Consider the following 115,343-nt stretch of genomic DNA (forward strand, 5'->3'; position numbering starts at 1 on the left):
AATTTCACCACATAAAATAAAGCACCTGGTAAAGTAAAAATTGCTCTTTTTGTCCACTGCCTACCAGAACTCTGATAAGTAGATATGGAAAGCAAAAAGCAGGCTAAGAGGCCTGCTTTGAAAAAGTGAACTTATTAGTTGCTATTTTTTTCCTTTACTGTTTCCATTACCATTACTGTTTCCTTTGCCTCCATGCCCACCGTTGCCCTGGCTTTTTCCGGAATTTCCTTTTGCGCCTGAATTTCCATTGTTCATTTGGGTTTTTCCGCTGTTTCCATTTCCGGAAGCTTTTACTGTGTTACCCCCCTTGTTAGAATTATTAATAATTACAGTTGTATTTCCGTTTTTATTGCTGTTATGCGCCGGATGATGTGGGTTATTTGGGTTTTTGTACCATCCTTTGTGTTTGCCATTGTCCTTTTTTACTACTGTGGTACTTTTACCTTTTTGAAGTACGACTGTTTTTCTTTGGCAAGAAGTACCGGCTGCTACAAGAAGTATGAGCAGATAGATTACATATACATGTTTTTTCATATTGGGATTGTTTATTGTTTTCATATAAAACCCTCAAGTATTTGTCTTGAGGGTTGATTGGTTACATTTATTAAAAATTAAAGCGGCCCCCGATTCCTATCGGCACACTCAGCCAGAAAGGCAAAGGAATAACTTCCATATATAAAGCGGCATCGGCAAAGATGGATATAGGCGTATCCGGAATAAAATATTCGGCTCCAATTACACCTGTCGCACCCAGCGCAATACTTCTGGTATACCCGCCAATGCGACGGTTGTTGGTATAAAATTCATAATCATAGTAGCGGCGGGAGCCTAACTGTCCACCCAGGCCATAGTACCATTGCAGCCCATCCACACTGTAAATATCCTTCTGCCATACATAGTTTACTTGTAAAGTAACCCCACCATATTCATAGTAACGGTCCCGGTAGCGGCGGCCCCGGTTATAATAATAGCCCGAACTCCCAACATTAATGTCTAAGGCGTCGCCACTACCAAAATACCTTCTGAAGTTGACGCCCGATGGGTCGCCTAGGCGTAAGCCCACTGCCCACTCTTGTGTTTGGCCCTGTGCATACGTAAAGCTGATTCCTACAAAGAAAAATAATACTAAAACTGCTTTTTTCATGATATTAAAACTGGTTAGGATGGTTGAACGGTTTACTGATTTTCTAACGGATGGTATCTGTTTCTATTTCTATTTTGAATAAAAATACAACTAATCCGCTAGGCGGAAAGAAGTATGCTTCCATTCTGCTAAATGCGGATGTAGGGTTTGCCGGTAAAAAAGTGTTAGTAGATAGGCTATCCAGAGAAATTATAGAGCTTCTGTAGGTGCTTTAAACGTACGCATTCGCTGAATAAGTTTGTGGTTTTCTGCTGCTGTACCAACAGTAATACGCAGGCAATTTTCGCAGAGAATAACCTTAGAACGGTCACGGACAATAATTTTGTCGTCAATTAGGTGCTGGTACATAGCTCTGGCATCTGTCACTTTTACTAACAGAAAATTAGCATCAGAAGGGTAAATATGTTGTACAATGGGCAATTGCAACAACTCTTTTTTCAATAGCTGCTTATCCTGTAGAATTTGGGCGACCATTTGATCTTTTGCTTCAACCGTAGCTATACTGCGTTCTACCAGTTCCTGTGTAAGGGTGTTTATATTGTAAGGCGACTTTAATTTGTTGAGAATACGAATAATCTCTTCGGAAGCAAATGCCATTCCCAGCCGCAAACCGGCCAAGCCCCAGGCTTTAGAGAACGTCTGCATGACTACCAGGTTAGGGAATTCATTCAGTTTATTCACGAATGTATGATCGGGTGCAAAATCAATGTATGCTTCGTCTACCACCACCAACCCAGGAAAGTGCTGCAGAATGATTACTATATCTTCTGCTTTTAATAGATTAGCCGTAGGATTATTGGGGGAGCATAAGAAAATAAGCTTCGACTTTGCATTAATTGCCTTCAAGACGTTAGGCAGGTCAATCTGGAAATCGGGGGTAAGCGGGACTTTCACCATCCGTACGTCATTGATACTGGCACTCACTTCATACATCCCATAGGTTGGCGGCAGTAGAATTACCTCATCCGACTGGGGCGAGCAGGTAGCCCGGATCAGCAGATCAATTGCTTCGTCGCTGCCGTTGCCCAGAAATATTTGTTTGACATCTACTTTCCGGATAGCTGCAAGCTTTTTCTTTAATGCCCACTGGTAAGGATCTGGATAGCGGTTGTAGGCTTCCGGCGTAATTGAACCCAACGGATTCTCATTGGCATCTAAAAATATGCCTTCTGTGCCTTCATACTCATCGCGGGCAGAAGCATAAGGCGTAAGGGTAAGTATATGTGGACGAAGTATTTTTTTTAGATCAAACATGGTGGTATAAACAAATAACGAATAAAAGAGCAAAATAACTGGTGTACCTAGAGAGGCAAAAAGCCACTGATTATTTCTTGTGGTTCATCAGCCGGATAGAAACAGCATTTTTATGTGCTATCAGTTCTTCAGCAGCAGCCATTGCTTCTATAGCCGGACCAATGTGCTGTAAGCCGGCCAGTGTAATCTGCTGGAAGGTAATCTTCTTAACAAAACTATCCAGCGAAACTCCGCTATAGGCTTTCGCAAATCCGTTGGTTGGTAGTGTATGGTTGGTACCCGAAGCATAATCGCCAGCTGACTCAGGAGTAAAATGCCCCAAAAATACCGAACCTGCATTAATAATTTGCTCGGCTACCACCTCTGCATTTTCTATAGCCAATATTAAATGCTCAGCTGCATATTCATTGAGCAGATCTATAGCTTCTTTTTCCGTTTTTACCAAAATGGCCTTGCTATTTTCCAGGGCTTGCGTTGCCACAGCCTCCCGGGGTAGTTGCGCAAGTTGTCTGCTGATTTCCTCCTGCACAGCAGTTAGTAACTTTTTGCTTTGCGAAACCAGTATTACCTGACTGTCGCGGCCATGTTCGGCCTGTGAAAGCAAATCGGCAGCTACAAATGCCGCATTTGCCTTTTCGTCGGCATAAACGGCTACTTCTGAAGGGCCGGCTGGCATATCTATAGCAATCCCTTCTTTATTAATCAGTTGCTTGGCAGCTGTAACATATTGGTTACCCGGGCCAAATATTTTATATACTGCAGGAATGCTTTCGGTTCCATAGGCCATAGCAGCAATGGCCTGGGCACCACCAACTTTGAAAATTTTGTTGATCCCCAGAATATCGGCTGTATATAAAATGGCCGGATGTATTTTGCCAGAACGGTTGGCGGGCGTGCACAGAACTACCTCTTTGCAACCGGCAAGTTGGGCAGGTATCCCTAACATAAGCACCGTAGAAAATAAAGGAGCTGTACCGCCAGGAATGTATAACCCTACTTTTTCAATAGCTACATTTTTCCGCCAGCAGACAACGCCAGGCTGTGTTTCTACCTTTTGTATGGATGGCTGCTGCGTCTCGTGGAACTTCTGTATATTGGCTCTGGCAAGTTCAATGGCAGCTTTTAGTTCCGGATTTACCAGCTGATGAGCTTCCTTAATTTCGGCCGCCGATACTTGTATAGCTGCCAGTTCAACCTTGTCGAACTGATGTGTATAAGTTTTGACAGCCTGGTCGCCGCTGAGTTTTACCTGTTGTAAAACCGGAGCCACTATTTTTTCTATTTCCTGCAGGTTCATCACCGGCCTGGCCAGTAAAGCTGGCCACTGGTGTTGAGGTGGGTATTCTACTATATTCATATATCTGACCAATTGAGTTGCTAATTTACGGAGGGTAGCAAAATATATGGTACAGTTCCTGAATAATAAATGAACAATCTGCCTTTTTGTGCCAGGCAATCTGCCGGATGAATGAGGAATGCCTAACTTTTTTATGCTAATATCAGTAAAATAGCTGTCAGGTAATACAAGGAATGGTTAGTTTTGCTTAATAAGTGTTGCCATGCCTGCTATGATGAATTTATGAATAATCATGTAAGAAATAACGATACAACTAATTTAGTCTCTGAAAATCAGGTACTCAAGGAAAAGGTAAAAACCTATGAAGCCAAAATACAAAAACTTACCGAGCAACTGGAAACCAGGCAGGCTGTAACAACTAAATCTTTAGCTGACAATCCGGCGGCCACTGAGAACGAGAATATTCATCCTGAAATGTTTTATTTCCTGGCCGAATCTATTCCACAAATCGTCTGGACGGCCTTACCGGATGGATACGAAGATTTTCATAACAAAAAATTAACAGAATATTCCGGCATTAGTGTGGAAGAAGCGGAAGGTGATGGCTGGCAACAGATTATTCATCCGGAAGACTATGCACCTACCCTGGCCATATGGGATGAGTGTCTCCGGACTGGTCAGCCTTATCAGGTAAAATACCGTTTCCGCAGACACGATGGCGAATACCGCTGGTTTCTGGGGAGAGCTTTACCATTGAAAGATGTTTCCGGCAAAATTATTAAATGGTTTGGTACGTGTACAGATATACACGAGGAAGAACTGGCCAAAATACAGCTGCAAGATGCAAACCAGGAGTTGAAGCATATTAATGAGGTGTTGGATAATTTTGTATACATGGCTGCCCATGACCTTAAATCGCCGGTAAGTAGCCTGAAAATGCTGCTGCATCTACTGGATATGCAGACGGAAATTGATAAAAAAGAAGAGTTTATCCGGATGGTGAATGTGTCAGTAGACAGGCTGGAGCGGACCATTAGTGGCTTAATTGAAGTAATTTTTGTGGAAAGTAGTCAGAGTCCGGCTAAAGAAATAGCTTTTGACGAGATGCTGGCGAATATCATAACAGAACTTGGCCCGCAGATGGATAGTTGCAAGGATTGTATTGAAGCAGATTTTCGAGTGCCAAGCATCAAGTATATTGAGGCATATTTGAGCAGCATTATGAAGAACTTGATTACCAATGCAGTAAAGTACTATGCACCCCGAAGGCCACTGGCTATTCATATTCAGACCAAAAAAGTAGATGATGCCATCTTGCTTACAGTTACCGATAATGGTATTGGTATAGATCTTATCCGCAATAAAGACAAAGTATTTAAGCCGTTCAAACGGTTTACCGAAAGGGCTCATGGTACGGGCGTAGGTTTGTATATCATCAAAAATATTGTGGAAAAAAATGGGGGCACCATTGAAATTGAAAGCCAGCCCGATAAAGGAACTACTTTTAGGGTATATCTGAAAGCCTATTAAGAAGTCCTGAAAAGCTAGCTGTTTTATTGTTAATTTGTTTCTCTTCTTGCTGCGAATGCTATTGTCTCTTCCAGCTATTGCCGCATACTACCTCTTGCCGCATACTACCTCTTGCTTTTATCTTAATTCAGTAATTGTTGTTTATTACCACAAGGTGTTATATATTTTCTTATATAATTCATTAAATCTTTTTAAACTTTTAAGAATAGTTGTAAAAAGTGTGTTGGCCCAGAAAAACAGCGGGGTGTGCGTAAGCCTGTAGCGAAGAAGCATTGTTTTTCCTAGACTTTTTTTCTTACTTTTTTGTGGCAATGACAAAAAAGTAAGAAGGTATGGTTAAAATTATCTGCTTTAGCACACACTCAATTGATAGTTTAATAAATTTAAATAACCTCATTTTTAAGTATCCTTTTTATTTTACTTTATACCCTCACAATTTTCTTGCAAACTATCTGAACTGTGTAAGGCTACATAGACAAGTGGTTTAATAATTGCGCATAATTGAGTAAACTTAATTAACTAAAAGGCAAACGTTCTATTTAAGAAAATAGGCATATGGAAGTAGTTTTACTGGTGGTAGTTATTGTCATGATCTATTGGGTAGCCAACAAGGTATCGGATAAAAGCAAGTTGCTGCACTACCGCATGGATGAAGTATTGCATGAGTTGCAACAGTTACGGGCTGAAGTAGAGTCGGCCCGCCCGGCTCCGGCAGCACCCGAACCATCCAAACCTGTTGTCCAGGAAGAAGTAGTACCACCGGTAATCGCACCTGTTCCGGAGCCGGTTACAGCCAAAGAAGAGGTAACAGCAGATATATCTTTTCAAGAACTGATAGAACAAGCTACTGTCCAGAATGTTTCCATTCCTGCATCCCCAGAACAACCCGTGGTAACAGAACCTCAGCCCTCCTTTGTGGAAAATTTCCTCAGAAATAACCCTGATCTGGAGAAATTTATCGGTGAAAATCTAATGAATAAAATTGGGATTGGTATACTGGTATTAGGGATTGGGTATTTTGTAAAGTTTGCCATTGATAAAGAATGGATTAATGAGATTGGGCGAGTATTTATTGGTATCCTAGCAGGAGGGGCATTAATTGGTCTGGCACACCGCATGCGCAAATCGTTTGCTGCCTTTAGTTCGGTGCTGGTAGGAGGTGGCCTGGCGGTATTGTATTTTACTATTGCCATTGCTTTCCATCAATACCAGATTTTTAGCCAGACCGTGGCTTTTGTGTTAATGGTAGTCATTACAGGATTTTCTATTCTGCTCTCAGTGTCGTACAACCGGGTAGAACTGGCCGTATTAGCCATACTTGGTGGATTTGCCACACCCTTTATGCTAAGTACCGGGGAGGGAAACTATAAAGTGCTGTTTACCTATGTGCTGATTTTAAATGTAGGAATGCTGATATTAGCCTACCTGAAAAAATGGAATATTCTTAACTGGATCTGTTACCTATTCACTATTATCCTTTATGGCGGCTGGCTTACGAGAGAGGCAATGAGTACCAAGGAAGTTCCTTATGTAGGTGCATTGGTATTTGGTACGCTGTTCTATCTTGTTTTCTTTTTAATGAATATTATTAACAACATCAAAGAGAAAAGCAAATTTGCGCCCTCAGAGATTGCCATTTTGTTAAGTAATACATTTTTATATTATTCAGCTGGCATGTATATACTGGCCAATATAGAGAAAGGTCTATATCAAGGATTATTCACTGTGCTGGTTGCCATATTTAACTTCTTGTTTGCCTTTGTTCTGTACAAGAACGAAAAGGTAGACCGTAACCTGATTTATTTGCTTATTGGCCTGGTTATTACCTTTGTTAGTCTGGCCGTACCTGTACAACTGGAAGGCAATTACATTACCATGTTCTGGGCACTGGAAGCGGTATTGCTGCTGTGGCTGTCTCAGAAGTCAGGATTGAAGCTGATAGCTAATAGTTCGCTGCTAGTTAACGGGCTAATGCTGGTAAGCCTGGCAATGGACTGGAGTGATTTATATACCTCTACTACAACCAACACAGTTCTACCCATCGTGTTAAACAAGGCGTTTATAACTGGGGCTGTAGCTATTATCAGCTTACTAGCTACTCAATATTTATTGCGTTTACAGGAGCATACCTTTCATTTCAGGCTATTTGCCATACCAGTTAAACCGTATCAGGCATTGCTTAGTATTATCCTGGGTCTGGTTATTTATTTAGTAGGATTGCTGGAGTTAGATTATCAGCTTACCCTGTATATGGAGTCTCAGGTAAACCGCACAATTCTGTTGGGTTGTTATAACCTGCTGTATATAAGTATACTATTGCTTATGGGGTTCTACCGGGAAAAATATACCTTGTCTGTAGCGGCTTCTATGCTGGGTGTGTTAGGAACTATACTATATCTATTGGTATATAACCAGGCAGTATTACAATTGGTAAAATCACATTACATTAATTCCGGGATCAATTTCATTGGCTTTGGGTTTCATTACCTGAGTTTTCTGCTCGTTTTAGGTATTGTGACATTGCTACTCAGGAACAAAAACTTGCTGAGTCAGATTATTCCGTCAGTAGATAAAGGCTTGTCCTGGTTTTTGTGCTTTATCCTGGTTTTTGTATTCAGCTCAGAACTCGTGTTTCATGTGGTATATTTTAATAGTTCTTCAGTTACCTTAACTGGATTAAGTCAGGAATCTACTAGGCAGATATATGAGCAGTTTACCAGCTTATTAAAGCAAACTTATAAAGTTGGTTTTCCTATTCTATGGGGTATATGCGGATTTGCTTTTATGATTATTGGGCTCCGAAGGAAAAACCGGGATTTACGCATTATTGCCCTTAGCTTGTTTACCCTTACTCTGACAAAACTATTTATTTACGATATACGCGGAATTTCTGAAGGAGGCAAAATAGCCGCCTTTATTTCGTTAGGTATTGTGTTGCTCGTAATTTCCTTTATGTACCAGAATTTGAAAAGATTAATTCTTGCCGATGATTCTACCAACCAACGTTCTGTAGAATGATAAAAAGAATAATACCTATAATCTGCTTTTTCTGGCTAAGTATACAAGCAGGCATAGCCCAGAATTTTATGTATCAGGCACAACTTGATACCATAGTAGAGGACGGCTTCTACAGAATTACTATCAGCCCCCAGATTGCCGGATATCTAAAAGCCGGTCTGTCGGATATTCGGTTGTATAACAAAGATTTACAAGAAGTGCCCTACTTAATGCAGCAAGAGCAACCAGTACAATACAAAAAGCTGTTTAGAGAATACGAAATAGTAAGCAAGATCAGTAAACCCAAGTCAGGCACCAGTCTTATCTTACGTAATGCCAGCAGGAGCAAGATCAACAACATTCACCTTATTATTCAAAATACGAATGCCACTAAAAAGGCACAACTAAGCGGTAGCCACGATGCCAACGAGTGGTATAGCATTGATGACGGGTTTATACTATACCCAGTAAAAAATCAGTCGGCAACTTCAGAAATAAAAGCACTTGAATTTCCACTAAGTGAGTATGAATACTACAAGCTCGACATTCAGGATTCATTGAGTGCTCCCATAAACATTATCAAAGCTGGGTACTATGATACCCATGCAGAAAATGGCAAATATACCCCGCTAGAAGAGCTTAAATTCATACAGAAAGATAGTGCAGCGCTGAAACAAACGTTTGTATATATTCACCTAAAGCAGCCTGCTTTGGTTGATAAACTGGAACTAGCTATAACGGCACCTACCTATTATCTGCGCCCGGTAGAAGTGAACATACCTACTATTACCATTGACAAAAGAAAGCGGCAAAAGACTTTTTATGAAACAGTGGCTTATACTACTTTAAAATCATCAGCCGACAAAACTATTTTTCCAAAGTCTTTTCATGCAAAAGACTTTTACCTGCTGATACAGAATGAAGATAATACCCCCTTGCAAATTGCGGATGTAAAAGCATATCAGCTAAACAGGTATCTGGTGGCTTTTTTGAAGAAAGGAGAAGCCTATCAGATAAAGTTTGGCAATGATAATCTACAAGCTCCGCAATACGACCTGGCCTACTTTACAGACAAACTTCCGGAAACTATTCCAGTAATACAGGTTAAGTCCATTTTGCCGGTGAGTTCATCGGCTACAGCATCAGATTCTGATTCAACTTTCTTTACCAACAAATGGCTGATATGGGCGGCTATTGCGTTAGTGATTGTTTTGTTAAGTTTTTTATCCTTCCGGATGGTGAAAGATATGAAGAGCAACCAACAATAGTCTGTTAGCAATTGAACGGTTGGCGTGCCAGTTCAATTTAAGCTAAGATCTGCTATTTAACTTGCGGATTAGGTATATATTTAATACGTTTACTTAGCCTCAAACCTGCAAAACATGCCCTCACGTATCATCTTATTCCTGCTAATTGCCTTGCTGAGTTTTTTGTTGCAACTATTCCTTCCCTGGTGGATAATAGCCTTTGTTGCTTTTGGCGCAGCTTTATGGCGGGCTACTAATGGGAGGAATGCTTTCTGGTCTGGCTTTCTGGCAATAGCCGTGGTATGGATGTTGACAGCTACCATTATCCATGTCCGCACAGATGGCATTTTAACGCAGCGTATAGCGGCACTATTCAGTTTACCAGCCTCCTTTCTGTTACTATGTATTACAGCCCTAATAGGCGGAATAGTAGGAGGCATGGCGGCGCTAAGCGGATTTTACGTCCGGCAATTAATCAGGTGAGTGAATTTTTGCTAAACAAATTCTGCTGTTAATGGTTTTTAGAAAAAAACCAACTTAACAGCTATGGCAACCAACGCAGCAAATGACCAGGAAGACGTATACCAGGAATTTAAAGATCTGGTAAATATGACACCCAAACAAATTGAAAAGTGGCTACAGACAGAGGAATCTAAAGAAGTCGGGTTTAAGGAGAAAGAGGGCGGAGAATCTGTAGGGCACCAGTCAGGAGGCAAAATCATTCACATTTTAGAAAAGAAGAAAGCAGACTTAAAAGAGGACGATTATGCGCATATGCGCAAAGTGGTGGGTTATATTAAAAGACATTCAGCGCAAAAACCAGGTGGCGACATAGAAAATACGCCCTGGCGCTTTTCTTTAATGAACTGGGGACATGATCCGATGAAGTAAACTACCTGTTTAGGAAAAGAGCGGTGCCCTGGCACTGCTCTTTTAGTGAGCCTGTAGAGCTTCTTGTAATTTTTGCCGGGCATCACTAAAGTCGGGTTCCAGTTGAATAGCCCGGGTAAAATCTGTAATAGCCTCACTATACTTTTTCAGGCCAAAGCGAGCCAGCCCCCTCTGGTAATATACAATTGCCTGATCGCGGCTTTTTAACATAATTTCTTCACAATCGGCCAGTGCTTTATCGAACTGCCCCAATTGGTTGTAAAAATCTGCCCGTGCCATCAGGTAGGGTACTTTAGTTTCTTTATCCAAAGACATCGCCTTGTTCATATCCTTTAGTGCTTCGGCATAGTTCCCGGTGTCTGCCCATGCAAATGACCGTTCGTAGTAGTACGAGGTATTTTCTGGTTCCAGGGCAATGGCTTTATCAAAATCCTGGCGGGCTTTTCCGGCATCTTCCATCTGGTAATAAATAAGTCCGCGTAAATGAAAATGTTCTGCCTTGTTCTGGCTTGAATTTAATTCTATGGCTTTGTTTACATCTTGCAGAGCTTTGCTATAGTTTTCGAAGAAGTAATATATTTTTGCTCTGGTAAACAAGCTGTATTCTTTATTGGGAGCTAACTGAATAGAATAGGTTATGGCCTGTAAAGCCTCTTCTTCCAAGCCTTCTTTTTCAAAGAGATTTTCGGCCCGTTGCCAATAGCCGATAGCACTCACACTGTCCAGCTGTTTTTGAGCGTATAGTCCCTTTAATAATACGGATGCATTTCCCAGTAAAGCCAAGGTGTCGCCAAACTGGTTGCGCTGCCTGGTTATTTCCGGCAATAAAGCTACTGCCTGCAAGTAGTCTTGGGCTGCTCCGGCATTGTCTTTCATGGTAGACCGTACAATGGCTCTGTCGTAAAATACGGGTGCTTGTTCTTCGCCAGCTTCCTCCAGATACAGTACCGCTTTGTTTAGAGCTTTCAGGGCTTTTTTGTTGTCTTTCAATTTGTAATAGGCAAGGCCGGTGTAATAATATAGCTCAGCATCTGTATGTTTCTTGGGTGTAGTGAAATAAACAAGAGCCTGGGTATATTTCTTTTGCATAAAATGTGTCAGGCCCCAGTTCAGGAAATCGTCAGGTTCACTAATATCTCCATTGGCCAACAGTTGTTCGTATATTTTTATTGACTCTGGGTATTTCTTGGTATTCAAATAAACAAGGGCTTGTAACCGTAAGGCATCTGCATCTTTAGGATCTTCTTTCAGCAAAGGTGCCAGCGCAGTTAATGCCTCATTAAATTCATTCAGGCTATAATGTGTTTGTGCTTTCTGATACAAAGCAAAACGGCTGGGTTTTATGCGGATAGATTTCTCTAAATAATGCTTTGCCGCCTCATATTCCATTACCTGATAATAAAAATAGCCTAGGTCACTGTAAATGCTATGATCGGTACTATCTAAGGAAAGGGCGGTATGTAGATCTTTTTCAGCTTCCTGGAAGTTTTTTAAATACATCTGTGATAGACCCCTGTAACGGAAAGAGGCTGTGTCTTGCGGATAATGTATTAACAGACTATCGAAATCAATGATGGCTTTTGTATAATCTGCTTGAGTGAATGAGTAAAACCCACGGGCGTATAAAGCATCATAAAAGGTAGGATTTGCGGCCAGAGATTTATTTAAATACTCAAAACCTTGCTCCATATTCCCTTTGTTCATGTAATCAATGGCTTTCTCGTACGATTCTTTTCCGGTAGATTGTGCCCATACCCATGAATAACTCAGCAAGAAAGTAACAGTTAACAGTATATTTTTCATAAAAATCCGGGAAGAATGCCTGGTAATCCGGCGTATCACTAAAGTTGTTCCAGCAAAAAGCTTGCAAGTAAAATACAACAATTAGCTAATGTACATATAGATACATAGGGTACATTTATTACATAGACAAAAGAGAAACCAAATTGTTGGTTAACGAATGGTTATATTGGCCTTAGGAGCGGCGGGTAAATAGGATTAAACCAGGTAGATCAGCAGAACATAAAACAACAAAAAGCTTTGTTGAATATATACATCAAAGTACAAATAGAAACTTCTCTATTTCTTGCCAAATGCCTTCAGGACCCGGTATTTTGTTTGCCTGTACTCTTCAGCAAGCCTATGCCGGAGCTAAAAAATATAAAACCTAGTATACCAAAAATCCATGGATTCTGCTTGGTAAGGTTTTCGCTGAATATGCCCGATACGCCTATAATAAGTCCGGCGATACCCGCTACTACTAAAATTATTCCCACAATGCTTTTAGGTTCCATAAGTAAAGATAGGTATGTATACACCACATACGGACTTATACGCAGAAGGTTAAATGGATTTTGGTAGGTATATATTCAGGCAAACAAAAAGCGGACAAACTCATGAAAGTTGCCCGCTTACGGTGGTATAGTTGCTAAATTGGTTATTTGCTGAATTCTATCGGAAACGCAACCCTGGTATCTCCCCAAAGCAACTCCATTTCTGCACCGCTGGGAATATCTTTAAACTCAATGGTAAAGGCTTCATAGAAGTATTCAGGTTTGGTTAAAGGCACTTCAAAGCTAACCAGGTCTTTTTCAGGATTGTATTTATAAGCTCCCCACTGGCCCAGGTCTGAATTTACAATAACGGTCCATTTATTTTCATTAGGGATGGTGAACAGCGTATATGTACCAGCTTTTAGTAATTTTCCACCGATGCGGAAATCTTTAGTGGCCGTAATTTCTGTGGCCTCATTAGCACCGGTACGCCATACTTTTCCATACGGTTCCAGCTCTCCAAAAATGGTACGGCCTCTTTTATAAGGTTGCCCATAAACAACTTTCAAATACATAGTATTCGAGGTAAATTTTGCTACAGCCATGGGGCTTTTTCTAACCTGAGGTACAATGACAGAATCTTGCTCCACTGCTGAAACTGCCTTAGCTTCGCGCATAATAGATTGTGTAGCCAGAGAATCCTTCGTTGTTTGCTGGCTCATGGAGAGGTGCCCCATACCAAAAATCGCTAAACAGGCCAGAATTATATTTTTTTTCATGGAAGTACGTGAATTTACAGATAATATGAATTTAAGTTACCTTTGTCCATCTACTAGCGTAGGACTTCTGTGCGAAGTTGTTTACAAAAGTAGTTAAAGTATGTTTAAGTTATATTGCTATCCTCTTTACATTTTTTGCCTGCATGCAACGTCCCGATTTTGATGATATTTTTATGGAACTGGCTGTGAACCTGGCCAAACGTTCTCACTGTATAAAGGCTCATGTGGGAGCTGTATTGGCCAAAGAAACCAGAATTATTTCGATTGGCTACAATGGCCCGCCTGCCGGAACCTATAACTGTGATGAAGAGTGGCCTGACAAAGGTTGTGCCAGAGATAGAAAGGGGAGTTGCTCCCTGGCTATTCATGCCGAAGAAAATGCCATATTATATGCAGCAAAAAACGGATCTTCCGTGGAAGGATCTACCTTGTATGTAACCCTATCGCCTTGTTTGCCCTGTGCCCGTATCATCTTCAGTATGAAGATTAAGAAAGTAGTATACCTGAATTCGTATGCCGAATATAAAGGCATAGACATAGACGAAGGACTAGCATTTCTGGAAAAATTCGGTGTAGAAATACAGAAATATGCAGGTAAGTTTGTACAGGCAAATCAACCTTTGAATCCATGAGCATCAGCTGGCAACATGATCCGGTCATACACCGGCTAACACAGGTACTTCCCCCACCAGAGCCTTACCCATACCAGGATACGTATTTATTTTTACTGGATTCAGTAATATCGCAGCAACTCTCTACTAAAGTGGCCGACGTCATATATAAACGTTTCCTGAAGTTATTTCCCGAAGGCTATCCTTTGCCAGAATTGCTGCAAGAGATGCCTGTGGAATATCTCAGAGAAGTGGGCTTATCTACAGCTAAAGCAAATTACGTGAAAAATATTGCCAGTTTTCATAGAGAACACTCCTTATATTTTGAACATTTGCATAGCATGCCGGATGAAGAAATACTGGCCTTGCTTACTCAAATTAAAGGTGTTGGCCCCTGGACGGTACAAATGGTGCTAATGTTTCCACTGAACCGGCCTGATGTATTTCCTATAGATGATCTGGTGATCAGGCAACAAATTAGTAGATGGTATAGCCTGACAGAAAACGGAAAAGAACTACGCCGGCAGATGACAGCCATTGCCGAAAACTGGCGGCCACACCGTACGCTGGCTTGTAAATATTTATGGAAGGCCAAAAACCTTCCTGCCACTTCTATTTAAGTCCTTTCTTCGAAAGTGTATATTATTTAGTTTATTTGCCTATTGAACGTTCATCCAGCTGTCTGCTACTTGTTATGCTTATGTCCAGAGAAACCTACAAAAACCTCCCTGTATTTATAAAAGCCAAGGAAATCAGTGAAATCACCCGGACTATTGTAGAAACCATTGATTCAGAGAAAGACTTATTTAAACTGAAAGAATTTATGTTGAACAATGCGTATGTATTGGGGGCAAAAATTGCGGCTGCTGAGGGAGGCGACTTATACAGTATCCGCATGGAAAATGCTGTATTAATTAAGATAGCGGCTAAAGAATTACTTACTCAGACCACCATGTGCAAGCATGAAAAACTTTGTAATCAGGAATATTTGCAGTTACTGAAAAATGAAATTGAAAACTTCCGGCATTTGTACCTGGCCTGGATACGTACGTTTGATAAATCTAAAGATATGGAAGATGGATGGAGTTGATATTTTGGTTGCCTGTGTTGTTAGAAGTCGATTACCGCAGCACATGGATAACCCCTTTATAAGGAACCGAAGCAGACTGATTATACAAAGAATAATAATACATCCCGTTTTCTAAATTACTGGCATCCCATTCACCCTGGTAGTGTTGGCTGGTATACACTACTTTTCCCCATCGGTTGTATATGGCTAATTGCCATACATGTTTATTCATACAGGCAAAGGTGAAGGAGTCGTTGGCTCCGTCGTTATTGGGCGTAATCACATTGGGTAATTCATCTAATTTACATTCCGGACAAGTAATGGTGATGCTATCCCGTACAGTGCCGCAAGAATTGGTAACGTCTACCCAATAGATTCCAGGCTTTTGCACTGTATATGTTGCTTCTGTAGAGCCATCCTGCCATACATACTTTGCTTTGCCCGAGGCTTGCCTGACATTTAATACAAGCTGTTCATCCCCGCATAAGGTAGTATTTTCTCCTAGCTCTACTTGTGGCGCGTACTGGTAGGTTACCGTAAATACCCGTTTCGTAATACCCGTTTTTCCGCTTATTTCAATCCAGTAAGTACCGGGCTTTTGTACGTTGAACATGGCATTAGTAGAGCCATCCTGCCATTGAAAAACCTGCTCAGGTAGTAAATCAGATGCGTATAAAGGAAGCATACTACCCTGGCAGATAGTGGTGTCTATTATTTCTTTTTTAACATGAGGTAACCCATAGGCAATTTCAACAGAATCTCTTTTGTGCTCGCATCCATTGCTGACCTCTACCCAGTAAATACCTGGTTTAGTTACCCCGTAAAAAGAATTTGTAGACCCATCCTGCCACCGGTAGGTTACTTGTGGGATTGAGATTTGGAGCAGCAAAGAGTCTCCCGGTTTAATTGTTCGGTTATTCCCTAAGCTGAACTGGGGTAATTCTTCTTTATAGTCGATACGTATAGAGTCTCTTGATTTTCCACAGGCATTGCTAACTTCTACCCAGTAATAGCCTGCTTTGTTTACCATAAAGGACGTTCCGGCAGACCCATCTTGCCAGGTATAGGTAGCCGCAGAAGAAGGTTGTTTCACGGTGAGTAAAAGCGAATTGCCTTGGCACAAAGTGGTATCCTGGTCTTGTAGTTCCGCAGAGGCAGGTGTTTGATAGGTGATTATAATAGAATCTCTGACCGGGCAACCGCCGGTAACAACATCTACCCAATAAATACCAGGTTTATTTACAGCATAGGTAGCTTTGGTAGAGCCATCTTGCCATAGATATGTCGCTCCTGGAAAAGCCGCATTCAGCTCAAAAAGCTCTCCGGTACACAAGGTAGTATCATGTCCTACGTTTACAGAAGGGAGATCATAGATGCTTACCTGTTGGGTAGTGTTCTTTACAGACCCATCTTTATACGTTACATCCAGAGACACCTTATACCCACCTGCCTGACTGAATATATGGGAAGGGTTTTTTGAAGAAGATATATTAACTACTCCCACTACCGGGTCGTTGAATACCCATTCTACTTTTGCTATATTATTGGTATCGCTGATAGCAAAATAGGTAGGCTCTGTTAAGCAGGTGTTGGAAAAAGTAAACGATGGCTGATGAAATAAACTCTGTATAAAGTTAGGTAAGCCAAATGCGCCGGTTCTGCCTGCCAGATAAATCCCATCATCGGTGTAGCCACAAGCGGTTCCAGCCGCATTAGGTGTATTAATAACGCCCAGGTAAGAGCTTTCATACCGTGAAAAATAAATTTTGCCATCGGGGCCTAATTGCATGGCTCCCGCATATGAACTAGCGGATGTACCGATAAGCGTTATAGCATGGGTAACTAAATCTATCTGATAAATTTTAGCAGTTGGAGCAAAGCTAGCATTTACATAGAGTTTTGTTCCGTCTGGTGAAAATTCCAGGCCATACGCACTGTTATAGTTGTTAGATTGAAATACTACCGGGTTAGAGACTCTACCGGTAGCATCATCAAAATCAAATAATTCGTATAACTTCATTCCCCGGACAGCTAAAGCCAGTTTTGAACCTGATGGAGAAGCCTTAAAATATCCGATGGTATTATTATCCCGTCCCTGATGTATGGTGCCTGCATAGCTGATTACTGGTTGGGCGGTAATACCCTTTTCTGTGAGAAGATATGCATAAAAAGCATTGTTATTCCAGCCATGCACCAGTACCCAAATATCTTTGCCATTTTCGTGTGCCACCGCCGTTAGTTTTTCGGTAACCGGCGTTAGGAGTAACTCATTCTTTTGGGTCACTTTTCCTAATCCGTTTTCCAGTGCCAGATCTACTATAGAATACCGGAATCCATTAGGTTGCGCCACATTGTCTACCGTAAATACATAGTATTGCGAACGGCTGCCAGGCGTGGGTACAATAATCCCTGATTGTGTAGAAGAAGGATCGCCCATCAGGCCTGTTCCATTGGTCATCACTTTATGGTTTCTGTTCCAGATCGTAATTCCATCTGTATAGAAAGCCAACTGCCCGTTCTTATCCGCAATAGAAGCGCAGCCTTCTGTGGTATTTAACTTGCTGCCAGCAATGGCCTGGGGTGTACCTGTGCTGAAATCAAGCCCTGCATTATTACCGAAATACCATAGAGTACTTTCCCTCTGTGCAAAGCACACGTGCACCGTTAGAAGTAATACCAGTAAACCAATGCAGCGGCAGCTCATGCAGATAATTATAAATCAGCATGAAGTTTGCAAATTGACCTATTTTAATTACTTTGAATTCTCTTGAAAGCTTACACAACTAAGTATTCAACAGATAATAGCCATAGAAAAAGAGCAGATTTATAAGCGCATATAACCACTTATAAATCAACAATATTTGATGAACAAAAAGATAAAATCAACCGTTATGAAAACACAATCTGTACAGATCTGTTTTTATACTATCTATCTTCCGTGCACAAATATTTACAGGTAAAAAATTGAAATATTTGACGAAAAAATGTAAATTAATATATTGTTATAGCCAGTAATTCTACTTTCTATGAAATCTCTATACAAGCACACAGTTTTGAGAGGTTTCAACTTTTTGATACTCCTCTTCATTCTACTGCCAGGCTATCTGCAGGCCCAGGAAAGCTATAATTTCCGTTTTACCTCTGCCAAGAGAAAGCAGGTTAAAATTCCCTTTGAATGGCATAGTAATCTGATCATTGTTCCTATTTCGATCAATAATTCGGATACGATGAATTTTATTCTGGATACCGGAATTAGTATGACCTTGTTAACCGATCCAAAAGCAGCCAATGCTCTCAACTTACATTATGTGCGCAAGGTTGACATTACCGGTGTAGGGCAAGGGTCTTCTCTGGAAGCCTTAGTAGCTATTAATAATCAAATCAACTTAACCGGCATTGAAGCAAAAGGACAAAGTATTGTAACACTCTCCGAAGATGTATTGCATCTGTCTAATTATGTAGGTATTCCTATACACGGTGTGTTTGGCTTTGATATTTTCCGGCACTTTGTAGTAAAAATTGATTTTCACCAGAAAATATTAACCTTATACCGGCCTGATCAATACGAATATAAAGGCAAAGGAGAAAAAATACCTATCTCCATAGAAGATGCTAAACCCTATTTGTTAGCCAAGGCTATATGGGCCGATAACCGGGAAGTACCCATAAAAGTGATTCTGGACACTGGTGCCGGGCATGCCTTGTCTTTGGACATGGGCACCAGTGAACATATCCAGCTACCCGATAAAATTGTACGGGCCCAGCTTGGCCGTGGGCTGAATGGTATTATCACTGGCAGCCTGGGCCGCATTGAAAAAGTAATGATCGGGAAATATGAATTACAGAACGTGATTACTTCCTTCCCGGATACCAACTCTATAGCTGCTCAAATAGCCAAACGGGTAAATCGGCAAGGAAATATTGGGTGCGAACTGTTACGCCGGTTTGATGTAGTTTTTGATTACTCCCGGCATTATATTGTATTAAAGCCCAATAAGAGTGCCTTTAAAGCTGCTTTTGAGCGGGATATGAGTGGAATGGAATTACGTGCCAAAGGCGATAATTTCAGAACCTATGTGATTGAACATGTAGAAAAAAGCTCTCCAGCTGCGAATGCAGGTGTGATACCGGGAGATGAAATTATTTCTATTAATGGGCAGATGGCTAACAGCCTTCGGTTGAGTGAGATTTATAAAATGCTACAGAAGAAAGAGGGCAAAGAAATTAACTTATTTCTGAAAAGAGGCACTGAATTTATTTTTGCATCTTTTCAACTCAAGCGGCTAATCTGAGTAATAAAGTGTTTTGTAATAGAAAAAGCCTGCCGGGGCTTAACCCCGGCAGGCTTTTTCTATAAACGTAGAATAGGATTACAACAGAACGTTACCAGCTTCGCGTGCTTCTTTCAATACAGCATCAATACCATTTTTGTTGATAGTACGCAAAGCAGAAGTAGATACTTTTAATGTAATCCAGGTATCTTCGGAAGGAATATAAAATCTTTTCTTTTGCAAATTAGGATAAAACTTTCTCTTAGTTTTATTGTTGGCATGAGAAACATTGTTTCCTACCTGCGTCTTTTTCCCTGTAAGTTGACAAACTCTGGCCATGATAAATTCTTTTATGCTGAAAAACGGAGTGCAAATATGAGAAAAAAGTATGATAACGGCAAATGAAATGTTAAATTTCATCCATTATTTTTCTTATACCCATACGGGCAGTGCCTGCAACCGCTTTTGCAGCAGTAACCACGCTTCAGATGATATTTTTCTGTAAACACAAGAAAGCCTTTTTCATCGAAATAATAATCCTCCGGTTGCAATCCTCTATTCGTATGTTTGGGGTCTTTCTTCATCTAGCTATAGATCCTGCAACTTTTTTTATAAAGCTGAAACACATACCTTGTGCAGATTGTTTAGGACTTATACGTTTTTGATATGATTCATACAAGTACTTCTTCTCAGCAAGCCATACAATTAGAGGAAGCCTATGCTGCCCATAATTACCATCCGCTACCGGTTGTCCTGGCAAAAGGCTCTGGTGTCCACCTATGGGATATAGAAGGGAAGCATTATTACGATTTTCTGTCAGCATATAGTGCAGTGAACCAAGGGCATTGCCATCCAAAAATTATTGGCGCTCTAATAGAACAAGCGCAAACTCTTACCTTGACTTCCAGAGCCTTTCATAGCGATAAGCTTGGCGAGTGTGCCAAATATATTTGCGAGTACTTCGGGTATGACAAAGTATTACTGATGAACTCGGGAGCAGAAGCAAACGAAACAGCTATTAAAATGGCCCGCAAATGGGGCTATCAGGTAAAAGGTATTCCAGAAAACAAGGCCATTATTGTGGCCGTAGAGCGGAATTTTCATGGCCGGACAACAGGTATTATCTCTGCTTCCACAGATCCGGTAGCTACACGGAATTTCGGCCCTTTTATGCCAGGCTACCAGGTAATCCCTTATAATGATTTGGAGGCTCTGGAAAATGCCTTGCAAAATCCGAATGTGTGTGGTTTTTGGGTAGAGCCTATTCAAGGAGAAGCCGGAGTATTTGTACCGGAAGATGGATATCTGGCTAAGTCACAGGAGTTGTGTGCCAAGTACAATGTTATTCTAATGATGGATGAAATACAAACCGGTATTGGCCGCACTGGTAAACTGCTTGCTTCTTCACATGAACACGTGCAGCCAGATATGCTTATTCTGGGCAAGGCTTTATCGGGAGGTGTATATCCGGTATCGGCAGTATTGGCAAGCGATGATATTATGCTAACTATCGGCCCCGGCGAACATGGATCTACCTTTGGAGGTAATCCCCTGGCTTGTGCAGTAACCATGGCGGCTCTGGAAGTGATACAAGAAGAAGGGTTGATTGAGAATGCTGCCAGAATGGGTGAGTTGTTTAGAAACCGGATGCGGGCAATTCAAGCTAAAACGGCCAAGGTTACTGCTGTTAGAGGGAAGGGATTATTGAATGCAATTGATATTGACGAAAAAATAGATGGACGCAGTGCCTGGGATATTTGCCTGGGTTTACGGGATAATGGCTTACTGGCTAAACCAACCCACGGCGATAAAATCCGGTTTGCACCCCCGCTCATTATTACACAAGAGCAAATGGAGGAGTGCTGCGATATTATAGAAAAGACAATTATGCTGTAATTGGAAAAAAGCGTGACACCACGCTTTTTTATATGCGTAATATACTCCCCATATCCAAAGGAAGTAGCGTAAATACAAATTGAGGGATAATATCCCATTCATGCATACTTATTTTTTTGCCCTGTGTGAGTAGTAAGACAAGGCATACAAGTAAAATAAATGCGAGAACTGCCAGAGTAATTTTTATCCAGCTGTATGGCCGTTCGCCTTGTACCTCTCCAGTGCGGCCATTTACCATAAAACGGTACACTTTGTCGTTGTAACGGTAAGCACTCAGCCAGATAGGAAGCAAGGTATGCTTAAAAGTAACGTTGTTATAAATTGTATCTATTGAATGAATCCGCTGATGGTCACCTCCAATATCACGGCAAATAGTATTCCGGATGGTACTGTCCATTATCTGTTTAGCTTCTTCAAAACCTGCCCGTACATCCAGTTGGTATGTTTCTGTACGGAACCCACTCAGGTATTTTTCATTGAAAGGAACCAGGTTTTGGGTATCCCAGGGCTCTAGTTCTCTGGTATAGTTTCTGGGTAAAGAATGGCTGGCAATAACTAATACATCGTCAAAGGTGTTGTGCACAGTGCCGGAAGCATGCCGCCAGCGAATTTTGGTTACCTGCCTGGTACGGGTTACCTGTTTGCCATTTTCTGTGGTTGTATAACTTTCGTTCACCGTATAATTATCTCCCCGTTCGCCTACATACCGGCTGACCGTTTTACAATCATACGTCCAATAGGGAATATACATGCCGTTGATTTTCTCATGATTCTGGGCATATCTTTTTAAATCGTTGGGAGCAAACCATAAGTCATGCAGCCAGTTTTTATATAGATCGAATCCTTGCTTTTGATCTATTTTGAAAGGCAATAAAGACTTTGGCTTGATAACCGTACATAAGCTGCCAGAACTTACTACTAGAGCTGTGCCACAAAACGGACATTCATCCGATGTAATATTAGGTTTGAGGCTGCTTTCTGCACCACAGGAAGTACATTTCACAACGGCTATCTGTTGTTTTTCGGCGGCTAATGCACCACTGGCAATAAAACTTTTATAATCTATTTCTTCAATTTCTTCAGCCGACGTTTCTATTTCATTCTCAGTGCCGCAATATGGGCATTTAAGATGAGTGCTGCCTGGAGCAAAAACCAGAAAAGCACCACACTCCCGGCAGGGAAATTTCTGATGAGCTATTTCGGGAGTAAACGAAGATTCCATGTATAACTTGTAAGTAAAGAGGAAAGCAAGAAGCTAAATTTGATGTTAGATTCCGATACAAGTATTCATTTTTCATGAATGAGCTCTTGTTCGGCTTTTTGTAAACTTAATGCACGGTAAAGGCCAGTCCAAAGTATTAAAAGTAGTGTAGCTATAACGCCGCTGCTTCTTAAATAAATACTCCAGAAGTTCACAAGCAGATGGTTTTTTAGATTCTGTTTGTCGTAAATAACCATTAATTTCTCGCTAGTTTTGTATCCAACATTTTGAGGTCCATAAATAATAATGACCTGGTTGGCTGTTTTGCATTCAATTTCTGCATACGTATAGCCACTCCCACGTTTTGAAGCAACCCAATCAGTGCCAGTAACGGTTCCTTCGGTTCTTATACCAAATAAAAATAAATCGGCTTGTGCCAAAATTGGGATGAGCAAAATCAATAATACTACACTGCAAAATACAGCTTTACTTATTTGCATGGGTTGGTTTTCTCGTGTGCAAACCTCCCAAATTTTAAAACCTGCGAGGTTTGCTACTATCTTATACTGGTAATGGAGGGGGAGCCTGATTGAACAAAGAAGCCAGTTCGCCTACCTGTGAAGCTGGAGTCCATTGCGTCATGCCTGCTTTCCATACCAGAGTATCCCGTTGTAAGGTATTTTGCTGAACCATTTGGGTAAGAGTAGCCATGTTGTAAGGGCCACTTTGTTTACCTTGTAAGGCAATGAAGAAAGATACATCTGTTGGCAGGGGAGGAGGCGTTTGACTGCCGGATGTATTTTGCTCATTCATTTTATTGGCAAACTGATTAGCTAATACAAAGCCCATTCCGGCGTTTAATGCATCCGAGCTTCCACCACTATTCTGCGCAGATTTTTCCAGGGCATTAGCCGCCTGGAATTGAGCATATGCATTTAAATTGCCTACTATTCCTATGCTGCTGCGTTTATCCAGTGCAGCTTCTACATCCGGGGGAAGAGATATGTTTTCTACCAGCAGTTTAGTAACCTTCAGGCCATATTCATCAAAGTCGTCTTTAATGCGTTCGGTAACAAACTTCGAAAGTTCATCATAATTGGCTACCAGATCTAAGATAGGAATGCGGCTTTCACCTAATATATCTACAAAGCGGGATACCACTATATTTCGTAATTGCTCACTTATCTCTTCCGTACTAAAATTACCATCAGTGCCTACTACTTCCAGCAAAAACTTAGTTGGGTCTTGTTGGATTTTCATGGTATAACTTCCAAAAGCCCGCAACCGTACCGGACCAAACTCCGGATCGCGGAGCATCACTGGGTTTTTAGTGCCCCATTTCATGTTGGTGAAGTTCTTGGTACTGATAAAATAAACTTCCGCCTTAAAAGGGCTATTGAAACCATACTTCCATCCTCTAAGTGTAGAGAGAACAGGCATATTCTGGGTGGTAAGCTCATAGGTACCGGCCATATTATAAATATCTGCCAGCCGTCCTTCGCTGATCAATACGGCCACCTGCGACTCCCGTACAATTAACTTTGCTCCATTCTTTATTTCATTCTGGTACCTTGGAAAACGGTACACCATGGTATTATTGGTGGGGTCTACCCACTCAATAATATCTATAAATTCATTTGTCAGTTTACTCCAAAGACCCATAGTGCTACAATTTATTGGTTGATAAATACGTATTGAAAGTAATGCATTTTGGCACAAAAAGCAAAACATACACCTCTTTGCCTTACTCACCAAAACTTGTATACTTTATGTGTACAGCACCCAGGAGTAACCTTTGTACTAGGGTTTTATTACAATCCGCTGATTAATAATAAATTCAGTGAGTTTACTCAAGAAGTAATATGGGAATACTTCCAGGGAAAGGATAAACAATTCATCTTTCTGCTGAATGTTGTCTGAATCATCAAAGGTAAATTCCATAATATCCAGCGATTGCATTTCTTTCAGTTCCTGCAAATCCAGATACACTTTTAAAATGCCTATGGCGCTGTCGATCTTAGCGGAATTTATTTCTACCTGTACAATAAACACCAGATCGAAAAAACGTAAGGAAACTCTTTTCTCTGTGGCCTCCAACAATTGTATGATTTCAGGTTTAGCTAAAATAAGTTCTTTTAACTCATGAATCATTTCAGAGCCTGTTCTTTTTACATTTTCATACTTTTTTACTAAACCTCTGATATCATCAAGGCTGTAACGTATTTTATTCATACTAGTCATTAAATGTTGTGTATATAGTTAGCGAGCTAATATACCCTATTCAAATTTTACTGGCTGAACATAATTCGTCTATCTATTACATGTCTGGTATTACTTTTTAGAATGGCAACCTCCTACGCTGATATGACGTTTATACATTTTTTGTTGGTTAAAAATAAAAACAACTAGTCAAAAAAAATTTGTCAATAAAATGTTGTATATAATTAAATTTATGTATACCTTTATACAACAATTAAAGAGTACAGAACATGAAAACACTTACAATTTATCAGATACAGCAAGCTTTAACCCAGGTAGTGAAAAGCTTTCAGCATGTGGATGCTTATAAGGTAGAAGTGAGTATGTGGGATCACACGCAGCAGCCTATCCTACAATTGTATGTGGCCTGCACTATTAACAACGAGCATACAAGTATTCATACACGTGCCCAGTCGTTGCCAGATGCTTTGGATGAAATAAAGCAATGGTACAAAAGGATTACCTCCCTTCAATTTTCTTTGAATTAATTACCTATTACCCTATACAATTATGAGATACACAACAAACCGGATTATTGGCATGTACAACTTTACAACCATTGATGGTAAATATCTCCGCACATGCTATAGCCCTAAACAAATTGCTCATATGTATTGCTTTGATGCAATTGATGACAACAACAACCTCCGGGTAATATTATCCCGGGAAGTTGACTTTCGGTCTTTTGAATATTTGCAGAATGGCACGTATTCTCCGGCTGCTTAAATAAACCCATGCTTTTAAACTCAAAACAATTATATGGCACAAGAACTGCAAAATTCCCAATTACCTGCTGATGAAAGTAAAACACTCGTGTTAAATTCTGGTCATTTAAAGTCTTATCAGAGTCTGGATGTACATACCGGAGAGGTAATTAGTAAATACAAATACCTGGAAGGCCATCCGAAGCAATACCGTTTTGATGCCAAAGAAGGGAAGTTTAATATAAACGGCACTGTAAAACTTTCAGATACTTTTACTTTTCAACCTATAGCCTGGCGTATTTTTGAAGATGATATTATGCAGATGGGCCGGAAGAAATGGGCAGAGTTATTCTTTGTTGATGATAAGCAATGTGTAAGTGTAATCCTGTTTCACGGCTGGAGTGTGGAGAATCTCTTTAAACTGATAGAGCCATTATATTATGATGACTTGACATTGGCGGATGTAGTAATTACTGCAACGGCTCAGAAAAAAGAAAATACTAAAATTACGCCTAAAGGGGTGTATTACATTGCAGATTTTGCTTACAAAGTTGCCGATGCCGATAAAGTGAAAGAGAATAAAGAGTTTGCTGCCGATCATAAAATATACCGGGTAGACACCTTAACAGACGTAGCTGACTACAAAGCCGCGCACAATTTTTACAATTTGTATCTGCATACTCCTGCTGAACCCTCGTTAAAAGAAGCTTAAAATTAAGTCATAACATAGTAGTAGAGTAGTATAAAAAATACCTGCCTTGCAGGTATTTTTTATTGGTAGAGACATGATAATTTATATCTCTACCAATAAAAAATTTACTATTATCCTATGATAAATTATAAGCCAGAGCCATCTTGCTGACCCCTTAAAACAGCATAACTACCTATGTTTTTTCCACAGCGTAAACCTACTTCTGAATCGAAGCGATAGTGAATTGTTCCATAAATACGAGATTCGGCTGCTTCTAAAGCCTTGGCTTCCAACATATCTTTTTCACCAGGAAAAACATAGCTTAGTACAGTAGCTGCTGCCGCAGAGAAAGTGGAATGGCCTGATGTATACGAAGGAAAGTTGGGCAACCCTACAACCGTTTTAATCGAATTATCCATTTGGTAAGGACGTGGATAAAAATAGTAGAATTTAACATCCCAGCAACAGATTCCAGCATCCATTACTGCCGTACCTAGTAAGGCCATGGTTCGTGCAGCACGCAATTCATTGAACTTATTTTTATAAATCAGGTCTGTAGCAATCTGGCTCCAATGGCCGGGAGGTGTGTAGGTACCAGGACCATCTGCCCAGAAATTAGCAATGCGGTGTTGTTCGCGGGTAAGGCCTTTGGCGTATTTCCGGAGTTCATCCATATCTTTATTAAACTCAGGGCTGCCAATGGCCGGAGGTGCAGCAGGACGCAGTCTTATTTTGGTTTCTTCATCAAAGTTCCAGGTTTTTACGGCTCCATAATTGGGCAATAAGGGTAATCGGTAAGGTTGTTCCTGACTTTTCCAAGCTACGGTAAGCCCTCTGGAAATGGCTGATTCCTGCATACCGCTAACCAAAGTTTGGTTGTTGGCATCTTTCATTCCATCGGATTTTGCGGCAGCAAGTATTTTTTGGGCTACCAGTTTGCCTAATTCTTCACCGGCAGCTATGTCACTTTTTACCTGAGCACCTGCCCATAGGCGGCTAATTTTATGTTCCTCTGCTTTTTGAGTTAAATACTCAATTTCTGTAGGAAACATAAATTTTAGAATTTCTAAGGACACGGTAGCTACTACTGCGTCTTCTGATGGATAGGTAGGCAGGTCAGAAGCAGGAACCAGTGCTTTAATTGAGGCATCAAAAGCTGAGGGGCGCATCCGGTTAAACATGTATTTGTATTTCCAGGCAGCTACTAAACCATCGTATTGGGCTACTCCCAGGTAGGCAAAGGCTCTGGCTGCATAAGGCGGATTGGCAAATGGAAACTTAGGTTCCTGGAAAGGATTATTAGCGTCCGGGACGGGGTACTTTCCATCAGGTCCGGCAACTGGAGGTAAGTTGTAGCGGGCCGCCAACTCGCGGGCTATTTCATTCCAGCGGAATACACCGCCGGTATTCCAGTAATTAATTTTTTCTTTCTGGTCGTCGGTAAGGGAGGCTTGCAGAGATTTCAGTTCTGCAATTTCCTGGCTGTATTCTGCAGAATTGGTTGGCATAGGTTCGGCTACTGTAAACTCTGTAGCGGATTTTAAAACAAAAGGCTTCCAGTTGCCACCATTTTCGTCTAGCGTTGCCGGAGTAAAGGCTTGATATTGTGGTAAATCCAGGCTTTTATCACAGCCATTCGATACGAGTAAAAATCCTGCTATAAACAGGGTATATATATACTTAGGTAAAAACGTTTTCATGAGATATAAAGGGTTAATCGGAAGTAGAATAAAATTAATTACTAGCTGCTTTTTGCTTTACTAGTTGAAAGGCATATTGTACGCCTACTGTGAACATGGTAGTTTGCCCTACATTCCGGCCATTGAGCACACGGCTAACCTGCGCAGTAGTAGAAATTTCTCCGGTATTGGTAGCGTAGGTATACTTTCCAAACCAGCCAACATTTGTAGCCAGCATCCTGTTTGTTGGGAAGGGCATATCATTCCGGCGGATATCATCTCCGGATAAAGCTGTAAAATAATCCAGAAACACTTCCGTCTGAATCCAGTTATTTAAAAAACCAAGTTTACCTGTGGCATCGAACATATCCGGTACTTGTACCTCATTGGTATAATATAGCCTGCCATCGTATTGGTAAGCATCGCGGTCAACAAATATATTGCTGCGGCGGGTATATCCGGCCTGTGTGGTCAAATAAAATCCTTTATCTAATTTGTAATGAAGTACCCCCCGTGCAGAAGCAGTTTTAGCGCCTAGTCCGATAGACATTGGTAGAAAATCAGGCACATAGTTAGTAACCGGCAAGGAGCCACCAACAGTAGCAAAGGCAGATAGTTTTCCTAAGGGCACATCCGTGCGGAAAAAACGGTATTTCAGCCAGGCAGATACATCCTGAAAACCGCGTTGGCCTGCCAGTTGCCCGTCGCTAGCCTGTGTCCAGATATAGGGTAGGCCGGCTATTATATTTAAATTCTTACCAATGCCATAGGCACTCATTAACGTAAATTGCTGAGTGGTAAGGGTTCCAATATTTTCATTTTTTCGTTTAAGGGGACCTTCCCAATATTGCTGCCAGTTTCCCTGAGAGTAATTAAAGACGGTACATAAATAGCCTTTACCCATCATCAATCCATCAGAGGGAGTTTGGGCAGAAGCATGAGTATATAAAAATAGAAGGGCTGCAGCTATCAGTAGCTTGCCTTTGAATAATCGTTTCATGTAAAAATTTTTCTATAAAACAGTATCAGAATAGGAAGTAAAAAATATAAAACTCTATTTTCTGCTAATAGTAAAGCTAGTTTCGCAGCAAAAAGATTCTATACTTTAAAAAACCATCAGTCATATGGGCACCATTTATTTTCATGAGATAGACCCAAGCAAATAAATATGAATGAAGACGGAAATAGAAACAAATACCTGTTTTAAGAAACCTTAGGAGGAGGCGTATGTACTGGAAAAGGCGGTGTTAGAAAAGAGGAAGTTTGGTAAGCGGCTAGGGCTTTGCTAAAATAATTGAGCTCTGGTGGATAAACCTGTGTAAAACAGGTAGCAATATATACTGTAGATAACTGATTGAATAATTTAAGTAAAGAGGTATATGGACTTTTCGCCTGCCTGCTTTCTGCATCTTTTCCTGCTAGCTCATTCATCTCCTCCACAATAGAGAAGAACTGTTCCCTGGCACTTATATTCGTTTTTAAGGTTGTATACAGGGTGTCGTTTTGGTAGCGTTGTTCTACAATATTATAAAACTGGTCGCCATGCTTGATTAAGCCTTCTTTCCCGCTGGTGTCTTCCCAATCTGTAGCATATGGTAAGGAAACCGGTAATTTTACTACTACCCATTCATCTTCTTGCGTTTCACTAGAGGCAGCAATGTGGGTATCTTCCAAAAAATACAATACCACTGCTGCTCTAAAAGTATGGTAGAGTAGCAAACTTGTTAAGAGAATAGAGGCTATTCTAATCAAGGGAGAGTGATAGTTTTTCTGTCAAGGGTACAATTTAAGCACTTGGTTTCCAAAAACCAAATCTTAAGCAGTATATAATTTTCCTACGTTTTGTTATTTAACAACAGGTTATTGGATATTAAGAAATAGAAGCTATCTGCGAAAGTAATAGCTTGATTAATTTCTTCCTAATTAAATACTAGCTGTTATATCCCAGTGCTGATTGAAAAACCAAACAGCACAAAGAGAGCTTTTAACGCCCTTTGTGCTGTTTGGTAAAATAATGAATATATGCAGAGGTGTTTTTACGCTGCTACTGGCTGTGTCTTTTGGATTTTCAACCAGGCTAATGCTTCTGCTTTATTCTGGAAATACTTGGTTGCAAAAGTAATTCCATTGGCTTTGTTAATAATATTATTTACGGCAACTTTATTAAATACATCTTTGGAAACCAATAAAGCCATGTGTTGCAGCGAACTTTCGAACAAGCGGGGAAACCAGTTTTGATTTGTCCAGTGTTGGCTTTCCATAGGAATAACGCCCATATTGGTTAAGTCACCTAGCCATCGTGTACATTTCTTTTCTTGAATCAGCTTAAGAGCCGCTTCGCACCCTTTTTTGTATTGCGCATCAGAGATAAATTTTGTATTCCACTCTAAATGAATCAACTCTAGATTAGCATCGTAATGAATAGTCAGGTAATCTTCTTTAAAATACACCATAGTTATAAATAGGGATAAAGTTTATGATTATTCTAAATACGCTATTATGCCTTACAAGCACAACCTAAGCTAGTTGCATAGCTTGCGCAGGTAAGATTTTATACACCTATTACTATATAGTGGGGTTTTACTTAAACGTTCAAAAATTACTTATAATGATTATTGAACGGCTTATACCACGCAGGAAATTAAGGCTTATTTGCTATTTCTATGCTTACAACTAAATGGGATTAATTATTAGTGATTGCTACAGTAAATCATTTGCCAGATTAGCAAGTTCTGATCTTTCTCCTTTTTCAAGTGTAATGTGCGCATACAGGTCATGATTCTGAATGCGGTCTATAAGGTAGGAGAGTCCGTTACTTTGGGTATCCAGGTAAGGAGTATCTATCTGGTAAATATCGCCTGTAAATATAATTTTGGTATTTTCACCTGCCCGGGTAATAATAGTTTTTACTTCATGGGGTGTCAGGTTCTGGGCTTCATCCACAATAAAAATAATGTTGGACAAACTCCTTCCACGGATATAGGCTAAAGGCATAATGTTGAGTACATCTTTCGTCAACATTTCATTAATGGTTTTGAAATCCTTTTCATGCTCATCAAACTGATTCTGAATGAACTTCAGGTTGTCCCATAAGGGCTCCATATACGGATTCAGTTTGGATTTAATGTCGCCTGGCAAATAACCTATATCTTTATTACTCAAAGGTACAATCGGCCTGGCCAGAAAAATTTGCCGGAACTGCTTTTTTTGTTCCAGGGCGCTGGCTAAAGCTAGCAGGGTTTTTCCAGTACCAGCTACGCCTTGTATGGTAATCAGCTTTATATCCGGATTGAGAATGGCGTGTATGGCAAACGTTTGTTCTGCATTGCGGGGGCGTACGCCATATACAGGACGTTTGTCTACTTTTTCAATACGGTCATCAATGGGATTATAGCAGGCTAATACAGAATTTCGTTCACTTTTCAGAATGAAGAAGTGGTTTTTGCGGGGCTTTTTCGGCATCACTTTTTTTACATCGCAGTAGCCTATATCATATAGTTCAGTAATAACAGCTGAAGGAATATTCTCCAGAATAGTTTTACCGGTATACAGCGAGCTAACATTTTTTATTTTACCCGTTTCATAATCTTCAGCAGGCAGATTCAGCGCTTTAGCTTTGAGACGCAGGTTAATGTCTTTGGTTACCAAAATAACCTTCTTCTTGGGTTCCTCTTCCTGCAAGCTCAACGCTGAATTAAGAATCCGGTGATCTGGTTTTTTTTCATCAAATACCTTTTCCGCATCTACTTCGCTGCGGGAGTTCATAATTACTTTAAAACTGCCCTTGCCTTCGCCTTCCAGAGGAATCCATTCCTGAAGCATGTGCTCTCCGGAAACTTTATCAACAAAACGTATAAATTCTCTGGCTTCAAAGTTTTTGGTATCGTTGCCTTTTTTAAAATTATCCAGTTCTTCCAACACCGTAATAGGTATGGCTACATCATGTTCCTGGAAATTCTTTACGGCATTATGGTCATATAAAATTACAGAAGTGTCTAGAACAAATATTTTTCTTTCTTTCTTTGGTCTCGGCATAAGCACAATGGGACATGGGTTATGCAGAAAGATAATAGGTTAATTTGAAAAACCCAATGGAAAACCAGATGGTTTTATCAGATAAAAATGCCAACCTGAACGCAATGTATGGCTATAAAAGCTTACGTATTGATTGATAGTAAATTACACTTTTAACTTTATGAGTTCGCTCTTTGGCATAGATATAAAAAGCAATAGTCTGGCTTTTGAACCAGGCTATTGCTTTAACCAAACGTTATATTACTTATACAGCTATGGCAAGTTGGGTAAGTTCTCTGGAAACCTTTAAGCCGGAAGCCTGGGTAGCCGCTTCATTTAGCTCAAATTTCCATTTGTTGTCTTGTAACACAAAATTGATTCCACTGCCTTTTTGAGCTAACCCAGATTTTTCAGTAATAATCAAGGTAGGTTTTCCTTTTAGCATATTTTGTACATCATCGAAGTTATGGCTGCCTGAGCTTGGAATAAATAATATATGGCAAGCACCGGCCTCAGCTGCAGACTTAAATTTTTTTACCACAATTTTTTGTGCGCCCACTGTTTTGTTGGCCGTAATTTTAGTAAGTTCTTCCACTATGTTGGCCCCATTCCCCAATACACCAATGACAAAATCACCGGACTGATGCCCGGCAGGCCATTGAATGTATTTCGTGAAGTTATAAATGAATATGGAGTGAAACCGGTAATCTGTTTGTGCCTGTGAGGCAAGAGTGGCCGTAAAAAATAGTGCAAAAAACAGTATTGCTTTCTTCATAGCTTAAGTGTTAGTTAAATAAGTAAATAAGTAAAAAATGAAAAATAAATGTTAAACAGTAATAGCTAGTTTGCTTAATTCTTTTGATACTTTTAACCCTGCCGATTGTGTAGCAGCCTCGTTTAGTTCAAACTTCCATTTGTTGTCTTGTAATACAAAGTTTATTCCGCTGCCTTTCTGAGCCAATCCTGTTTTTTCAGTGATCAGTAAAGTAGGTTTGCCTTTAAACTTATGTTGTATATCATCGAAACTGACGTTAGAGTTGTTGGGTATAAACAAAATATGGCAAGTACCAGCCTCAGCTGCAGATTTGAATTTTTTTACCACAATTTTTTGTGTCCCCACCGTTTTGTTCATAGCCATTTTCTCCAAGTCTTCCGAAATAGAAGAATTCCCCAGTACACCAATTACAAAGTCGCCAGCCTGTTGCTCAGCAGGCCATTGGATGTACTTAGTAAAATTATAAATGAAAACAGAATGAAATTTGTAATCAGTAGTTTGTGCCTGTGCCCCTACCTGGAGACCTATACTCATAACCAGAAATATCCCAAAGAAAAGGGATTTCTTTATAAATCGCTGCATAAATAGCTTGTTATCATGTTGTCATCAAACATAGATACTTTTTAAAACAGGTACTTTATAAGCACAAAAGAAATCATACATGCCAAAGTTTTGTTGTACTTTTACATAAGGTTTAACCTTATCCGGTGTTTGCCTGTTATAGAAGATCAACATAAACACCAACTGTTCTGACAAGTGAATGAATCAATAAAATAAAAGGTTATTTTGTAACTTTGTAGATAACATCAGATAGAAACCATTTTTGGTATGTTAGATAAATTAGAAGCAATAAAGATGCGTTTTGAGGAAGTAGGCGAGCAGCTGGTACAACCCGAAACGATGATGGACATGAAGAAGTACTCCAAGTTGAGTAAGGAGTATAAAGACCTGGATAAAGTGGTAAAGAAGTATCTGGAGTATAAAAACATACTCAGCAATATTGACACTTCCAAAAAAATTCTGGAAACAGAAAAAGACCCAGACTTCCGGGAAATGGCTAAACTGGAACTCGACGAGTTATATCCGAAAAGAGATGAGCTGGAAGACCTCATCAAAGATATGCTGATTCCAAAAGATCCCAATGATAGTAAAAATGCCATACTGGAGATCCGGGCTGGTACTGGTGGCGATGAAGCGGCTATTTTTGCCGGCGATTTGTTCCGGATGTATCAGCGATTTGCCGAGAAGCAAGGCTGGCGTATGGAGCTACTGGATTATATGGAAGGCTCTTCAGGCGGATTCAAAGAAATAACTGCGATGGTTTCCGGCGAAGATGTATATGGCATGATGAAATATGAATCTGGTGTGCACCGGGTACAACGCGTACCAGCTACAGAAACGCAAGGCCGTGTACATACCTCTGCGGCCAGTGTAGTGGTATTACCAGAAATGGAAGAAGTAGATGTTGACCTGAATATGAACGACATCCGGAAAGATACTTTCTGCTCTTCCGGACCAGGTGGCCAGTCAGTAAACACAACGTATTCGGCTATCCGCTTAACGCACATCCCGACAGGAATTGTTGTACAATGCCAGGATGAAAAATCACAGATTAAGAACTTTGAAAAAGCATTGAAAGTACTTCGTTCACGGATGTACGAGATAGAATTAGAAAGGCATAATGAACAGGTAGGTGCCCAGCGTAAGCAAATGGTAGGCAGTGGCGACCGTTCCGACAAAATCCGCACGTATAATTACCCGCAAGGCCGTGTAACCGACCACAGAATTGGCTATACAGTATACAACCTACCCGTAGTAATGGATGGGGAGATTATCGATTTTATTGAGCAGTTGCGGCTTGCTGATAATGCCGAAAAAATGAAAGAAGGTTCATTAAGTTAATTTGTTACAGGGTACACATTGAAAGAGTTCACACGTAAGTTTATAGTATGGCTAAGTATTATTTCTTGCGTGTGGGCTTGTATACCAGAAGAGGAACTTTCTACCACAGACCCCTCTGCTGAATTAAGCTTTTCTGAAAAGGCCGTCGTGTTCGACACCATTTATACTGCTTTGCCAAGCATTACCCGCTGGCTTACTGTCTATAACCCCAACAAACGCGCAGTTACCATTAGCAATATTTATCTGGGCAACCAGGCAGACTCTCCATATGACGTTATAGTGAATGGCCGGCCTTTGCCGGAAGCTAAAAACGTGCGCTTACTCGGTGGAGATAGTTTACTGGTATTAGTAAAAGCCTCGCTTGCTGCCCGTAACGAAGACTTGCCTTTTATTGTCTACGACTCGTTGATGTTTGAAACCAATGGCAACAGGCAAAATGTAAAACTGTTAGCCTGGGGGCAGGATGTGACGTTTGTCCGGTACAATGATTATATTACTTCCTGTAATAACACCTGGACGGCCGGAAAGCCTTACATACTGATGGACTCGCTGCAAATACCGCCAGATTGTAAACTTACGATGGAAGCAGGCACGCAGATATATAGCCGCCCCGGGGCAAAAATACTGGTAGATGGAACATTAGAAATTCTGGGTACTCCGGAGAAGAAAGTGATTCTGGCAGATTTTAGGCAACTGAAAGATAATGCGCCAGGGCAATGGGGTGGACTTGTATTCAACCAAACAAGTAAAATTAATATCATCAGAGGTGCTGAAATACGCAATGCCAATACCGGACTGGATGTGCAAATTTCCGACGAAGACATACTGCCTGATTTAACCCTGGAGAATACTATTATTAAGAATATGCTTCAGGCAGGCATAAAAGCCATTAATGCAGATATTTCATTAACCAATACGCTAATAACCAATTGTGTGGCTTCGCTGATAGATGTACGCGGAGGAGGCAATTATACCTGCAAGCACTGTACCTTTACCAGTTATAGTTTTGATTTTGCCAGAGAACTTCCGGCTGTATTGCTAAGTACAACCTATAAAAACCAGGATGGTAAACCGCAGATTGTACAGCCACTTTCCTGGGTTATGCAAAACAGTATTATTTGGGGTGGCAATGGGTTTTCAGAAGAAATCCTGCTAACGCGCGATCCTGCTGTCGAAGTGACTATCCGGGCAGAAAACAGCCTGTTGAAAACGCGTATACAAGAAACTTTCTCAGGGAACGGAAATTTATTGAATATACCTGCCAGTCCATTATTTATTGATCCATCTATTCTTAATTTCCGTCCCGACTCCTTATCTCCAATTATTGATGCTGGCGTGCAGCTAAATGTTGCAGAGGACATTACCGGCAAAAAACGGGATGATAAGCCCGATATTGGGGCGTACGAGAGATAAATGCATTACATTACTGCTGTTTTAGTTAGTTGTTAACCTCAAAACTATCCGCATCCAGATGCGCAGGAAATTTCTGGCGGAAAGTTAGTAGTGCTTCTGCATCCAGGGTAATTGTTTGCATAATTTCATGGTCTGCCTGATGAAAAAGCTGTTCTCCTTTGGGTGAAATAAGTGCCGAATCGCCGCTATACGTATGGCCTTTCCAATCGGTACCTACCCGGTTTACCCCAAGCACATAACTCAAATTTTCAATGGCTCTGGCCTGCAGCAATGTACTCCAGGCATACCTGCGGGCAGATGGCCAGTTGGCTATATATATCAGGCAATCGTAGACGGGTCCTCCGGAAGGATTCTTAGCGTCAATAGGGCTGTTGCGGCTCCATACCGGAAAACGTAAGTCATAGCAAATTAACGGGCAAATTCGCCAGCCTTTCAATTCTGTAATAATACGCGTTCTTCCGGCAGCATACACTTGGTGCTCTTCCGCCATGCGGAATAAATGCCGCTTGTCGTATACCTCATAGCTGCCATCTGGCCTCATCCAGAGTAAACGGTTGAAGTAGTTATCTTTTTCTTTTACTATATAACTGCCTGTGATAACAGCTCCTGTTTGAGCTGCCAGTTGTTTCATCCATTTAAAAGTACTCATGTTCATATGCTCAGCTAAGCGGGCGGCATCCATGCTGAAGCCTGTAGTAAACATCTCCGGTAGGACGATTAAGTCGGTAGCATCTTTTAACTGCCATATTTTCTCTTCAAACATAGCCAGGTTAGCTATGGTATCTTCCCAATGGAGGGTTGATTGAATAAGGGTAACTTTCAAATTTTCCATGTATAAGATATAATGTCAGGCTGGCAGCACAATTTTTAATTTACTACATACAGATAGGCGAAGAATATAGCAAACGGCATTATATGCGCATTAACCGTTCAACGGCTTTTTCTAGAGTTTCGTCTTTTTTTGCAAAGCAAAAACGCAATACGCGTTGGTCTGTAGCCTCTTTATAAAACGCAGAAACCGGAATAGTAGCTACCCCATATTCTTTTGTGAGCCTGGTAGCATAAGCTGCATCTGCTTCATCACTTAAATGTGCATAAGACCCCAGCTGAAAATAACTACCAGAGCAAGGTAACAGGCGGAAGCGGGTTTGAGCCATCATCTGGCGGAATTTATCACGTTTCTCCTGGTAAAAATCTGGCAAGGTTTCATAGGTTTCTGGCTTCTTCAGGTATTCTGCTAAGGCATATTGGGTGGCTGTATGTGTAGAGAATACTAGAAACTGATGTACTTTGCGTAGTTCCTTCGTCAAATTTGCCGGGGCAATACAATATCCTACCTTCCATCCAGTAGCATGGTAAGTTTTCCCAAAGGATGACATGATAAAGCTGCGCTCACGTAATAGAGGTTCCCGGGCAATGCTGTAATGAGGTTCGCCATCAAAAATAATATGCTCATATACTTCATCACTGATCAGGAATATATCAGAGTCTTTAAGAATAGCTGTTAATTGATCTATATCCGGCTTGCGCAGAATGGAACCAGTTGGATTATGGGGGGTGTTAATAATCAGCAAACGCGTACGGCTGGTAATTGCTTGTTTCAATTGCTGCCAGGGTATACGATAGGTTTCTCCTTCCAGGGAAAGGCGGATTGCTTTGCCGCCGCATAATTCTATAGCTGGAATATAGCTGTCATAACATGGCTCAAATACGATTACTTCATCACCGGGACGTACTACAGCCGTAATGGCCGCAAAAAGACCTTCCGTGGCACCGGTAGTAACGGTTACTTCTGTTACCGGATCAGGAGCAAAGCCATAGCAGCGTTCTGTTTTACTGGCAATTTGTTCGCGAAGAGCTAATAACCCTTCCATGGGAGCATACTGGTTATACCCCATTTTCATATAATGTGCAATCAGATCAATTAATTCCGGAGAGCAGGCAAAATCCGGTGCGCCCTGCGACAAACTGATGGCACCAACTTCCTGAGCCATGCGGGACATAACCGTGAAAATAGTAGTACCCACCCAGGGTAATTTAGAATGAACAGACAATGATGGTAACAAGTATAGGTAATGTTTAAGGTATTCGTAAATATACGGATAGATACACTATTTCGCACATAAACCAATAGTACAATCAAAATTACGACGTTTGTAGAGGTGGTTCTACTTTTAGATAGGGAGACAACAGTATATACCCCTATATGATATTTTTACATAAGCTAAACATTTTCATATTTGTTAGCTGAATAATACAATAACTTTTGCTTTATCGATGCGTTCTACCTTAATAATGTTATATTTTTAATAATTATTTGATGGGGAACAGTTATGGAAATAAAAAAAGTACTACTCGTTGGATGTTTGAGTGTGTTTTCCGCCACCTATGGAATGGCACAAGCAGTTAAAAATGATTATTATCAGCCCAGTTTTACAAAGTCTTATGACCCGGCAGAGGAAGATGCCATGAGCTTGTATGTAGATGAAGAGGATAAACCTGGCAGTTTCCAGAGAGATGCAGGGCTGACGTTGAGAGACGAAAAACAGTCAAAAAGATCCAGTAAAAAACTGGAGAAAGCTTACGAAAAATCTGCTAAACAACAAAAGAAGGTCAACCGGATGCAGGAGCAAAAAATCCGTAAAAATGAACGGGCCTATTTCCGGGAAGCCCGCAAAGAGAACAAAAAGGCCTGATTACTTAACTCTTTGTTTAGAAGCTATAGATCTATTCCATTAAAAGTCTGCTGATGCAAAGCAGACTTTTTTGTTTGTCCTCACTCCTGTTAACTGCGCATTTTGTCAGCTTCAATAAAGGCTGTCTGCCTAACTATAGCTACTAAACAAACTTATGCACATACGTATATAAAGGCTCTTCTTAAGTATATCAACCGCTTTACTATTTAGATTGGAATCAACCCCTCTTTTATTTGACACACCTTAGATAATTTTGTATTTTTCCGGAGTTGCTCGAAAGAAAGGAGAGTCTATCGAAAGGCATCTTCCATCCGCTTCCCAAGCTCCGATAAAGTACATGTTCATCTTCAGTAAATTTCTCAGATATAGCTCATACTTTTTACCCGCCACAAGGCAATGGATAAGTTTGTTTATACTGCTTTCTATCTGTACTACTCAAAGTTTTGCCATAGCTGTGCTGGAAGGAACACTGATAGATAAAACCTCTAAAAAGCCTGTTCCAGGGGCTACCATCTATGTAGCCGCACTTGCCAAAGGTACCATTGCCGACGACAAGGGCTATTTTTCTCTAAGTTTACCGGAAGACGAATATGTTATCTCCTTTTCGGCAGTTGGGTACAAAACCCAGGTAAAGCAATTAGATATTGTGAGCAATACAACGATGGTGGTAGAAATGGAGGAAGACATAAAGCAGATACAAGAAATTGTTGTCCGGGGCAAAGGGATCGATGAAAATGTGAAGAGTGTGCAAATGAGCAGGATTACCCTGGATCTGGTAAATATCAATAAAATTCCACTTGTATTTGGAGAAGCTGATATTATTAAAGCTATTCTGCTGCAACCGGGTATCTCTACAGTAGGGGAGGGCGCCGGTGGCTTTAATGTTCGCGGAGGCCGCGTAGACCAGAACCTGGTCCTGTTGGATGAGGCTCCCATTTTCAACACTTCACACCTGTTGGGCTTTTTTACCAACGTAAATCCCGATGCTGTACAAGAAGCTGCCTTATATAAAGGCAATATACCGGCTGCCTATGGAGGTAGACTTTCATCGCTGTTGTTAATGCAAACAAAAACCGGAAATGCTGACAAATTAAATATTACCGGTGGAATTAGCACAATCAGCAGCCGCCTTTCGGTAGATGGCCCCCTTATAAAAGACAAACTCACTTTTCTGGCGAGTGGCCGCGTGGCTTACCCAAACTTGATTCTTAGCCTGTTCCCTAAAATTTTTAATGGCAGCCGGGCTTTTTTCTACGATGGAAACGCCCGGCTGGATTTCCGCCTAAATGATAAGAACCGCCTTTCGTTAACTGGCTACACAAGCTACGATGATTTTAAATTTCCGCAGGATACCCTATATGGATGGCAAACACATAATGCCACTTTTCAATGGAAAACGCTGCTGCGTTCTAACCTGGCGTTTAGCTTTCATGCCATACATAGCCATTATCAGTTTAATACAAAAGGATTACAGCCACAGTATGCATTTTTACTATCTTCAATTGTCAGGCATCAGGAGCTGAAGGGGCAGCTAAGTTATACTTCAGGTAACCACCGGTTGGAAGCAGGAGCTTCCGCCATTAAATATAAGCTGGACCCAGGTAGCTTAAAGCCCTCCGGCGACCAATCGAATATTAATCCATTTATTGCCCGCAAAGAACATGCGCTTGAATACAGTGCCTACATCAGTGACGAATGGACCCTATCGCCAGTGATTACTTTACAGGCGGGCCTTAGGTATTCAGCCTACCAAAGCCGGGGGCCCGGAAACGTATATATTTATGAAGCAGATGTGCCCAGGAGAGAAGAAACAATTATAGATACCGTTTCTTACAACGGCCGCAAATCCATTAAATCGTATGGCGGATGGGAACCCAGAGTAGCTGTGAAAATAGGGTTGGGAGCTGCTACCTCTCTAAAAATGAGTTACAACCGTACCCGCCAGTACCTGCATTTAATCTCAAATACTACGGCCATTTCGCCGGTAGATTTCTGGAAAGGGAGCGATCTATATGTGCCTCCTCAAGTAGCCGAACAGGGAGCCATTGGTATCTTCCGGAATTTTGCAGGAAATACCTATGCCACTTCTGTGGAAGCTTATTATAAAACAATACAGAATATGGTGGAATACCGGAATGGAGCTACCTTATTGCTTAATCCACTATTGGAGTCAGATCTGTTGCGGGCAAAAGGCAAAGCATACGGGGTAGAATTATTGGTGCAGAAAGTAGAAGGAAAGCTAACAGGTCAGGTAGGCTATACATACTCCCGTTCGTTAACGGCTGTGCAAACGCCTTTTGCACTTAATCAAGTTAATGGAGGTGCCTATTATCCATCCAATTTCGACAGGCCGCATAATCTTACTATTTCTACCCAGTGGAAAACTGGCCGTGGCTGGACTATGGGAACTAACTTTGTATATACCACTGGCCGGCCGGCTACTTATCCTGATAGTAAATATATTCTGAACAACCGCACAATCATTGGGTACTCCAGACGCAATGCCGACCGTATTCCGGATTACCATCGCCTGGATGTATCTTTCAGCTACGACACACGCAAAGTATATGCAGAGACACAAACAACTAAAAAGCACTACAGCGTATGGGTATTCTCTATATATAATATGTATGCTCGTAAAAATCCGTATTCAATCTATTTTAGTAATGATAACAGCCGTGCCCAGGCGTACCGTCTGGCGGTATTTGGTATGTTTATCCCCTCAATTACCTGGAACTTGTATTTTTAGCGTATATGTTCAAAAGTATAGTATATTATAGTTGGCTGGTATGGATGCTCTCTTCCTGCATTAATGAAATAGAACTGCCTATTCGCAGCGAGTCTCCCAGACTAGTAGTGGAAGGCATGATTACCAATGAAAAGCCTCCTTACATTGTCCGCCTGTTTACCACCGGAGATTTTTTGTCGTCCCGGTATCCGCCGGCATCCCTTGGCGTACAAAGTGCCCTGGTTACTATTACTGATAATACCGGAAGAAGTACAACGTTGAAAGCTGTATTAGAACAACCAGGTGTATACCAGACGGTCGATTCTACCTTTCGGGGAGAAATAGGCCGATTGTATACCCTAGCGGTACGTATGCCAGATGGAAAAACATTTCAGTCGCAACCCGAGCAGCTTTTACCCGTGCCTGTGCTAGACGAACTCAAAGCCAAATTTGTGGATGTACCCGACCGTTCGCAGCCCAGCGGCTACCAGGTACTGGTAGATACCCAAGACCCAGTAGAAACAGCTAATTATTACCGGTGGTCAGCTTACGGCTATGTGCGGCGCGAATCCGAAGGTTTGCCGATGATAGGGGGAGGTATATGTTGTAAGTCTTGCTGGCTACTAATTGCCAATAATGAGGTAAACATATTCTCTGATGCCAACATCAATGGCAACCGCATACAAGAAAGGTTTGCGTTGTTTTCTCCTTTTTATGTACGGGGTAAGCAGTATGTGGAAGTAAGCCAGTATTCTCTGACGAGAGAAGCCTATCAGTTCTGGAAATTACTGGATGAACAGCAAACAAGAACAGGTAGTTTATTCGATCCGCAGCCTGCTCCCATAGAGGGAAATATATACAATGTGGAAAATACAAATGAATTGGCTTTAGGCTATTTTGGCGCTTCGGCTGTTTCCCGCCGGCGTTTAATTATTGCAGGCGATACGGTTACGATGTTCCCGGATTATCAAAAGGCCTTTGTTCCGCTAGGCCCCAAAGATTGCAGGTTTGCTTTTCCCAATGCTTCTTTTTTTCCTCCGGAAAATTGGCTGCGCTAACCCTATACATAGTATTTTACTTTCTTATTCGTATGAATAATCTATCTATCCTTCTAACGTTTTTCTGTTTTCTGCTACTGGCTGTGGGGGCCTGCCAGAAAAAAGAGGAGGTAATTCCAACAATGCCCCAGGTAGATATAATCAGCGCATTTAGCTTAAATCAAACCGCTGCCCTGGCCAGAGGTACACTCTCAGAGGTGAGTAAAAGTGCTGCAGAAGAATACGGAATCGTGTGGGGTACATCGCCCGAACCAGACATGTCAGGCAGCAAAAAACCGGTGCCCTATACAGTAGGTGTTTATACCTTTTCTTTGCCTTTAGAGGACCTGATTATTGGCCTGACCTATTATGTACGGGCGTATGTGCGTAACAACAGCCAGACAGCATATAGTAAAACCATCAGTTTTGTTCACCAGGGGCCTTTTGTATGGAGATTATTGCCAAGTGTTAGCTGGTCCGACAGGCAACATACGGCTTATAGCACCGCTGTTAATGGGGGTGTCTTTGTCATTCGTCCATTGAATCAGATAGATACGGAGGTATGGCTATATATACCTAGAAGCGATACGTGGTTTAAACGGGATAACCTCAATACGCCTTCTTCCAGGTATGATCCACTACTCATTACACTAAACAAGTTTGGCGGAGAAGCTACTTTTATTGCAGGCGGTTATCAAATCAATGAAAATGTACCGGAGAGAAATGTGTACCTGCGCGATTGTTTTGGTTTCGACTTATATGGCAATGGCAAGGGGTGGGACTATTTTGATTTTCCGTTCGGTAACTCGTTGCTTACGCATTTTGTGATCGACAACCGGGCCTATGCCTTATCTATGAATACCCGCAGAGACTTTGCCGAGTTTCTGAATGGCGTGATCTGGAATGTGAAAAAACCTTTTCCCGGCAATTTCCTGGGACGATATGTTTCTTTTTCCGTGGGTACCAAAGGATATGTACTGGTAGAAAGTACCGGCACCACTGCCCCAACGAAAGATTTCTATGAATATGACCCCGACACCGATACCTGGACAAAAAAAGCAGACTTTCCGGGAAGAGACCGGATGAATGGAGTAGCGTTTGCCGTAGACGGAAAAGGGTATTATGGCGCAGGCCAGGCAAAAGATGCTATTGAAGGTTTGCGCGATCTGTGGCAATACGACCCCAAGGAAGATACCTGGAAAAAGTTTGCTGATTTTCCAGGGGTAGGCAATGTGCGGCTTATCGCAAATACGATAGAAGATAAAGTATACATGGGATTAGGCTTTGGTCTGGAAGCTTCCACTGCCGGTGCAGAACAATATAGCAGGGCGTACGATTATTGGGAGTTTTCTCCCAAAGGAAATATACAGTAACTACAACAGAAGCCAGGCAATTCAGGAAAGCTGGAAAATCACCGGCAATAACAGCAGAAGAACTATTGCCTATATTCCCGGACAAGATTAGCAGATTACTCCGCATATATACATACTCCCATAAGGTTTGACACAATGCTTTACCATCAGATAATTTGCGGTAACTTCCTGGAAAAAGCTTGCATTGTTGTGAAAAGAACCATAGCATTACAGAGATTTTAGTAGTTAACCACCACAACCTATGGACTTACAATTAACGGGTAAAAAAGCATTAGTTACTGGCTCTACGGCAGGCATTGGCCTGGCTATTGCAGAAAAATTGTTGCAAGAAGGGGCAGAAGTAACAATTACCGGCCGGACCGATAAAAAAATTCAAGAAGTGATCACGCAGCTGACAAAAACCATAGCCGGAGCAAAGGTTAGCGGAGTAGCGGTAGATTTTGCTAAAAAAGAAGAAGTAGACCGGCTGCTGCAACAAGTGCCAGATGTAGATATTCTGGTAAACAATATTGGTATTTTTGAGCCGAAGAATTTTGCTGACATACCAGATGAAGACTGGTTTAATTTTTTCGAGGTAAACGTAATGAGCGGAGTCCGCCTTTCCCGGCATTATTTCCCTAAAATGCTGAAGATGGATTGGGGAAGAATCTTATTTATTTCCAGTGAATCGGCCATTCATATACCGGAAGAGATGATTCATTATGGAATGACCAAAACTGCCCAGCTGGCTATTTCCAGAGGGTTGGCCGAACTGACCAAAGGCACCCGTGTAACGGTTAACTCTGTATTGCCCGGACCTACGTTATCGGAAGGAGTAGGAGGATTTATTCAGAATATGGCTTTGCAGCAAAACAAAACCAAAGACGAAGTGCAACAGGATTTTTTTAAACTGGCCAGGCCAACGTCACTTATCCGCCGATTTGCTCAAACAGAAGAAATAGCCAATATAGTGACGTTTCTGGCTAGTCCGCTGGCTTCGGTTACCAACGGGGCGGCTATCCGGGCAGATGGAGGATTGGTGAAAACAATTGTGTAGCCAATAAAAATTGATACAAGGCCAGAATGGCTATTCTTCCAAAAAATGTATGCAACAGATACATACATAGATACGTCATTTGATTTGGTACTAGCGGCTGGAGATAATGAAACAACTTTAGCTGATTCTTTGAACACACGGCTAACTTTTTAATATAACCTAACACTATTTAACCTATGACAACTATACAACATAAACGCCGGAGGTTTATGCAACTGGCCGGGCTCGGAAGTATGGGATTGCTTTTACCTTCATTCCGGAGCAAAAACGCTACGGAGTGGCAAAAAGATACCAATACTATGGTCTATGTAGGTACCTATACCAATGGCAAAAGTGAGGGAATTTATCTGTACAAATTGGATAGCAATACCGGGGAGCTTACCCAGATAAATGTAACATCTGTAAAAGACAACCCATCGTATCTGACACTGGACCCGCAGAAACGGTACTTGTATGCTGTAAATGAGATTGGTAATTATCAAGGAAAAAAAAGTGGGGCTGTTAGTGCATTTGCTGTCGATCAGAAGTCTGGTAAATTAACCTTGCTAAATCAGCAGCCCTCTCTGGGTGGGGCTCCCTGTTATATTACCATCGATAAAAAAGGAAAACATGTATTGGTAGCCAATTACTCTGGCGGAAACGTAGCTCTTTTTCCAATAGGCACTGGTGGTAAACTGGAAGCATCTGCCAGTATGCATCAGCATAGTGGTAATAGTATAGATGAAAAAAGACAAAAAGAACCACATGCCCATTGTATTGTACTAGATCCGGAAAACAAGTTTGCTTTTGCTGCAGATTTAGGAATAGATAAAATAATGATTTACCGCTTTGATGCGAATACAGGTAAACTTACCCCAAACCAACCGGCGTTTGCCTCTGTTAAACCTGGGGCTGGCCCACGTCATTTTACGTTTCACCCTAACGGAAAACATGCATTCGTCATTAATGAACTGGATTCTACCGTAACTGCCTTTACGTATGATGCATCGAAGGGTAGCTTAACGGCCATACATACATTGTCTACCTTACCCAAAGATTTTTCAGGAGAAAGTTATTGTGCTGATGTGCATGTTTCGCCCGATGGCAGGTTTGTTTACGGCTCTAACAGAGGGCACGATAGTATTGTGGTTTTCGGCTTTAACCAGAAAGATGGCAAACTCACCCATATTCAAAATGTATCTACCGGCGGTAAATGGCCCAGAAATTTCACACTTGACCCTTCTGGTAAAATCCTTCTGGTAGCCAACCAAAACACAGATTCTATTGTGACTTTCAAAATAGATAACAAAACCGGAAAGCTAACGCCTACCGGTAAAGTTGCCCAGGTACCTGCTCCGGTGTGCCTGAAAGTGGTAACAGGGTTAGGTTAGTAAAAGATTGTTGCTTACCTGCAAGTGTAAAAAATAACTTGCAGGTAAGCCTTAGTTTTATTCTGATGAGGAGTTTAAATAATTCACAGAATCAGAAACCGGCGTATAGTATCTTTGAGAGGAGCTTTGCAAGATATGCCAGAGAATACCGTCTCACATCCGCTACCTATCTATCGTGATAAATGGATACAGCTTATTGCCATTCCTGTTATTACGCTGTTCTCGTATTATCTCACCTACAACAATATTCAGCTGAACTGGCTGCTCGGGTATGAGTTACTCAGCGATGCATTAAAAGTATATCTTGTCTGGCAGACAATCCGCAGAATAGTTATAGAATTAGATAGAAGAAATCTTTGGCAGAAAGGAATTTTTTTCCGCCTGCTGCTGCAAATACCATTGACCTGCCTAGCAGGCATACTTGTGTTAACCGCACTGGTCTATGTTGAATATGCCTTCATCCGGCCTTATCAGTTAGAACATTTCTTCGACTTTGATATAGTTATTGCTATTGTATTTATTCTCTTGGGCAATGTGGTTTATGTAGGCTTATATTATTACGATTTGTATCTGCGGAGCCTAGCCGAAAAACAAGAGTTAGCGCAAAAACTAGCTAAAGAAAACAGGCAAGCATCACATATAGTTGTCCGCATGGGTAAAAAAGAAATACTTGTTTCTTATCCGGAGATACAGTGTTTTTATTCAGAAGAAAAGGAAACGTTCTTACTTACCGCAGACAATAAAACCTACCTGGTAGACTCTTCTCTCGACAAGCTGGAAGAACAATTACCGGAAACCTATTTTTTCCGGGCCAACCGTAAATTTATTATTGCACCCATAGTAGTGAAAGAGGTACAATCTGGAGAATATGGAAAATTGCTTGTAACCTTAAAAGAAACCCCGAAACTGCCGGTGAGTATACCTATCAGCCGCGAAAAAGCCGCTGCATTCCGGCAATGGCTGAAACGTTAGCCTGCATTTTGTCGCCAAAATACCTGCACTTGAGTAACAAATACGTTGTTTTTTGCGGATAAAGGCTGTTTTACTGGTTTTTTTGCTCCTGTCAATGAAACAGCAGCATCTATGAAACCAATCATTCTACTTTACATTTTACTCTATTTTTTTCCATTTCTTTTTTGGAATCAGGCACAGGCCCAACTATTGTCTGCACAAACCCGTGCACGTATCGACTCTGTTTTTTCTCACTGGAATACCAGTCAAACACCTGGTGCGGTGGTGGGCATTATCTATCAGGGAAACTGGGTCTACAAACAAGCATACGGCATGGCTAATATACAACGGAAAGAAAAACTTGCTACGACCCATTCCTTTTGGGTGGCTTCCGTTGCTAAACAATTTACAGCCATGAGCATAGCCTTACTGGCAGAAAATGGCAAGCTGTCTCTAGAAGATGATATACGCAAATACCTGCCTGAATTGCCCTACATGGGAGATACTATACGTATCAAACATCTGGTGTATCATACTAGTGGCTTACGGGATGGCTTTACCTTACTAGGTTTAGGTTTTAAAGGAGAAAAACAGTATACCAATGCCAATGTATTGATGGCCCTTCGTGCTCAGCAAAAGTTAAATTTTAAACCCGGCGAACGGCACGAATACAACAATGGCAGCTATGTATTACTGGCTCATATAGTAGAACGTGTAAACGGAGAGCCATTTGCTGATTTTACCAGCAAATACATCTTCGGACCGTTGGGTATGGCCCAAACTTATTTTTATGGAAAAATAGATAACTCCATCCCTGGGCTGGCTCAAGGGTACGATGTACGCTATAAAGGGGCGAATATTCATTACCGCAAAGGGCACTTCAAAGGAAATACTGTTGGCTCCTCTGGCCTTGTGACTTCTTTAGATGATCTGTACAAATGGGATCAGAATTTTTACCACAACAAACTAGGCAATGCAAATCCTAAATTACTTGAGGCAGTAACTACACCTGGTAAATTAACTAATGGACAGGCTACCTCTTATGCATTTGGCCTGGAAGTGGAACCGCACAAGGGACAGCTAGCCATCACCCATAGCGGAGCTGATGAAGGGTATAAAGCAGAAATTGTCCGATTCCCGGCACTGGAACTTACTATTATTGGCCTTGCCAATACAGACGACATGTACAGTCTGACGCATAAGTTATTCACCATAGGCCAATTAATTGCTCCTGCTAAATTTCAAGATACAGCAACCTATGTGATAGCAGATACTTTACACCCTGCTGAAACCGAGCATAGAACAGGATACTATTTAAATCCAGACAACTTATCTGATTTACGAGTGCTTACACAAAAAGAGAGCACTTTATATGCGGCCAGGTCAATAGGTGGGTACCAGGAACCACTGAAGCAGCTAGCTGAACAAAAGTTTGTTAACCAAGGAACAGGCGAATACAGCTACCTTTTTACTACATCCGAAGATGGGTACCATGGGCAATTATATTACCAGGAAAGAGCTAACAGCTATATGCTACAAAAAATGAGTGCAATTTCTCTTCCTGCGGCAGAATTGAAAAGGTATACAGGTACTTACTATAGTCCGGAGTTGAAAAAGAAATACCATTTATCAGTGCGGAAAGGGAAGTTGGGCTTACGGATTTTTTACTTTATTCATATTCCTTTTCAGGCATTGGCAGGAGATATTTTTCTGGCAGATTTAATGGGGAATAATAGTCTGCTATTTAGGAAAAACGATAAAGGAGAGATTACAGGATTTGAGTTCAGCCGGGAAGCTGTTCATACATTGCAGTTCTTTAAAAAATAACCTCTGTATAAAACACCTCACCTGTTTCTAAAACAGGTGAGGTGTTTTATCATTATTTTTTATCCATGGAAGCAACTATTTCTTTTAAAAATTCAGCAAATGGCGAAGCAAACTCTTTTCTGCGTAAAGCAAACTCTACCGTAGTTTTTAAAAAATCTAGCTTGTTGCCAATGTCATACCGTTTGCCTTCAATGCTGTGCGAATATAAATTTTCCCGTTTCAACAGGCGGATAAAGGCATCGGTAAGTTGAATTTCATTATTTTTTCCCTTGGGTGTTTGTTCCAGAGCTTTGTAAATCTCAGGGGTAAGAATGTACCGTCCGGCAATAGCTAAGTTAGAAGGAGCCTTGTCTATGGCAGGTTTTTCAATCAACTGGTTCAATTCCATGAGAGAGTCAGTTAGCTTTTTACCCCCGACAATGCCATACCTGGATACTTTATCTTTGGGTACTTCTTCTACGGCAATTACTGTGCAGCGGTATTGTTCATACACATCAATCAATTGCTGCGTAACCGGAATAACCGAATCTATAATAGTATCGCCGAGTAGTACGGCAAAAGGCTCGTTGCCGGTATGGTGGCGGGCATAGTAAATCGCATCCCCAAGTCCGTTAATTTCTTTCTGGCGGATAAAATGGATGTTTGCCATATCTGCCAGGCGGCGCATTTCATTGTATAAGGTCTCTTCTTTCTCTTCCAGCCGTGCTTCCAGTTCAAAATTGCGGTCGAAATGGTCTTCAATGGCCCGTTTGCCTTTGCCAGAAATAATCAGAATGTCATCAATGCCAGAATCTACCGCCTCCTGTACCACATATTGAATGGTAGGTGTGTCAATAATAGGAAGCATTTCTTTGGGTTGTGCTTTGGTAGCAGGCAAAAAACGGGTGCCTAATCCGGCGGCTGGAATTACTGCTTTTTTTATCATGGGTTAGAAGTTTACTAAGTATACAGTCGATAATGGTTTACAGAGCCTAAAAGAAAGCTGTTTTAAAGACCAGTATCTGCTGGCTATACAATGTAGGGTTTAATTACTCGTGCGTTAATATCTTTTAATTTTACAACCAGTTTGTTCAGCATTTCATCGTCGGTATACATCCCAATAATAGAGCCGCCTGAGCCGGTAAAAGAGGCCGATGCTCCACAGTTACGGGCAGTTTGTATCAGTTCCATATTACTTTCGCTGATGTTCATAATCTGGCAGCGGTAGTCGAAATTCTGATTAATCAGGTGGAATAATCTTGCATGGTCGTTCTGAATAATGGCATCCCGGCCTTCTTCTGCTAGTCCGGCAATTTTGCTTAGTGTACCTACCACATGCGGATCGCCTTTATCAAACCTGGAGCGCAGGTCGTTAAACACCTTGCCAGATGACATTTTACCCAGAGATGTTTTGTAAGCAATGTATAATTTGGGCAGCAGGGTAGGATCCAGGCGTTCGTATAAGCCATGTTTTTTCTCTTCCATAATGGCTTTATCAAAATTCATATACACACACCCTTCATAGCTTTGCGCCACCCGGTCTTGTAAGCCGGCGTGAATGCCTAGTTCATCTACCTCCACGGACAAAGCCACATTAGGCAATACTTCCAGCGGGATTTTTACTCCGTAAAACTGCATTAAGGCCCGCAGCGTAGCTATAATAATGGCACTGGAACCTGCCAGCCCTACTTGCCTGGGTATAGAGGAGCCGTAGCGGACAGTGAAATTTTTGTTGCTCAGGCGGATATTGTTACTTTCGCAATATTCTACAAACTTTTTGATAGAAGCTTTAATAAGGGGAATGCCGCCACTATAGCCCGTTAAACTGACAGACTCGCGCAGATGATATACATTACGGTAAGTGGTAAGGTCTTGCTCTTGTGGTTCTATATGAAGCTCGGGAGATTGGTAGAGAGAAATGCGGGCTCCGAAGTTTTTTACAATAATAGAGATGGTTTTACCAAAATAGCCATCGGAAGGGTTTCCTAATAATCCTGCTCGGGCATACGCACGCGATTCTATAATCATACAACAAAAAAAGCAATTAAATACACATGGAGGTCTAACTGAACAAGCAAGTATAAGTAAATTTATTTAGATGTGAATACCGCCTACCTGTTTTTTACCTAACATGGCAGAAATCAGATTACGGGCATACTAGTTATTGTTTACCTGTGAATTGTAAAAGCTGTAATGCTTTGTGCTAATCAGTAAAACTCCTGCGTAGTTCATTCGTAAGTATAACTAATCTACAGGCAAACCCCTTCTGCATATGGCACACTGGAAAAATGTTTTTACCCGCATTGCAAGTAATGCGGATGACAAATTTGACAAGTTGAAATTTCGGCTACGTCAGCGGTTAAATCAGTTAGGTCCGGTGATGATACTGCCATACCGGGGTTTTGGCAATGCCAATGAAATTTACTTAAAGGGCCGCGTATTAAAAGACAAAGGCATACTGACTGCTGAAGACAATGATACAGTTTGGCAGAATCTGCTCGCTACCTATAAACGTTTTGCCAGCGTGGAAATACCGCATGTACGCGTGCGTGCGCATTTTGCCGGCGAAACCCAGGAGGTAGTAACCGATAAAGAAGGCTATTTTGAAGTGCGGATAAAGCCCAAAGAAGCTCTTCCCATTGCACAGGCTTGGCATGAAATGGAGCTGGAGTTGTTAGACCAGGTAGACCCTCGGCAAGAAGTGGTAAAAGCTACCGGATTTGTGGTAACACCAACTATTGGCAGCCAGTTTGGAATAATTTCCGATGTGGACGATACTATTTTGCAGACCAATGCCACTAGTCTGGTAAAAGCAGCCCAGTTAACCTTCCTTAATAATGCCCGGACACGGTTGCCTTTTGAAGGAGTTGCGGCTTTTTACCGAGCTTTGCAAAGCGGACCAAATAGTTCTTTGTTCAACCCTATTTTTTATGTATCCAGCAGTTCCTGGAATTTATATGATCTGCTGGTAGATTTCTGTATTGTGCAAGGTATACCCAAAGGGCCTTTCATGCTGCGTGACCTGGGTGTAGATGTAGGACAGTTTATTAAATCCAGTCATCATAATCATAAATTCGATCAGATAAAGCTGATTATGGAAACCTGCGAAAATCTGCCTTTTGTGCTTATCGGCGATAGCGGGCAACATGATCCGGAAATTTATCTGGAAGTAATTAAAACGTTTCCTAAACGGATAAAAGCAGTATACATCCGGGATGTAAGCCAGGATATACGCGATGCCTCTGTACAAGATATTATTATAAAAGCCAAAGAACTGGGAGTAGATATGCTTCTGGTGCCCGACACCGTAGCTGCTGCCAAACATGCTGCCGGGCTCCAACTAATAGATCCGGAAATCTTACCAGACATTCAGGCAGAAAAAGAAGAAGATGAGCAGGCGCCAAGTCCGGTAGAGCAAATCATCAGTGGAGAATAAGTAATTTTTACAAATAAGGTACATAAAGGATACGTTGCAGGCCATAAGTTTTTAATATTGCCGCATCAAAATATCTTTTATGGCATGAAACGTACCCTCATCAGTATTTTGTATATAGGCTTGCTGAGCAATACTCTGCCAACTATGGCGCAGGATACGTTAGCTACTGCAAAACCGGTAGTTAAACATTGGACGTGGCGGGGTTTTTTTCAATTCAACTTTAACCAGATTGCTCTGGCAAACTGGGTAGCTGGCGGAGAAAGTTCTATAGCCGGAACAGCCCTTACCCATTACGACTTTACCTATAGAAATAATGATAGTACCACGCGCTGGGAAAACTCTATCGACCTGGGTTACGGCCTCACCAGACTGGCAGAAAGCGGTGTCCGCAAAAACGACGACCGGATAGATTTGAGTACCAAGTACAGCAAAAAAGCCACTGGTAAGTTCAACTATTCGGCAATTGCCAGTTTCAGAAGCCAGTTTGCCCCAGGGTATAAATATCCGAACGATTCTGTCGTGATTTCCAAGTTTATGGCTCCGGGCTATCTTATCGTTTCTATTGGGATTGATTACCGGCCCACTTCCTACGTATCGGTATACCTGTCACCAGCTACAGGTAAAGGAACATTTGTATTGGACGCGGCCCTTTCAGATGCCGGTGCTTTTGGCGTGGATAAAGCCGTATTTGATGAACAAGGAAACAAAATTCAACCTGGTAGCCGTTTCAGGCCAGAGTTTGGTGCATCGCTGGAAGCCCGGTTCCGGAAAGATGTTATGCAGAATGTAAATTTACAGTCACGGCTAAATCTGTTTAATAATTATACAGATAAAAATATCTCCAACCGGCGCAACATTGATCTGAACTGGGAAACTGCTGTAAACATGAAAGTAAATCAATACATTGCCGCCAGCCTGATTATTCATATGATCTATGATGACGACATAGATATACCAGTAACCAGAACCATAGACGGGGTACGTGTTACCAGCACTACGGGGCCAAAACTGCAATTTAAACAAGCCTTAGGTGTGGGTTTCTCGTACAAATTTGGTAGAGGCTAGGTTTAAAGAATGTAGAAACCTAGCTATTGAAAAGCTGCACTATTAGTAATTATTTCTCTTTACTCTCTTTAAAATACATATCCCAAAGCTCCTGTACTGGCACAAGCTTGCGTTTAACTTTATTGATATTTTGTCCGCCCTTGGTGTATAGCAGTGGATCGCAGAGTAAGCCTTTGTCGCCGCTAATATTTTTCACATCTTGCTGCCAGCTTGTCCAGCGCAGCCCTTCATAAAATTTATCTAAAGCGCCTGAAAAGCAGAAGATAATAAAATTAGCATAATCCAGCCCGGTAGATTCCCACTTCAGGTTATCCGGGGCAAAGTAAAAGATCTTTCCTATTTCATTGTTACTGATTCCGCCGCCGTTGATGGCAAAAAAACCGCCTAATACATCGTCTGCCACTAATAAAAAGGAGGGTTGTTCGCCATATACATCAAACGCTTTTCCTTTGTTCCATTCCGGCAAAGTTCTATCCATTCGTTCGGCACCGGAGCCCAGAATCCTCAGCCAGCCTCCGTCTATAAGGATACCTCCGGTTTCATAAATAATGGCACCCATCGGCGAACGTGTAGATACCTGGGTATGGTGTAAGGCTGTTTCTGCCTTTGCCTGATTTTTGGGTAATATTTCCAGCTGATTTGTGGCATCTTTCTTCCACTGCATCACCAGCTCCCAGCCGGTCTTTTGCTTATCTATCAGCTGATCTATACTTTTTAACGTGTGCTGTGTTTGTTTTTTCCGGCTATTGGCCGGCAGCCTGGTCTGGCCGGTGCAGACAAGCTGGAATACTAGCAAAAGGGAAAATATAAGCAGGCAGTGTTTCACAGATTAATAAATTATGTATAAAGCTAATGCATAACGGCAAAGGAGCTATGCAATTGTATTAAAACTCCAGGTCGAGGCCCAGCCGGTTCTTCAGATCCTGTAATACTGGATGTTTTTCGGCCAGGTACTTGAATTTCTCCTGCGATGTATAGATCATTTTTTTTGCTTCTTGTGGAGCTATCTCAGCTTGTAATTCAATAGAAAAATTTCTCATGTTTTTCCGCAAGTATTCCAGCAACAAAGGCTTAAATTCATTCAGTTGGCTCATTTGTGTCTGGCTATCTAGTTTCAGCAGAATAGTAGTTTCTTGCAGTTCAATGGGCCGGTTCAAAATCACCTGTTCACTGTTATACCCTATATCCGTCAGGCGGCTCTGCGCATAGGCTTTCCAGCAATTTTCCAGCTGCTCTTTCGTAAATGGCCTGTGTTCCCGGGTTAGTACCTCTGTAGGTTTAGCAACGGTGTCTTTCTCTGCCGATGCCTGTACCGGTTTTTCCAGATCTTTGAGATCAAAAGGAATTTTTACGGTAGGTTTGGTAGCAGCTGTAGGGGTATAGGTATGGCTGCCATTTTCTTTTATCGCAACGGCAGGTACCGGATTAGTTACTGGCTGCTCTGGACTAACAGGCGTATTACTAGGAGTAACTGCTTGCCCATTGCTTACCTGGCTAGTTGGCGTTTGTCCATTTGGCTTTTGTCCGTTTGCTATAGGGCTGTTACTGGCTGGTTCATCCGTTTTTTTTTTAAGCTCAATGCTCCCATTTTGCAAGCCTCTGGCTAAGTTCACTGCTGATGGAATATGAGCCATTTTCATTAAGGTAAGTTCTACATGCAGCCGCTGGTTTTTACTGGTTTTGTAGTTCAGGTCGCACTGGCTACCTAGGTTTAGGGCAGAAAGCAGGAAAGAAACAGAGGCCTGGGCAGCTTGTTCCATATATTTCCGCTGCACATTGCCCGACACTTGCAGCAATTGTATAGTGGCATTGTCTTTACACACCATTAGGTTGCGGAAGTGTTCGCAAAGTCCAACAATAAAATTATGTCCGTCGAATCCCTTTTTCAATATTTCATCAAAAGTTACCAATGCCTGCGGAATATTCTCCGTGAGTAAAGCCTGGGTAATGGCAAAATAGTAGTCGTAATCGAGAATATGCAGGTTGGCAATGGTGCTTTTGTAGGTAATGCTCCTATCAGTAGAGAAAGTTACGATCAGGTCGAACATGGAGAGGGCATCGCGCAAACCGCCATCTGCCTTCTGGGCAATTAACTGCAAGGCTTCTTCTTCGGCACCAATTTCTTCTTTCCGGGCAATACTGGCCAGGTGGTTGCTAATATCCTTGATCTGAATCCGGTTAAAGTCGAAAATCTGGCAGCGGGAAAGAATAGTGGGAATGATTTTGTGTTTTTCAGTAGTAGCTAGAATAAAAATGGCATAGGAGGGCGGCTCTTCCAGTGTTTTCAGAAAAGCATTAAAAGCCGAATTGGAGAGCATGTGCACCTCATCTATGATATACACTTTATATTTGCCGGCCTGCGGCGCATAACGTACCTGTTCTACCAGATTCCGGATATCGTCTACCGAGTTATTGGAAGCAGCATCCAGTTCATGTACATTGAAAGAAGCATTTTTGTTGAAACTGGTACAAGAGTCACAGGTATTGCAGGCTTCTCCTTCCGGAGTCAGGTTCTGGCAATTGATAGTTTTGGCTAGGATACGGGCACAGGTGGTTTTACCAACGCCTCTGGGACCGCAAAACAAAAATGCCTGAGCCAGATGGTTCTGGCGGATAGCATTCTTGAGGGTAGTCGTAATATGCGATTGCCCCACCACCGAATCGAAAGTACTGGGACGGTATTTTCGTGCCGAAACTACAAAATTATCCATATGGCAAGTTACTGATTTTGCCCGGATGCTGGAACGGCTGCTAGGTTAAAATTTGGGGATGATTCATTCACCTCAACTAAGGTATTGGGTATCATGTAATTGAATAATAAGCCTGGTGTTTTTATAAGAAAACTGCCGGGGCGCTTGTATAGGCGTATCCGCATTGGAAATGCCTTATAAACATCTCACCCCGGTCGTCCTTATTGAAAATAATGCTTGTGCCATACCTCTTATTTGTTTTAAGTTTGAAGCAAGATTGTTTCTTATTAGGTAAGCAGCTATTTAAAAGTCTGTTGGACAGCCCCATATATACTACTATTATACTCAACTCTTATGGATCTATTTGAAAATGTAAACTGGGCCTTGCTTGTTGACCAAATCATCCGCTGGCTGATTGTTACGCTGCCTTCTATTGTGCTGATTATTTTGCTGGGCGTGCTGGCACTCCGGTTCTGGAATATTTTAGTAAGAAAGTTTAAATTTCTATTGCTGAAAAGAGCCCTGAAAGGTGATCCGGCAAATGTGCGGGAAACAGAAAAAAGGGTTGAAACGTTGCTGGGTATCATCAGCCTGGTTGGTAAAATAGCTATATTGATCATTGTAGGCTTAATTATTCTGCGGAAGGTAGATATTGAAATAGGCCCTATTATTGCCAGCCTGGGTATTTTTGGCTTGGCTGTAGGCTTTGGTGCACAAGAACTGGTACGCGACGTAGTAACCGGATTTTTTATACTCCTGGAAAACCATATTCGTACCGGAGATGTAGCCATTATTAATGGCACAAGCGGGCTCGTAGAAGAAATCAGTTTGCGCACCATTATTCTTCGAGATCAGTCAGGCACGATTCACGTATTTCAGAATGGGAAAATAAACACCCTGTCTAATATGACCAAAGGCTGGTCTGCCGCTGTGTTTGATATAGGAGTGGCCTATAAGGAAAATACCGATGAAGTATCCAGAGTTATGGAAAGAGTAGCCGATACACTACTAGAAGATCCGGAATTCAAGGATAAAATTCTGCAACCAATAGAACTATTGGGCGTTGATTCTTTTGGCACCAATGCCGTAATGATTAAAGCCAGAATTAAAACCCTGCCCAGCCATCAGTGGGCTATTGGCCGGGAATACCGCAGGAGGCTCAAACTGGCTTTTGACGAAAAAGGCATAGAAATTCCTTTTCCGCACTCTACTATTTACTGGGGCGACGATACCAAGCCCTTGCAAGTGAAACTGATAGAACAAAAACAGGAATAGCCTACAAAACAAATGATTTATACTTTATGTATGATAGGGAAGATACAGATTTGCACAGGAGGTTGTTAGGTTGTGGCAGAACGCTGTAAACTAAAAAACCAACTGCTGATAAAACGTATCAGCAGTTGGTATGCAAACAGATAGGTTAAATTTACTTAGCAACCAATCAATAATCCTGCCATCCGCACATACAAGTAAGCTAATACTCGCCCAACGTTTGATTGATTTGTTACTTAATACTGAAAATGATATAAAAAGTTGTGGTAATTTTAATAATTAACGGAATATTCTCAATAAAATAGAAATAATCAAAAAAATAGACAATACTTATTGTTGTGCTACGCTAAAGACTATAGCCGCTAATGGAATTAACACTGAATGCACCAGCCCTACTGTTTCCTACGGTTTCGTTGCTATTGCTGGCATACACCAACCGGTTTCTGGCCTTAGCTACCCTCATCCGGAATTTGCACGCCCAGTATAAAACAGAACCCACTCCGCACATCTTAGCGCAGATCAACAATCTGCGGAGACGCGTAAAACTAATACGGGATATGCAGGTACTAGGTGTGTTCAGCCTCTTTTTAAGTGCCCTTTGTATGTTTCTGATATTCGGTGAAAACAGTTTGCTCGCTAAATATGTATTTGGCAGCAGTCTACTGGCACTTATGGCCTCCCTGAGTTTATCGATTGCGGAGTTGTATATTTCTATAAAAGCTCTCAACATACAGCTAGGCGACATGGAAGAAGATTCAGTAAGGCAGCCGTGGAATAAGCCTGATGCCAGGTAACTATTTTGGGGTATCAGCCGTTGATGCTAAGCAACTAATTGTACAACCCATTTACCTAAATAGCTATGACTAATCAGCATGAAAAAGCAATAGCCACACTGAACAGACTAATAGAAGTTTGCCAGGATGGCGACAGAGGATATAAAAATGCCGCTGAACATATAGAACACGACGAAATAAAAACGGTTCTGTACCGCCTTTCACAACAGCGGGCATTATTCCAGGCTGAGTTAAAAGATGAAGTACGCAAGCTGGGTGGCAACCCCGATGAGTCGCCAGCCGAAGAGGAAGGCACTATTCTGGGCAATATTCACCGGGCATGGATCAATGTAAAAGAAAAGCTCACAAAAAATGATTTTGATGCCATTCTGGAAGAATGCAAGCGGGGCGATAAAGCGGCTTCCCTAGCCTATGAAGCTGCCTTAAAAGAAAATCTGCCGGAATACATTAAAGAAATTCTGATCGGGCAACACCACCTTATTAAGGGAGCCGTTACCCAGTTGCATGATTTTCAGCAGCATCCGGATGCATAATTTGTAAGGGGCAGGTACGTATGCTTTCTTCATCCCGGATAAATTGTATAATTTTACCTGCAAACAACCTAAATCCTTACAACCTATGGCGCTCAACAAAGGTGATAAAGCACCTGCATTCAAATTACCGAATACCGAAAAAAAAGAAGTATCTCTTGAAGATTTTAAAGGAAAGAACCTGGTACTCCTGTTCTTTCCTTTAGCTTTTACCAGCGTATGCACTACCGAACTGTGCAGCATGCGCGACAATATAGCGGAATATGCCAAGGTAAATGCAGAAGTAGTGGCTATTTCCGTAGATTCCCCTTTTACGCTGGATAAATTCAAAAAAACCGAAAACCTGCCTTTCCAGTTGTTGTCCGACTTCAATAAGGAAGTATCGTCTGCCTATGGGTCCTTGTACGAGAATTTTGTGCTTGGCCTGAAAGGTGTGTCTAAGCGTTCAGCTTTTGTTATTGATCAGGAAGGAAAAATTCAGTACGCAGAAGTTCTGGAATCTGCCGGCGACCTGCCCAACTTTGAAGCCATTCAACAAACATTGGCTTCGCTAACCTAACTCTACCTTCGTATTTTAACCTGAGCACTGAAGTCTTTTTCTTTACTTTTGTATGCAGCAACGCATTTTAATAACCCAGGCACGTATTGTGAACGAAGGCCGGATTATGGAGGCCGATGTCTATGTAAAAAATGGCTTGATAGAAAAAATAGGCGGTGCGCTCTCTGTTGATGCTGATCTGGTGATTGATGCCCGGGGAAATTATCTGTTTCCTGGGGTGATAGACGATCAGGTGCATTTCCGGGAGCCCGGCCTTACCCAAAAAGCCACTATTTACACAGAAAGTAAGGCTGCCGTAGCAGGAGGCGTAACTACGTTTATGGAGATGCCTAATACGGTACCTAATGCCCTTACACAAGCCCTTTTAGCAGACAAATACCAGATCGCTTCCCAGACTTCCCTGGCGAATTATTCTTTTTTTATGGGTGCCTCCAACGATAATTTAGACGAGGTACTTAAAACTGATAGCCGGCATGTATGTGGGATTAAGATTTTTATGGGCTCTTCTACCGGAAATATGCTGGTGGATAATGAACGTACGTTAGAAAATATTTTTAGCAAAAGCCCCATGCTGATTGCCGTGCATTGTGAAGATGAAGCTACCATCCGGGCTAATGCCGAGAAGTACAAAGCACAGTATGGCAACGATATTCCAGTCAGGTTTCACCCGGTTATCCGCAATGAAGAAGCCTGCCTAAAGTCTTCTGCCATGGCGGTTGCACTGGCAAAAAAACATAACACCAGGTTGCATATTCTCCATATTTCTACGGCCGATGAATTAAACCTGTTTACCAACGCCATTCCGCTGACCCAGAAACGGATTACTTCCGAAGTGTGTGTACACCACTTGTGGTTCGATGCAGACGACTATGAAACGCTGGGCACCCAGATTAAATGCAACCCGGCAATAAAAGATAAACGCCACAAAAAAGCCCTGCTGGAAGCCTTGCTCGACGATCGGCTGGATATTATTGCCACGGATCATGCCCCGCATACCTGGCAGGAAAAGCAACAAACCTACTGGCAGGCTCCTTCCGGTGTTCCTCTTGTTCAACACGCGTTGCCCATGATGCTGGAATTTTACCGGCAAGGAAAACTAAGCCTGGAAAAGATAGCAGAAAAGATGAGCCATGCGCCGGCACAGTGTTTTCAGATAGAGAGGAGAGGCTTTATCAGAGAAGGCTATTGGGCTGACCTGGCACTGGTAGATCTGGCTACAGAAACACTGGTGACAGCTGATAGAATTCTCTACAAATGTGGATGGTCGCCATTTACTGGCCATTCTTTCCAGTCGGCAGTTACGCACACACTGGTGTCCGGACACCTGGTATATGCCAACGGACAGTTTGATGAACGAAGCAAAGGGCAGCGGCTTTTGTTTGAAAGATAAAGCGGTAGGGAAAATAAATTTATGTACCCAAAGTTTTGTAACATACGCGTAAATACCTTAATTTTGCCACTCTTAAATGGAGGTTGTAGCTCAGCCGGTTAGAGCACCTGATTGTGGTTCAGGGGGTCGCGGGTTCGAACCCCGTCTCCCTCCCTTCTTTGCCTGGTTTCTCAAAGCCAGGCATTTTTGTTTTTACGCCTCTGTCGTATTCGTTTATCCCTCCAGAAACAACTTGGTTCCTATACAAGTAAATATTTGCTGACATGTATCGTTTAAAAAATAAACTATACCCGGTTGAGGATGCAACAGCTCTTAGTGGTCTTTATTTCTCTTCTTTGTGCTACCGCAGGAATATGCCAGATGCAAATAGATACTTCCCACACCATAGAACATCTGGTGAATGAAGTGTTGCTGGGAGAAGGCGTAGTAGCAGGAAATATCCGGTACACCGGGGCCAGACATGCCATCGGAACTTTTACTGATTCTACCCGGATGCTTTCAATAAACAATGGGATTTTGCTTACGTCTGGTAGTGCCCTAGTGAGTACAGGACCCAACAAGTTTACCGATATGCAATTTGTGAACAAAACGCCGGGGTATGCAAAACTGGAAGGAATTGCTAACGGACGTACACACGATGCGGCTATTCTGGCTTTCGATTTTATTACGTCTGCTGAAAATCTTTCCTTCGACTTTATTTTTGCTTCCGAAGAATATACCGAATATGTAGGCTCTAAATTCAATGATGTATTTGCTTTCTTTATCAATGGTCCGGGCCTTGCGGATGTAAATCTGGCTGTGTTACCCAAAACTCAGGTTCCGGTTACTATCAACAGTATTAATTATAAGAAGAACAAAAAGTATTATGTAGACAACCCGACCGAAACCTATCATGAGGCTATTGTGTATGATGTGCGGAAAAAAGCCACTGTAAAAAATAAAAACTATGGCAAAGCAAAAGCACTACCCCAGTACAACATTCAGTATGATGGCTTTACCACTTTATTGCAAGCAGCATGTAAAGTAGTGCCAGGGGAACTATACCGTATAGAAATAGCCATAGCCGATGTAAGCGACTACTCTCTGGATTCAGGCGTATATCTGGCTGGCCACTCCTTTAAAAGTACCGGCGATAAAATTATCCCAATTACTAACCCCTTTCAACCTATGCCTCTACCAACCGATACGTTGGTGGCAGAGGTACCCCCAATGCCCGAAATTCCGGTAGCTACCGTTGTTTCTACCTTACCTGCCACCAGTGTAGAATTCTTATTCGATACCTATTCTCTAACCGACAGTGCCACCAGCGTACTTGAGCAGTATTATCATATACTAAAAAAATACCCACAAGCTATGCTGGAAATAACCGGCCACACGGATAGTATGGGCACAGATGTGTATAATGATATGCTTTCGCAGAACAGAGCCTTGTCGGTTGCCAGGTACCTGAAACAGCTGGGTATTCCTGAGAAAAATATTCACGTGAGTTACAGTGGCGAAAAACGGCCGGTAGCTAGCAATGAAACAACTGAAGGCAGAGCCAGAAACAGGCGGGTAGAACTGATTATTCAGCAGTAGAGCTGATTAAGCCCTGTATTGTTTTGGGTTCCGGCCTTGTTTATCAAGTACTTTTGGTTTTTTGAGGACTACCCCGGATGTATCAATCGCCAGCAGGGTAATGGTAAACAGCCACTCGTCGCCAAAGTCGAACAGATATAGAAACTGCTGGCCTGCATATAAATCCAGTTCCCCTATTTTTACGGTATCGGCAAACGGCCCTTCTTCTGACCAGGGCGATTCATAGCGTTCGCCGGAGTATTGTTCATTATCCATATAAAAGGCATACAGATGGTCGTTATCGAATTTGTAGGCTGCCTGAATGGCGTTATGCAGGTCATGTAAGGTATCATATGCACTGATGGCAATGGTTCTGTACAGGTCTTTGGCCAGGGCTATTTTGAAATGGAAGATACCTTCGGTAAAAGCTTTAGGAAGCGGAAAAAGGGAAGTCTTTAATTCGCCGGGATTGAAAAGCGGCAAGAAAGGTTTCAGAAAAGACTCTGTTTCAAAAGTAACCAACGGATTAGGCGTTACATTTCCCTTGGCATCTTCTATATAAAAATGTTCTTCTGTAATGCCTAAGGGAATTTCTCCTTCGTTACTGTCCCGCCGGCAGGCAACATTCCATAGTTCGAGCGGTCGTTTGTCGAGCAGGATAGTAGCCAGTTCCCGGCCAAGCAACGTGGGTTTTAAGGCTGTTACAGGCAGCATATACCGGTCGGGTTTCTGTGTAAAGGTGTTATCAAAAATAAGGTCATAAAAACCTAAGACGTAAAAGGCATAGATAGCCGACGACACAATTGAAAAGTATATTTTTTCTTCTCCCAGGTCTATGTACCGGTGCTGAGCAACGGGCAGGAGACTGCCGGGAATACTTAACGAAACCAGGTGCAATATCCGGATAATACTTTCTTCTATCAGAATCCAACTCATGGTTTCGCTAAGCTTAGGCCAGTTAATATAGGACCATGCGGTTTCCAGCAGAAAAAAATATTTCTCTGTAAAGGTAAGTGCTTCAAATGCTTCCAGCCGGAGCCTATTCAGCTGCAAATAATTCTCTTTCTCTTGCCGGTAAATGTATACCAGCCGGGAAGCTACGGCCACCTGGTAGAAGAAGTCCAGGGCAGGATACGCATTTTGCAGGCTTTTCTCGGTTACATATGCGGACTTGTAATACAATTGCTGATTCAGCACAAACAGGTCTTTTCCTTTCAGTACGGCTTTTTCAATAGTGAGCGGCGTTTTGTCCTGGCTTTTTAGGAACTGGAAAAATAGAGTGAAGTCATTTACCACTGGCATCATGGATGCCTCACATGCAGGGTTCATAGGAGAGTGGGTTAAATATATTTTCTGTTCACACGTCAGCAAGTAATAGGTTATCAGCAGAAAGGATTACCCAGATACCATGGGTGGGTTCCGGTTTTTAGAATAGCAGCCTTAAATAGTAACTTACCTGGAACAACAAAACCCGTAAATGACACACCTGCCAGGTATAGGTGCCATCGTCAACCAATAGATGTCCTTCAAAAAGTAATGATTATACCCATGTTTAGAGGCACCCATTTGATATTATACTGCTGCGTTGATCTGTGGAAAAATATCAGGTTCAGATGCCGGGAATAGAAATAAAAGGTATGTGTTTTTTATGACAAAAACAAGGTTCTGGAAAACTGAAATAAAGAGAGTAAGAAGAAGTTGAATTTAGGTAACGGGCAATAAAAAAGGCTACTAGAATAGCAGCCTTTTTGACAAATGGTATTTTGCGTACTAAACTTTATCCACCCCATCCGTTGTTGTGTCTCCCTCTTCTTTCTCTGACAGGGTATGCCCATAAGCTGAGCCTGGAGCCGGATTTTTTTCTACGTCGCCTTCCTCTGTTTTTTTCTGGGCTATAGGCTGTTCGTATACACTTTTGTTATCTGATCTATCAGGCTGCGTAGGTTGCGCCTCTTTATTTTTTTCTGCCATAGCTATATATAGTTAATGAAAAATCAGCTGTTTGCACAGACTGCTTGGTAGTTGTACGGAAAATAGAAAAAGCTGTTTACAAAAACAGCTTTTTCTATTTAACTATCGTATGAAAAGCTCTCTTTAAAACTCTGCATTCTGTGGTGTACGCGGAAAAGGTATAACGTCGCGGATGTTACCCATACCAGTTACAAACAAAATGAGCCGTTCAAATCCCAAGCCGAAGCCACTATGTGGAGCCGTGCCGTACTTGCGGGTTTCCAGATACCACCATAGGCTCTCTTCATGAATTTTCATTTCTTGTATGCGGCTGTAAAGCTTGTCGTAGTTCTCTTCCCGCTGCGAGCCGCCAATAATTTCGCCAATACCTGGGAACAGCACATCCATGGCCCGTACCGTTTTACCATCTTCATCTTGCTTCATATAGAAGGCTTTGATGTGTTTGGGATAATTGGTAAGAATTACGGGTTTTTTAAAATGCTTTTCTACCAGGTACCGTTCATGCTCCGATTGCAGATCGGTTCCCCAGCTCACCGGATACACAAATTGCTTTTTCTGGTTAGGTTTAGATTTAATCAGAATATCTATGGCTTCTGTATAAGTTAACCGTTCAAACTGGTTTTCAACTACAAACTTTAGCTTTTCAATCAGGCCCATAGGGCTGCGGTCTTCTTGCTTTTTGTTTTTTTCCTCTTCCTGCAAGCGGTTATCCAGAAATTGCAGATCGTCTAAGCAGTGTTCCAAGGCATATTGTACCAGGTATTTCAGAAAATCTTCGGCCAGGTTCATGTTGTCTTCCAGGTCATAAAAGGCCATTTCGGGTTCTATCATCCAGAATTCTGCCAGGTGACGGGCAGTATTGGAGTTTTCTGCCCGGAAAGTGGGCCCGAAGGTATAAATTAAGGACAAAGCCATAGCACCTAATTCACCTTCCAGCTGGCCAGAAACGGTTAGGTTGGTTTCTTTCCCGAAAAAATCCTGTGTAAAGTCTACGGTTCCAAATTCATTCAAAGGTGGATCTACCGGATCCAGCGTAGTTACCCGGAACATTTCACCAGCCCCTTCCGCGTCTGAACCGGTAATAATGGGTGTGTGCAAATAAAAAAAGCCTCTGTCGTTAAAAAACTTATGTACAGCAAAGGCCATGGCATGGCGGATGCGAAGCACAGCACCAAATGTACGGGTCCGGGGACGCAGATGGGCTATTTCCCGTAAAAATTCCATGGAATGTCGTTTGGGCTGCAGAGGATATTTTTCCGGATCAGCGGTGCCGTATACTTCGATGTGCCTGGCTTGCAGTTCTACCTTCTGCCCTTGTCCCTGCGATTCTGCCAAAGTACCAGTAACGGCAATGCTGGCTCCTGTATGTATATTTTTTAACGTCTCCTCAGAAAAGCTTGACACATCTACCACAATCTGTAAATGGTGCACCGTGGAACCATCATTCAATGCCACAAAAGCTACATTTTTGCTTTCGCGTTTGGTTTGTACCCAGCCTTTTACGTGTACGTCTTTACCAAATCCAGTAGACTGGAGCAGCTCTTTTACAGGAATCCTTTTTTCCATCATATCTCTGAAAAATTTATATCATGGGTAGAAGTTAAGTAAATAGACTTACCCAAAAAATTAGTCCACAAAATTAGAATAAAATCAATACAGCATCCCGAAAATTATAAAAAGCTTATAGACGAATTTACTGCTTCCGTATTTCCTACCATAGATAACCAGGTATTCTTGTAGCATAAGGAAAGATTGGCAGCTATTCATAACAACCTTCTCTGATCAGCGTTTTCTTTTGACATACTGCAGTTGGTTTTCCAGTAGTATTATCCTTGGTAAGGGATGTACTGTAACCAGTGGTAAAAGAATGGAGTTATGTACCTGGGTTACCAGTGTAGCCGTATGAAAAGAACAGAGGTATAAAGTACAATCTATTGGATGGGCACTAGCAGCATAAAATGTTATAGACCGTATGTAAACTAAGCATGCCAAAATTGTACGTTTATACAGATATTATAATAAATTTGAATTAACTTAGGATTTACTAGAAACAGAAAGGACACATGCAGAAGCTTGGTTTAAATCAGTCGCTTTCCCAGAAACTATCGCCACAGCAGATACAATTTATAAAACTGCTGCAAATTCCTACTGCCGAACTGGATGCCCGTATTGAAGAAGAACTGGAAATAAATCCGGCTCTGGAAGAAGGCAAAGATGAATCAGCCAACGAAGATGGCGGAGAGGAACTAGACGCAGAAGGGGATTATGACGATGATGACATGGACGACAGTTTTGACGATGGGATGGATGCCGACCTGAATGTAGATGATTACCTGCGGGACGAAGATATAAGCGGCTATAAAATGCAGGGCGATGGCCCTGGCGATGACGAAGACCGGGAAATGCCTCTGGCTACTACGTCTACCCTCATCGATTCTTTGCTTACCCAGCTGGGTTTTCTCAAGTTGGATGAGCGGCAAAGTATTATAGGCAAACAACTGATTGGCAGTATTGATAACGACGGATATATACGCCGGGAACTGGAAGCCATTGTGAATGACCTGGCTTTTTCGCAAAATGTAGAAACCTCCGTAGAGGAGGTAGAAGATATTCTGCATAAGATACAATATTTTGACCCACCCGGCATAGGTGCCCGTAATTTACAGGAATGTCTGTTACTACAGCTGGACCGGAAAGCGCATGATAATCCGGCAGTTACCAACGCCATTAAAATCATAGACGACTTCTTTGAAGAGTTTACCAAAAAGCACTACGACAAAATTCAACGGCGGCTAAATATCACCGATGAGCAGATTAAAGATGCCGTAAACATTATTACCAGATTGAACCCTAAACCAGGCGGTAGTTCGGGTGATGTGCGTACGCAGTATTTAATACCGGATTTTATGCTGATCAATAACAATGGTAAACTCGAATTGTCGCTGAATTCACGCAATGCACCGGAATTAAAGATCAGCCGCTCGTATGCCGAGATGCTGGATACCTATGACAAAAGCAACAAAAAAGATAAGAATATCCGCGAAACCGTAACCTTTGTAAAGCAGAAGCTGGATGCCGCCAAGTGGTTTATAGATGCCATTAAACAACGGCAGCAAACCCTGCTCCGGACTATGAACGCCATTGTGCAATACCAGTACGACTTCTTCCTGACCGGCGATGAAAGCAAACTGAGGCCCATGATTCTGAAAGATATTGCCAATACCATAGATATGGATATTTCTACCGTTTCGCGGGTGGCCAATAGCAAAGCTGTACAAACCGAGTTTGGTATTTATCCGTTGAAATATTTCTTCTCCGAAGGTATCTCTACCGATTCCGGGGAAGATGTGAGTAGCCGGGAAGTAAAATACATTCTGAAAGAACTGATAGATAATGAAGATAAAAAATCGCCTCTATCAGACGACAAACTGGAAAAAATACTGAATGACAAAGGCTATAATATTGCCCGCAGAACAGTAGCTAAATACCGCGAACAACTGAATATACCGGTAGCCCGGCTTAGGAAAGAACTTTAGGGCAAAGGGCATTTGCATAGAGCAGAGGGGAAGGCACATAAAATTTAGAAACGAAAGGCCGTAATGAATTCACTTTTGATAGATCATAAAAAGCAAGTATAACGCGCTATGCACTTAACTCCTGGCGCTCTGCAAAAATGCTCTTTGCAAACACATACACGATGCCCATAACAATAAATCCATCATATACGACTTCTACCCTTGTGACGAAAAAAATGGCTCAGGCACTTTCTGTCCTGTTGCATCCATTGTTGATGCCTACCTTATTATACGCCATACTTTTATACCTTTCTCCGGCTGTTATTGGAACTTCTGGTGGGAATACTCAATGGCGGCTTACGTTGCTGGGCGTGATATTCCTGGTAACGTTTGTGATACCAGTGATTAGTGTGGTGTTTCTAACCAGAACCCGTGCACTAGCCCGTGCTGAATTAAATAAATTAGAAAGTCCGGCAGATACCTTTGCGCCGGATGAAGCAACCGAAACAAGTTCTTTGCAGCAACTGGAAATGGAAGACAAGAAAGACCGTTTTGTGCCTTTTCTGTCAACTACCGTTTTTTACACAGTTGTTACCTATATGTTTTTTAAACAACTGCAAGCCAGTTATGCTATGGTAGTGGTACTAGGCAGCATTACTTTTTCTATTGCACTTATAACGTTAATTACACTTTTCTGGAAAATCAGTGCGCATAGTGTAGGTATCTGCGGGGTAATTGGTTTTCTGTTTGCCTTTTATCTGAAGTTTGCTGAGCAGCAGTTATTTTACCCTATTTTAGTTGTTATTTTATTAGCCGGCTTATTGATGAGTGCCCGTCTAGCCTTAAATACGCACACGCCTGCCCAGGTATTTGTTGGGGCCTTACTTGGGTTCTGTATCAGTTTCGGGTCTATTTATTTACTTTTATAAGGTAATATTTAAAAAAATAATGGATTTGTCATTTTATACCAATTCATTTGCTCCTCTTCATAGGTGAAAGTTTCTATAAATTGCATACCAACTTTTGTGAGTACTTGTTGGGAAGCCTGGTTAGCTAAGTGGGCCATAGCATAGATTTCTTTTAATTGAAGATTGTTAAACCCAAAGGCTAAAGAGGCTTTTGCAGCCTCCGTTGCATAACCTTTTCCCCAATACCGTTTAATAAACCTATACCCAAGATCATAATAGTAGGTATGGCGATTAATTGTGTCTCGGATAAATTTTAAACCTGCCCAACCAATAAATTCCTGACTTTCTTTTTCGATCACAGCCCAGCGGCCTATGCCATTACTGACATACTGTTCTCGTATAAACTCAATAATTTGCCTGCTTTCTTCTATACTTTTTACTGGCTTATTACCCAGATAGGTATGTACTTCCGGATCAGCATCTAGTTCGTACATACCCAGGGCATCTGTGGGAAGAAGTTCTCTTAGGGTTAAGCGGTCTGTTTCTGAAAATATTTGCATGGGTAGGGGGTGTCTCTACGTGCATAATAAAAATAAAAGGTGTCCTGAGCAAGACACCTTTTATTTTTGTAGGTAAAAATTCCAGATTACTTTCTTAGCTGGTCATGGCCAGGAGCAAATCGGCCTGTGTAATAATATGTACTTTGTTTTTTTCATCCCGTACCAATAGGGCTTTATTTTCCCGGTCAATTAGCGACGAAAGCACATCCAAGGTATTATCCATCCCTACGAATTTAAATGGCGGGTCCATGATTTCGCTTACCGGATGGTCTTTAATTTCCGGATTATCTATCAGGTGATTCAGTACTTTTGAATCAGTTAAGCTCCCTACAATTTGCTCTCCATCGGTTACCGGAATCTGGGAAATGCCTTCTTTATTCAGGATACGTACCGCTTCACTAATCTTCAACTTCTTTTCTATAGTTAGCAGGCGGTCGCTGCCATTTTTGCTCTGGATAATGTCTTTGGCCGTCGCAAAATCGCGGGATTCCAGAAAGCCATGGTCTTTCATCCAGGTATCGTTATAAATTTTATTTAAATAGCGGGTGCCGTGGTCAGGTAGGATAATCACCATTACATCTTCTTCGGTCATGTGCTCCCGGGCATACTCCAGTGCTCCAAACACAGCTGAACCGCAAGACCAACCTACAAATAAGCCTTCTTCCCTGGCCAGGCGGCGGGTCATTACGGCGGCATCTTTATCTGTTACTTTGATGAAGGTATCAATCAAGCTGAAATCTACGTTTTTTGGCAGAATGTCTTCTCCAATGCCTTCCGTCATATAGGGGAAAATTTCATTATCATCGAAAATGCCGGTTTCCTTGTATTTCTTAAACACCGAGCCATAGGTGTCAATACCCACCGTTTTAACAGCCGGATTTTGCTCTTTTAAGTATTTGGCGGCTCCACACATAGTACCTCCAGTACCGACTCCGCAAGCATAATAGGTAACTTTGCCTTCGGTTTGCTCCCATATTTCCGGGCCAGTAGTTTCGTAATGGGCAGCTGTATTGGATAAATTGTCGTACTGGTTCGGGTAGATAGAATTAGGAATTTCCTGGCTCAGGCGTTTAGCCACTGAATAATACGACCGCGGATCTTCCGGAGCTACGTTTGTCGGACATACAATTACTTCTGCACCTACCGCCCGTAAAATGTTGATTTTCTCCTGCGACTGTTTATCAGACATAGTAAAAATACATTTATAGCCTTTAGAAATAGCCGCCAGTGCCAATCCCATACCTGTGTTGCCGGATGTACCTTCAATAATAGTTCCGCCTGGTTTAATTTTACCTTCTTTCTCGGCATCTTCAATCATTTTAATAGCCATCCGGTCTTTTACTGAGTTACCTGGGTTGAAGTATTCTACTTTTGCCAGAATAGTCCCTTTAATGCCTTTGGTAACTTTATTCAGCTTGACAAGCGGTGTATTGCCAATCGTTTCAATAATGGAATTGTAGTACATATAGTTGATGTTGTGATCCTATGAAAAATGTCCTGAACGGGTTACAAAGCTCAATTGTTCACCCAAATGTAATTCAGGAAAAGGCAATTAGCTATGAGGTTGCCTGTAGGGGTAACACGAACCCCGAAAAATCAATTCTCAAAGAAAGAGAAATTTTTCCACAAAAACACCTGTTTTCTAGAGGAGCAGTAAAGGTAGGTTCTATGGGGAGTTTTGAGCTCTGTAGCAGGTGAAGTTTTATTTGCGTAACTCTTTGGCTATTTCTTCTGCAGTGCTGCGGGCTGTGCGGCCTACACCTATGAGTGTGGCAGAAGCATAGCCCGTCCAGGAGCCATACCCAACAAGCCACAATCCGGGAGATTTAACCGCTTTTGTTTCATTGGTAAGTACCTTACCATCGGCTTCTATCACTCCTAAAGGCTGTAAATGATCTAATGCTGGTTTAAATCCAGTGCACCAGATAACAGCATCAAATTCTTCTTCCCGGCCATCGGGCCAATGTACACCAGTGGCAGTAAACTTCTTGAATGGGCGTACGCTGTGTAAAACATTCCGCTGCCTGGCTTCTTTTACGGATGCTACCATTACTATGTCGCCTAGACTTCCTACTGGCTGAATAGTTTTTCCTTCCTGCCGTGCTTTGTATTGTCTGGTAGCAAATTCAAAGAGGTAGCGGCCATCTACTTCATCTGGCAGAAAGGTAGGTTCTTTTTCCGTAACCCAGGTTGTGTGGGCTACCTTAGATACTTCAGCTAAAATTTGTGCACTGGAGTTTCCGCCGCCCACAATCAGTACTTTTTTTCCGGCAAAATCTTCTGCTTTCTGGTAATGAGCCGAGTGGATCTGGTAGCCGAGATATAGGTGCCTATCCGGATATTCCGGTACATAGGGTGTGTGCCAGCTGCCAGTAGCACTTACCACAGCTTTTGCCTGCCACAGTCCGGCAGTGGTATGGATAGTATAGCCTTCTGGCGTATAGACCACCTTTTCTACTTTGACAGGCCTTTCTACTGGCAGGTTGTATTTCTTTTCATACTCAGCTAAATAATTAACCACCTGGGCTTTGCCAGGGTATTCGTCTTCGGTTTTGGGCATTAGCCATCCGGGTAAGGAAGAATGTTCAGCAGGAGAAAAAAGCTTCAACGAGTGCCAGGTATGCAGCCAAGAACCCCCTGGTTGTGCCTGTTCATCTAGTATAACAAAAGATAAACCAGTGCGCCGCAGGTAGTAGCCCATGGCTAGTCCGCTTTGGCCGCCGCCAATAATCACTACATCTGCTATATGAACAGGTTCTTCCATGCGCCATTACAGATTAAAACTTATTTAATCAGCTAAAATCACTTATCAATGCAGGTTTATTATGTTACTAATAAGTGAACAGCTTTATCTGGTAGGATTCTTTGCCTAGCTCTTATTAGTTGAATTTTTCGACCGTTGCCACAGCCTTGCCATCCGGAGAGATAGTTACTCTGAACAGGTTGTCGTACGCAGTATCGGCAATTTTCTCCAGAGGTGGGGTGGCTCCCAAGGTTTTAATAATAGGCAGCAGGTTATCACTATGGCCGCAGATGACAATAGTTTTGCCTTTTTCAGTCTCTATTTGTTTTTTTAGTGCTTGGTAATCTACCCCATAGTAAGTTTTTACTTCAATCTTTTTCTCTTCGGCCAGTGGCTTTACGGTGTTTAGGGTCCGGTCGAATTTGGTGCTGTAAATAGCCTCTATTTTTTCCTTTTTTAATCTTTCGGCCAGGTGTTGTGCCCGTAGTTTACCCTGTTCTGTCAGAGGTGGATTTTTATCACTGGGATCCCTCAGGTCTTTTTCAGCATGACGTACCAGATAGACTACAGTAGTTTCCTTTTGTTGGGCAGAAAGACTGGCGAGGGTAAAAAAAGTAAGCAGAAGAGAGAGAATAAGGCTGAAAGGAATTTTCATACAAAACAAGTTTAGGGGTTGCGTAAAATATAGGCATAAACAGGCAAGCTCTGTCCTTATCAGTTAAATTTTTTTACCGGTACAAACAGTTGATAAATAGTTGCTGTCAAGAGAAAACCAGTATTATTGATTAACTAAGCCACTATATAATAAACTTAGCCTCTCCTTTTCCTGGATAAAGGAAATGGAGAGGTATGTTCTACTATGGTAAGTGAAGGGGAATAGAGCAAACGTTAGTCCTCTGCAGTAAGCAAGTGGGTTTCCATGGCAACCAGGTAACGTTCTGCTTCCAGCGCAGCCATACAACCTGTGCCAGCTGCTGTTACAGCCTGTCGGTAATGTTTATCTTGCACATCGCCACAGGCAAACACTCCCTGGATATTTGTTCTGGTAGAATCTGGATGGGTAATAATATAGCCTTGCTCATCCATCTCCAGGTATTTGCTGAATACAGTAGAGTTAGGTTCATGGCCAATAGCTACAAAGAATCCTTGAATAGCTAATTCTTTCGTTTCTCCGGTTAAGCGGTTTTTAACCCGTACACCCTCCACTGTATGTTCTCCTAAAATCTCATCTGTTTCGGTATTCCAGTGAACCGTAATATTGGCCGTATTTTTTACCCGTGCTTGCATAATCTGAGAAGCCCGCATTGTATCTCTTCTGACCAGCATATGTACATGCTTGCACAATTTAGATAAGTATAATGCTTCTTCACAGGCCGTATCGCCGGCTCCTACAATGGCTACTTCCAGGCCACGGTAGAAAAATCCATCGCAAACGGCACAGGCGGACACTCCACTGCCATTTAACCTGGCTTCTGACGGAATACCTAACCACTTAGCGGAGGCACCAGTGGCTATAATTACGGCATCGGCGGTGATTTCTTTCTCTGCATCTATGGTAATTTTATGCGGATGGCCGGAGAAGTCGACGCCAGTGACCATACCATAGCGGACATCGGTACCAAAACGTTCGGCTTGTTTTTTAAACAGCTCCATCATTTCAGGACCCATGACGCCATCCGGAAAGCCTGGAAAATTCTCTACATCATTGGTGATCATGAGCTGGCCACCAGGCTGGTTGCCTACATACATCACTGGTTTTAGATTTGCTCTGGCAGCATAAATAGCTGCTGTATATCCGGCAGGTCCGGCCCCAATAATCAAACATTGTATATGTTCCATAATAATTCATTTATTTTCTAACCCGGCAAATTTATTTATAAAACCGGCAAGGTTCTATACCATAAATTAATTATTTATCAGCCAAGCGTATAGTAGTTAGTGTTTTTAGTAACTGACGTAATCCATCAACAACACCCGGAGCCTGGTTCACAGCAGGCTGGTTTCTCGGCATATACGGTAATGCTATATACACCTGCGTTGGACTGTTTAAATGCTTCCAGTTCTCCGGCTGATAAATAGTTTAACAAAATATCATCGGGTAAAGTTATCTGTCTCTCCTTTTGTAACTCTATATTCACAAAACCAGTTTCCCGGATTGTCTGCAAATAAGCTTCTTTACTGATAGCTCCGGAAACACATCCTGCATACATTTCGGCTGCTTTCAACAAAGCTGGTGGCAACTCACCGGTAAGCACTACATCTGAGATGCTGAAGTGACCACCAGGCCTCAGTACCCGGAATGTTTCGGCAAAAGCTTGCTTCTTATCTGGGACTAGGTTTAGCACACAATTACTTACCACTACATGAGCTGTATTTGCGGCTACTGGCAGCTTTTCAATCTCCCCCAGGCGGAATTCTACATTATTAAAACTTAGTTTATCAGCATGGCTTCTGGCTTTTTCAATCATGGCTTCTGTCATATCCACACCTATTACTTTGCCTTTATCACCCACTACTGCACGGGCCACAAAGCAGTCGTTGCCGGCGCCAGAACCTAAATCTATAACGGTGTCGCCTTCTTTGATCCTGGCATACTGGGTGGGCAAGCCACAGCCAAGCCCTAAGTCTGCATCAGCTAGGTAGCCGTTTACCTGAGCGTAGTCTTCAGCAAATACAGCGGCATCTACTGTACTACAGCAGCCACTGCCACAACAGGAGCTTTCGTTCATTTCTTTACTTTGCAGGGCTACTTCGCTGTACTTTTCTTTTACAAGTCGTTTTAATACGTCAGAGGGTTTCATATGTATAGTTGTTTATTGGTATATTGTAATTTTACGATAAAAAAGTAAGTAGATTTTCAACTTATATTATTCCTATATTAAATAATTAGATAGTGGTTTATACCTTCTTATGTATTACCACTCCGGTAGAAGCGCAGATAGTCGTAAACTGGGCGGTTGCTGCAATAGGGGCAGGGGCATCGGTACGTTTGATCTGCGTAAAGCCTGCTTTTTTAAAAAATGGCGCAGCACTAGTAGTTATAAGATATAGGTCCTGCACTTTTTTGGTTTGGGCAACTTCCAGCGCCGTTTTATACAAGGTTTGCCCTATACCACCGCTTTGGAAGGCGGCTTCTACCGCCAGAGAACGCAGTAATGCATATTTGCCATAAATTTCCAGGCCAACCGAGCCAATAACTTTTCCATTCTCTTTGGCCAGAATAAAGTTCTCTAAGCGGTCAGGTAAATCCTGCGTAGGTAAGTTCTGGGATTGAAGCAACTCTACTACCGCCGGACGGTCTGCCGGATTGGCTGGGGTAATAATGATTTCTTGTAGCATAGATAGGATAGTTTGAAACTGTGGATATTTGAGGATTTGAGAATGATTTATGTCGTTGCTCTCAAGCAACGCTGTTCATATCAACAACAACGCTTGTCAGGCAAAGCAGCATTCAATACTTGAAGCAACATCTCCCGGGCCTCGCCCCATCCTTTTTCATCCAAACAATAACATACACTGGTTCCTTCGATCTCTCCTTTAATAATGCCTACCTGCTTCAACTCTTTCAAATGCTGCGAAACCGTAGCCTGAGCTAGCGGCAGTTCTTCTACCAGATCTCCACAGATGCAGGTCTGGTTCTTTACTAAATACTCAATAATGGCTACCCTGGCCGGATGGGCCAACGCCTTGGCATAAGAAGCTACTTTGTTTTGAGTGGCAGTAAAGTTTTGAGTTTTTGTTACGCCCATGTTGTATTAATAGATATATCGCAATATTACGATAATAACTTTTGATATACAAGTAAGTATAAAAAAAAATTATCAATAGAGCTAATGCGGCAGCATAAATCGTTACTGGTAAATAAAATCTATCACTTAGTAAGAGTGTCTATCTGCAACCTAAATGGTAGTGTTAACGGTTGTCAAAAGCTTTTTCCGGCCAAAATGACTTATTATTTATGAGATGTTAGTAGATTCCGGACAAAATTTCCGGAAACATCCCAATGGTTTATCGTTTGATAGAATAGGAGTGAAATAGATACATATATGAACTTTAATAAGTACACCATCAAATCACAAGAAGTGATTCAGCAGGCATCAGAAATTGCTTTGGGAAACACCCAGCAAGCTATTGAGCCTGGTCACTTGATGAAGGCAATCTTGACTTCGGATGAGAACATGATTGCTTTCTTGCTGAAGAAATTAAACGTAGGTCGTACACAAATAGAACCACGTCTGGACGAGATTATAAAAGGATACCCAAAAGTAAGCGGGGGAAATCCCTATTTGGGGAATGATGCAGCGGCTGCTCTACAGAAGGCTGAATCCTATTTGAAAGATTTTGGCGATGAGTTTGTTGCCGTAGAACATATTTTATTAGGTATACTAGCCGGCAAAGACCGTGTGGCTCAGTTACTGAAAGATGTAGGCTTTACAGAAAAATACTTAAAACAAGCCATTAAAGAATTACGCGGCAACGCCAAAGTAACCGATCAGAATGCGGAAGCTAAGTATAAATCGCTGGAACGCTATTCCATTAACCTGACTGAACGGGCCAAAGCCGGTAAAATTGACCCGGTTATTGGCCGCGACGAAGAAATCAGAAGGGTATTACAGATTCTTTCGCGCAGAACAAAAAATAACCCCATACTACTGGGTGAGCCTGGGGTAGGTAAAACGGCTATTGTAGAAGGACTGGCACAGCGGATTGTAAGTGGCGACGTACCAGAAAACCTGAAAGATAAAACCTTGATTTCTCTGGATATGGGCTTACTGGTGGCAGGTGCTAAATATAAAGGAGAGTTTGAAGAACGGTTAAAGGCCGTTATCAAGGAAGTAACTGATTCCAACGGGCAGATTATCCTCTTTATTGACGAGATTCATACACTGATTGGTGCCGGTGGTGGGGGAGAAGGGGCCATGGATGCTGCTAACTTGCTGAAACCTGCACTGGCCCGTGGGGAACTGCATGCCATTGGTGCCACTACGCTGAAAGAATATCAAAAATATATTGAGAAAGATAAAGCCTTAGAAAGACGTTTTCAGGCAGTAATTGTAGATGAACCAAGTGTTCAGGATGCTATCTCTATCTTGCGGGGCATTAAAGAAAAGTACGAAGTGCATCATGGCGTACGCATTAAAGACGATGCCATTATTGCTTCTGTAGAACTTTCTAACCGCTATATTTCCGACCGTTTCCTGCCCGATAAGGCTATTGACCTGATGGATGAATCGGCAGCCAAACTACGCATTGAAATAGACTCCTTGCCAGAAGAACTGGATGAGATTCAACGCCGGATTATGCAGCTGGAGATTGAACGCGAAGCCATCCGACGGGAAAACGACCGGGATAAAGAAACCGTATTGTCTAAAGAAATAGCAGACCTGACTGAGCAGCGCAACAATCTGAAAGCTAAATGGGAGAATGAAAAGCAAGTAATTGAAGGCATTCAGAAGGAGAAGGAAAATATTGACCGCTATAAAGTGGAAGCCGAACAGGCAGAACGTGCCGGAGACTATGGAAAAGTAGCAGAATTGCGGTATGGCCGTATCCGCGAAGCAGAGCAGCACTTACAGGAGTTGCAGAAGCAGGTAAAAGAAATGGATAACCCGATGCTGAAGGAAGAAGTTACTGCCGAAGACATTGCCGAAGTAGTAGCCAAGTGGACAGGTATTCCAGTTTCCAGGATGCTGCAAAGCGAACGGGAGAAGTTACTGCACCTGGAAGAAGAGTTAGGTAAGCGTGTTGCCGGACAAGAAGAAGCTATTCAGGTAGTAGCCGATGCTGTCCGCCGGAGCCGGGCCGGTATGCAAGATCCTAAACGACCCATCGGTTCATTTATTTTTCTGGGTACCACTGGGGTAGGTAAAACAGAATTGGCCAAAGCTTTGGCAGAATTCCTGTTCAACGATGAAAACGCGATGGTGCGGATAGATATGTCAGAGTATCAGGAACGCCATGCGGTAAGCCGGTTAATTGGGGCGCCTCCCGGATATGTGGGCTATGATGAGGGTGGCCAGTTAACGGAATCAGTCCGCCGTAAGCCTTACTCTGTGATCCTGCTGGACGAGATAGAAAAAGCACATCCGGATGTATTCAACATCTTGCTGCAAGTATTGGACGATGGTCGCTTAACCGACAACAAAGGCCGGGTGGCTAACTTTAAGAATACTATCATCATTATGACATCGAATATCGGTTCGCCGATTATCCAGGAGAACTTTGAGAAGATGGAAGACTGGAACCGTGATCAGGTGATTGAAGATACCAAAAATGAAGTATTTGAACTGTTAAAGAAGACCATCCGTCCGGAATTCCTGAACCGGATAGACGAATTAGTGATGTTCCGTCCGCTGTCCAAGTCAGAGATACGCAAAGTGGTGGATATTCAGTTCAGGCAGATTCAGAAGCGGTTAGAGGAAGCAGGCATTGTACTGGAAACAGATGAGGAAGTATTGAATATTCTGGGTGAAAAAGGGTTCGATCCGCAGTTTGGTGCCCGGCCGTTGAAGCGGGTAATGCAGCGGATGATTCTGAACGAATTATCCAAAGATATCCTGGCAGGCAAGATCAATAAAGATGATGTAGTAGGTATGCTGTGGGACGAAGATGCCGGAAATATCCGCTTCTTTAATGTGAGTAAAGTGGAAATATAATCTGATATGCTAAGTAATTAATGTGCTGATGATTAGCTGTTTTGAGTGAATCCAATTAGTTATTTGAAGTGTAAAGAACCCTGTCCAGGTAAAGTCCCTGGCAGGGTTTTGTGCTTTAATCTCCTTCTTCCAGAAAGAAAATCTGTTCTACGGGTTTATTGAATAGTTTGGCAATTTTCAGGGCTAGAATTGTAGAGGGTACATACTTGTTGCTTTCCATTGCATTAATAGTTTGCCGGGAAACCTGAATACGTTCTGCCAGGTCGGCCTGGGTTATATTTAGTTCTGCCCGTTCTACGCGTATCCGGTTTTTCATCTCAGAATGCATTTATTTTGTTCTTCTTGTCAAACGCCGGCTTGATATAAATGATATAGTGAAAGCGGATGATGAAAAAAATCAGCACTGTAAACAGGTTATATATCATTACATCCAGAAAATTGTCGCCATAGATAAAAGCAATGGCTATTATTAGTACGAATGAGTTGAAATAAACCCCCCATTGCAGCGATTCAAGACGTGTTTTGGCCACCCATTCGTCTTCTATTTTTTCTTTTGAGAATGCCACCAGATTTAATCCAACGATCAGAAGGATGGCAATAAGTTCGTTTGTAAAGTCCTCGTATTCGCCCAGGAAAAGGTCTGCTCCTTCTGCTTTTCTCAAGCGGAAGGTTAAGAATGATAAAGTAAAGTCACCATTAGAGGCCAGATAAATTATCCCTAAAACCAGGGAAGAAATGGTAATTAGCCAACCAATTTTTTTAAATGCGTTGGGAAAAAGATAGTCTGTTTTCATAGTAGTATATTTAAGTAAACAAATGTAAAATATACTTTACATATTGACAAATAAAATTTACTAAAAGTTATGAATGGTTTACACAAAGTATAACTTTGTAAAAGTGAAGGAGGAAAGGAAAGTGACAAAACCAAAAAGCCGGATATATCCGGCTTTTTGGTCTGATGGTATAGGTTATCTATGCTTTAATAAGCCAGGTCACCCGGTTCGTCGGAGATTACATGAAGGAGTTGCTTTATTTCCTGCACTTTATCTGTATCACTGGTTTTTTCAAAGGAGATAATCAAATTACGCAGCACCCGTTTAATGATATCTATCGTAGAGCAGGGCTGGTAAAAAATATCGGAAGACGGCAAGTTTAGCTGGGCAATGTATTTATCAATGTCTGCTTTGGAAAAAATAATGCCTTTGCTGAATACATTTATATAAAACTGCGACTCGTTGGTTTTGTACGTTAGCACAAACAAATTCGGCAGATTTACACCATATACCGGCATTTTTAGCTTGTTGGCTACTAACATATATACCACACAAAGCGATATAGGATTACCTCTTTTAGAATCCAGTACAATGTTCAGCATGCAATTAGAGGGTGAGTGAAAGTTTTTGGTATTAGCTGCAAACTTTAACTTGCTGAACATAATGCTGTTGAGAATTTTCACCTGATCGAAGGGATGAATATTTGAGCGGAACTCCAGCCAGGCATCATAATAAATTTGCTCCAGTTCCCTCTTCAACTTATCCAGCGACAGATCCGGATACTGGTAGGTAGCAACCAGCCACATGCCTTCCAGTAAATCCTGCTGCCCTTCTTCTTTCCATTGCCGGAGCTTGGCTTTTAAACTCTCAAACTGCAACAGATGGATTAAATCTTCTATTCGTTTCTGTACACCTAAATTCAGGTTGTTTTCCCATTCCTCCTCCAGAAAAGGAATAATAGCATCTCCCAAAGAAATAATTTTCTGCTCTACATGTATCTGAATTTCTTTGTCTTCATCGTCCAGCAAAGAAACCAGGGCTTTTATTTCATTATTATTCATTCTAAGTAAACCTAAATTTTAAGTAGTGGTGCAGCATATGTACAGATACAATACATACGCAGAAATAAACAAATATACTTCAAAATACCCAAATTTTTGGAAGTTTACTAAAGCAAATTCCAGCTGTAAAATTCAGTGATCCTGAGGTGTTACCTAGAAAACGCCTATTTCCATCAGTTGAATATTTCTGTTGATCAGGAAATTACTGGGATTTATCTGTGTATATCCTACTATAAATACCGCCAAATCTTACAAATGATTGAGCCCGGATTGCTGACGAAACTGGTGATGAAATAACTGGCGAAAGGATTAAGCTTAGTTGTAGGTAACTACCTGTTCAAACAAGTTTAATTTATTTATTATCTGTATTTCATGAAAACGACAAAGTATTCTTTCATTATTATGCTTTTTACGGTGCTTACCGTTTTTTCATCTTGCAAAAAAGACAACGAAACGGTTCCGGCCAAATCAAAAACAGAATTACTGGCAGGGGTTAGCAGTAAAACCTGGAAAATTGCAAATTATCAGGTTTCTTATTCAGGTGTTACTACAAGCCTGTTTAACTGGTTAGAAGACTGCTCACAGGATGATATTACCATTTTTTCTTCAAATAAGAATTTTGAAGAAAAAGAAGGAAACACTAAATGTGAAACTCATGATTTAATTGACTCAGGTACCTGGAATTTAAGTTCTGATGAAACTACACTAACCATGAGTTACCAGGATGGGTATACAGAAGTAGGGAAAATTATTGAGTTGTCTGCATTAACGCTTAAGTTTGAGGTAGCTGATCCAAGTAAAAGTGGTTCGAAAGTAATTTATACATTTAAGGCCCAATAGTAAGAATACTTATATAAAAAGGCTACCATAATTTACATGGTAGCCTTTTTATTTTATTACGTCTGCAAAACGCCTACATTGTACCTTTTTTCAATAGGTGCATGATTGGCCGCTTCTATACCCATGGCTATAGCTTTACGTGTCTCCAGCGGATCTATTATGCCATCTACCCACAAACGGGCCGCTGCATAATAGGGCGAAAGTTGTTCATTATACTGGGATATTATTTTTTCTAATAAGGCTTTTTCCGCCTCCGGTGTTACTTCTTCTCCTCGGGATTTTAGCGTGGCTACTTGTATTTGCAGTAAGGTTTTAGCGGCAGAGGCGCCACTCATAACAGCTATCTGGGCAGTAGGCCAGGCAAAAATAAGCCGGGGATCATAGGCCTTGCCACACATAGCATAATTACCTGCTCCATACGAGTTACCTATAATAACAGTAAATTTCGGAACCACAGAGTTAGCCATGGCATTTACCATTTTGGCTCCATCTTTAATAATTCCTCCATGTTCGGCCCGGCTGCCTACCATAAACCCGGATACATCTTGCAGGAATAGTAAGGGTATTTTCTTCTGGTTGCAGTTCATAATAAATCTGGCGGCTTTGTCTGCTGAATCAGAATAGATGACGCCTCCCATCTGCATTTCGCCTTTTTTCGACTTTACTACCTTCCGTTGATTGGCTACAATACCAATAGCCCACCCCTCAATACGCGCCAATCCACATAAAAGAGATTGGCCATACTTCTGCTTGTATTCTTCAAATGAAGAGTTATCTACCAAACGGTCGATAATCTCTAGCATATCATAGGGTTTTACCCGGTCAGCCGGAATAAGGCCGTAGATTTCTTCCGGAGCTTTTGCCGGTGGTGCCGGTGTAGTCCGGTTAAAGCCAGCTGTTGGATTATCACCCATTTTATCGAAAATAGTACGGATGGCATCCAGACACTGCTGATCATTTTCGTATTTGTAATCTGTAACGCCAGATATTTCACAATGGGTAGTGGCACCTCCTAAAGTTTCATTATCAACATCTTCTCCAATGGCTGCTTTCACCAGGTAAGAACCAGCCAGAAAAATAGAGCCTGTTTTGTCTACAATTAAAGCTTCGTCAGACATAATAGGCAGATAAGCCCCACCAGCCACGCAACTGCCCATAATAGCCGCTATCTGCACAATACCCATAGAGGACATCAGGGCATTGTTGCGGAACTGCCGGCCAAAATGCTCTTTATCCGGAAAAATTTCATCTTGCATGGGAAGGTATACACCGGCACTATCTACTAAATAGATGATAGGCAAGCGGTTCTCAATGGCTATTTCTTGTGCCCGCAAATTCTTTTTGGCTGTAATAGGAAACCAGGCTCCTGCTTTAACTGTGGCATCGTTCGCTACAACAATACATTGTCTGCCGGAAACATACCCAATTCCTACTACCACACCTCCGGAAGGGCAGCCGCCTTCCTCCTGGTACATACCATCGCCAGCCATGGCGCCAATTTCCAGGAAATAGGAAGATTTGTCAATCAGGTATGCGATTCTTTCGCGGGCAGTAAGCTTTCCTTTCTGATGGTGGGATTCTATTTTTTTTAGGCCCCCGCCCTGATAAACTTTTTTTAGCCGGTTAGTAAGCTGAGAAATGAGTTGTTGGTAAGCTTCCTCATTTTTATGAAAATCTATAGTCATTTGCAATAAGCGTGATGTTGCGCTTAAACAAATATAGGCATCTGGCCGGGTATTTCAACTTACAGGATTATTTCTTGCTTTTTTTCTCCTGCCGGTTGCCTCCGCCAAATAATGAAAAATGCACGTACCGTTTTGGATTGGCTTTTAAATCAATGAGTAGACTATCTAAGTCGGCCGCTGCCTCATTCAAATGCCTGTATAATGAGTCATTGTTGGCAAGTTTTCCCAAGGTACCTTGCCCTTCGTTAACCTGGGTTAAGGTGCGGTTTAAATTCTCCATGGAACGGTTTGCGTTATCTACTGCACTGGCCAATTGCATATTACTTAAGGTATCTGCAAAATTATTGATCTTGCCCATCAAAGGCTTAATTCCATTTTGACTGTCGTTAAGTGTACTAGACAGTGTTTGCATATTGCTCATGACACCCCGGATAGCTGCCTGGTTGTTGTCAATGGTATTATTGAGAGAGGAGGAAGTTTGCTTTACACTTAACAACGTAGCATCTATAGTAGCAGAAATAGCATCAAATTTCTGCACTAATTGATTCATGTTTCTTACCAGCGAGTCTAGATTATCGGCGATGGGGGCTGCTTTAGCCTGAAGCATTTCCGTAACTCCTTGTTCAATGCTTGTTTTGAGGGTATCTTCATCGGCTAGCGCACGTTTGACAGGGCCTACTTCTAACATGATATATTTACCGCCTAGTACACCACTGCTTGCGAGTATAGCTCTGGTAGAATCTCCTAAGGTAATGTCATTGTTTATATCGAGTGTTACCAGTAGTTTATTATTTCTGTTCTGCAAAATGGCAATTTCTTTTACCCGGCCAACAGCTAATCCATTCAGGGTAACAGGGTTAGAAACCGTCAGGCCATCTACATCGTCGTACACCGCATAGTAACTGTTGTTAGGGGATAGAAAATCCACTCCTTTCAAAAAGTTAAATCCCAGATATAATACAACTCCAGAAACAATGGCCAACAGCCCTACTTTTACTTCTTTTGATATTTTCACGTATGTACGAATTAAATTACTGAAATGTAAATAAACGCCGGAAATGAGTTTATTAACTAAAGGAAATTAATCGGCAATTGATTCAATTTCCCGTTTATAATCTTTAAAAGCCCTGAAAATACCGGAAGCAATATATACCTGGTTATTTTCATTGACCAGGTATTTCTCTTCAGCCTGGTTAGTCAGATAGCCGATTTCTACCAGTACACTGGGCATGGAAGTTTTCCATAAAACAATAAACCCCGCTTGTTTGACACCCCGGCTTTTGCGGTTTACCCGTTTTTCAAACTGTGTTTCTATATGGCTTGCCAGACGCAGGCTGTTTTGGATATAAGCACTTTGGTAGTTTGCCATCAGAATATGCGCCATGGGAGAAGACGGATCAAATCCGGCGTAGTTTTCCTCGTGATTTGCTTCTTTGAAAATAACAGAATTTTCACGTTTGGCTACATCCAAATTATCCTGTGTCCGGTGCAAACCCAGGGTATAGGTTTCTGTTCCATGGATATCTGATTTAGAAATAGCATTGCAATGGATAGAAATAAATAGATCAGCCTGGTTCTTATTAGCTAAACCGGCTCTGTCGTGTAGCTCTACAAACTTATCGTCTGTACGGGTATAAATTACTTTTACGTCCGGATGGTATTTCTTGATCAGTTTACCTACCTGTAAAGCAACTTTTAGGGCTATATCTTTCTCTTTGGCAGATTTGCCATGTGTGCCAGGATCATGCCCGCCATGCCCTGCATCTACTACCACCGTTTTTACCCGGTAAGGATTCCGCCGTTCAAGACTGGTAAAAGAGCAGAGTAGAATAACAATCGATAGAATACAACCTGTAAGAATATGTTTCACACGAGTTATTGAGGTAAAGTGAATGGCTTTTCTACTAAAATGCAAAGTTATTTCAAATCTTGAAATTATCTACAGATTTTATACCATAATTGCTTACACTAACGAAGGAGTGGCTTTTTTGTTATCTTTCTAAGAGTCTGCGTAGTTCTGTTCGTTCTGCAAGGTCCGGAAAAATGCAAAAAGGCAAGGTATTTTGTTCGGAAATTCTATGATGGTTGAATAAGCAAATGCTCTCCCTAAAAAAAATATTCCTGGAAGTTAGTGCAAAACTGGTAAAAGAGCCGCAATTCATACATTTCAGGAAAGGGAAGTAATAATTACGAAGCGGCTCTGTGGCTGCGAGTTAACGGCTGTGTATTCACTTGTAATACCTGAAAATCTTCATCAAGCAGTTTTACCACTTCCCCTCTTTGGGCACACTGCTCACTAATACTTGTGTATACGTATTTGGCCCGGCTTATATCATGAAATTTAAAATATGACTTTATCCGGCCATCCCTATCTTCTACTCTGACTAAATAAGACATATGAAACTTAGGCAAATAAATAACTATAAAAAAAGCTTAAATAAGCAGTTTTACGAAATTTTTGTTGAATTCGTTGGAGAAACACCTTAGAAAATACATGTGAATCTACGGCTAGTATCAGTAAAGTACGGATCCGCCTTCTATTATCTAAAACTGAAAGAAAGCACTGAATATTTTCTTTGCCACCCAGAATTTGTTATTGCTAAGCAAATAATTAAAATAGGGAGTTATACTTTTTGTTAGGTTTTCTGCTTTTTCTGCAATTTTTTAAACTCTTTGCATAATTATTGTTGCTGCTGTAAAATTACGCCGGAGCCCATCCGTTTTATTCTTGAAAAAGGGCTAGTTTTGCTGCTTCCTATTGTAAATGCTTAGTAGATTTATTGATATTCTTCAGGGTAAGTTATTCCTTACGTGCAGTATTGACAAACTGCGTAGTAAGCAGATTTTTATATGGTTATGTAGTTTTTTGTTGTGTTTACTCTCTAGTCCCTTACTAGCTCAAACCCCAGCTAATAGACCCCAGACACCTGCCTCCAGAGACAGCCTGAATTTAAACCTGCGCCAGGATACAGTAACCGTAAACAATGGAGATACGCTGCGCAGAAAAGGCGATATACAAACTACTATTAAATATTCAGCCACAGATTCGGTAATTACAGAAGTAGGCAGCCAGATTACGCGCTTGTATAAAGATGCCAAAGTCACGTATGGCGAAATAACCTTAGAGGCGGCATATATGGAAGTAGATATGCGCAGAAGTGAGGTGTATGCGGCCGGCGTAGAAGATTCTACCGGCAAACTGGTAGGTATTCCAAAGTTTAAGAATGGAGCCGAAGAATACCAGTCAGAAGCCATGAAGTATAATTTTAAAACCAAGCGGGCGATTATTGATAAAATAGTTACGCAGCAGGGAGAAGGATTTGTGCATGGCCAGACAGTTAAAAAAGATGCAGAGAATAATATGTATGTAGGCGGAGGCCTGTATACCACGTGTAATCTGACGCATCCCCATTTTCACATCCGGGCAGGTAAAATAAAGGTAGTCCATGAAAAGCAGATTGTAACCGGCCCATTTAACCTGGTCATTAATGATGTACCTACCCCGTTGGGATTTGCTTTTGGCATTTTTCCTTTTATTAAGAAAAAGCCCAATGGCAGTTCCGGTATTATATTCCCAGTGTATGGAGAAGAGCCCAGAGACCGAGGATTCTTTTTACGGCAAGGTGGCTATTACTGGGCAGCCAGTCCGTATTTTGGAGTGAGCCTGCTGGGAGAAATTTACTCAAGAGGGGGGTGGGGGTTAAATCTTCAGTCACAATACAAACGGCGGTACTCTTTTGGTGGAAATATTGATCTGCGGTTCAGCCGGCGAAAAAGCGGAGAAGAGGGCTTCCAGTCAACTGGCGAAGACTTTTGGGTAACCTGGTCACATGTGCCGGAAACCCGGGGAACTGGCCGTTTTTCAGCGAGTGTAAATGCCGGTACATCTACTTTTAATCAGCGGAATGCCTATAGTTATGGTCTTACGCAAGACCTTAGCCGGCGCATAAACCCTACCTTCAACTCTAACGTGTCGTACTCCAATTCCTTACTAAAAGGAGCTGTAACATTTGGTATGAATGCCCGTCATGACATGAACACTGTAACTGGCGTAATGAATATGACGCTTCCGGATTTGAACGTGTCGGTAACCAGGATTTTTCCGTTCAAACGCCAAAATAGTGTAAAAAAGGCATGGTACGAAACGATTGGTTTTTCTTACCAGTTCAATGGCAGCAACCGGCTTACAAACTCCCCGCTGTCTGCTGCTACTAGCCTGGCGGGCATACCTATTGGCAATGCGCCAGAGCAGAACGACTCTGTAATAGGTTTTAACTTTGCTAATTTGCCGGAATTATGGCGGCGGGCACAAATTGGAGCCAGGCATACCATACCGGTGTCTATGAGTCTGAAATTATTCAAATATTTTAGCCTTAATCCTAGCTTTAATTATACAGAAACCTGGTATCCCCAAAAGCTAGATTACCGCTTCAACCCTACTGACCAAACTATTATTATAGATACATTACGCGGGTTTCACCGGAGCTATACCTATAATGCCAGTGCCGGTCTTACAACCAATATTTATGGATTGTTTAATATTAATGGCAAACGCATACAGGCCATCCGCCACCGCATGACACCGAATGTCGGCTTTAGCGCCCAGCCTGATTTTTCCAGAGACCGGTTCGGGTTTTATCAGAATGTACAAATTGCCGGAACCTACCTGACAGAGCCAGAAAAGGAGCAAATCCGGAAAATTTCCAGATTTCAGAATACAACATTTGGTATACCGGGGCAAGGAAGGTCGGGTAGTGTATCTTTCTCGCTTACGAATAACTTTGAAGCTAAATTGCGGCCTAAAACGGATTCGGCAGGCGCTAAGCCAGAAAAAGTCTCTATTATTGATAACTTCAGTTTGAACACCAGCTATAATCTGGCGGCAGATTCGCTTAATTTGAGCCCGTTGAATTTTGCTGCCCGTACCAAAATACTAAAAACGGATATTAACTTTAACATGACCGTTGACCCGTATATGTATCGGATGGTGAATATAAATGGTACCAGTACAGCAGTTAAAGTAAATGAATTTGCTTGGAACAATGGGAAAGGTTTGGGGCAGATTGTAAATGCCGGGATGTTCTTTAGCAAAAGCTTTAGTCCGGGTGGGGAGAAGAAGCGGAAAATAGAGCCTACAGAAGATATGACAGAAACCGAACGTGACGAACTGGACCGGATTAATAATAATATAGATCAATATGTAGACTTTACCATTCCCTGGTCGCTTAGTTTTGCGTATAGTTTAAATTACAGTAAACCTAATGTACAAAAGCCGATAGTCAGCCAGACATTATCTTTCAATGGCGACCTGAAAGTAACTGACAAGTGGAAAATATCGTTTAACTCTGGATACGACTTTGTCAACAAAGGTATTATTAGTACCACTTCTTTAAATATACACCGCGACCTGCATTGCTGGGAAATGGTGGCCAGCTGGATACCTTTTGGCCCTTTTCAATCCTATACGTTTGATCTGCGGGTAAAAGCCTCCATGTTGCAAGACCTCAAACTTAGCCGCCGCAGAACCTGGTACGATAGAGCCCCCGTAAATTAATATACGAATCCTGCAATGTATGTTGCCAAAGCTGATTTTCTATAACTAAAATCAGCGCAACTTTTACAGGATACATACTTTTATCCGCCACTTCCAATAAATACATCAATTTGCCACATAAGTAATATTGCAGCCTATATCTTCAAATTGCATTTTTCTTATGTTTCCTATCTTTGAAGCGATTCACCAAATTGGCAGGAATAATCCATCGTATTTACAGTAAAAAATGTATAGCCATTAAGCACCTGTGGTTTGTACCAACTGACGATGCTGGGAATCTATTCGTATATCTATTTTTCAAACACTTACACTTATTTATTCAACCTATTACACGCTATGTTAATTACATCTGTTAAAAATGCTATAATTTATGAAATTCTTACAGAGAAAGATTATGAGGGAACGGTATTATGTGCAGCCTCTACTTTTGTTGCCGGGGAACCCATGGTCACTGTACTGGATATTGCCAAGAAAGATTTTCTGTATTTCTCAGAGATTTTTGTAAGAAAAGCCATTGCAGATGGTCTTTCAGTGATTGCGAAAGATGCTGTAACGGGCCAAGTAGTAGGTTGTATGATCAGCGAGGATTTTGTAACAGACCCTCCACAAGGCATTGAATTAGTAGCGCCAAGTCTGGGTCCTATTTTTCACATGCTGGGTACGCTGGACGAACGCTATAAAGAACATCATTCCGTAAAACAGGGCGAAATCTACCATCAGTTTATGCTGGGAGTGTTAAGTACCTATGCTGGTAAAGGCATTGGGCACCGGTTAACCATAGAGTCGGAGCGGCTGGCCAAAGCTAAAAGGTACAAAGCCATTATGTGTGAAGTTACCGGACCTGTATCTCAGCATATATTCTTAAACCAATTAGGCTACAAAGAAGTAGATGCTATTGCTTACCACGATTTTGTTTACGAAGGCCAACATATATTCAAGCATATTACTGCCTGCGAAAGTTGCAAGTTAATTTATAAGGCTATATGAAACCTTCTGTAAAAAAGAACCAGGCAGAGCCAATCTCTTCTACTAAAGACACTCCCGGTGAACTACCCGAGTCGTTGCACCTACAATTAGGTGCTGAAGAGATGAGGCGCCTGGGCTATCAGGTAATAGACATGCTGGTCACTCATTTTGAAGATATTAAAGACAAGCCCGTTGCTACCAGAGCTAGCAGGCAAGATATGGAAGAAATGCTCCGCGAATCTTTGCCTGAATCGCCCAACAATCAGATGCAGGTATTAAGGCAACTGGAAAATGGCGTTTTCTCAACTATGATGCATCTGGACCATCCCAGATTTTTTGCCTGGGTACCAAGCCCTAGTAATTATGTGAGTGTCATGGGCGATTTGCTTGCTTCGGGATTCAATGTATTTTCCGGTTTATGGATGACTTCTGCCGGGCCATCGCAACTGGAGCTGATTACCATTGACTGGTTAAAAGAGTTATTACATTATCCGGCTTCAGGGAGTGGTTTATTTGTGAGTGGCGGTTCTATGGCTAATCTTACAGGGTTAACCATTGCAGCGTCTGTAAAATTGGGTGGCCGCCGGGATAAAGGCGTCCTGTACTGCTCAGATCAAACCCATTCTTCGGTTGAAAAAGCCGTTAGAGTGTTGGGTTTTCACCCGGACCAATTACGGAAATTACCCGCTGATACCACCCTCAGGCTTTCGGTGAAGGATTTGCAGGAAGCCATAAAGGCAGACAAAAAAGCAGGAAAAATTCCTTTTTGTGTCATTGCCAATGCCGGCACAACCAATACAGGCACAGTAGATCCGATTGAAGAAATATATATGCTCTGCCAGGAGGAGGGAGGCTTATGGCTGCATGTAGATGGAGCCTATGGAGCAGCCGGCATGCTTAGCCAGCAAGGGCAACGTTTATTAAAAGGATTGTCTTACGCCGATTCATTGTCGGTTGATCCGCATAAATGGCTTTTTCAGCCCTATGAAATTGGTTGCTTGCTGGTAAAGAATCCTAAATGGCTTAACGATACCTTCCATATTTTGCCTGAATATTTGAAAGATACACAGCCAAGCACGGAAGAGGTAGATTTTTCTAATAGAGGTATTCAACTGACTCGTGGGTTCCGCGCGTTAAAACTCTGGATGTCACTAAAAGTTTTTGGTGCAGAAGCTTTCAGAAAAGCCGTAACCAGAGGCATTGAACTTGCCGAAATTGTACAGGATGAGTTGAGTAAATTGCCTAACTGGCAGATTGTAACGCCTCCGCAACTGGCTGTGCTCACTTTCCGCTATCTGCCCGATCAAGCGGCGGCTTCCGAAATAAACCGGTTTAATAAAGAGATTGTAGAGCGAATGATCGCCAGACAATATGCCATGATTGCGTCTACCGAGCTGGAAGGACAGGTAGTCATCAGAATGTGTACCATCAATCCACGGGCAACCAGAGAGGACATCCATACTACGGTTCAACAACTGACCCAAGTAGCCCGGCGGCTGGAAAAAAGTAACAAATGGACTAGGTCTGTCTATAGTTATGCCTAGAGCAGTTCCCAGCCACGCATAAAAAAAGCCTGTGTAAACAGGCTTTTTTTATGCGTGGCTATCAATAATTAGTCCTTTTTTGCAAGCCAGATATATGCTTGTTCCAGGGAAGTGAATTTTTCTACCTTCATCATTGCCAGGAATTTTTCGCCTAAAGATATTTTTAAAGAAAATTCGCCGAAAGCACTCTTAGGTAGATTTACAGCTAATTTTTGTATACCTGCTTCAGCTAACTGCCCGCTCCATACATCATTAGACCATTTAGCAGCTTGCACAGATCCGCCTTGAAAAGCCGTTACATCGGCTATGATGTTTTTTGCTTTATGTTTTTTACAAAGATTTAAGATCTTTTCGAATGCAGTATAGGCATCCTGGTCTTTAACATGACCAATCCATTTGTATTCGACCACTTGATGCTGGGCATTGTATTTTGCTTCAACATAGGGAGCTATAAAACTTGTAGCTGTTTCTTGTACGTTTTCTTTCACAATAACTGACATAACTGAAATGTATTTTAAATAATGTTCAAATGTAAAAGATTATACACCGATTGTAAGATGTTTTTATGCCAGTTCTTTTTGTGTGTAATAATTTGTACCAATAGGCTGAGGCTACGCACAATAGATAAAAAAATAAATTGATTTATAATGAGTTAGCCTAGTTGAGGTTTTTTGTTGATTACTCAGAAACAGCCAAAGCGGTTAGAAAATATGCTTCTTTGCCAGTCATGCTGCTGATTTCTAACATACCATAATAAAGGTTGGATAGGTTTACGATTGGCTAGGAAACAGCTCTGTAAGGTCCCAAGTGATAGTACTCTCTCAGATGGTGCAACGAAAGCAGATAACAGGGAGATATACAATAAAAAAGCCTCAGATAATGAATCCAAGGCTTTTATTTGTAGTAAGTGTGGGAGCTGAGGGATTCGAACCCCCGACCCTCTGCTTGTAAGGCAGATGCTCTGAACCGGCTGAGCTAAGCTCCCTTTTGAAAAAGGTGATGCAAATGTATAGGTATTTCTTATGAATGCAAAAAAATGGCCGTGATTTTTGTAAAAAAAATCTGAAAATTTTACTGACGCCATCAGCCTTATTTTAAAAGAAAGGACGAGTTTTTGAGTTAATTTGATACTCAGGTGTTTATCTTTGATCAGCTGTAGTTCTCTGATGGTATATAGAAAATTTTACGTATTTTGTGTGTAAAGCCGTATTAGAGAAAATGGTTGAAAACATAACAGCAGTTTACCAGCCTGTAGCTACATTAATCAAAGCCCAAACGTTAGAAATGTAAACCGGGCAGATGGGAAATTTATATCTGAAGCCTGAAATTTTAATCAATTCCCTGCATTTTTACGTTGTAATTAAAATAACCGGTGTCTCAATTACATATACTCTCTTTGAAGAAAGCAATTATTTACATCAGTGGATCTATCTTGCTACTGCTTACAGCAGCAACAACCATTGTGTATATATATCAGGATGAGATTATTAAGCTATTTGTACGGGAGTTAAACAAGAATTTGCAGGTAAAGGTAGATGTACAAAAAATAGACCTTTCACTGTTTGATAAGTTCCCGCAGGTAGCCCTTAGCTTTCATCACCTAAAAATTCACGGGGCTTTGCCTGAACACGAACAGCCATTAGCCTACGCAGAAAAGTTGTCTCTCACGTTCGACTTCTGGAATATTTTCAGGTCAACTTACAAGATTAATGAAGTATTTCTGGAAAAAGCAGACGTGCAGATTTATGTAAATGAAAAAGGGGAAGAAAATTACCAGATATTCAAAAAAGCTGAACGTACAGACACTTCCGGATCCGGTAGCCAGGTAAACTTCGGGTTGGAAGAAATACATCTGGAAGGTGTGCAGGTAACCTACACCGACCGGAAGAATAAAGGAATCTATGATTTGTTTGCCGATAACGTACAGGCAAGCCTGGAGATGGAAGATAAAAATCTGTTGATTGGGTTAAAAGGAGGGGTGCATAGCAAATATATTCAAGTAGATAAGTATAAGTATTTTACCGATAAACAACTGCTGGTCGCCAGTAATCTGATATATAATCTGGAAAAAGATAACCTGACTATTAAACCTTCAGAGTTGCAAGTGAAGCAATCTGAGTTTTTGATAGAAGGCAGTTTTGAGAATCATTCCGATGGCCTGATTAACCTGAGCATTCAAGGAAAAGATACAGATGTACAAACCCTGGTTTCCCTCTTACCTACCCAATATGCGGATAACCTAAGTGTATACCGGAGTAAAGGCAAGGTATATTTCGACGGCCAGGTAAAAGGGGCTACTTTCAATGGAGGAATTCCTTTAATTTCGGTAAACTTTGGCTGCGAGAATGCTACCTTTTATCAAACCGATATTGACAAGCAAGTTACCAACGCCTTTCTGACCGGAAGCTTTACCAACGGAAATAAACATAACCGGGCTACCTCTGTATTGAAACTAAACAATATTAAAGGTAACCTGGGCACCAATCCTTTTCAGGGAAATCTTATTTTTACCAACTTCGACGATCCATATCTCAAATTTGATATAAAAGGCGAACTGGATGTAGCTTCCCTATTTGCTTTTTATCCATTACCCGGACTTTCCTCGGCTGGCGGTATTTTAGCAGCAAATATTGATTTTGAAGGAAAATTAACCGACTTGCGCTCCAGATCCATAAACCGGTTTGTGCGGACTTCCGGAGAGATAGATATCCAAAATCTGCAGTTTGCCTTAAAAAATAAACCTTTGCAATTTCAGTCTGTGCAAGGCCATTTTGTTTTCGACAAAACAGATTTACAGGTAAAAGATCTGCGGGGTAGCGTAGCCAGCTCTGATTTCCGGCTTAATGGCTATTTCCGCAATATTATGGCCTACTTATTTCTGAGAGATCAAAACCTGGCCATTGAGGCAGAATTTTCCTCTGGCTTACTGGATTTTGATGAGTTGCTAGCGGCCAGTGCTGTTTCGTCGGATGGCAAGGCTACAGCTTATCTGGTAAACGAGTCAAGTGACGAAGCATACCAGTTTGCTATTTCGCCTCGCTTGTCTATGAGTTTAACGTGTGCGGTAGATCATGTAAAGTTCAGGCGTTTCCAGGCAAGCGCTATTAAAGGAAATCTACTGGTAAATAATTCGGTAGCCAGCAGTGAGAACATTCAACTTTCGGTAGCCAACGGGCAGATGCGTGTACAGGGAAATGTAGATGCCCGGCAACCAGAGAAAATTGCGGTGGCTTGTGCGGCTGATTTTCAGCAATTAGCCATAGATAGTGTTTTCTATATGTTCGAAAACTTTAACCAGGATTTTATTCTTGACAGGCATTTGCGGGGTAAGGTAACAGCGCAAGTACAAACGTCTATGCTCTTCGACAGTAAACTCAATATGGATGTACCTGCATTAACAGCCGATGTAACAGCTAATGTAGTAAACGGGGGATTATTAAATTTTGAGCCGATGCAGAAACTTTCCAGATTTATTAAACGCCAGGACCTGGAAAATATGCAGTTTTCAGAAATGGAGAACACCATCCGTATTGCAAACAGTACCGTATTTATTCCTGAAATGGAAATCCGTTCCAATGTTTCTAACTTATCGGTTAGAGGAACCCATACCTTTGACCAGGTGATGGATTATAAGTTAAAAATTCCAGTGTACAACTTTATGGGTAAACGTGCCAGGGAGGTAGCTAATGAAAACAGTTCCAACCTGTTTTTAAAAGTATATGGCACCTCAGATGAGTATAAAATTGAATATGATAATGAAGCAGTAAAAGAAAAAATTCAACAAGACTGGAAACAGGAAAAACAGGAGTTTAAAAATATGCTGAAGGGCAAACGGGCAGAGGAAAACCAGACGACACAGCCATCCAAAAAGAAAGCAGCAGAAGAAGAAAAGGAGGAAGAGTTTTTTGATTTTTAGTACAGCCGTTCATATAGCTGCATGCAACTTTCAATCATGAATAAAGTTTAATTAGTAAGATTTATTTCTCTTCATTTTTTGATAGTTATTTCTATATGGACATACAAGGACTTTTCACCACTGAAGCCATCATCAGCTTGCTTACGCTATCTCTGCTGGAGATAGTATTAGGCATTGATAATATTATATTTATCTCTATTATCTCTGACAGATTGCCTAAAGAGCAGCAGAAAAAAGCCAGAACGGTGGGCATTCTGCTGGCATTGATTGTACGGATCGGACTACTGTTTGGTATTTCCTGGATCGTCAGCTTGAAAGAACCTCTGTTTTATGTATTCAAAAATGGGTTTAGCGGCCGGGATATTATATTATTTCTGGGTGGATTATTCCTGCTTGGTAAAAGCACCACCGAGATTCACCATAAACTGGAGGGCGATGAAGAAGGCACATCAGCCAAAAAAGCTACCAGTCTGCGTTCAGCTATTATTCAGATCATCCTGCTCGACATTGTATTTTCGTTTGACTCTATCCTTACGGCTGTTGGCCTGGTAGACAATGTGCTGATTATGATTATTGCTGTAATAATTGCTTTAGGTGTTATGCTTGCTTTTGCTACGCCTATCAGTACATTCGTAAATACACACCCTTCCATAAAGATGCTGGCACTGTCCTTCCTGATCATGATTGGATTGTTGCTGGTAGCAGAAGCCTTTCATGTGCATGTACCGAAAGGATACGTATATTTTGCTATGGCTTTCTCGTTTGGGGTAGAATTATTGAATCTAAAGCTGGACAAAAAGAAGGACAACGCTGTTAAATTGCGGGGTGGTTTAAATGAGCAGTATATTCCGGATGCAGATACATTGGAAAATAAACCGGGGAAAGATACAAATAGCCCGGTTATGGAGAAAAAATAAACGTGTCTTGAGATATAAAAGTAAGAATACAACCCTGGTTAAGTTTTAAAACCTAACCAGGGTTATTTGAAAAGTAGCGGTATCTTACAAATCTTCTGCTCCTGTTCCGGAAGCCCCCAGGTCTGTTTGACCTATATCCAGGTTACCAGTGTCGCCTGTTAAATTTGAATCAGGCTCAGTGATACTTGCATTCCCTTTCTCATCTTTTGCTTTGTTGGCAATTTCCTCTTCTTGGGCTTTGCCAGTTGTCTCTTTTTCGCGTTTCCGGTTACTTGCCTGTGGTTCTACCTGATCTTGGGTGCTGGTTTTCTCCTTTCCACTGCCTCCTGCTGAATCTGACTGAGAGGCGAAAAGGCAGCCAGGTTCTATGTCTGGCTGTATGTTTCTGCCGAAAAGCTTCTTGGTAAGTAGTTCTATCTGTGTTAGGTTCATATAACGTAGGTTTAATTCAACTCTGTTTTTTAATAAGCTTGCGCTTACCGCTAACGTAGGCACATTAAATAAACACATACGGAATTTATCAATTAATGATAGGGGTACCTTAAAACCCTTTTTCCAGAAATAGTTAAGGATTCATACATTTCTTTATAACTAACTATGCAACATTAGAAAAATCAAGCATCACCACAGAATATTTATATTTAGTACTTATTTAAGATATTATCTGAAAAAATGTTCAGTATTTTGAATATTTCCTAGAAATTTGCCGTTTCTGGCTTAGGTTGGTCTAGTAGAGCAGTTTATTAATATTTGCTGGCAGGCAAGGTGATGATTTTTTATTATGCATGTAAATCTAAAACGAAGGATTGCAGTTAATTCTTTATTTTTTTTGAGTGGCTTGTGCTTTTCCAGCTGGGCTTCCAGAATACCAGACATTAAAGTAAAATTAGGCTTAAGCGAAGGTGAATTAGGGGCCCTATTGTTAAGCAAACCTGTTGGTTCGCTTGTGGCCATGCCTGTAGCCGGATGGCTGGTTACTAAATTTGGAAGCCGTTCCATTGGTATATTGGCGGCATTTGTATATCCAGTTGTATTATTAGCTATGGGTTGGGCCTCTTCTTTTTGGGCGCTGGCACTGGCCTTGGCCGCTTTCGGCATGTGTGGCAATATGTATAATATTTCGGTTAATACACAAGCTATTGGAATAGAGCAGCTATATGGCAAAACTATTATGGCCTCTTTTCATGGGGTGTGGAGTCTGGCAGGTTTTACGGGTGGTATGCTGGGTGCATTAATGATCGGGCTGGATATCAAGCCTGAGTTGCATTTTTTGATGGTAGCTATGCTGGCGTTTGGTGTAGTGCTTATTGCTTCCAGGTTTATGCTTACGCAAGATGCCCGCAAAAATTCAGGTAGTATGACATTCCGGGATGTAGACCCATGGTTATTGCGGATTGGGCTAATAGCCTTTTGTGGTATGCTATGCGAAGGTTGTATGTTCGATTGGAGTGGCGTTTATTTCCAAAAAGTAGTTAAAGCAGATTCAGGTTTGGTAGCTGCCGGATATATTGCTTTTATGAGTACCATGGCCCTGGGCCGCTTTGTTTCCGACCGCCTTACTGACCGGATGGGAGCTGTAAAAACGTATCAGGTAAGCAGTATATTAATTTGTGCAGGTTTGTTAATCGCCGTTATTTTGCCAAACCTGGTTACGGCTATTGCAGGTTTTCTGTTGGTTGGTTTTGGTACTTCATCTGTTATTCCATTATCATATAGCCGGGCGGGGAGGGGTAGTAATTTATCTCCCGGTATTGCTATTGCCATCGTAGCAAGTATTGGCTATTTTGGATTTTTAATAGGGCCTCCCTTTATCGGATTTATTGCAGAAACGTTTAATCTGCGTGTTTCTTTTGCATGTATTGCGTTGGTTGGAGCTACTATTGGTTTACTGGCTACAAAAAGCTTTACTCCCCAATTACAACCTCAGCTGCAGGTAAAATAAAAGAGGCCTACAGTATGATGTAGGCCTCTTTTATTCTAATCAAACAACCCTTTCGTTTTCTCAATAGGCGTAACTACTCCCAAATGCTTGTAGGCTAACTCGGTAGCTTCTCGTCCACGGGATGTCCGTTTGATGTAGCCTTCCTGGATCAGGAATGGTTCATATACTTCTTCTATCGTTTCTGCTTCTTCTCCACAGGCAGTAGCAATGGTAGATAAACCTACCGGGCCACCTTTAAATTTATCTATAATAGTGGAAAGAATCCGGTTATCCATTTCATCCAGTCCATCTTTGTCTACATCCAGTGCATTCAAGGCCATTTCAGCAATATCCATGGTAATAGTACCAGTACCTCTTACCTGGGCAAAGTCACGCGTACGGCGAAGCAGGTTATTGGCAATACGTGGCGTACCCCGGCTCCGGCGGGCTATTTCAAAAGCTGCATCATCTACGATAGGGGTCTCCAGCAAATTAGCAGACCGTTTTATAATAGAAGAAAGCAATTTGGAATCGTAATATTCCAGGCGGGCGTTAATGCTGAACCTGGCACGCAAGGGGGCAGTTAGTAAGCCGGCCCGGGTAGTTGCCCCGATTAAAGTAAACGGATTTAACCCGATTTGTACCGTACGGGCATTTGGCCCGGCATCCAGCATAATGTCAATCTTGTAATCTTCCATAGCCGAATACAGATACTCTTCCACAATAGGATTCAGCCGGTGGATTTCATCAATGAACAACACATCATGGGCTTCCAGGTTGGTAAGTAAGCCAGCCAGGTCACTAGGTTTGTCTAGTACAGGGCCTGAGGTCATTTTTATACCAGTATTAAGTTCATTAGCAATAATATGCGAAAGGGTAGTTTTTCCCAGACCGGGAGGGCCATGTAGTAATACATGATCTAAGGCTTCTTTCCGTTGGCGGGCAGCCGTTACAAAGACTTTCAGGTTATTTACCACTTTGTCTTGTCCGGCGAAATCTTCAAAGCTCAACGGACGCAGGGCTTTTTCAATCTCCTTTTCCGCACTTGACATATGGTCTGAGGAACCTTTCAAATATTCTTCACGCATAAGTTGGGTGTTAGTAAAAATGTTGGGTAGAATAAATTATTTACAGGATTTTTTCTTAGAAAAATACATATCCTTGCTGTTTTATAAAGTGTATTTTTGCTTTATTAATTCCTCCTGCTCAACGTATAATAAGATACTAATTTACACAGAAAAGTGCATATTTTTAGCTAAAAATCAACAAATTATTTAAAAAGAAATGCATTTATTTAGGCTTCTGAACGCTTAGCAGTATATTTGCATGTATGAACAAAAATGGTATTAAAAATGCAATTTATGGTCTGGTATTACTAATAACCATGTATGGTGTATACCGGTACCGGGAGGCTAAAAAAGAACCTGCTACCGGGAACGACACAGGTATTGTCCAGACAAGTTTTAGTGGTCTTACCATGGGTTCTACGTATGCGATCAAGTATACGAGTTTGCCTCAGAAAGCCATTAACTATCAGGCCGAAATAGACTCTATCCTCGAAAAATTCAATGAGTCTTTATCTACTTACCGGCCCGATTCTGAAATCAGCCGGTTTAACAATGGGCATGCTGTGGCATTCCGTTTACCTTTTTTTTATCCGGTCTTGAAGAAATCACAGGAAGTATACCAGGCTTCCGGCGGCGCTTTTGACCCTACCGTGGGGCCACTAGTGAATGCCTGGGGGTTTGGTACAGGTAAAGAACGGAAAGCTCCCAGCCAGGCCCGTATAGATTCACTCAAAGAGGTGATAGGTTTTGATAAAATTACTTTTGACGAGCAATCTGTGCAAAAAGCTAAAGAAGGAGTATATATAGATTTTAATGCGATTGCACCAGGGTATGCAGCAGATGTAATAGGCCAGTTTCTGGAAAGCAAAGGCATACAAGATTATATGATTGAAGTAGGAGGGGAGGTATTATGCAAAGGTAAAAATAAGGAAGGCAAATATTGGACTATTGGTATAAATAACCCGGAGTATGAGCAAAAAGGAGGCGATGTATTGCAGGCTATTGTGCAGTTAGATAATAAAGCTTTGGCTACTTCCGGAAATTACCGCAACTATTACGAGCAAGATGGTAAAAAATATGCCCATACCATAGACCCGAAAACTGGCTATCCGGTACAGCATTCTTTATTGAGTGTAACGGTGTTTGCTAAAGATTGTATTACAGCTGATGCTTATGCTACGGTATTTATGGTGTTAGGCCGCGAAAAAGCAATGGAGTTTCTGGACAAAGATGATGAATTAGATGCTTTTTTCGTATATGCTGACCCTCAGGGAAACTTGCAAACCTTTACTACAGAAGGCATAAAACCCTATATTGAGCCCATCCAATAGAAATAGATTATTGCGGAAACGAAACTTTGCCCATATAAACACTAGGCACACCTCTGGACTGTAAAGCAATACTTTCGCCAGCTACACTTTCATTCGCTAATATAGCAAATAATACCGCTTCTTTGGCATCCGGAGACACTGCTAGGGCAGACGTATCTTTAAATACATAGCCAGGCAATAATGTCTGTAGCATCTGCATAATAACAGGGTTATGCATCCCTCCGCCGCTGGCATATAATATTGGCTTAGTGTTGGTAAAGCAACTATGGATAGCATTGGCTATCCCTTCGGCCGTAAATCTGGCTAATGTGGCCATTATATCTTGTGGCGGTACCTGCTGGGAGTCCGACTGCTGCTGGGCTGTTTTAACATAATCCATATTAAATAACTCCGGCCCAGTAGTTTTAGGAAACGAAGCCTTAAAAAAGGGATTATCCTGTAAAGCAGCCAGTAAGCCAGTATGTACTTTGCCAGAAGCTGCTATGGTGCCATTTTCATCGTAGGGTTTATTGAAATGCAACCTGGTAAAAGCATCCAGTAAGGTATTGCCAGTGCCCACATCTGTAGAAAACATCCGGCTAGCATCCAAATCTCCGGGCAAGTAGGTGAAGTTAGCTATGCCTCCCATGTTCAGCATAATACGGTCTTCGCCTTTTTTGGAGAATAAAATATAATCGCCGTATACGGCTAGGGGAGCCCCTTCGCCACCTGCTGCTATATGCTTCTGCCGGAAATCGCTAAAGGTGATAATGCCTGTTTTTACGGCTATATGGTCGCCGTCGCCAATTTGCAGGGTAGCATTGGGAAATTGTGCCAGGTTATGCAAATGCTTTGGCGCATGATAAATAGTTTGTCCGTGGCTGGCAATTAAATCAACTTGTTCTGGGGCTACGTTCCATTTTTTCAGGCAATCCTGAATCATCGAGGCATGTAAGCTACCTATCCAGGCATTAAGCAGGCAAAGCCTTTGTATATCACCTATTTTAGTGGAAAATACTGGCCGGATCTCATTTTTAATATCTTCTGTATAAGGCACTGTTTCAAACTCCACTACTTGTAGCTCTGTGAAAAGCCCACTTCCGGTAAAGCGGCACAAAGCTACATCTAACCCATCCAATGATGTACCCGACATAAGACCGATAATCAGGCGTTGCTGTTTTTGGGCAATTTCGTATAAGCGGTGTATGTTTGGGTTCATAAAATTATTGGTTATTGAATAATTAAAATCAGTCTGCAATATAAAGTGTTCCTATTTTGCAGCAACTATATTTTTATTGCCCGCTGTGTTCACTGAAAGAAACAGAAACACGGCCACAAAATAAGATATATGTATTTCAGCAAAAAGCTTTAATACATACCTTGTTTTGTAGCCGTGCAAAGAATGAGTAGGAATTATTTCGCTAAGCTTTTAATGTATTTCAAGCTTACAGGAATTTGCTCAATGGCATTGGGATGCTCGTCTTCAATAAAGTAATATTTTACACCCAGGCGTTGTGCTTCTGGCAGCAAAGTTTTATAATCTATCTGGCCGGTTCCGATTGGCACATTCCATTCGTCGGGCGAGTGGCCAGTCAGATCGCCTTTTACCCCTTTTTTCATGTCCTTCAGGTGCATCATGGAGAAACGGTTCGGATATTTTCTAAGCAGTTTTAGTGGGTCTTGTCCGGGATGGGCCACCCAATATACATCCATTTCATAGGATACGTACTCCGGATTGGTATTTTTTACCAGATAATCGAACAAGGTGCCATTTTCATAGGGGCGGAACTCATAGCCATGGGTATGGTAGCAGAATTGAATGCCGTTGGCTTTTAATTTCTCTCCCCATTTATTAAAATCCTGTGCGGCTTTTTTGGTATCCTCTATCGTAAAATCATCTCCTTTATGAGGAATCCAGGCACACATGACATACTTGGCTCCCATGGCTTTAGCATCTTTAATTACTCCTTCAATATCTTCATTATATCGTTCGTAACCAAATCCCATACTGGCCATTTCCAGTCCATATTTTTCCAATAAAGCTTTATATTCTTCTTGCGATAGTTTATAGGTACCTCCTCCTTCAATCTGCCTGATACCCATTTCTTTAATTTTTGCCAGCGTACCTTCCACATCTTTAGGGAACTCATGACGAAGGCTATACAACTGTAGGCCAACTTCCTGGGTAAAAGTGCCTTTTTTCTGTGCCACTGCAGGGAGGGCGGCCAGACTAATAATAAATGAACAGATAAGCAGTTTGTAATACGAATACTTGTTTGCTACCATAAAATGTTTCATAAAAAGGAAAATGACAGGTTAGGTTCGTTAAAAAGTGAAAGTATACTTGCTGGCTAATTTACCAGGAAGACAAACCAGGTACTAATATAGGAAATTAATTTATCAAAGAAATTTTTGCAGGTTTCTATGAAACTATTTGTAACGAATTTAAAAACTTGCTTTAAAAATCACCATAATATACCTGCAAACACAAAAGACCTATTTCTTTACGCCACATATCCACAACCTGGTTGCGGTCGTCGAGTACAAAGTCTATGTGATACATGCCTTTAATATGCCTTTCATAGAGTTCTTTTTTAATAATGGAGTCTTTCCGCATATCACTTTCGCTGCGCATATGTAAAACATCATAAGGGATCTGGTGGGCACCAAGCCAGTTGAGGGTTTGCACCCGGTGTGAGGCCGATCTGCCAGAAAGTAAAATAATGGTATAGCCCATTGTTTTGTAATGTCTCACAATATTTACCACTGGGTCATTAATGAGATCGCGTTCGCATCTGGATGCATCGAACGGATTGCGGTTATGAATAAGAGCTAAGGTACCATCAATATCACAAATGATGGCTTTAGGCAAACTTGCGTCCTGTGCTGTATAAAATGGCATCCGCCCGATAGGGTCTACATACCGGCTATGAATCGCACGTATAGCTTTTTCGCCTACTGGAGCAGGCCGTTTAGCATCCCGTTCGATAGATTCTTCCAGAGAGGAGGTAAATTCTTTCACTTCTACTTTAATCTGCCTCTCTGCTTCCCGGGCATATGCAGCAACTATTTCGCGGATACGGATTTCGTGTTTGGGGTCCATATTTGTGTCGTCTACTATCACATGCTTGCCCTCTTTTAATGCCTCAATAATAAGCCAATCGCGTATTTTCAACACAAATGCCTCATTTCCTTTGCTGTGATACGAATTGTCAAGCATGGCCCGCAGGTCGTCTTTGTTGATCCGCTTGTACATGCCTGGATGCTCGTCTACCATTTTTTTAGCCCAGGTAGATTTTCCACTGGCTGGCAGGCCTTTAAGTATAGTTACGGTTAGCATGGGTATTAGTCATTGGTCAATAAGCAATATCACTGATCGGGATCTGTTTTAAAAGGTTTTTCGTGTCTGGGCTTAATAAGTTTCCAGATACTATAGCTATAGTCGCGGCCATCGAGCATGGCAAAGAGAATAGAAGGATACCGGCAAGTAAGGAAATACAGAGCCGTAGTTTTTCTGTCCTCCAAAACCTTAAACTCCTGTTTACACTGATCCTCTATAGTTTGGTAAGCGGCAAGTAATTGTTGGCTTGTCTGTTTTACCCACGTGTAAAATTCGTCGGGTACCCGTTCCAGAATAGCATCTAGTGGCGTATTGTTTTTCAGCATTTCCCAGATCAGCTGGTTAGAAACGCCTGTTAAAATGCGGTGCAGACGTACATATTCATCAAATTTTACTTTTACCCGGAAGCCACTTTCGAACTTAAGAACAAACCCTTCCCGGTTATCTTCTGCTAATTTCTTCAAGAGGCCGAGATCATGCAAACCATCATACCGTTTTACCAACGGAAAACCTATTTCTTTCAATGCCAGATCCTGTCCTGTTTTTGTATCGATAACAGCCAGTAACACTAATTCTTCTAAGGCTCCATAATCTACCACAATCCGGTTTTGGGGGTAGATGATTTCAAACAGATACGTTTTGCCTTGTTCCAATAATGGTATAGACTTGGCATATTTCATATGCAGCATTGCCGTAGCTTTCCGGGCCTGTTCACTGTCGAATGAGCCTCTGCTGGCCATATAGGGTATGCCGGCAATCCAGTACAGAATACCCAGCGAACCATCCATTTTTTCATACACTTCAAACGGCTCATTGGGAATTTCATGAGGCAGGTGTTCTTCCAGATTGAAAAACTTCCGGAAGGGACGGGCCTTTATCTCACCGCTTGCATTTAAAATTAGTCCGTGGCACTGTAACGTAAGGTCATCCCAAAGTTTTTCAAATTGTGCTTTGGGTGTGTAATTGTAAATATATAGTTCTTCGGTAGGGTGCCTTTGTACAGAAATATATTTCTGCTCTATCCGGAGGGCTAGTTCTGATAAAGATACATGCATGGATAGTAAATACGAGTAAAATTGGTTGGTGCGTTTAGGGTATTTCGGTTAGTTAGCTAAAGCTAAGCGAAAATTTATATTTCATCCTGTAATAGCTATACATTTGTCGAGAATATTTTGAATACATACTAAAAAAGAGTAGTTTTAATTTTTGTACCATTCTACCTTTACCTCTTTTTATGCAAGCAAGAACGTATGTTCAACTGGCACTGATGATGTTTCTTCAGTATTTTATCTGGGGCTCGTGGTATGTAACAATGGGTACTTATCTGGGCACTACTCTCAAGTTCAGTGGTCCGGAAATAGGCCTGGCATATACCACTATATCTATAGCAGCCATTGTATCTCCTTTTTTTGTGGGGCTTGTAGCTGACAGGTTTTTTGCCACACAAAAAGTGCTGGGTACCTTGCACCTGATGGGCGCCCTGCTGTTATATATTACCTCTCAGCTGGATACCTTTGGGCCTTTTTACATGGTACTACTGGCTTATACCATTTGCTTTATGCCTACGCTGGCATTAACCAATGCCATTGCCTTCCGGCAGATGCAGGACCCAGGTAAGCAGTTTGGCCCGATCAGGGTATTGGGCACTGTTGGGTGGATTGCCGTTGGATTAATAATTGGCACCATGAGTATTGAGGCTTCGGCACTAACTTTCCAGATCGCGGCTGCTTGTTCCCTGTTGCTTGGCATTTATAGTTTCTTCTTGCCCGATACGCCCCCCAAAGTATCTGGTCCAGTAACCGTACGCGATGTGCTGGGGCTCGATGCCATTGCCTTGTTTAAAGATCGGGCATTTACTACGGTATTTATAGCTTCTGTGCTCATATGTATTCCTCTGGCTTTCTATTATAGCTTTGCTAATCCATTCTTAAACGATGTGGGTCTGGAAAATGCCGCCGGTAAAATGACGCTGGGCCAGATGTCGGAATTAGGTTTTATGGTACTGCTGCCTTTCTTTTTAACCAGGCTCGGGGTAAAACGGATTATTTTGTTGGCGATGCTTTGCTGGGGAGCGCGGTACTTATTATTTGCTTATGGCGATAATGGCGCAAATGTATGGATGTTGTATGCAGGTATATTGCTACATGGTATCTGTTACGACTTCTTCTTTGTAACCGGACAAATTTTTGTAGACCGCAAAGCGCCTGCTCACCTGCGTAGTTCAGCGCAAGGAATGATCACGCTGGCTACCTATGGCGTAGGTATGTTAATAGGCTCCTGGCTGTCGGGCGAAATTGTAGGATTGTATACTTCCACCGGGGCTGATGGCGTACAAAATTTAAACTGGCAATCGATATGGCTGGTGCCGGCTATTGCATCTATCGTAGTTTTTGCTTTCTTTGCACTGTTATTTAAAGAAAAGGATGTGCCAAAACAGGTAGAAGTCCTCTCTTAATAATTCTTGAACCTTTTTTACCTTAAACCAATAAGAACCGGTACCGAAGACGCAGGCAACTGCGTCTTTTTTGTTTTTATATAGCCTGATGTAAAGAAAAGCTCACTTCCATAACTATTTGGCAAACCCATTGCTATCCGCCTGTGTATACGCATGCCGGAAATTTGCGATCCGGCAATAGTTTCTCAAATCAATCCACATGCTCACGCCTGCTACGAACAACTAATCTCCTATAGATACCACTGATGGAAATACTCCTGTAAAAGAAATTTATTCTGCGGAAATTTTAAATTTTACCCTGTTTTTCTCAGAGATTAGGTAACTGCAATTTTTAAGATAGTAGTAGATATGGATATTTTTTTTATGTACTATTTTTTCGTTTTTTTTGTATTTTAAAATTAAGTACTTTGCAATCCGGCTGAAACATAACAAGCCTAACCAACCACCTTCAACTAGATACTCTTTACCTTCAAAGAGTAGCAAATCTGATTTTTTTAAAGATACATCCACAACTAGTTAATCTGTGATCTTTTATCTTACTAATAAAATGTGTAAGCCTTCATAATATGTATTCGGAATACATATCAGACTAGGTTACTTCAACTAAGTATTTAAATTAACCCATACATGTACTGTTTTGGTAAAAAACGAAACAAAATAAAATCTATGAATCAACTCTTACGCTTAGTAGTGTTCACCCTTCTTATCACTTTTGCAGCAGGTTCTGCCAAAGTTTTTGCACAATTAAATTATTATTGGACTGATAATGGTGCATCTGATAACTGGAGCGATGTAGGGAATTGGGCTACCCGACTCACCGGCTCGACCGACCCATTACAGCCTGCTATTGATTATCCTAAGCGGACAACAGATAATGTATTTTTTGATGTTGTAGAATATAATGATTTAGGGGGTGATATAAATGTGATAATTGATGTACTTGATGCAGCTTGTGCAAATTTTGATGGATCAAAAGCAACTGTAAACGGAATAGAAAATAGAAATTTTATATTAACTGGAACTAACGCTGGTAAACTAACTATAGCTGGAAACTATAACTTATCTGCAAGTCCGGCTGCAACTAATAGCTTTGCTGGTATTACAGAATTTTCTGGCACAGGGATTATTAATACAGATGTGGCTTTCTCTGGAACTATATTATTTAATAATGTGACAGGTGTATGGACATTGGCAGCACCATTAACTGTAAACAACTTGACTCTACAAAATGGAACATTGGATGTATCTACATCCAATCATGGAATAAATATAACTGGTAACTGGACGGTCTTATCGCCGGCGGTTTTTAATAGCCAAGATGGAACAGTATCCTTTGATGGAGCAGAAAGTGCAGAAATTATAGTACCATCAAATGTAGTATCGTTTTATAACTTGACGATAAACAAAAACCCAGGAAATGTAAATATTAATGAAAACCCAACCCCAAGTACATCCAGGATCAATTTTGTAATTGAGAATAATTTAAACATATTAAGTGGTGGCCTTTTTGATTGGGGTAATCAAATATCTAACACTGGAACTGCAGGAACTAAAACCTTGAATGTAGGGCCTGGAGCGAATTTATTTATCGGAGATGACAACAATATTACTCTTCCAACTACCTTTCCAACCGGATTTTCTACCATCACGTTGGACCAAGCGAGTACAATTGATTATAGAGATCGAACTACAAATCAATTAATATCTGCTATTCCAATCTATGGTAACTTAACTCTGTCTAATGCAGGAGGAACGCAGAAGATTAAAACTATTGCTCATCCAAATCCTGCTATTGCTAACCCTCCTTCTATTTTTTTAAGGATTTTGGGGAATGTAAATATTGAAAATTCAATAACCTGGGTGGATAACGGTTATCAAATAGAAGGACAAGTAGATAAAGCTTTTAACATGGGTGGTAACTCACAGTTAAACTTAGGCAAAGCTACTGTGGCAACAAGATTTCCATTAAATTATATAAGTGCTAATATACAATTGAGTGTACTAAGCACTGTAACTTATAATGCTGGTGTTGCACAAAGTGTGAAGGGTATAGTTGGAGTGGGCTATGGAAATATTGTGTTGAGCGGAGGTTCCTTGAAGACTCTTGATGATAATACTATTATTCAAAATACATTAAATATCAATCCAGGTACTACTCTTGATGTATCGTCAACTAATGATGTAAATAATATAAGAAACATTAATATACAAGGAAATTGGATTGGAGGAGGTAATTTTAGAGCACGTACAGGTACTGTTACTTTCTATGGAACAACATTGAGCCCTCCTCAAACTATTACCTCAAATATTAATATAAGTGTACCCAATAGTGAACCTAGCCTAAATAACTTCTATAACATAGTTATCAATAAACAAATTGGAGGTGTTACACTTAACTCTTCAGTAACTGTAGGCCGCGATCTAGGAAATGGCACTGTTGCCAATAATGTTGCCAATGGAAGTATTGAGCTTACAAGAGGAGTCGTTACAATTCCTAATACTAATAACTCACTAATACTTAATAGAAATACAATAGTAGTAGGCTCAGATCGGTCTGTACCTACAGAACCTAGTGGCTCAAATCCATTGAAACTAACAGGAGGCAAGGCTCCAATTCCTTTATTAGGCGATCCGGGTAGTTATATAGATGGCTATATGATTAAAAAACAAAGTATAGCTGATGAGCTATTTACTTTTCCTTTAGGAAATGCAGGATCTTATCGTCCTGCCGGTATGATCTTTAATAATAATAATAGAGGAGACTTCAGAGCTAGATATATTAGAAGTCAACCACCAAATTATACTTCTGTAACTGCCCCATTATCAATAAGTAGATATGAATATTGGGATATAAGAAGAATAGATGGAAATGCAAGTATAAGAGTAGTCTTATCATGGCAAATACCAGTGAGTGGCCCGGCAGGCCTTCCAAATTATTTGCCAGGTACCAGTTTAGCTGCTGCTCAAGGAATAGTTGTAGCTGGTTCCAGAGAAGGCGGACCATGGGAGGACTTCCAAGGCGCTATGCATAATGTGACAAACACTACAATAGATGGCTATTCAGGCTTCTTAAGAACTCCTGGAGCAGCCGGTGGAGGCGAACGCGTTTATTGGACTCTTGGTTCTACAATAGTAGGTTTACCAGTTAACCTTCTTTACTTTCAGGCTCAGCTTCAGAATGAAATAGTAAAGTTAAACTGGGCTACGGCACAAGAAATTAACAATGACTATTTTACAGTGGAAAGATCAATTGATGGACAGAACTTTACAGAAGTAGTACAGGTAGAAGGAGCAGGTACTAGCGAAGTACTAAAACAGTATCAGGCCACAGACCCTCAACCTGCTGCAGGGGTAAGTTATTACCGCTTAAAGCAAACCGACCTGGATGGTAAATTTAGTTATTCTAAAGTAGTGGCAATAAACAGCCGCCAAGGGGAAACCGTTTTGCAAGCGTATCAACCATTCACCGGCCAGTTGCAGGTAGAGTATTCTATGCCCTCACAAGAGACAGGCATACTTCAGGTGTACGATAGTCAGGGCAAACATGTGTGGAGCAAAAGCATAACTTCCACTGCCGGCCAAGAGAAAATATATCTAACCTCTGCCAGAGGATTATATCTAGTAACCTTACAAAGTAGCCAGGGAACACTAGTAAAGAAAGTGATTATCTATTAACCACAGGTAAAATAAACCACTATACTGAGCAGGCCAAAAGTCTGCTCTTTTTTATGCGAATTAATATATTTATTGCCGTGTAGAAGTATCGTATAACAAGTAAAATTTAAACAAAAAACCGGGACAGCAAGGCTAGTCCCGGTTTAAACCGATTCAAACTATATATCACTAATTTATGCTAAACAGGTAAATTCTTTTTTAAGTACACTTCTGCAAGCATATAGTAGGCTACATTCTCGCCTGTGTTTCTTTATTTAAATTAATTTATATCAGTCAGAAAAATATATGCACGAACAATGTTTATGTTAGTCATGTAAATGGGTACGCGTTCCTTTTAAAGCATATACGATACCATGTACTTGCTGATACAGCTTTCGTTTAAAGCCCATTAGCCGAAGCAAATTGCTTAGTCCAATACAATGCTTAGCTTCACCCAGTGCCTTTTTGATCTACCTAGGATTCGCCGCATCTCCATAATAGCAATTCCCAAAGTTATATAGTCCTTACGCATCAATCAAATCAATAATATTTATGAATTAATAGATTGTGTCTATATTTGCAGCATGACTATCATTCAGTTAGAATACATTATTGCTGTGGATACCTACCGGCATTTTGCTACAGCTGCCGAAAAATGTTTTGTAACGCAGCCCACATTAAGTATGCAGATACAAAAGCTGGAAGAAGAATTGGGAGCAAAAATTTTCGATAGAAGTAAACAACCAGTAGTGCCAACCGAACTAGGCGAAAACATTATCCGGCAGGCCCGTATTGTTGTTCAGGAAGCGAAAGCCATCCGGCAGATTATCCGGAACCAGAAAGAAGAAGTAAGCGGGGAGTTGCGGTTAGGTATTATCCCTACCCTGGCGCCGTATCTGTTGCCCTTGTTTTTAAATCGCTTTTTAGCCAAATATCCTGGCATTCGCGTAACCATTACAGAAGTAACTACTGAACTGCTGATAGAAAAATTGAAAAAACAACAAGTAGATGTAGGGATACTAGCCACGCCTTTGCAAGAGCCAGGTATATTTGAGACTAAATTATTTTATGAAGAGTTTGTTGTATATGCCTCACCTGAAAGCAATATGCTGCAACACACGAAAGTAGATCTTAAAAATATTGATAACAGTGCCTTGCTACTACTTCAAGAGGGCCACTGCATGCGCTCGCAAATTGTAAATCTCTGCCAGATACGTGGCATAAAGCAGGAAAGCAGCCGTTTGTCCTATGAAACCGGCAGCATCGAAACCCTCAAGCGGATGGTAGAGACCAATGCAGGCGTTACCATTATACCCGAACTGGCTACGCTAAATTTATCCGAATCGGCAAAGACGATGATCAGGCGCTTTCAGGAGCCTGCGCCAGTGCGGGAAATAAGCCTGGTGACTCACCGCTATTATATGAAAAAACGGCTGATAGATGCCCTGCAAGCAGAGATTTTAACAGTCATTCCGGATGCCATGAAGGCAAAGGCAGAAAAGAACGTACTTTCTGTTGAGCAGGTATAAAGCCTACATGACTTCTATTCGAATCAGATGTCGCAGGCAAAATAGCCTGTGTCGTAACCTGGAGCCGGTTTGTCTTCGATGCGCACTATTTTATCCAGGCGAACCTCCTCGCCGCTGCTAAGTTCAATAAAGGTAGCACCGTCTTTTTCAAACAGATTTTTAATAATAGCCACCGTAGTGATGAACTCATTGATATCTGTAAAATACTGGATACGCACTGCTTTTTTTGCCCGGGCAAATACATTGATCTGCGCCAGGTAGGTAGTATCTACAGGTTTGTACATGTTCATAACTGTATAGGTTTATGCTTCTCTATTCCTGTAAGTGTTGGTCATAAGCAAGTTTAGTAAAGTACCAGGCAACAAGAATCTATACGTGTGTCTATAGAAAATGGCTATTTTTCCGGATACAAATGCTTAAATAATCAGGAAAAATATGCTACCTTTGCAACCCTTCTTGCAGAGAAAATGTTCTTTCAAAGCAAGACAAGTTCTTTGATTTATGGGGCCGACCGGAATTGACAGCTTGAGCAGCTGCGTGTAAGCATGCCGGGAGTTGAGAGGATCTCCTGTCAAAAATTCTTTCAAACAATAAATGGCGAAGAAAACTACGCCCTTGCTGCTTAATTAGGATAATTAACTAGCATGTGCTTCGCTAGCCCCACGTACTGCCGGGTTAGCAACCGAAGCATCACAATGCAGTGCTGGCTTTTACAAGGTCATGGTGTAAAAGTGAGATTAAGTGACTAAGGAATGGATACGTTTGCTACTGACCTATTCCATTCCCGACAATCTGACAGTAGCTAAGCATGTAGAAGGCACGTTGGTTTCCTTGTCTGGACTAGGGTTTAACATATCGGACCCGCTGTGTGGCGACATACAGGCAATAATCGGATGAATTCAGGAAACGCTACGTCAGTAATGATACGCTAATCTTGAGCCAAGCCAGGTGTACACATCTGGAAGGTGCAGAGACTACCTGGGAACTTGAGTGTTCTTAATAACAGGCATGAGCGTCCGACAACTCAATTCGAGTTGATGATATAGTCCAATCTGTTAGGAAACTTTCAGGAGAACTAATGAAGTGGCTTTATTAGTTTAATTTGCGAATCCCTACGGCTCCACTATTTTACTGCAAAACCCCATAGCATTTCTGTTAATGGGGTTTTGTGTTTTATAGGCTATATCTGTACTTTAAAGATAAAACTTTATGTATGAGAAAAAAAGTGGAACTGATATGTGAGTTCTGCAAAGCTGCGTTTAGCAAAGATGAAGCTGAGTTTAAAAGGAATATGCGATTGAGCCGTAAAAATTTTTGTAGTTTGTCATGTGCAGGCAAGGTAAATCATCTCAATCTCCCAAGTTATACTCTTATATTCATCGTATGCTATTTCTATTCATGCAGACAATAAGAAAGACCATTATTCTGGCTTTAGAGAACATTTAAGAAGATGCAGACGAAGGAATCAAGAAGTTACTATTACACTGGATGATTTGAAAACTCAATGGGAAGTTCAAAAGGGTATCTGCCCATATACAGGTCTTCAATTGGTTCAGCCAAAATATAATTCAAAAAATGATATCCAAACAACTGCCTCATTAGATAGAATTGATTGTAAGAAAGGGTATATAAAAGGTAATATCCAGTTTGTTAGTATGGCGATTAATTACGCCAAAAGTACCTTAACTCATAAAGAAATGATAGCTCTTTGCCGAAAAATTGCAGATTATTGGAAAGATAAAGCTCCTATCTAATAAGCATCTTATGTATAGAATAAAAATAGTAATGGAACGCCAACCGGCATATCAGGGCTTGCTTGAACATCTCAAAAGAATAGTCTTAAAAGGTATCATATACCTCGATTGAAGAGGTATAGGATACCAGATTCAAGTATCTAAGGTTTTTATAATAATGAATGGAAAAACTAATTGAATTTTTAGTTAACCCGGCTGGTGGAATTAGTCAATATCAATGAGCTTTTTTCTTTATACATAATCTATATTCAGGTATGTTGTTACCTGTTTTATAGAAAGGAGTAACCTCTGCAATATTGTTTACATTTATGCATAATCAGACACTTATCACACTGAAGCAACAGTTACTGGAAGCTTGTCAGCAGGCACAGGCTAAGCGGGTGGAGTACGCCCGCAAAGCTATGGAGGAGGCACAGCAGGCTGCCAATCAGGAGGAGAAGAGTACCGCTGGCGACAAATATGATACTTCCAGAGCCATGAGCCAGAATGTGCGGGATATGAATGCTAAGCAACTACAGGAAGCTTTAAAAGAAATAGCTTCGTTGCAGCAGATCAAGCCGGAGATACTTGTTAGCCAGGCAAAACTGGGCAGTGTAGTAAAAACAAGTATGGGTAATTATTTTATTGCTATTAGTGGCGGTCCTTATGTTCTTGGAAAAGAAAAATATTTCTCTATTTCTCCGGCCTCTCCTATAGGTGAATTACTGTACAACAAACGAAAAGGCGAATCATTTGTGTTCAGAGATAAATCTATACTTATCACCGATGTATTTTAACTATATGCCGGGTTTGGCAGATTTACCTACTTCTATTTAGAAGTAAACTATCCCTTAGAGGCGGCTTGTTGCAGCGAGTACTCAATTTTTACTTTGGCAATTCCCATCTTCATCAATCCAATTTCCTGCGCAGCCAGTTTAGAGAGATCTATTAACCGGCCTTTGGCATATGGCCCACGATCATTTATGCGCACCGTTACTGTTTTGCCGTTGGAAAGGTTCGTAACTTTTACTTCTGTACCAAAGGGCAACGTCCGGTGGGCGGCAGTTAACTTAGCTTTGTGATAGATCTCGCCACTGGCCGTTTTTTTTCCATGATGCTTGTCGTTATAGTAGGAAGCTACCCCAGTCTGTGTTTTGGTAATTTCATCTTCCGGCAAGGTTTGTCTTGTTTGAAAAGAGCTGATAATAAGAGTAAATACAAGGAATAGAATAATTTTTATACCTGATTTCATACGAATAAATGTTAGCCCGGGAAGCATTCCTTTCACTTATTTTCCAGCACATCCATCTTTTAAAAGGCGCTTTCCCGGAGGGTTTATTTTGATTTATTCAGGTATTTACTGCATCGTAAACGGAAAGGTTATCCTAGAGCAACTATCTGCTGACGAAATAGCTGAGACAGAGAAGGATTTAGTGCCGAATATTTAACCGAACTCTGCCTTTCCCTTTCAACAGAAAATGCAGGCGAATGGCAGGATTGGTTGGAAAGGATAAACTAAAAAAGCTACAATCCGCAGTTTGGGTTTGTAGCTTCTATTATTAAAATCGTATAAAATCAGAATAAGTATCCTTAAAAAGGCAGGTCGTCATCCAGGTTGCCTTCGCCATTGGGAGCCCAATCTGTGTAAGGGCGGGCAGGTTGTCCGGCTTCCGCTTTTGCCGGAGCAGGGGAGTTGGGAGCCGTGGCCTTGCTTCCGGCTGCATTAATCTTCCATGCTTGCAGGGAATTAAAATATTTTACCTCTCCTTTGGCATCTGTCCAGCGGCGTCCTTTTAAATTAAACATTACTTCTACTTCCTGACCAACCGCAAATTTATCCAGCAGGTCACATTTATCTTGTACCAACTCCAGTTTAACAAATTCTGGATATTGCGTATTTTCTGCAAATTCCACTACAAATTCCCTTTTGCGGAACTTATCGGAGACTTGTTGGGTAGGGGTAATTTCCACAACTCTCCCGGTCAATTCAAAGCTCATATAAGACGTTTTAGTTTGTATTTCTTATACAAATATACCGATTTTCAATGGTAAATACCTGGTATTTGCTAGTATAAATCTTGATTTATTTGCGTTATTTTGCACTATTTTACAGAGAAACTCCTATTTTGATGACCACATCTTTAACTATTGACGTTGAGCGGGCGCATGAGCTGCTGAAAAAAATTGTTACCCATACTCCTTTGCAGTATAATGCGCGCTTGTCAGATAAATATGGAGCCAGCATTTATTTTAAAAGAGAAGATCAGCAGATAGTACGGTCGTACAAAATCCGGGGAGCTTATTGCAACATTTATTCCTTAGATCCTGCACAGCGGGAGAAAGGCGTAGTTTGTGCCAGTGCAGGTAACCATGCTCAAGGCTTTGCTTATAGTTGCAGCCTGATGAAAATCAAAGGATTTGTGTTTATGCCTCAAGTGACACCTAAACAGAAAATCCGCCGGGTGCAAAATTTTGGTGGGGAGTGGGTAACCATAGAATTGGTGGGCAATACCTTTGACGAAGCAGCCCATGTAGCCA

Annotated in this window: 104 protein-coding genes, 2 tRNA genes and 1 other RNA gene (1 of these 107 running past the window's edge); 51 read left to right on the plus strand and 56 right to left on the minus strand. The window is 41.4% G+C overall.

Annotated features, from left to right (window positions below):
• Positions 1–141 precede the first annotated feature (141 nt).
• Complete coding sequence (locus tag Q0590_RS13175; protein WP_302038015.1) at positions 142–534, minus strand: hypothetical protein; 393 nt, start codon at positions 532–534, stop codon at positions 142–144.
• Between the two features lie 70 nt (positions 535–604).
• Entirely contained in the window at positions 605–1,144 is a 540-nt protein-coding gene (locus Q0590_RS13180) for a hypothetical protein (protein WP_302038016.1), read from the minus strand.
• Positions 1,145–1,218: 74 nt separating this feature from the next.
• On the opposite strand from Q0590_RS13180, the gene Q0590_RS13185 reads away from it, so the two are divergent.
• Positions 1,219–1,350, plus strand: coding sequence for a hypothetical protein (locus Q0590_RS13185; RefSeq protein WP_302038017.1), 132 nt, complete (start codon positions 1,219–1,221; stop codon positions 1,348–1,350).
• Here Q0590_RS13185 and hisC read toward each other — a convergent pair.
• Both hisC and hisD read right to left on the minus strand, forming a co-directional pair.
• On the minus strand, positions 1,334–2,398 hold the full coding sequence (gene hisC, locus Q0590_RS13190; RefSeq protein ID WP_302038018.1) for a histidinol-phosphate transaminase: 1,065 nt from the start codon (positions 2,396–2,398) through the stop codon (positions 1,334–1,336). The two genes, Q0590_RS13185 and hisC, sit on opposite strands and share 17 nt — an antisense overlap.
• A gap of 70 nt (positions 2,399–2,468) precedes the next feature.
• Positions 2,469–3,755, minus strand: a complete 1,287-nt coding sequence (gene hisD, locus Q0590_RS13195) for a histidinol dehydrogenase (RefSeq protein ID WP_302038019.1) — start codon at positions 3,753–3,755, stop codon at positions 2,469–2,471.
• A gap of 222 nt (positions 3,756–3,977) precedes the next feature.
• Here hisD and Q0590_RS13200 point away from each other — a divergent pair, with 222 nt between their 5' ends.
• The 5 genes from Q0590_RS13200 to Q0590_RS13220 all read left to right on the plus strand — a co-directional run bounded on the left by Q0590_RS13200 (position 3,978) and on the right by Q0590_RS13220 (position 10,360).
• Complete coding sequence (locus Q0590_RS13200) at positions 3,978–5,225, plus strand: sensor histidine kinase (protein ID WP_302038020.1); 1,248 nt, start codon at positions 3,978–3,980, stop codon at positions 5,223–5,225.
• Between the two features lie 555 nt (positions 5,226–5,780).
• On the plus strand, positions 5,781–8,243 hold the full coding sequence (locus tag Q0590_RS13205) for a DUF2339 domain-containing protein (RefSeq protein ID WP_302038021.1): 2,463 nt from the start codon (positions 5,781–5,783) through the stop codon (positions 8,241–8,243).
• Complete coding sequence (locus Q0590_RS13210) at positions 8,240–9,490, plus strand: hypothetical protein (protein ID WP_302038022.1); 1,251 nt, start codon at positions 8,240–8,242, stop codon at positions 9,488–9,490. Before Q0590_RS13205 ends, Q0590_RS13210 begins: the two co-directional genes overlap by 4 nt.
• 114 nt (positions 9,491–9,604) lie before the next feature.
• Positions 9,605–9,952: a hypothetical protein gene (locus tag Q0590_RS13215; protein ID WP_302038023.1), complete on the plus strand. Its 348-nt coding sequence runs from the start codon at positions 9,605–9,607 to the stop codon at positions 9,950–9,952.
• A 63-nt stretch (positions 9,953–10,015) separates the two neighbouring features.
• A complete protein-coding gene (locus Q0590_RS13220) occupies positions 10,016–10,360 on the plus strand; it encodes a DUF3140 domain-containing protein (RefSeq protein WP_302038024.1) in 345 nt (114 codons plus the stop codon).
• A 42-nt stretch (positions 10,361–10,402) separates the two neighbouring features.
• Here Q0590_RS13220 and Q0590_RS13225 read toward each other — a convergent pair whose 3' ends face one another.
• The 3 genes from Q0590_RS13225 to Q0590_RS13235 form a co-directional block, all read right to left on the minus strand.
• Positions 10,403–12,163, minus strand: a complete 1,761-nt coding sequence (locus Q0590_RS13225; RefSeq protein ID WP_302038025.1) for a tetratricopeptide repeat protein — start codon at positions 12,161–12,163, stop codon at positions 10,403–10,405.
• A gap of 296 nt (positions 12,164–12,459) precedes the next feature.
• Positions 12,460–12,654 carry a hypothetical protein gene (locus tag Q0590_RS13230; protein WP_302038026.1) on the minus strand — a complete coding sequence of 65 codons (195 nt, stop codon included), beginning with the start codon at positions 12,652–12,654 and terminating at the stop codon, positions 12,460–12,462.
• A gap of 143 nt (positions 12,655–12,797) precedes the next feature.
• Complete coding sequence (locus Q0590_RS13235; RefSeq protein ID WP_302038027.1) at positions 12,798–13,412, minus strand: DUF2911 domain-containing protein; 615 nt, start codon at positions 13,410–13,412, stop codon at positions 12,798–12,800.
• Between the two features lie 143 nt (positions 13,413–13,555).
• Between Q0590_RS13235 and Q0590_RS13240 the strand changes: the two genes are divergently transcribed.
• The 3 genes from Q0590_RS13240 to Q0590_RS13250 all read left to right on the plus strand — a co-directional run bounded on the left by Q0590_RS13240 (position 13,556) and on the right by Q0590_RS13250 (position 15,113).
• The gene (locus Q0590_RS13240) at positions 13,556–14,044 is read left to right on the plus strand and encodes a deoxycytidylate deaminase (protein ID WP_302038028.1); all 489 of its coding nucleotides are present in this window, start codon (positions 13,556–13,558) and stop codon (positions 14,042–14,044) included.
• A complete protein-coding gene (locus Q0590_RS13245) occupies positions 14,041–14,643 on the plus strand; it encodes a DNA-3-methyladenine glycosylase family protein (RefSeq protein ID WP_302038029.1) in 603 nt (200 codons plus the stop codon). The genes Q0590_RS13240 and Q0590_RS13245 overlap by 4 nt, the downstream gene beginning before the upstream one ends.
• Before the next feature lie 80 nt (positions 14,644–14,723).
• On the plus strand, positions 14,724–15,113 hold the full coding sequence (locus tag Q0590_RS13250) for a hypothetical protein (RefSeq protein ID WP_302038030.1): 390 nt from the start codon (positions 14,724–14,726) through the stop codon (positions 15,111–15,113).
• Positions 15,114–15,144: 31 nt separating this feature from the next.
• Here Q0590_RS13250 and Q0590_RS13255 read toward each other — a convergent pair whose 3' ends face one another.
• Positions 15,145–17,796 (minus strand): T9SS type B sorting domain-containing protein, encoded by a 2,652-nt coding sequence (locus tag Q0590_RS13255; protein WP_302038031.1) that lies wholly within the window; start codon positions 17,794–17,796, stop codon positions 15,145–15,147.
• Positions 17,797–18,118: 322 nt separating this feature from the next.
• On the opposite strand from Q0590_RS13255, the gene Q0590_RS13260 reads away from it, so the two are divergent.
• Positions 18,119–19,384, plus strand: a complete 1,266-nt coding sequence (locus Q0590_RS13260) for an aspartyl protease family protein (RefSeq protein WP_302038032.1) — start codon at positions 18,119–18,121, stop codon at positions 19,382–19,384.
• 78 nt (positions 19,385–19,462) lie between these two features.
• On the opposite strand, the gene rpmB is transcribed toward Q0590_RS13260, so the two are convergent.
• Complete coding sequence (gene rpmB / locus Q0590_RS13265; protein WP_302038144.1) at positions 19,463–19,702, minus strand: 50S ribosomal protein L28; 240 nt, start codon at positions 19,700–19,702, stop codon at positions 19,463–19,465.
• A gap of 77 nt (positions 19,703–19,779) precedes the next feature.
• Complete coding sequence (locus Q0590_RS13270; RefSeq protein ID WP_302038033.1) at positions 19,780–19,947, minus strand: C1orf53 family protein; 168 nt, start codon at positions 19,945–19,947, stop codon at positions 19,780–19,782.
• A gap of 82 nt (positions 19,948–20,029) precedes the next feature.
• Between Q0590_RS13270 and rocD the strand changes: the two genes are divergently transcribed.
• Complete coding sequence (gene rocD / locus Q0590_RS13275) at positions 20,030–21,259, plus strand: ornithine--oxo-acid transaminase (RefSeq protein ID WP_302038034.1); 1,230 nt, start codon at positions 20,030–20,032, stop codon at positions 21,257–21,259.
• A 28-nt stretch (positions 21,260–21,287) separates the two neighbouring features.
• Here the strand turns inward: rocD and Q0590_RS13280 are convergent, their stop codons facing one another.
• From Q0590_RS13280 to Q0590_RS13295, 4 genes are all read right to left on the minus strand, one after another.
• On the minus strand, positions 21,288–22,481 hold the full coding sequence (locus Q0590_RS13280; RefSeq protein ID WP_302038035.1) for a TFIIB-type zinc ribbon-containing protein: 1,194 nt from the start codon (positions 22,479–22,481) through the stop codon (positions 21,288–21,290).
• Between the two features lie 65 nt (positions 22,482–22,546).
• On the minus strand, positions 22,547–22,960 hold the full coding sequence (locus tag Q0590_RS13285; RefSeq protein WP_302038036.1) for a DUF3592 domain-containing protein: 414 nt from the start codon (positions 22,958–22,960) through the stop codon (positions 22,547–22,549).
• A gap of 61 nt (positions 22,961–23,021) precedes the next feature.
• Complete coding sequence (locus Q0590_RS13290; protein ID WP_302038037.1) at positions 23,022–24,122, minus strand: SPFH domain-containing protein; 1,101 nt, start codon at positions 24,120–24,122, stop codon at positions 23,022–23,024.
• Between the two features lie 138 nt (positions 24,123–24,260).
• Positions 24,261–24,692, minus strand: a complete 432-nt coding sequence (locus Q0590_RS13295) for a hypothetical protein (protein ID WP_302038038.1) — start codon at positions 24,690–24,692, stop codon at positions 24,261–24,263.
• 257 nt (positions 24,693–24,949) lie between these two features.
• On the opposite strand from Q0590_RS13295, the gene Q0590_RS13300 reads away from it, so the two are divergent.
• From Q0590_RS13300 to Q0590_RS13310, 3 genes are read left to right on the plus strand one after another with little or no spacing between them, the layout of a single operon-like run.
• On the plus strand, positions 24,950–25,207 hold the full coding sequence (locus Q0590_RS13300; protein ID WP_302038039.1) for a hypothetical protein: 258 nt from the start codon (positions 24,950–24,952) through the stop codon (positions 25,205–25,207).
• A 22-nt stretch (positions 25,208–25,229) separates the two neighbouring features.
• Positions 25,230–25,445 (plus strand): hypothetical protein, encoded by a 216-nt coding sequence (locus Q0590_RS13305; protein WP_302038040.1) that lies wholly within the window; start codon positions 25,230–25,232, stop codon positions 25,443–25,445.
• A gap of 33 nt (positions 25,446–25,478) precedes the next feature.
• Positions 25,479–26,135, plus strand: coding sequence for a hypothetical protein (locus Q0590_RS13310; RefSeq protein ID WP_302038041.1), 657 nt, complete (start codon positions 25,479–25,481; stop codon positions 26,133–26,135).
• 125 nt (positions 26,136–26,260) lie between these two features.
• On the opposite strand, the gene Q0590_RS13315 is transcribed toward Q0590_RS13310, so the two are convergent.
• The 7 genes from Q0590_RS13315 to Q0590_RS13345 form a co-directional block, all read right to left on the minus strand.
• Positions 26,261–27,814 (minus strand): vanadium-dependent haloperoxidase, encoded by a 1,554-nt coding sequence (locus tag Q0590_RS13315; RefSeq protein ID WP_302038042.1) that lies wholly within the window; start codon positions 27,812–27,814, stop codon positions 26,261–26,263.
• Between the two features lie 34 nt (positions 27,815–27,848).
• Entirely contained in the window at positions 27,849–28,793 is a 945-nt protein-coding gene (locus Q0590_RS13320; RefSeq protein ID WP_302038043.1) for a hypothetical protein, read from the minus strand.
• 203 nt (positions 28,794–28,996) lie between these two features.
• A complete protein-coding gene (locus Q0590_RS13325; RefSeq protein WP_302038044.1) occupies positions 28,997–29,545 on the minus strand; it encodes a hypothetical protein in 549 nt (182 codons plus the stop codon).
• Positions 29,546–29,829: 284 nt separating this feature from the next.
• Positions 29,830–30,246 (minus strand): STAS/SEC14 domain-containing protein, encoded by a 417-nt coding sequence (locus Q0590_RS13330; protein ID WP_302038045.1) that lies wholly within the window; start codon positions 30,244–30,246, stop codon positions 29,830–29,832.
• 247 nt (positions 30,247–30,493) lie between these two features.
• Entirely contained in the window at positions 30,494–31,828 is a 1,335-nt protein-coding gene (locus Q0590_RS13335; protein ID WP_302038046.1) for a PhoH family protein, read from the minus strand.
• Positions 31,829–32,072: 244 nt separating this feature from the next.
• Positions 32,073–32,582 carry a YfiR family protein gene (locus Q0590_RS13340; protein WP_302038047.1) on the minus strand — a complete coding sequence of 170 codons (510 nt, stop codon included), beginning with the start codon at positions 32,580–32,582 and terminating at the stop codon, positions 32,073–32,075.
• A gap of 51 nt (positions 32,583–32,633) precedes the next feature.
• A complete protein-coding gene (locus Q0590_RS13345; RefSeq protein ID WP_302038048.1) occupies positions 32,634–33,164 on the minus strand; it encodes a YfiR family protein in 531 nt (176 codons plus the stop codon).
• Between the two features lie 246 nt (positions 33,165–33,410).
• Between Q0590_RS13345 and prfA the strand changes: the two genes are divergently transcribed.
• Both prfA and Q0590_RS13355 read left to right on the plus strand, forming a co-directional pair.
• Positions 33,411–34,484, plus strand: coding sequence for a peptide chain release factor 1 (gene prfA / locus Q0590_RS13350; RefSeq protein ID WP_302038049.1), 1,074 nt, complete (start codon positions 33,411–33,413; stop codon positions 34,482–34,484).
• An 18-nt stretch (positions 34,485–34,502) separates the two neighbouring features.
• A complete protein-coding gene (locus tag Q0590_RS13355; protein ID WP_302038050.1) occupies positions 34,503–35,897 on the plus strand; it encodes a beta-helix domain-containing protein in 1,395 nt (464 codons plus the stop codon).
• A gap of 25 nt (positions 35,898–35,922) precedes the next feature.
• Here the strand turns inward: Q0590_RS13355 and Q0590_RS13360 are convergent, their stop codons facing one another.
• Positions 35,923–36,729 (minus strand): amidohydrolase, encoded by an 807-nt coding sequence (locus Q0590_RS13360; RefSeq protein WP_302038051.1) that lies wholly within the window; start codon positions 36,727–36,729, stop codon positions 35,923–35,925.
• 79 nt (positions 36,730–36,808) lie between these two features.
• On the minus strand, positions 36,809–37,963 hold the full coding sequence (locus Q0590_RS13365; RefSeq protein ID WP_302038052.1) for a methionine aminotransferase: 1,155 nt from the start codon (positions 37,961–37,963) through the stop codon (positions 36,809–36,811).
• A 267-nt stretch (positions 37,964–38,230) separates the two neighbouring features.
• On the opposite strand from Q0590_RS13365, the gene Q0590_RS13370 reads away from it, so the two are divergent.
• The 8 genes from Q0590_RS13370 to Q0590_RS13405 all read left to right on the plus strand — a co-directional run bounded on the left by Q0590_RS13370 (position 38,231) and on the right by Q0590_RS13405 (position 48,915).
• Positions 38,231–38,593, plus strand: a complete 363-nt coding sequence (locus Q0590_RS13370) for a hypothetical protein (RefSeq protein ID WP_302038053.1) — start codon at positions 38,231–38,233, stop codon at positions 38,591–38,593.
• Positions 38,594–38,999: 406 nt separating this feature from the next.
• Positions 39,000–41,342, plus strand: coding sequence for a TonB-dependent receptor (locus Q0590_RS13375; RefSeq protein WP_302038054.1), 2,343 nt, complete (start codon positions 39,000–39,002; stop codon positions 41,340–41,342).
• Between the two features lie 5 nt (positions 41,343–41,347).
• A complete protein-coding gene (locus tag Q0590_RS13380; RefSeq protein ID WP_302038055.1) occupies positions 41,348–42,379 on the plus strand; it encodes a DUF4249 domain-containing protein in 1,032 nt (343 codons plus the stop codon).
• A 32-nt stretch (positions 42,380–42,411) separates the two neighbouring features.
• On the plus strand, positions 42,412–43,731 hold the full coding sequence (locus Q0590_RS13385; RefSeq protein ID WP_302038056.1) for a Kelch repeat-containing protein: 1,320 nt from the start codon (positions 42,412–42,414) through the stop codon (positions 43,729–43,731).
• A gap of 241 nt (positions 43,732–43,972) precedes the next feature.
• Positions 43,973–44,767: an SDR family NAD(P)-dependent oxidoreductase gene (locus Q0590_RS13390; RefSeq protein ID WP_302038057.1), complete on the plus strand. Its 795-nt coding sequence runs from the start codon at positions 43,973–43,975 to the stop codon at positions 44,765–44,767.
• A gap of 176 nt (positions 44,768–44,943) precedes the next feature.
• Positions 44,944–46,137 (plus strand): lactonase family protein, encoded by a 1,194-nt coding sequence (locus tag Q0590_RS13395; RefSeq protein ID WP_302038058.1) that lies wholly within the window; start codon positions 44,944–44,946, stop codon positions 46,135–46,137.
• Positions 46,138–46,272: 135 nt separating this feature from the next.
• Positions 46,273–47,109, plus strand: a complete 837-nt coding sequence (locus Q0590_RS13400) for a LytR/AlgR family response regulator transcription factor (RefSeq protein ID WP_302038059.1) — start codon at positions 46,273–46,275, stop codon at positions 47,107–47,109.
• Positions 47,110–47,220: 111 nt separating this feature from the next.
• Positions 47,221–48,915 carry a serine hydrolase gene (locus tag Q0590_RS13405; RefSeq protein WP_302038060.1) on the plus strand — a complete coding sequence of 565 codons (1,695 nt, stop codon included), beginning with the start codon at positions 47,221–47,223 and terminating at the stop codon, positions 48,913–48,915.
• A 52-nt stretch (positions 48,916–48,967) separates the two neighbouring features.
• Here Q0590_RS13405 and galU read toward each other — a convergent pair whose 3' ends face one another.
• Positions 48,968–49,840: a UTP--glucose-1-phosphate uridylyltransferase GalU gene (gene galU / locus Q0590_RS13410; RefSeq protein ID WP_302038061.1), complete on the minus strand. Its 873-nt coding sequence runs from the start codon at positions 49,838–49,840 to the stop codon at positions 48,968–48,970.
• An 83-nt stretch (positions 49,841–49,923) separates the two neighbouring features.
• Positions 49,924–50,922 carry a mevalonate kinase family protein gene (locus Q0590_RS13415; RefSeq protein ID WP_302038062.1) on the minus strand — a complete coding sequence of 333 codons (999 nt, stop codon included), beginning with the start codon at positions 50,920–50,922 and terminating at the stop codon, positions 49,924–49,926.
• Between the two features lie 244 nt (positions 50,923–51,166).
• Here Q0590_RS13415 and Q0590_RS13420 point away from each other — a divergent pair, with 244 nt between their 5' ends.
• Entirely contained in the window at positions 51,167–52,330 is a 1,164-nt protein-coding gene (locus Q0590_RS13420) for an App1 family protein phosphatidate phosphatase (protein ID WP_302038063.1), read from the plus strand.
• Between the two features lie 84 nt (positions 52,331–52,414).
• A complete protein-coding gene (locus Q0590_RS13425; RefSeq protein WP_302038064.1) occupies positions 52,415–53,395 on the plus strand; it encodes a DUF3078 domain-containing protein in 981 nt (326 codons plus the stop codon).
• Between the two features lie 49 nt (positions 53,396–53,444).
• On the opposite strand, the gene Q0590_RS13430 is transcribed toward Q0590_RS13425, so the two are convergent.
• Together Q0590_RS13430 and Q0590_RS13435 are read right to left on the minus strand one after the other, a co-directional pair.
• Entirely contained in the window at positions 53,445–54,191 is a 747-nt protein-coding gene (locus Q0590_RS13430; protein ID WP_302038065.1) for a DUF2625 domain-containing protein, read from the minus strand.
• 88 nt (positions 54,192–54,279) lie between these two features.
• Positions 54,280–56,106: a DNA polymerase III subunit gamma/tau gene (locus Q0590_RS13435; protein ID WP_302038066.1), complete on the minus strand. Its 1,827-nt coding sequence runs from the start codon at positions 56,104–56,106 to the stop codon at positions 54,280–54,282.
• Positions 56,107–56,439: 333 nt separating this feature from the next.
• Between Q0590_RS13435 and Q0590_RS13440 the strand changes: the two genes are divergently transcribed.
• The 7 genes from Q0590_RS13440 (at position 56,440) to Q0590_RS13470 (ending at position 62,208) form a co-directional block, all read left to right on the plus strand.
• Positions 56,440–57,360, plus strand: coding sequence for a mechanosensitive ion channel family protein (locus tag Q0590_RS13440; RefSeq protein ID WP_302038067.1), 921 nt, complete (start codon positions 56,440–56,442; stop codon positions 57,358–57,360).
• 362 nt (positions 57,361–57,722) lie between these two features.
• Positions 57,723–58,151: a DUF2721 domain-containing protein gene (locus Q0590_RS13445; protein ID WP_302038068.1), complete on the plus strand. Its 429-nt coding sequence runs from the start codon at positions 57,723–57,725 to the stop codon at positions 58,149–58,151.
• Between the two features lie 65 nt (positions 58,152–58,216).
• Positions 58,217–58,684: a ferritin-like domain-containing protein gene (locus tag Q0590_RS13450; RefSeq protein WP_302038069.1), complete on the plus strand. Its 468-nt coding sequence runs from the start codon at positions 58,217–58,219 to the stop codon at positions 58,682–58,684.
• 85 nt (positions 58,685–58,769) lie between these two features.
• A complete protein-coding gene (locus Q0590_RS13455) occupies positions 58,770–59,240 on the plus strand; it encodes a redoxin domain-containing protein (protein WP_302038070.1) in 471 nt (156 codons plus the stop codon).
• 52 nt (positions 59,241–59,292) lie between these two features.
• Positions 59,293–60,630, plus strand: a complete 1,338-nt coding sequence (locus Q0590_RS13460) for a dihydroorotase (RefSeq protein ID WP_302038071.1) — start codon at positions 59,293–59,295, stop codon at positions 60,628–60,630.
• 78 nt (positions 60,631–60,708) lie between these two features.
• Positions 60,709–60,784: transfer RNA gene (locus Q0590_RS13465), tRNA-His, on the plus strand.
• Between the two features lie 146 nt (positions 60,785–60,930).
• A complete protein-coding gene (locus Q0590_RS13470) occupies positions 60,931–62,208 on the plus strand; it encodes an OmpA family protein (protein WP_302038072.1) in 1,278 nt (425 codons plus the stop codon).
• A gap of 6 nt (positions 62,209–62,214) precedes the next feature.
• Here the strand turns inward: Q0590_RS13470 and Q0590_RS13475 are convergent, their stop codons facing one another.
• From Q0590_RS13475 to asnS, 3 genes are all read right to left on the minus strand, one after another.
• A complete protein-coding gene (locus tag Q0590_RS13475) occupies positions 62,215–63,516 on the minus strand; it encodes a plasmid pRiA4b ORF-3 family protein (RefSeq protein WP_302038073.1) in 1,302 nt (433 codons plus the stop codon).
• A 441-nt stretch (positions 63,517–63,957) separates the two neighbouring features.
• Positions 63,958–64,158 (minus strand): hypothetical protein, encoded by a 201-nt coding sequence (locus tag Q0590_RS13480; RefSeq protein ID WP_302038074.1) that lies wholly within the window; start codon positions 64,156–64,158, stop codon positions 63,958–63,960.
• A 123-nt stretch (positions 64,159–64,281) separates the two neighbouring features.
• Positions 64,282–65,727, minus strand: coding sequence for an asparagine--tRNA ligase (gene asnS / locus Q0590_RS13485; protein WP_302038075.1), 1,446 nt, complete (start codon positions 65,725–65,727; stop codon positions 64,282–64,284).
• A gap of 494 nt (positions 65,728–66,221) precedes the next feature.
• On the opposite strand from asnS, the gene rpoN reads away from it, so the two are divergent.
• Complete coding sequence (rpoN, locus tag Q0590_RS13490; RefSeq protein ID WP_302038076.1) at positions 66,222–67,694, plus strand: RNA polymerase factor sigma-54; 1,473 nt, start codon at positions 66,222–66,224, stop codon at positions 67,692–67,694.
• Between the two features lie 161 nt (positions 67,695–67,855).
• On the plus strand, positions 67,856–68,602 hold the full coding sequence (locus Q0590_RS13495; RefSeq protein WP_302038077.1) for a phosphatase PAP2 family protein: 747 nt from the start codon (positions 67,856–67,858) through the stop codon (positions 68,600–68,602).
• A gap of 8 nt (positions 68,603–68,610) precedes the next feature.
• Here the strand turns inward: Q0590_RS13495 and Q0590_RS13500 are convergent, their stop codons facing one another.
• The 8 genes from Q0590_RS13500 to Q0590_RS13535 all read right to left on the minus strand — a co-directional run bounded on the left by Q0590_RS13500 (position 68,611) and on the right by Q0590_RS13535 (position 75,633).
• Positions 68,611–69,141 (minus strand): GNAT family N-acetyltransferase, encoded by a 531-nt coding sequence (locus tag Q0590_RS13500; RefSeq protein WP_302038078.1) that lies wholly within the window; start codon positions 69,139–69,141, stop codon positions 68,611–68,613.
• A gap of 94 nt (positions 69,142–69,235) precedes the next feature.
• Entirely contained in the window at positions 69,236–70,606 is a 1,371-nt protein-coding gene (locus Q0590_RS13505) for a cystathionine beta-synthase (RefSeq protein WP_302038079.1), read from the minus strand.
• Positions 70,607–70,843: 237 nt separating this feature from the next.
• Positions 70,844–71,905 carry an ArsO family NAD(P)H-dependent flavin-containing monooxygenase gene (locus Q0590_RS13510; protein WP_302038080.1) on the minus strand — a complete coding sequence of 354 codons (1,062 nt, stop codon included), beginning with the start codon at positions 71,903–71,905 and terminating at the stop codon, positions 70,844–70,846.
• A 115-nt stretch (positions 71,906–72,020) separates the two neighbouring features.
• Positions 72,021–72,539 carry a histidine phosphatase family protein gene (locus tag Q0590_RS13515; protein WP_302038081.1) on the minus strand — a complete coding sequence of 173 codons (519 nt, stop codon included), beginning with the start codon at positions 72,537–72,539 and terminating at the stop codon, positions 72,021–72,023.
• A gap of 233 nt (positions 72,540–72,772) precedes the next feature.
• Complete coding sequence (gene trxB / locus Q0590_RS13520) at positions 72,773–73,723, minus strand: thioredoxin-disulfide reductase (protein WP_302038082.1); 951 nt, start codon at positions 73,721–73,723, stop codon at positions 72,773–72,775.
• 125 nt (positions 73,724–73,848) lie between these two features.
• Positions 73,849–74,685 (minus strand): arsenite methyltransferase, encoded by an 837-nt coding sequence (gene arsM, locus Q0590_RS13525; protein WP_302038083.1) that lies wholly within the window; start codon positions 74,683–74,685, stop codon positions 73,849–73,851.
• A gap of 97 nt (positions 74,686–74,782) precedes the next feature.
• On the minus strand, positions 74,783–75,223 hold the full coding sequence (gene arsN2 / locus Q0590_RS13530) for an arsenic resistance N-acetyltransferase ArsN2 (RefSeq protein ID WP_302038084.1): 441 nt from the start codon (positions 75,221–75,223) through the stop codon (positions 74,783–74,785).
• An 80-nt stretch (positions 75,224–75,303) separates the two neighbouring features.
• Positions 75,304–75,633, minus strand: coding sequence for an ArsR/SmtB family transcription factor (locus Q0590_RS13535; RefSeq protein WP_302038085.1), 330 nt, complete (start codon positions 75,631–75,633; stop codon positions 75,304–75,306).
• A 297-nt stretch (positions 75,634–75,930) separates the two neighbouring features.
• Between Q0590_RS13535 and clpB the strand changes: the two genes are divergently transcribed.
• Entirely contained in the window at positions 75,931–78,540 is a 2,610-nt protein-coding gene (clpB, locus tag Q0590_RS13540) for an ATP-dependent chaperone ClpB (RefSeq protein ID WP_302038086.1), read from the plus strand.
• 115 nt (positions 78,541–78,655) lie between these two features.
• Here clpB and Q0590_RS13545 read toward each other — a convergent pair whose 3' ends face one another.
• From Q0590_RS13545 to Q0590_RS13555, 3 genes are all read right to left on the minus strand, one after another.
• Positions 78,656–78,856: a helix-turn-helix transcriptional regulator gene (locus Q0590_RS13545; RefSeq protein WP_302038087.1), complete on the minus strand. Its 201-nt coding sequence runs from the start codon at positions 78,854–78,856 to the stop codon at positions 78,656–78,658.
• A gap of 1 nt (position 78,857) precedes the next feature.
• Positions 78,858–79,334 (minus strand): hypothetical protein, encoded by a 477-nt coding sequence (locus tag Q0590_RS13550; protein ID WP_302038088.1) that lies wholly within the window; start codon positions 79,332–79,334, stop codon positions 78,858–78,860.
• A 185-nt stretch (positions 79,335–79,519) separates the two neighbouring features.
• The gene (locus Q0590_RS13555) at positions 79,520–80,374 is read right to left on the minus strand and encodes a transglutaminase-like domain-containing protein (protein WP_302038089.1); all 855 of its coding nucleotides are present in this window, start codon (positions 80,372–80,374) and stop codon (positions 79,520–79,522) included.
• 372 nt (positions 80,375–80,746) lie between these two features.
• Here Q0590_RS13555 and Q0590_RS13560 point away from each other — a divergent pair, with 372 nt between their 5' ends.
• The gene (locus Q0590_RS13560; protein ID WP_302038090.1) at positions 80,747–81,214 is read left to right on the plus strand and encodes a lipocalin-like domain-containing protein; all 468 of its coding nucleotides are present in this window, start codon (positions 80,747–80,749) and stop codon (positions 81,212–81,214) included.
• Positions 81,215–81,270: 56 nt separating this feature from the next.
• On the opposite strand, the gene Q0590_RS13565 is transcribed toward Q0590_RS13560, so the two are convergent.
• The 4 genes from Q0590_RS13565 to Q0590_RS13580 form a co-directional block, all read right to left on the minus strand.
• Positions 81,271–82,899, minus strand: coding sequence for an acyl-CoA carboxylase subunit beta (locus Q0590_RS13565; protein ID WP_302038091.1), 1,629 nt, complete (start codon positions 82,897–82,899; stop codon positions 81,271–81,273).
• A 67-nt stretch (positions 82,900–82,966) separates the two neighbouring features.
• Complete coding sequence (locus Q0590_RS13570; RefSeq protein ID WP_302038092.1) at positions 82,967–83,914, minus strand: MlaD family protein; 948 nt, start codon at positions 83,912–83,914, stop codon at positions 82,967–82,969.
• 66 nt (positions 83,915–83,980) lie between these two features.
• The gene (locus tag Q0590_RS13575) at positions 83,981–84,769 is read right to left on the minus strand and encodes an N-acetylmuramoyl-L-alanine amidase family protein (RefSeq protein WP_302038093.1); all 789 of its coding nucleotides are present in this window, start codon (positions 84,767–84,769) and stop codon (positions 83,981–83,983) included.
• Positions 84,770–85,086: 317 nt separating this feature from the next.
• Entirely contained in the window at positions 85,087–85,296 is a 210-nt protein-coding gene (locus tag Q0590_RS13580) for a hypothetical protein (protein ID WP_302038094.1), read from the minus strand.
• Positions 85,297–85,663: 367 nt separating this feature from the next.
• Between Q0590_RS13580 and Q0590_RS13585 the strand changes: the two genes are divergently transcribed.
• The 3 genes from Q0590_RS13585 to Q0590_RS13595 all read left to right on the plus strand — a co-directional run bounded on the left by Q0590_RS13585 (position 85,664) and on the right by Q0590_RS13595 (position 90,963).
• A complete protein-coding gene (locus Q0590_RS13585) occupies positions 85,664–88,453 on the plus strand; it encodes a putative LPS assembly protein LptD (RefSeq protein ID WP_302038095.1) in 2,790 nt (929 codons plus the stop codon).
• 336 nt (positions 88,454–88,789) lie between these two features.
• Positions 88,790–89,440, plus strand: coding sequence for a GNAT family N-acetyltransferase (locus Q0590_RS13590; RefSeq protein ID WP_302038096.1), 651 nt, complete (start codon positions 88,790–88,792; stop codon positions 89,438–89,440).
• Positions 89,437–90,963 (plus strand): pyridoxal phosphate-dependent decarboxylase family protein, encoded by a 1,527-nt coding sequence (locus Q0590_RS13595; protein WP_302038097.1) that lies wholly within the window; start codon positions 89,437–89,439, stop codon positions 90,961–90,963. Before Q0590_RS13590 ends, Q0590_RS13595 begins: the two co-directional genes overlap by 4 nt.
• 68 nt (positions 90,964–91,031) lie before the next feature.
• Here Q0590_RS13595 and Q0590_RS13600 read toward each other — a convergent pair whose 3' ends face one another.
• Together Q0590_RS13600 and Q0590_RS13605 are read right to left on the minus strand one after the other, a co-directional pair.
• Positions 91,032–91,463 (minus strand): STAS/SEC14 domain-containing protein, encoded by a 432-nt coding sequence (locus Q0590_RS13600; RefSeq protein WP_302038098.1) that lies wholly within the window; start codon positions 91,461–91,463, stop codon positions 91,032–91,034.
• Between the two features lie 410 nt (positions 91,464–91,873).
• A tRNA-Val gene (locus tag Q0590_RS13605) sits at positions 91,874–91,948 on the minus strand.
• Between the two features lie 411 nt (positions 91,949–92,359).
• Between Q0590_RS13605 and Q0590_RS13610 the strand changes: the two genes are divergently transcribed.
• The gene (locus Q0590_RS13610; RefSeq protein WP_302038099.1) at positions 92,360–94,879 is read left to right on the plus strand and encodes an AsmA-like C-terminal region-containing protein; all 2,520 of its coding nucleotides are present in this window, start codon (positions 92,360–92,362) and stop codon (positions 94,877–94,879) included.
• A 95-nt stretch (positions 94,880–94,974) separates the two neighbouring features.
• Positions 94,975–95,796, plus strand: a complete 822-nt coding sequence (locus Q0590_RS13615) for a TerC family protein (RefSeq protein ID WP_302038100.1) — start codon at positions 94,975–94,977, stop codon at positions 95,794–95,796.
• Positions 95,797–95,880: 84 nt separating this feature from the next.
• Here the strand turns inward: Q0590_RS13615 and Q0590_RS13620 are convergent, their stop codons facing one another.
• Positions 95,881–96,228, minus strand: coding sequence for a hypothetical protein (locus Q0590_RS13620; RefSeq protein WP_302038101.1), 348 nt, complete (start codon positions 96,226–96,228; stop codon positions 95,881–95,883).
• 349 nt (positions 96,229–96,577) lie between these two features.
• Between Q0590_RS13620 and Q0590_RS13625 the strand changes: the two genes are divergently transcribed.
• A complete protein-coding gene (locus Q0590_RS13625; RefSeq protein WP_302038102.1) occupies positions 96,578–97,738 on the plus strand; it encodes an MFS transporter in 1,161 nt (386 codons plus the stop codon).
• Between the two features lie 35 nt (positions 97,739–97,773).
• On the opposite strand, the gene ruvB is transcribed toward Q0590_RS13625, so the two are convergent.
• Positions 97,774–98,805: a Holliday junction branch migration DNA helicase RuvB gene (gene ruvB, locus Q0590_RS13630; protein WP_302038103.1), complete on the minus strand. Its 1,032-nt coding sequence runs from the start codon at positions 98,803–98,805 to the stop codon at positions 97,774–97,776.
• A 242-nt stretch (positions 98,806–99,047) separates the two neighbouring features.
• Between ruvB and Q0590_RS13635 the strand changes: the two genes are divergently transcribed.
• Positions 99,048–100,115: an FAD:protein FMN transferase gene (locus Q0590_RS13635; protein WP_302038104.1), complete on the plus strand. Its 1,068-nt coding sequence runs from the start codon at positions 99,048–99,050 to the stop codon at positions 100,113–100,115.
• Positions 100,116–100,122: 7 nt separating this feature from the next.
• Here Q0590_RS13635 and Q0590_RS13640 read toward each other — a convergent pair whose 3' ends face one another.
• The 4 genes from Q0590_RS13640 to Q0590_RS13655 all read right to left on the minus strand — a co-directional run bounded on the left by Q0590_RS13640 (position 100,123) and on the right by Q0590_RS13655 (position 104,489).
• Positions 100,123–101,313, minus strand: coding sequence for an anhydro-N-acetylmuramic acid kinase (locus tag Q0590_RS13640; RefSeq protein ID WP_302038105.1), 1,191 nt, complete (start codon positions 101,311–101,313; stop codon positions 100,123–100,125).
• 194 nt (positions 101,314–101,507) lie between these two features.
• A complete protein-coding gene (locus tag Q0590_RS13645) occupies positions 101,508–102,380 on the minus strand; it encodes a sugar phosphate isomerase/epimerase family protein (protein ID WP_302038106.1) in 873 nt (290 codons plus the stop codon).
• Positions 102,381–102,552: 172 nt separating this feature from the next.
• Positions 102,553–103,434, minus strand: coding sequence for a phosphatase domain-containing protein (locus Q0590_RS13650; RefSeq protein WP_302038107.1), 882 nt, complete (start codon positions 103,432–103,434; stop codon positions 102,553–102,555).
• Positions 103,435–103,463: 29 nt separating this feature from the next.
• Positions 103,464–104,489: an RNA ligase gene (locus Q0590_RS13655; RefSeq protein ID WP_302038108.1), complete on the minus strand. Its 1,026-nt coding sequence runs from the start codon at positions 104,487–104,489 to the stop codon at positions 103,464–103,466.
• A 179-nt stretch (positions 104,490–104,668) separates the two neighbouring features.
• On the opposite strand from Q0590_RS13655, the gene Q0590_RS13660 reads away from it, so the two are divergent.
• From Q0590_RS13660 to Q0590_RS13670, 3 genes are all read left to right on the plus strand, one after another.
• Complete coding sequence (locus tag Q0590_RS13660; RefSeq protein WP_302038109.1) at positions 104,669–105,889, plus strand: nucleoside permease; 1,221 nt, start codon at positions 104,669–104,671, stop codon at positions 105,887–105,889.
• A gap of 666 nt (positions 105,890–106,555) precedes the next feature.
• Entirely contained in the window at positions 106,556–109,564 is a 3,009-nt protein-coding gene (locus Q0590_RS13665; protein ID WP_302038110.1) for a T9SS type A sorting domain-containing protein, read from the plus strand.
• A 563-nt stretch (positions 109,565–110,127) separates the two neighbouring features.
• Entirely contained in the window at positions 110,128–111,072 is a 945-nt protein-coding gene (locus Q0590_RS13670; protein ID WP_302038111.1) for a hydrogen peroxide-inducible genes activator, read from the plus strand.
• A gap of 23 nt (positions 111,073–111,095) precedes the next feature.
• Here the strand turns inward: Q0590_RS13670 and Q0590_RS13675 are convergent, their stop codons facing one another.
• Entirely contained in the window at positions 111,096–111,362 is a 267-nt protein-coding gene (locus tag Q0590_RS13675; RefSeq protein WP_302038112.1) for a hypothetical protein, read from the minus strand.
• Positions 111,363–111,582: 220 nt separating this feature from the next.
• On the opposite strand from Q0590_RS13675, the gene ssrA reads away from it, so the two are divergent.
• The 3 genes from ssrA to Q0590_RS13690 all read left to right on the plus strand — a co-directional run bounded on the left by ssrA (position 111,583) and on the right by Q0590_RS13690 (position 113,602).
• Positions 111,583–111,915: a transfer-messenger RNA gene (gene ssrA / locus Q0590_RS13680) on the plus strand.
• Positions 111,916–112,565: 650 nt separating this feature from the next.
• A complete protein-coding gene (locus tag Q0590_RS13685) occupies positions 112,566–112,826 on the plus strand; it encodes a hypothetical protein (RefSeq protein ID WP_302038113.1) in 261 nt (86 codons plus the stop codon).
• A 308-nt stretch (positions 112,827–113,134) separates the two neighbouring features.
• Positions 113,135–113,602, plus strand: coding sequence for a 3-oxoacyl-ACP synthase (locus tag Q0590_RS13690; protein ID WP_302038114.1), 468 nt, complete (start codon positions 113,135–113,137; stop codon positions 113,600–113,602).
• A gap of 47 nt (positions 113,603–113,649) precedes the next feature.
• Here the strand turns inward: Q0590_RS13690 and Q0590_RS13695 are convergent, their stop codons facing one another.
• Positions 113,650–114,057, minus strand: a complete 408-nt coding sequence (locus Q0590_RS13695; protein WP_302038115.1) for a septal ring lytic transglycosylase RlpA family protein — start codon at positions 114,055–114,057, stop codon at positions 113,650–113,652.
• Between the two features lie 338 nt (positions 114,058–114,395).
• A complete protein-coding gene (locus Q0590_RS13700; protein ID WP_302038116.1) occupies positions 114,396–114,803 on the minus strand; it encodes a DUF3127 domain-containing protein in 408 nt (135 codons plus the stop codon).
• Between the two features lie 131 nt (positions 114,804–114,934).
• Between Q0590_RS13700 and ilvA the strand changes: the two genes are divergently transcribed.
• Positions 114,935–115,343 carry the 5' end (the start) of a threonine ammonia-lyase IlvA gene (ilvA, locus tag Q0590_RS13705; protein ID WP_302038117.1) on the plus strand. It continues 836 nt past the right edge of the window, so 409 of the gene's 1,245 nt are visible here — the first part of the coding sequence; its start codon is at positions 114,935–114,937; its stop codon lies beyond the right edge, outside the window.

Origin of the sequence: Rhodocytophaga aerolata (assembly GCF_030503435.1) — a bacterium.
Classification (GTDB): Bacteria; Bacteroidota; Bacteroidia; order Cytophagales; family 172606-1; genus Rhodocytophaga; species Rhodocytophaga aerolata.

Coding starts and splice junctions, on each gene's coding strand:
- Q0590_RS13175 (WP_302038015.1), bottom strand. CDS start 534: ATGAAAAAACATGTATATGTAATCTATCTGCTCATACTTCTTGTAGCA.
- Q0590_RS13180 (WP_302038016.1), bottom strand. CDS start 1,144: ATGAAAAAAGCAGTTTTAGTATTATTTTTCTTTGTAGGAATCAGCTTT.
- hisC (WP_302038018.1), bottom strand. CDS start 2,398: ATGTTTGATCTAAAAAAAATACTTCGTCCACATATACTTACCCTTACG.
- hisD (WP_302038019.1), bottom strand. CDS start 3,755: ATGAATATAGTAGAATACCCACCTCAACACCAGTGGCCAGCTTTACTG.
- Q0590_RS13200 (WP_302038020.1), top strand. CDS start 3,978: ATGAATAATCATGTAAGAAATAACGATACAACTAATTTAGTCTCTGAA.
- Q0590_RS13205 (WP_302038021.1), top strand. CDS start 5,781: ATGGAAGTAGTTTTACTGGTGGTAGTTATTGTCATGATCTATTGGGTA.
- Q0590_RS13210 (WP_302038022.1), top strand. CDS start 8,240: ATGATAAAAAGAATAATACCTATAATCTGCTTTTTCTGGCTAAGTATA.
- Q0590_RS13215 (WP_302038023.1), top strand. CDS start 9,605: ATGCCCTCACGTATCATCTTATTCCTGCTAATTGCCTTGCTGAGTTTT.
- Q0590_RS13220 (WP_302038024.1), top strand. CDS start 10,016: ATGGCAACCAACGCAGCAAATGACCAGGAAGACGTATACCAGGAATTT.
- Q0590_RS13225 (WP_302038025.1), bottom strand. CDS start 12,163: ATGAAAAATATACTGTTAACTGTTACTTTCTTGCTGAGTTATTCATGG.
- Q0590_RS13230 (WP_302038026.1), bottom strand. CDS start 12,654: ATGGAACCTAAAAGCATTGTGGGAATAATTTTAGTAGTAGCGGGTATC.
- Q0590_RS13235 (WP_302038027.1), bottom strand. CDS start 13,412: ATGAAAAAAAATATAATTCTGGCCTGTTTAGCGATTTTTGGTATGGGG.
- Q0590_RS13240 (WP_302038028.1), top strand. CDS start 13,556: ATGCAACGTCCCGATTTTGATGATATTTTTATGGAACTGGCTGTGAAC.
- Q0590_RS13245 (WP_302038029.1), top strand. CDS start 14,041: ATGAGCATCAGCTGGCAACATGATCCGGTCATACACCGGCTAACACAG.
- Q0590_RS13250 (WP_302038030.1), top strand. CDS start 14,724: ATGTCCAGAGAAACCTACAAAAACCTCCCTGTATTTATAAAAGCCAAG.
- Q0590_RS13255 (WP_302038031.1), bottom strand. CDS start 17,796: ATGAGCTGCCGCTGCATTGGTTTACTGGTATTACTTCTAACGGTGCAC.
- Q0590_RS13260 (WP_302038032.1), top strand. CDS start 18,119: ATGAAATCTCTATACAAGCACACAGTTTTGAGAGGTTTCAACTTTTTG.
- rpmB (WP_302038144.1), bottom strand. CDS start 19,702: ATGGCCAGAGTTTGTCAACTTACAGGGAAAAAGACGCAGGTAGGAAAC.
- Q0590_RS13270 (WP_302038033.1), bottom strand. CDS start 19,947: ATGAAGAAAGACCCCAAACATACGAATAGAGGATTGCAACCGGAGGAT.
- rocD (WP_302038034.1), top strand. CDS start 20,030: ATGATTCATACAAGTACTTCTTCTCAGCAAGCCATACAATTAGAGGAA.
- Q0590_RS13280 (WP_302038035.1), bottom strand. CDS start 22,481: ATGGAATCTTCGTTTACTCCCGAAATAGCTCATCAGAAATTTCCCTGC.
- Q0590_RS13285 (WP_302038036.1), bottom strand. CDS start 22,960: ATGCAAATAAGTAAAGCTGTATTTTGCAGTGTAGTATTATTGATTTTG.
- Q0590_RS13290 (WP_302038037.1), bottom strand. CDS start 24,122: ATGGGTCTTTGGAGTAAACTGACAAATGAATTTATAGATATTATTGAG.
- Q0590_RS13295 (WP_302038038.1), bottom strand. CDS start 24,692: ATGAATAAAATACGTTACAGCCTTGATGATATCAGAGGTTTAGTAAAA.
- Q0590_RS13300 (WP_302038039.1), top strand. CDS start 24,950: ATGAAAACACTTACAATTTATCAGATACAGCAAGCTTTAACCCAGGTA.
- Q0590_RS13305 (WP_302038040.1), top strand. CDS start 25,230: ATGAGATACACAACAAACCGGATTATTGGCATGTACAACTTTACAACC.
- Q0590_RS13310 (WP_302038041.1), top strand. CDS start 25,479: ATGGCACAAGAACTGCAAAATTCCCAATTACCTGCTGATGAAAGTAAA.
- Q0590_RS13315 (WP_302038042.1), bottom strand. CDS start 27,814: ATGAAAACGTTTTTACCTAAGTATATATATACCCTGTTTATAGCAGGA.
- Q0590_RS13320 (WP_302038043.1), bottom strand. CDS start 28,793: ATGAAACGATTATTCAAAGGCAAGCTACTGATAGCTGCAGCCCTTCTA.
- Q0590_RS13330 (WP_302038045.1), bottom strand. CDS start 30,246: ATGGTGTATTTTAAAGAAGATTACCTGACTATTCATTACGATGCTAAT.
- Q0590_RS13335 (WP_302038046.1), bottom strand. CDS start 31,828: ATGCCGAGACCAAAGAAAGAAAGAAAAATATTTGTTCTAGACACTTCT.
- Q0590_RS13340 (WP_302038047.1), bottom strand. CDS start 32,582: ATGAAGAAAGCAATACTGTTTTTTGCACTATTTTTTACGGCCACTCTT.
- Q0590_RS13345 (WP_302038048.1), bottom strand. CDS start 33,164: ATGCAGCGATTTATAAAGAAATCCCTTTTCTTTGGGATATTTCTGGTT.
- prfA (WP_302038049.1), top strand. CDS start 33,411: ATGTTAGATAAATTAGAAGCAATAAAGATGCGTTTTGAGGAAGTAGGC.
- Q0590_RS13360 (WP_302038051.1), bottom strand. CDS start 36,729: ATGGAAAATTTGAAAGTTACCCTTATTCAATCAACCCTCCATTGGGAA.
- Q0590_RS13370 (WP_302038053.1), top strand. CDS start 38,231: ATGGAAATAAAAAAAGTACTACTCGTTGGATGTTTGAGTGTGTTTTCC.
- Q0590_RS13380 (WP_302038055.1), top strand. CDS start 41,348: ATGTTCAAAAGTATAGTATATTATAGTTGGCTGGTATGGATGCTCTCT.
- Q0590_RS13385 (WP_302038056.1), top strand. CDS start 42,412: ATGAATAATCTATCTATCCTTCTAACGTTTTTCTGTTTTCTGCTACTG.
- Q0590_RS13390 (WP_302038057.1), top strand. CDS start 43,973: ATGGACTTACAATTAACGGGTAAAAAAGCATTAGTTACTGGCTCTACG.
- Q0590_RS13395 (WP_302038058.1), top strand. CDS start 44,944: ATGACAACTATACAACATAAACGCCGGAGGTTTATGCAACTGGCCGGG.
- Q0590_RS13400 (WP_302038059.1), top strand. CDS start 46,273: ATGCCAGAGAATACCGTCTCACATCCGCTACCTATCTATCGTGATAAA.
- Q0590_RS13405 (WP_302038060.1), top strand. CDS start 47,221: ATGAAACCAATCATTCTACTTTACATTTTACTCTATTTTTTTCCATTT.
- galU (WP_302038061.1), bottom strand. CDS start 49,840: ATGATAAAAAAAGCAGTAATTCCAGCCGCCGGATTAGGCACCCGTTTT.
- Q0590_RS13415 (WP_302038062.1), bottom strand. CDS start 50,922: ATGATTATAGAATCGCGTGCGTATGCCCGAGCAGGATTATTAGGAAAC.
- Q0590_RS13420 (WP_302038063.1), top strand. CDS start 51,167: ATGGCACACTGGAAAAATGTTTTTACCCGCATTGCAAGTAATGCGGAT.
- Q0590_RS13425 (WP_302038064.1), top strand. CDS start 52,415: ATGAAACGTACCCTCATCAGTATTTTGTATATAGGCTTGCTGAGCAAT.
- Q0590_RS13435 (WP_302038066.1), bottom strand. CDS start 56,106: ATGGATAATTTTGTAGTTTCGGCACGAAAATACCGTCCCAGTACTTTC.
- Q0590_RS13440 (WP_302038067.1), top strand. CDS start 56,440: ATGGATCTATTTGAAAATGTAAACTGGGCCTTGCTTGTTGACCAAATC.
- Q0590_RS13445 (WP_302038068.1), top strand. CDS start 57,723: ATGGAATTAACACTGAATGCACCAGCCCTACTGTTTCCTACGGTTTCG.
- Q0590_RS13450 (WP_302038069.1), top strand. CDS start 58,217: ATGACTAATCAGCATGAAAAAGCAATAGCCACACTGAACAGACTAATA.
- Q0590_RS13455 (WP_302038070.1), top strand. CDS start 58,770: ATGGCGCTCAACAAAGGTGATAAAGCACCTGCATTCAAATTACCGAAT.
- Q0590_RS13460 (WP_302038071.1), top strand. CDS start 59,293: ATGCAGCAACGCATTTTAATAACCCAGGCACGTATTGTGAACGAAGGC.
- Q0590_RS13470 (WP_302038072.1), top strand. CDS start 60,931: ATGCAACAGCTCTTAGTGGTCTTTATTTCTCTTCTTTGTGCTACCGCA.
- Q0590_RS13475 (WP_302038073.1), bottom strand. CDS start 63,516: ATGAACCCTGCATGTGAGGCATCCATGATGCCAGTGGTAAATGACTTC.
- Q0590_RS13480 (WP_302038074.1), bottom strand. CDS start 64,158: ATGGCAGAAAAAAATAAAGAGGCGCAACCTACGCAGCCTGATAGATCA.
- asnS (WP_302038075.1), bottom strand. CDS start 65,727: ATGATGGAAAAAAGGATTCCTGTAAAAGAGCTGCTCCAGTCTACTGGA.
- rpoN (WP_302038076.1), top strand. CDS start 66,222: ATGCAGAAGCTTGGTTTAAATCAGTCGCTTTCCCAGAAACTATCGCCA.
- Q0590_RS13495 (WP_302038077.1), top strand. CDS start 67,856: ATGCCCATAACAATAAATCCATCATATACGACTTCTACCCTTGTGACG.
- Q0590_RS13500 (WP_302038078.1), bottom strand. CDS start 69,141: ATGCAAATATTTTCAGAAACAGACCGCTTAACCCTAAGAGAACTTCTT.
- Q0590_RS13505 (WP_302038079.1), bottom strand. CDS start 70,606: ATGTACTACAATTCCATTATTGAAACGATTGGCAATACACCGCTTGTC.
- Q0590_RS13510 (WP_302038080.1), bottom strand. CDS start 71,905: ATGGAAGAACCTGTTCATATAGCAGATGTAGTGATTATTGGCGGCGGC.
- Q0590_RS13515 (WP_302038081.1), bottom strand. CDS start 72,539: ATGAAAATTCCTTTCAGCCTTATTCTCTCTCTTCTGCTTACTTTTTTT.
- trxB (WP_302038082.1), bottom strand. CDS start 73,723: ATGGAACATATACAATGTTTGATTATTGGGGCCGGACCTGCCGGATAT.
- arsM (WP_302038083.1), bottom strand. CDS start 74,685: ATGAAACCCTCTGACGTATTAAAACGACTTGTAAAAGAAAAGTACAGC.
- arsN2 (WP_302038084.1), bottom strand. CDS start 75,223: ATGCTACAAGAAATCATTATTACCCCAGCCAATCCGGCAGACCGTCCG.
- Q0590_RS13535 (WP_302038085.1), bottom strand. CDS start 75,633: ATGGGCGTAACAAAAACTCAAAACTTTACTGCCACTCAAAACAAAGTA.
- clpB (WP_302038086.1), top strand. CDS start 75,931: ATGAACTTTAATAAGTACACCATCAAATCACAAGAAGTGATTCAGCAG.
- Q0590_RS13545 (WP_302038087.1), bottom strand. CDS start 78,856: ATGAAAAACCGGATACGCGTAGAACGGGCAGAACTAAATATAACCCAG.
- Q0590_RS13550 (WP_302038088.1), bottom strand. CDS start 79,334: ATGAAAACAGACTATCTTTTTCCCAACGCATTTAAAAAAATTGGTTGG.
- Q0590_RS13555 (WP_302038089.1), bottom strand. CDS start 80,374: ATGAATAATAATGAAATAAAAGCCCTGGTTTCTTTGCTGGACGATGAA.
- Q0590_RS13560 (WP_302038090.1), top strand. CDS start 80,747: ATGAAAACGACAAAGTATTCTTTCATTATTATGCTTTTTACGGTGCTT.
- Q0590_RS13565 (WP_302038091.1), bottom strand. CDS start 82,899: ATGACTATAGATTTTCATAAAAATGAGGAAGCTTACCAACAACTCATT.
- Q0590_RS13580 (WP_302038094.1), bottom strand. CDS start 85,296: ATGTCTTATTTAGTCAGAGTAGAAGATAGGGATGGCCGGATAAAGTCA.
- Q0590_RS13585 (WP_302038095.1), top strand. CDS start 85,664: ATGCTTAGTAGATTTATTGATATTCTTCAGGGTAAGTTATTCCTTACG.
- Q0590_RS13590 (WP_302038096.1), top strand. CDS start 88,790: ATGTTAATTACATCTGTTAAAAATGCTATAATTTATGAAATTCTTACA.
- Q0590_RS13595 (WP_302038097.1), top strand. CDS start 89,437: ATGAAACCTTCTGTAAAAAAGAACCAGGCAGAGCCAATCTCTTCTACT.
- Q0590_RS13600 (WP_302038098.1), bottom strand. CDS start 91,463: ATGTCAGTTATTGTGAAAGAAAACGTACAAGAAACAGCTACAAGTTTT.
- Q0590_RS13615 (WP_302038100.1), top strand. CDS start 94,975: ATGGACATACAAGGACTTTTCACCACTGAAGCCATCATCAGCTTGCTT.
- Q0590_RS13620 (WP_302038101.1), bottom strand. CDS start 96,228: ATGAACCTAACACAGATAGAACTACTTACCAAGAAGCTTTTCGGCAGA.
- Q0590_RS13625 (WP_302038102.1), top strand. CDS start 96,578: ATGCATGTAAATCTAAAACGAAGGATTGCAGTTAATTCTTTATTTTTT.
- ruvB (WP_302038103.1), bottom strand. CDS start 98,805: ATGCGTGAAGAATATTTGAAAGGTTCCTCAGACCATATGTCAAGTGCG.
- Q0590_RS13635 (WP_302038104.1), top strand. CDS start 99,048: ATGAACAAAAATGGTATTAAAAATGCAATTTATGGTCTGGTATTACTA.
- Q0590_RS13640 (WP_302038105.1), bottom strand. CDS start 101,313: ATGAACCCAAACATACACCGCTTATACGAAATTGCCCAAAAACAGCAA.
- Q0590_RS13645 (WP_302038106.1), bottom strand. CDS start 102,380: ATGGTAGCAAACAAGTATTCGTATTACAAACTGCTTATCTGTTCATTT.
- Q0590_RS13650 (WP_302038107.1), bottom strand. CDS start 103,434: ATGCTAACCGTAACTATACTTAAAGGCCTGCCAGCCAGTGGAAAATCT.
- Q0590_RS13655 (WP_302038108.1), bottom strand. CDS start 104,489: ATGCATGTATCTTTATCAGAACTAGCCCTCCGGATAGAGCAGAAATAT.
- Q0590_RS13660 (WP_302038109.1), top strand. CDS start 104,669: ATGCAAGCAAGAACGTATGTTCAACTGGCACTGATGATGTTTCTTCAG.
- Q0590_RS13665 (WP_302038110.1), top strand. CDS start 106,556: ATGAATCAACTCTTACGCTTAGTAGTGTTCACCCTTCTTATCACTTTT.
- Q0590_RS13670 (WP_302038111.1), top strand. CDS start 110,128: ATGACTATCATTCAGTTAGAATACATTATTGCTGTGGATACCTACCGG.
- Q0590_RS13675 (WP_302038112.1), bottom strand. CDS start 111,362: ATGAACATGTACAAACCTGTAGATACTACCTACCTGGCGCAGATCAAT.
- Q0590_RS13690 (WP_302038114.1), top strand. CDS start 113,135: ATGCATAATCAGACACTTATCACACTGAAGCAACAGTTACTGGAAGCT.
- Q0590_RS13695 (WP_302038115.1), bottom strand. CDS start 114,057: ATGAAATCAGGTATAAAAATTATTCTATTCCTTGTATTTACTCTTATT.
- Q0590_RS13700 (WP_302038116.1), bottom strand. CDS start 114,803: ATGAGCTTTGAATTGACCGGGAGAGTTGTGGAAATTACCCCTACCCAA.